Source organism: Erwinia sp. 198 (assembly GCF_003937915.1).
GTDB lineage: Bacteria > Pseudomonadota > Gammaproteobacteria > Enterobacterales > Enterobacteriaceae > Erwinia > Erwinia aeris.
Window position 1 is genome coordinate 156,233 of record NZ_RHUM01000004.1, and the last position, 112,662, is coordinate 268,894.

Annotated in this window: 109 protein-coding genes, 7 tRNA genes and 2 pseudogenes (2 of these 118 only partly in view); 42 read left to right on the forward strand and 76 right to left on the reverse strand. The window is 55.7% G+C overall.

What is annotated here, in order from left to right:
* The 3 genes from EGK14_RS07540 to tesA form a co-directional block, all read right to left on the reverse strand.
* Positions 1-217, reverse strand: the 5' end (the start) of a protein-coding gene (locus EGK14_RS07540) for a co-chaperone YbbN (protein ID WP_125288476.1). The gene continues 641 nt to the left of window position 1, outside the view; 217 of the gene's 858 nt are visible here — the first part of the coding sequence; the start codon lies at positions 215-217; the stop codon falls past the left edge of the window.
* Between the two features lie 72 nt (positions 218-289).
* A complete protein-coding gene (locus EGK14_RS07545; RefSeq protein ID WP_125288477.1) occupies positions 290-1,069 on the reverse strand; it encodes an SDR family oxidoreductase in 780 nt (259 codons plus the stop codon).
* 31 nt (positions 1,070-1,100) lie between these two features.
* Positions 1,101-1,724: a multifunctional acyl-CoA thioesterase I/protease I/lysophospholipase L1 gene (gene tesA, locus EGK14_RS07550; RefSeq protein ID WP_125288478.1), complete on the reverse strand. Its 624-nt coding sequence runs from the start codon at positions 1,722-1,724 to the stop codon at positions 1,101-1,103.
* On the opposite strand from tesA, the gene ybbA reads away from it, so the two are divergent.
* From ybbA to EGK14_RS07565, 3 genes are all read left to right on the forward strand, one after another.
* On the forward strand, positions 1,695-2,381 hold the full coding sequence (gene ybbA, locus EGK14_RS07555) for a putative ABC transporter ATP-binding protein YbbA (RefSeq protein ID WP_125288479.1): 687 nt from the start codon (positions 1,695-1,697) through the stop codon (positions 2,379-2,381). The two genes, tesA and ybbA, sit on opposite strands and share 30 nt — an antisense overlap.
* Entirely contained in the window at positions 2,378-4,795 is a 2,418-nt protein-coding gene (gene ybbP / locus EGK14_RS07560) for a putative ABC transporter permease subunit YbbP (RefSeq protein ID WP_125288480.1), read from the forward strand. The genes ybbA and ybbP overlap by 4 nt, the downstream gene beginning before the upstream one ends.
* A gap of 159 nt (positions 4,796-4,954) precedes the next feature.
* Positions 4,955-5,608 (forward strand): acyl-homoserine-lactone synthase, encoded by a 654-nt coding sequence (locus tag EGK14_RS07565; RefSeq protein ID WP_125288481.1) that lies wholly within the window; start codon positions 4,955-4,957, stop codon positions 5,606-5,608.
* On the opposite strand, the gene EGK14_RS07570 is transcribed toward EGK14_RS07565, so the two are convergent.
* From EGK14_RS07570 to ppiB, 5 genes are all read right to left on the reverse strand, one after another.
* Positions 5,576-6,319, reverse strand: coding sequence for a LuxR family transcriptional regulator (locus EGK14_RS07570; protein WP_125288482.1), 744 nt, complete (start codon positions 6,317-6,319; stop codon positions 5,576-5,578). The two genes, EGK14_RS07565 and EGK14_RS07570, sit on opposite strands and share 33 nt — an antisense overlap.
* Before the next feature lie 435 nt (positions 6,320-6,754).
* The gene (gene purK, locus EGK14_RS07575; protein WP_125288483.1) at positions 6,755-7,834 is read right to left on the reverse strand and encodes a 5-(carboxyamino)imidazole ribonucleotide synthase; all 1,080 of its coding nucleotides are present in this window, start codon (positions 7,832-7,834) and stop codon (positions 6,755-6,757) included.
* Positions 7,831-8,340: a 5-(carboxyamino)imidazole ribonucleotide mutase gene (gene purE / locus EGK14_RS07580; RefSeq protein WP_125288484.1), complete on the reverse strand. Its 510-nt coding sequence runs from the start codon at positions 8,338-8,340 to the stop codon at positions 7,831-7,833. The genes purK and purE overlap by 4 nt, the downstream gene beginning before the upstream one ends.
* 266 nt (positions 8,341-8,606) lie before the next feature.
* Positions 8,607-9,332, reverse strand: a complete 726-nt coding sequence (gene lpxH / locus EGK14_RS07585) for a UDP-2,3-diacylglucosamine diphosphatase (RefSeq protein WP_125288485.1) — start codon at positions 9,330-9,332, stop codon at positions 8,607-8,609.
* Positions 9,332-9,826, reverse strand: a complete 495-nt coding sequence (gene ppiB, locus EGK14_RS07590; RefSeq protein WP_125288486.1) for a peptidylprolyl isomerase B — start codon at positions 9,824-9,826, stop codon at positions 9,332-9,334. The genes lpxH and ppiB overlap by 1 nt, the downstream gene beginning before the upstream one ends.
* Positions 9,827-10,057: 231 nt before the next feature.
* Between ppiB and cysS the strand changes: the two genes are divergently transcribed.
* The gene (gene cysS / locus EGK14_RS07595) at positions 10,058-11,446 is read left to right on the forward strand and encodes a cysteine--tRNA ligase (RefSeq protein WP_125288487.1); all 1,389 of its coding nucleotides are present in this window, start codon (positions 10,058-10,060) and stop codon (positions 11,444-11,446) included.
* Positions 11,447-11,537: 91 nt separating this feature from the next.
* Here cysS and ybcJ read toward each other — a convergent pair whose 3' ends face one another.
* Positions 11,538-11,750 carry a ribosome-associated protein YbcJ gene (gene ybcJ / locus EGK14_RS07600; protein ID WP_125288488.1) on the reverse strand — a complete coding sequence of 71 codons (213 nt, stop codon included), beginning with the start codon at positions 11,748-11,750 and terminating at the stop codon, positions 11,538-11,540.
* Positions 11,750-12,616, reverse strand: a complete 867-nt coding sequence (gene folD, locus EGK14_RS07605; RefSeq protein ID WP_125288489.1) for a bifunctional methylenetetrahydrofolate dehydrogenase/methenyltetrahydrofolate cyclohydrolase FolD — start codon at positions 12,614-12,616, stop codon at positions 11,750-11,752. Before folD ends, ybcJ begins: the two co-directional genes overlap by 1 nt.
* A gap of 183 nt (positions 12,617-12,799) precedes the next feature.
* On the opposite strand from folD, the gene EGK14_RS07610 reads away from it, so the two are divergent.
* Positions 12,800-12,876: transfer RNA gene (locus EGK14_RS07610), tRNA-Arg, on the forward strand.
* 15 nt (positions 12,877-12,891) lie between these two features.
* On the opposite strand, the pseudogene EGK14_RS07615 reads toward EGK14_RS07610, so the two are convergent.
* From EGK14_RS07615 to EGK14_RS07630, 4 genes and pseudogenes are all read right to left on the reverse strand, one after another.
* Positions 12,892-14,055, reverse strand: a pseudogene (locus EGK14_RS07615) (tyrosine-type recombinase/integrase).
* Positions 13,950-14,279, reverse strand: coding sequence for a helix-turn-helix domain-containing protein (locus EGK14_RS21845; protein ID WP_125288490.1), 330 nt, complete (start codon positions 14,277-14,279; stop codon positions 13,950-13,952). The pseudogene EGK14_RS07615 and the gene EGK14_RS21845 overlap by 106 nt, the downstream one beginning before the upstream one ends.
* 30 nt (positions 14,280-14,309) lie before the next feature.
* The gene (locus tag EGK14_RS07625; protein ID WP_125288491.1) at positions 14,310-14,591 is read right to left on the reverse strand and encodes a hypothetical protein; all 282 of its coding nucleotides are present in this window, start codon (positions 14,589-14,591) and stop codon (positions 14,310-14,312) included.
* Between the two features lie 662 nt (positions 14,592-15,253).
* The gene (locus tag EGK14_RS07630) at positions 15,254-15,481 is read right to left on the reverse strand and encodes a hypothetical protein (protein WP_125288492.1); all 228 of its coding nucleotides are present in this window, start codon (positions 15,479-15,481) and stop codon (positions 15,254-15,256) included.
* A gap of 358 nt (positions 15,482-15,839) precedes the next feature.
* On the opposite strand from EGK14_RS07630, the gene EGK14_RS07635 reads away from it, so the two are divergent.
* Entirely contained in the window at positions 15,840-16,001 is a 162-nt protein-coding gene (locus EGK14_RS07635) for a hypothetical protein (protein ID WP_233598458.1), read from the forward strand.
* A 146-nt stretch (positions 16,002-16,147) separates the two neighbouring features.
* Here EGK14_RS07635 and EGK14_RS07640 read toward each other — a convergent pair whose 3' ends face one another.
* Both EGK14_RS07640 and EGK14_RS21740 read right to left on the reverse strand, forming a co-directional pair.
* Positions 16,148-16,594: a DUF943 family protein gene (locus tag EGK14_RS07640; RefSeq protein ID WP_125288494.1), complete on the reverse strand. Its 447-nt coding sequence runs from the start codon at positions 16,592-16,594 to the stop codon at positions 16,148-16,150.
* A pseudogene (locus tag EGK14_RS21740) lies at positions 16,587-16,670 on the reverse strand (hypothetical protein); the annotation flags it as partial. The pseudogene EGK14_RS21740 and the gene EGK14_RS07640, both read right to left, overlap by 8 nt.
* Positions 16,671-17,642: 972 nt before the next feature.
* On the opposite strand from EGK14_RS21740, the gene EGK14_RS07655 reads away from it, so the two are divergent.
* The 10 genes from EGK14_RS07655 to EGK14_RS07700 all read left to right on the forward strand — a co-directional run bounded on the left by EGK14_RS07655 (position 17,643) and on the right by EGK14_RS07700 (position 30,665).
* The gene (locus tag EGK14_RS07655) at positions 17,643-18,602 is read left to right on the forward strand and encodes a chemotaxis protein (RefSeq protein WP_125288496.1); all 960 of its coding nucleotides are present in this window, start codon (positions 17,643-17,645) and stop codon (positions 18,600-18,602) included.
* A 193-nt stretch (positions 18,603-18,795) separates the two neighbouring features.
* Complete coding sequence (locus EGK14_RS07660; protein WP_125288497.1) at positions 18,796-19,062, forward strand: hypothetical protein; 267 nt, start codon at positions 18,796-18,798, stop codon at positions 19,060-19,062.
* Between the two features lie 99 nt (positions 19,063-19,161).
* Entirely contained in the window at positions 19,162-19,656 is a 495-nt protein-coding gene (locus EGK14_RS07665) for a DUF1198 family protein (protein WP_125288498.1), read from the forward strand.
* Positions 19,657-19,960: 304 nt separating this feature from the next.
* Complete coding sequence (locus EGK14_RS07670; protein WP_125288499.1) at positions 19,961-20,686, forward strand: gluconate 2-dehydrogenase subunit 3 family protein; 726 nt, start codon at positions 19,961-19,963, stop codon at positions 20,684-20,686.
* 34 nt (positions 20,687-20,720) lie between these two features.
* Positions 20,721-22,490 carry a GMC family oxidoreductase gene (locus tag EGK14_RS07675; RefSeq protein WP_125288500.1) on the forward strand — a complete coding sequence of 590 codons (1,770 nt, stop codon included), beginning with the start codon at positions 20,721-20,723 and terminating at the stop codon, positions 22,488-22,490.
* Positions 22,491-22,496: 6 nt separating this feature from the next.
* Positions 22,497-23,750, forward strand: coding sequence for a cytochrome c (locus EGK14_RS07680; RefSeq protein ID WP_125288501.1), 1,254 nt, complete (start codon positions 22,497-22,499; stop codon positions 23,748-23,750).
* Between the two features lie 285 nt (positions 23,751-24,035).
* The gene (locus EGK14_RS07685) at positions 24,036-29,132 is read left to right on the forward strand and encodes an AvrE-family type 3 secretion system effector (RefSeq protein WP_125288502.1); all 5,097 of its coding nucleotides are present in this window, start codon (positions 24,036-24,038) and stop codon (positions 29,130-29,132) included.
* Between the two features lie 11 nt (positions 29,133-29,143).
* Entirely contained in the window at positions 29,144-29,548 is a 405-nt protein-coding gene (locus EGK14_RS07690; RefSeq protein WP_125288503.1) for a type III secretion system chaperone, read from the forward strand.
* 188 nt (positions 29,549-29,736) lie between these two features.
* Complete coding sequence (locus EGK14_RS07695) at positions 29,737-30,180, forward strand: RcnB family protein (RefSeq protein ID WP_125288504.1); 444 nt, start codon at positions 29,737-29,739, stop codon at positions 30,178-30,180.
* Positions 30,181-30,467: 287 nt separating this feature from the next.
* On the forward strand, positions 30,468-30,665 hold the full coding sequence (locus EGK14_RS07700; RefSeq protein WP_233598459.1) for a hemolysin XhlA: 198 nt from the start codon (positions 30,468-30,470) through the stop codon (positions 30,663-30,665).
* 185 nt (positions 30,666-30,850) lie between these two features.
* Here the strand turns inward: EGK14_RS07700 and EGK14_RS07705 are convergent, their stop codons facing one another.
* The 3 genes from EGK14_RS07705 to EGK14_RS07715 form a co-directional block, all read right to left on the reverse strand.
* Entirely contained in the window at positions 30,851-31,243 is a 393-nt protein-coding gene (locus EGK14_RS07705; RefSeq protein ID WP_125288506.1) for an RcnB family protein, read from the reverse strand.
* Positions 31,244-31,490: 247 nt separating this feature from the next.
* A complete protein-coding gene (locus EGK14_RS07710) occupies positions 31,491-32,627 on the reverse strand; it encodes an iron-containing alcohol dehydrogenase (RefSeq protein WP_125288507.1) in 1,137 nt (378 codons plus the stop codon).
* A gap of 41 nt (positions 32,628-32,668) precedes the next feature.
* The gene (locus EGK14_RS07715) at positions 32,669-33,049 is read right to left on the reverse strand and encodes a hypothetical protein (RefSeq protein ID WP_125288508.1); all 381 of its coding nucleotides are present in this window, start codon (positions 33,047-33,049) and stop codon (positions 32,669-32,671) included.
* A 400-nt stretch (positions 33,050-33,449) separates the two neighbouring features.
* On the opposite strand from EGK14_RS07715, the gene pqqU reads away from it, so the two are divergent.
* From pqqU to EGK14_RS07730, 3 genes are all read left to right on the forward strand, one after another.
* Complete coding sequence (pqqU, locus tag EGK14_RS07720) at positions 33,450-35,618, forward strand: TonB-dependent receptor PqqU (RefSeq protein WP_370256143.1); 2,169 nt, start codon at positions 33,450-33,452, stop codon at positions 35,616-35,618.
* A gap of 147 nt (positions 35,619-35,765) precedes the next feature.
* On the forward strand, positions 35,766-38,159 hold the full coding sequence (locus EGK14_RS07725) for a glucose/quinate/shikimate family membrane-bound PQQ-dependent dehydrogenase (RefSeq protein WP_125288509.1): 2,394 nt from the start codon (positions 35,766-35,768) through the stop codon (positions 38,157-38,159).
* A gap of 178 nt (positions 38,160-38,337) precedes the next feature.
* Positions 38,338-39,441: an ABC transporter substrate-binding protein gene (locus EGK14_RS07730; RefSeq protein ID WP_125288510.1), complete on the forward strand. Its 1,104-nt coding sequence runs from the start codon at positions 38,338-38,340 to the stop codon at positions 39,439-39,441.
* Between the two features lie 85 nt (positions 39,442-39,526).
* On the opposite strand, the gene EGK14_RS07735 is transcribed toward EGK14_RS07730, so the two are convergent.
* From EGK14_RS07735 to EGK14_RS07755, 5 genes are all read right to left on the reverse strand, one after another.
* Positions 39,527-40,858, reverse strand: a complete 1,332-nt coding sequence (locus EGK14_RS07735) for a carbohydrate porin (RefSeq protein WP_125288511.1) — start codon at positions 40,856-40,858, stop codon at positions 39,527-39,529.
* Between the two features lie 346 nt (positions 40,859-41,204).
* On the reverse strand, positions 41,205-41,459 hold the full coding sequence (locus EGK14_RS07740) for a CsbD family protein (RefSeq protein WP_125288512.1): 255 nt from the start codon (positions 41,457-41,459) through the stop codon (positions 41,205-41,207).
* A 216-nt stretch (positions 41,460-41,675) separates the two neighbouring features.
* Positions 41,676-41,825, reverse strand: coding sequence for a DUF2474 domain-containing protein (locus EGK14_RS07745; protein WP_125288513.1), 150 nt, complete (start codon positions 41,823-41,825; stop codon positions 41,676-41,678).
* A 22-nt stretch (positions 41,826-41,847) separates the two neighbouring features.
* Positions 41,848-42,855, reverse strand: a complete 1,008-nt coding sequence (gene cydB, locus EGK14_RS07750) for a cytochrome d ubiquinol oxidase subunit II (RefSeq protein WP_125288514.1) — start codon at positions 42,853-42,855, stop codon at positions 41,848-41,850.
* A gap of 1 nt (position 42,856) precedes the next feature.
* Positions 42,857-44,281 carry a cytochrome ubiquinol oxidase subunit I gene (locus EGK14_RS07755; RefSeq protein WP_125288515.1) on the reverse strand — a complete coding sequence of 475 codons (1,425 nt, stop codon included), beginning with the start codon at positions 44,279-44,281 and terminating at the stop codon, positions 42,857-42,859.
* Positions 44,282-45,539: 1,258 nt separating this feature from the next.
* On the opposite strand from EGK14_RS07755, the gene gntT reads away from it, so the two are divergent.
* The gene (gene gntT / locus EGK14_RS07760; protein WP_125288516.1) at positions 45,540-46,856 is read left to right on the forward strand and encodes a gluconate transporter; all 1,317 of its coding nucleotides are present in this window, start codon (positions 45,540-45,542) and stop codon (positions 46,854-46,856) included.
* A 291-nt stretch (positions 46,857-47,147) separates the two neighbouring features.
* Here gntT and EGK14_RS07765 read toward each other — a convergent pair whose 3' ends face one another.
* Positions 47,148-47,369, reverse strand: a complete 222-nt coding sequence (locus EGK14_RS07765; RefSeq protein WP_125288517.1) for a hypothetical protein — start codon at positions 47,367-47,369, stop codon at positions 47,148-47,150.
* On the opposite strand from EGK14_RS07765, the gene EGK14_RS07770 reads away from it, so the two are divergent.
* A complete protein-coding gene (locus tag EGK14_RS07770; protein ID WP_125288518.1) occupies positions 47,359-47,607 on the forward strand; it encodes a hypothetical protein in 249 nt (82 codons plus the stop codon). The genes EGK14_RS07765 and EGK14_RS07770 overlap by 11 nt on opposite strands.
* Before the next feature lie 463 nt (positions 47,608-48,070).
* Positions 48,071-49,192 (forward strand): hypothetical protein, encoded by a 1,122-nt coding sequence (locus EGK14_RS07775; protein WP_125288519.1) that lies wholly within the window; start codon positions 48,071-48,073, stop codon positions 49,190-49,192.
* Here EGK14_RS07775 and EGK14_RS07780 read toward each other — a convergent pair.
* From EGK14_RS07780 to EGK14_RS07790, 3 genes are all read right to left on the reverse strand, one after another.
* Positions 49,170-49,811 carry a response regulator transcription factor gene (locus EGK14_RS07780; RefSeq protein ID WP_125288520.1) on the reverse strand — a complete coding sequence of 214 codons (642 nt, stop codon included), beginning with the start codon at positions 49,809-49,811 and terminating at the stop codon, positions 49,170-49,172. The genes EGK14_RS07775 and EGK14_RS07780 overlap by 23 nt on opposite strands.
* Entirely contained in the window at positions 49,808-51,298 is a 1,491-nt protein-coding gene (locus EGK14_RS07785) for a PAS domain S-box protein (RefSeq protein WP_125288521.1), read from the reverse strand. The genes EGK14_RS07780 and EGK14_RS07785 overlap by 4 nt, the downstream gene beginning before the upstream one ends.
* Positions 51,299-51,490: 192 nt before the next feature.
* Positions 51,491-52,033, reverse strand: coding sequence for an RNA polymerase sigma factor (locus EGK14_RS07790; RefSeq protein WP_125288522.1), 543 nt, complete (start codon positions 52,031-52,033; stop codon positions 51,491-51,493).
* Positions 52,034-52,314: 281 nt separating this feature from the next.
* Here EGK14_RS07790 and sctW point away from each other — a divergent pair, with 281 nt between their 5' ends.
* From sctW to sctS, 9 genes are read left to right on the forward strand one after another with little or no spacing between them, the layout of a single operon-like run.
* Positions 52,315-53,478, forward strand: coding sequence for a type III secretion system gatekeeper subunit SctW (gene sctW / locus EGK14_RS07795; protein WP_125288523.1), 1,164 nt, complete (start codon positions 52,315-52,317; stop codon positions 53,476-53,478).
* Positions 53,475-55,583 (forward strand): type III secretion system export apparatus subunit SctV, encoded by a 2,109-nt coding sequence (gene sctV / locus EGK14_RS07800; RefSeq protein WP_125288524.1) that lies wholly within the window; start codon positions 53,475-53,477, stop codon positions 55,581-55,583. Before sctW ends, sctV begins: the two co-directional genes overlap by 4 nt.
* 10 nt (positions 55,584-55,593) lie before the next feature.
* Positions 55,594-56,490 carry an FHA domain-containing protein gene (locus EGK14_RS07805; protein WP_125288525.1) on the forward strand — a complete coding sequence of 299 codons (897 nt, stop codon included), beginning with the start codon at positions 55,594-55,596 and terminating at the stop codon, positions 56,488-56,490.
* Positions 56,487-57,848 (forward strand): type III secretion system ATPase SctN, encoded by a 1,362-nt coding sequence (sctN, locus tag EGK14_RS07810; protein WP_125288526.1) that lies wholly within the window; start codon positions 56,487-56,489, stop codon positions 57,846-57,848. The genes EGK14_RS07805 and sctN overlap by 4 nt, the downstream gene beginning before the upstream one ends.
* On the forward strand, positions 57,832-58,293 hold the full coding sequence (locus EGK14_RS07815; RefSeq protein ID WP_125288527.1) for a type III secretion protein: 462 nt from the start codon (positions 57,832-57,834) through the stop codon (positions 58,291-58,293). Before sctN ends, EGK14_RS07815 begins: the two co-directional genes overlap by 17 nt.
* Positions 58,290-58,892, forward strand: a complete 603-nt coding sequence (locus tag EGK14_RS07820; RefSeq protein WP_125288528.1) for a type III secretion system HrpP C-terminal domain-containing protein — start codon at positions 58,290-58,292, stop codon at positions 58,890-58,892. Before EGK14_RS07815 ends, EGK14_RS07820 begins: the two co-directional genes overlap by 4 nt.
* A complete protein-coding gene (locus EGK14_RS07825; protein WP_125288529.1) occupies positions 58,889-59,908 on the forward strand; it encodes a FliM/FliN family flagellar motor switch protein in 1,020 nt (339 codons plus the stop codon). Before EGK14_RS07820 ends, EGK14_RS07825 begins: the two co-directional genes overlap by 4 nt.
* A gap of 4 nt (positions 59,909-59,912) precedes the next feature.
* Positions 59,913-60,566, forward strand: a complete 654-nt coding sequence (gene sctR, locus EGK14_RS07830; RefSeq protein WP_125288530.1) for a type III secretion system export apparatus subunit SctR — start codon at positions 59,913-59,915, stop codon at positions 60,564-60,566.
* Between the two features lie 7 nt (positions 60,567-60,573).
* On the forward strand, positions 60,574-60,834 hold the full coding sequence (gene sctS / locus EGK14_RS07835; RefSeq protein WP_125288531.1) for a type III secretion system export apparatus subunit SctS: 261 nt from the start codon (positions 60,574-60,576) through the stop codon (positions 60,832-60,834).
* A gap of 280 nt (positions 60,835-61,114) precedes the next feature.
* On the opposite strand, the gene EGK14_RS07840 is transcribed toward sctS, so the two are convergent.
* A complete protein-coding gene (locus tag EGK14_RS07840) occupies positions 61,115-62,884 on the reverse strand; it encodes a hypothetical protein (protein ID WP_125288532.1) in 1,770 nt (589 codons plus the stop codon).
* Between the two features lie 401 nt (positions 62,885-63,285).
* On the opposite strand from EGK14_RS07840, the gene sctT reads away from it, so the two are divergent.
* The gene (gene sctT, locus EGK14_RS07845) at positions 63,286-64,086 is read left to right on the forward strand and encodes a type III secretion system export apparatus subunit SctT (protein ID WP_125288533.1); all 801 of its coding nucleotides are present in this window, start codon (positions 63,286-63,288) and stop codon (positions 64,084-64,086) included.
* The gene (gene sctU, locus EGK14_RS07850; RefSeq protein WP_125288534.1) at positions 64,086-65,171 is read left to right on the forward strand and encodes a type III secretion system export apparatus subunit SctU; all 1,086 of its coding nucleotides are present in this window, start codon (positions 64,086-64,088) and stop codon (positions 65,169-65,171) included. The genes sctT and sctU overlap by 1 nt, the downstream gene beginning before the upstream one ends.
* 279 nt (positions 65,172-65,450) lie before the next feature.
* Here sctU and EGK14_RS07855 read toward each other — a convergent pair whose 3' ends face one another.
* The 12 genes from EGK14_RS07855 to EGK14_RS07905 all read right to left on the reverse strand — a co-directional run bounded on the left by EGK14_RS07855 (position 65,451) and on the right by EGK14_RS07905 (position 72,431).
* A complete protein-coding gene (locus EGK14_RS07855) occupies positions 65,451-65,768 on the reverse strand; it encodes a hypothetical protein (protein WP_125288535.1) in 318 nt (105 codons plus the stop codon).
* On the reverse strand, positions 65,765-65,950 hold the full coding sequence (hrpT, locus tag EGK14_RS07860) for an HrpT family type III secretion system protein (RefSeq protein WP_125288536.1): 186 nt from the start codon (positions 65,948-65,950) through the stop codon (positions 65,765-65,767). Before hrpT ends, EGK14_RS07855 begins: the two co-directional genes overlap by 4 nt.
* Positions 65,951-65,961: 11 nt before the next feature.
* Complete coding sequence (gene sctC, locus EGK14_RS07865) at positions 65,962-68,055, reverse strand: type III secretion system outer membrane ring subunit SctC (RefSeq protein ID WP_199746397.1); 2,094 nt, start codon at positions 68,053-68,055, stop codon at positions 65,962-65,964.
* A 13-nt stretch (positions 68,056-68,068) separates the two neighbouring features.
* On the reverse strand, positions 68,069-68,308 hold the full coding sequence (locus EGK14_RS07870) for a hypothetical protein (RefSeq protein ID WP_125288537.1): 240 nt from the start codon (positions 68,306-68,308) through the stop codon (positions 68,069-68,071).
* On the reverse strand, positions 68,298-68,453 hold the full coding sequence (locus EGK14_RS21270) for a hypothetical protein (RefSeq protein ID WP_158616035.1): 156 nt from the start codon (positions 68,451-68,453) through the stop codon (positions 68,298-68,300). Before EGK14_RS21270 ends, EGK14_RS07870 begins: the two co-directional genes overlap by 11 nt.
* Positions 68,440-68,667, reverse strand: coding sequence for an HrpF protein (locus EGK14_RS07875; RefSeq protein ID WP_125288538.1), 228 nt, complete (start codon positions 68,665-68,667; stop codon positions 68,440-68,442). Before EGK14_RS07875 ends, EGK14_RS21270 begins: the two co-directional genes overlap by 14 nt.
* 96 nt (positions 68,668-68,763) lie before the next feature.
* Positions 68,764-69,354, reverse strand: a complete 591-nt coding sequence (gene sctL, locus EGK14_RS07880) for a type III secretion system stator protein SctL (protein ID WP_125288539.1) — start codon at positions 69,352-69,354, stop codon at positions 68,764-68,766.
* Positions 69,341-69,919: a type III secretion protein HrpD gene (locus EGK14_RS07885; RefSeq protein WP_125288540.1), complete on the reverse strand. Its 579-nt coding sequence runs from the start codon at positions 69,917-69,919 to the stop codon at positions 69,341-69,343. The genes sctL and EGK14_RS07885 overlap by 14 nt, the downstream gene beginning before the upstream one ends.
* Positions 69,920-69,922: 3 nt before the next feature.
* Positions 69,923-70,696, reverse strand: coding sequence for a type III secretion system inner membrane ring lipoprotein SctJ (gene sctJ, locus EGK14_RS07890; RefSeq protein ID WP_125288541.1), 774 nt, complete (start codon positions 70,694-70,696; stop codon positions 69,923-69,925).
* 6 nt (positions 70,697-70,702) lie between these two features.
* Entirely contained in the window at positions 70,703-71,065 is a 363-nt protein-coding gene (locus EGK14_RS07895) for an EscI/YscI/HrpB family type III secretion system inner rod protein (protein ID WP_125288542.1), read from the reverse strand.
* A gap of 68 nt (positions 71,066-71,133) precedes the next feature.
* Positions 71,134-71,364 carry a hypothetical protein gene (locus EGK14_RS07900; RefSeq protein ID WP_125288543.1) on the reverse strand — a complete coding sequence of 77 codons (231 nt, stop codon included), beginning with the start codon at positions 71,362-71,364 and terminating at the stop codon, positions 71,134-71,136.
* 107 nt (positions 71,365-71,471) lie between these two features.
* Positions 71,472-72,431, reverse strand: a complete 960-nt coding sequence (locus tag EGK14_RS07905; protein ID WP_125288544.1) for a sigma 54-interacting transcriptional regulator — start codon at positions 72,429-72,431, stop codon at positions 71,472-71,474.
* Between the two features lie 404 nt (positions 72,432-72,835).
* Between EGK14_RS07905 and EGK14_RS07910 the strand changes: the two genes are divergently transcribed.
* Positions 72,836-73,483 (forward strand): hypothetical protein, encoded by a 648-nt coding sequence (locus EGK14_RS07910; RefSeq protein WP_125288545.1) that lies wholly within the window; start codon positions 72,836-72,838, stop codon positions 73,481-73,483.
* A gap of 47 nt (positions 73,484-73,530) precedes the next feature.
* Here the strand turns inward: EGK14_RS07910 and EGK14_RS07915 are convergent, their stop codons facing one another.
* Positions 73,531-74,472, reverse strand: coding sequence for a transglycosylase SLT domain-containing protein (locus tag EGK14_RS07915; RefSeq protein WP_125288546.1), 942 nt, complete (start codon positions 74,470-74,472; stop codon positions 73,531-73,533).
* Between the two features lie 132 nt (positions 74,473-74,604).
* Between EGK14_RS07915 and EGK14_RS07920 the strand changes: the two genes are divergently transcribed.
* Positions 74,605-74,823: a hypothetical protein gene (locus EGK14_RS07920; protein ID WP_125288547.1), complete on the forward strand. Its 219-nt coding sequence runs from the start codon at positions 74,605-74,607 to the stop codon at positions 74,821-74,823.
* A 31-nt stretch (positions 74,824-74,854) separates the two neighbouring features.
* Here the strand turns inward: EGK14_RS07920 and EGK14_RS07925 are convergent, their stop codons facing one another.
* Positions 74,855-75,100 (reverse strand): hypothetical protein, encoded by a 246-nt coding sequence (locus tag EGK14_RS07925; RefSeq protein ID WP_125288548.1) that lies wholly within the window; start codon positions 75,098-75,100, stop codon positions 74,855-74,857.
* Between the two features lie 1,313 nt (positions 75,101-76,413).
* On the opposite strand from EGK14_RS07925, the gene pagP reads away from it, so the two are divergent.
* The 5 genes from pagP to tatE all read left to right on the forward strand — a co-directional run bounded on the left by pagP (position 76,414) and on the right by tatE (position 79,534).
* Positions 76,414-76,989 carry a lipid IV(A) palmitoyltransferase PagP gene (pagP, locus tag EGK14_RS07930; RefSeq protein ID WP_125288549.1) on the forward strand — a complete coding sequence of 192 codons (576 nt, stop codon included), beginning with the start codon at positions 76,414-76,416 and terminating at the stop codon, positions 76,987-76,989.
* A gap of 150 nt (positions 76,990-77,139) precedes the next feature.
* Positions 77,140-77,349: a transcription antiterminator/RNA stability regulator CspE gene (gene cspE, locus EGK14_RS07935; protein WP_004156612.1), complete on the forward strand. Its 210-nt coding sequence runs from the start codon at positions 77,140-77,142 to the stop codon at positions 77,347-77,349.
* Positions 77,350-77,786: 437 nt separating this feature from the next.
* Positions 77,787-78,242, forward strand: a complete 456-nt coding sequence (locus tag EGK14_RS07940; protein WP_125288550.1) for a GNAT family N-acetyltransferase — start codon at positions 77,787-77,789, stop codon at positions 78,240-78,242.
* The gene (locus tag EGK14_RS07945) at positions 78,242-79,054 is read left to right on the forward strand and encodes a deaminated glutathione amidase (RefSeq protein WP_125288551.1); all 813 of its coding nucleotides are present in this window, start codon (positions 78,242-78,244) and stop codon (positions 79,052-79,054) included. The genes EGK14_RS07940 and EGK14_RS07945 overlap by 1 nt, the downstream gene beginning before the upstream one ends.
* Positions 79,055-79,327: 273 nt before the next feature.
* Entirely contained in the window at positions 79,328-79,534 is a 207-nt protein-coding gene (gene tatE, locus EGK14_RS07950) for a twin-arginine translocase subunit TatE (protein ID WP_125288552.1), read from the forward strand.
* 73 nt (positions 79,535-79,607) lie between these two features.
* Here tatE and lipA read toward each other — a convergent pair whose 3' ends face one another.
* The 14 genes from lipA to leuS all read right to left on the reverse strand — a co-directional run bounded on the left by lipA (position 79,608) and on the right by leuS (position 95,293).
* Positions 79,608-80,573, reverse strand: a complete 966-nt coding sequence (gene lipA, locus EGK14_RS07955; protein WP_125288553.1) for a lipoyl synthase — start codon at positions 80,571-80,573, stop codon at positions 79,608-79,610.
* A 139-nt stretch (positions 80,574-80,712) separates the two neighbouring features.
* On the reverse strand, positions 80,713-81,363 hold the full coding sequence (lipB, locus tag EGK14_RS07960) for a lipoyl(octanoyl) transferase LipB (protein WP_125288554.1): 651 nt from the start codon (positions 81,361-81,363) through the stop codon (positions 80,713-80,715).
* A 76-nt stretch (positions 81,364-81,439) separates the two neighbouring features.
* Entirely contained in the window at positions 81,440-81,703 is a 264-nt protein-coding gene (ybeD, locus tag EGK14_RS07965; RefSeq protein WP_013201269.1) for a DUF493 family protein YbeD, read from the reverse strand.
* Between the two features lie 109 nt (positions 81,704-81,812).
* A complete protein-coding gene (dacA, locus tag EGK14_RS07970; RefSeq protein WP_125288555.1) occupies positions 81,813-83,024 on the reverse strand; it encodes a D-alanyl-D-alanine carboxypeptidase DacA in 1,212 nt (403 codons plus the stop codon).
* A gap of 132 nt (positions 83,025-83,156) precedes the next feature.
* Positions 83,157-84,290: an endolytic peptidoglycan transglycosylase RlpA gene (gene rlpA, locus EGK14_RS07975; protein ID WP_125288556.1), complete on the reverse strand. Its 1,134-nt coding sequence runs from the start codon at positions 84,288-84,290 to the stop codon at positions 83,157-83,159.
* 9 nt (positions 84,291-84,299) lie between these two features.
* Entirely contained in the window at positions 84,300-85,412 is a 1,113-nt protein-coding gene (gene mrdB / locus EGK14_RS07980; protein ID WP_125288557.1) for a peptidoglycan glycosyltransferase MrdB, read from the reverse strand.
* Positions 85,413-85,414: 2 nt separating this feature from the next.
* Positions 85,415-87,319 carry a peptidoglycan DD-transpeptidase MrdA gene (gene mrdA / locus EGK14_RS07985; RefSeq protein WP_125288558.1) on the reverse strand — a complete coding sequence of 635 codons (1,905 nt, stop codon included), beginning with the start codon at positions 87,317-87,319 and terminating at the stop codon, positions 85,415-85,417.
* Between the two features lie 28 nt (positions 87,320-87,347).
* Positions 87,348-87,818, reverse strand: coding sequence for a 23S rRNA (pseudouridine(1915)-N(3))-methyltransferase RlmH (rlmH, locus tag EGK14_RS07990; RefSeq protein WP_125288559.1), 471 nt, complete (start codon positions 87,816-87,818; stop codon positions 87,348-87,350).
* 3 nt (positions 87,819-87,821) lie between these two features.
* The gene (rsfS, locus tag EGK14_RS07995; protein WP_125288560.1) at positions 87,822-88,139 is read right to left on the reverse strand and encodes a ribosome silencing factor; all 318 of its coding nucleotides are present in this window, start codon (positions 88,137-88,139) and stop codon (positions 87,822-87,824) included.
* Between the two features lie 310 nt (positions 88,140-88,449).
* Positions 88,450-90,117 carry a chitinase gene (locus EGK14_RS08000; RefSeq protein WP_125288561.1) on the reverse strand — a complete coding sequence of 556 codons (1,668 nt, stop codon included), beginning with the start codon at positions 90,115-90,117 and terminating at the stop codon, positions 88,450-88,452.
* Positions 90,118-90,422: 305 nt separating this feature from the next.
* Positions 90,423-91,082, reverse strand: coding sequence for a nicotinate-nucleotide adenylyltransferase (gene nadD, locus EGK14_RS08005; protein WP_125288562.1), 660 nt, complete (start codon positions 91,080-91,082; stop codon positions 90,423-90,425).
* Positions 91,075-92,106, reverse strand: coding sequence for a DNA polymerase III subunit delta (gene holA, locus EGK14_RS08010; RefSeq protein ID WP_125288563.1), 1,032 nt, complete (start codon positions 92,104-92,106; stop codon positions 91,075-91,077). The genes nadD and holA overlap by 8 nt, the downstream gene beginning before the upstream one ends.
* Positions 92,103-92,696, reverse strand: a complete 594-nt coding sequence (gene lptE / locus EGK14_RS08015) for an LPS assembly lipoprotein LptE (RefSeq protein ID WP_125288564.1) — start codon at positions 92,694-92,696, stop codon at positions 92,103-92,105. Before lptE ends, holA begins: the two co-directional genes overlap by 4 nt.
* 14 nt (positions 92,697-92,710) lie before the next feature.
* A complete protein-coding gene (gene leuS / locus EGK14_RS08020; RefSeq protein WP_125288565.1) occupies positions 92,711-95,293 on the reverse strand; it encodes a leucine--tRNA ligase in 2,583 nt (860 codons plus the stop codon).
* Positions 95,294-95,534: 241 nt separating this feature from the next.
* Between leuS and EGK14_RS08025 the strand changes: the two genes are divergently transcribed.
* Positions 95,535-96,017 carry a zinc ribbon-containing protein gene (locus tag EGK14_RS08025; protein ID WP_125288566.1) on the forward strand — a complete coding sequence of 161 codons (483 nt, stop codon included), beginning with the start codon at positions 95,535-95,537 and terminating at the stop codon, positions 96,015-96,017.
* Between the two features lie 960 nt (positions 96,018-96,977).
* Here EGK14_RS08025 and EGK14_RS21275 read toward each other — a convergent pair.
* The 10 genes from EGK14_RS21275 to miaB form a co-directional block, all read right to left on the reverse strand.
* Positions 96,978-97,154: a hypothetical protein gene (locus EGK14_RS21275; protein ID WP_158616036.1), complete on the reverse strand. Its 177-nt coding sequence runs from the start codon at positions 97,152-97,154 to the stop codon at positions 96,978-96,980.
* A gap of 238 nt (positions 97,155-97,392) precedes the next feature.
* On the reverse strand, positions 97,393-98,118 hold the full coding sequence (locus EGK14_RS08030; protein WP_125288567.1) for an amino acid ABC transporter ATP-binding protein: 726 nt from the start codon (positions 98,116-98,118) through the stop codon (positions 97,393-97,395).
* The gene (gene gltK / locus EGK14_RS08035) at positions 98,119-98,796 is read right to left on the reverse strand and encodes a glutamate/aspartate ABC transporter permease GltK (RefSeq protein WP_125288568.1); all 678 of its coding nucleotides are present in this window, start codon (positions 98,794-98,796) and stop codon (positions 98,119-98,121) included.
* The gene (locus EGK14_RS08040) at positions 98,796-99,536 is read right to left on the reverse strand and encodes an amino acid ABC transporter permease (RefSeq protein WP_125288569.1); all 741 of its coding nucleotides are present in this window, start codon (positions 99,534-99,536) and stop codon (positions 98,796-98,798) included. Before EGK14_RS08040 ends, gltK begins: the two co-directional genes overlap by 1 nt.
* 190 nt (positions 99,537-99,726) lie before the next feature.
* The gene (locus tag EGK14_RS08045; RefSeq protein ID WP_125288570.1) at positions 99,727-100,629 is read right to left on the reverse strand and encodes a glutamate/aspartate ABC transporter substrate-binding protein; all 903 of its coding nucleotides are present in this window, start codon (positions 100,627-100,629) and stop codon (positions 99,727-99,729) included.
* Between the two features lie 435 nt (positions 100,630-101,064).
* Entirely contained in the window at positions 101,065-102,597 is a 1,533-nt protein-coding gene (gene lnt, locus EGK14_RS08050) for an apolipoprotein N-acyltransferase (RefSeq protein ID WP_125288571.1), read from the reverse strand.
* A gap of 7 nt (positions 102,598-102,604) precedes the next feature.
* Complete coding sequence (corC, locus tag EGK14_RS08055; RefSeq protein ID WP_125288572.1) at positions 102,605-103,483, reverse strand: CNNM family magnesium/cobalt transport protein CorC; 879 nt, start codon at positions 103,481-103,483, stop codon at positions 102,605-102,607.
* A 67-nt stretch (positions 103,484-103,550) separates the two neighbouring features.
* A complete protein-coding gene (gene ybeY, locus EGK14_RS08060) occupies positions 103,551-104,021 on the reverse strand; it encodes an rRNA maturation RNase YbeY (protein ID WP_125288573.1) in 471 nt (156 codons plus the stop codon).
* Positions 104,018-105,079 carry a PhoH family protein gene (locus tag EGK14_RS08065; protein WP_125288574.1) on the reverse strand — a complete coding sequence of 354 codons (1,062 nt, stop codon included), beginning with the start codon at positions 105,077-105,079 and terminating at the stop codon, positions 104,018-104,020. The genes ybeY and EGK14_RS08065 overlap by 4 nt, the downstream gene beginning before the upstream one ends.
* A gap of 212 nt (positions 105,080-105,291) precedes the next feature.
* The gene (miaB, locus tag EGK14_RS08070; RefSeq protein ID WP_125288575.1) at positions 105,292-106,716 is read right to left on the reverse strand and encodes a tRNA (N6-isopentenyl adenosine(37)-C2)-methylthiotransferase MiaB; all 1,425 of its coding nucleotides are present in this window, start codon (positions 106,714-106,716) and stop codon (positions 105,292-105,294) included.
* A gap of 163 nt (positions 106,717-106,879) precedes the next feature.
* Between miaB and ubiF the strand changes: the two genes are divergently transcribed.
* Positions 106,880-108,058 carry a 3-demethoxyubiquinol 3-hydroxylase gene (gene ubiF, locus EGK14_RS08075; protein WP_125288635.1) on the forward strand — a complete coding sequence of 393 codons (1,179 nt, stop codon included), beginning with the start codon at positions 106,880-106,882 and terminating at the stop codon, positions 108,056-108,058.
* Between the two features lie 187 nt (positions 108,059-108,245).
* On the opposite strand, the gene EGK14_RS08080 is transcribed toward ubiF, so the two are convergent.
* From EGK14_RS08080 to EGK14_RS08120, 9 genes are all read right to left on the reverse strand, one after another.
* Positions 108,246-108,320: transfer RNA gene (locus EGK14_RS08080), tRNA-Gln, on the reverse strand.
* A gap of 7 nt (positions 108,321-108,327) precedes the next feature.
* Positions 108,328-108,404: transfer RNA gene (locus tag EGK14_RS08085), tRNA-Met, on the reverse strand.
* 36 nt (positions 108,405-108,440) lie between these two features.
* A tRNA-Gln gene (locus EGK14_RS08090) sits at positions 108,441-108,515 on the reverse strand.
* A 37-nt stretch (positions 108,516-108,552) separates the two neighbouring features.
* Positions 108,553-108,627: transfer RNA gene (locus tag EGK14_RS08095), tRNA-Gln, on the reverse strand.
* Positions 108,628-108,646: 19 nt separating this feature from the next.
* Positions 108,647-108,731, reverse strand: a tRNA-Leu gene (locus tag EGK14_RS08100).
* A gap of 11 nt (positions 108,732-108,742) precedes the next feature.
* Positions 108,743-108,819 (reverse strand) — tRNA-Met (locus tag EGK14_RS08105).
* Between the two features lie 207 nt (positions 108,820-109,026).
* Entirely contained in the window at positions 109,027-110,694 is a 1,668-nt protein-coding gene (asnB, locus tag EGK14_RS08110; RefSeq protein WP_125288576.1) for an asparagine synthase B, read from the reverse strand.
* 284 nt (positions 110,695-110,978) lie between these two features.
* A complete protein-coding gene (locus tag EGK14_RS08115; protein ID WP_125288636.1) occupies positions 110,979-111,731 on the reverse strand; it encodes an HAD-IIA family hydrolase in 753 nt (250 codons plus the stop codon).
* 32 nt (positions 111,732-111,763) lie between these two features.
* On the reverse strand, positions 111,764-112,662 hold the 3' portion of the coding sequence (locus tag EGK14_RS08120; RefSeq protein WP_125288577.1) for an N-acetylglucosamine repressor. The gene runs 322 nt beyond the window's last position; only the last 899 of its 1,221 coding nucleotides appear in the window; its start codon lies off the right edge, out of view; it ends in the stop codon at positions 111,764-111,766.

Consider the following 112,662-nt stretch of genomic DNA (forward strand, 5'->3'; position numbering starts at 1 on the left):
GCTGGGCAACGGCAGGCTCCGCGTCGCAGTCCAGCTCGGCAAGGATAAACTGACCGGCATACTCCTGCGCCAGGCGCTCCAGCAGCGGCGTCAGCTCCTGACAGTGCTGGCTACGCGCAGACCAAAAGTAAAACAGCACGGGGATCTGCATTGACTGCTCAAGCGTCTGATGCAGGTTGCTTTCGTTAATAGTGACAATAGCAGCTTGTGATGACATGAATTCGTCTCTTTATTCCGGGTTTCTTACTTTATTGGGGCGGATGCTTTGGCTTCAAGGTTTTGTTGGCGTCTACGCCGGTTTACCGCGCAAAATGCGATCCAGCATCCGGCCCGGCAAAATACGTCGCAGCAGCGTGATGGCGTGAGCGACCACCGTTACAGGATAGCGTAAACGAGGGCGCGGGCTCTCCAGCGCGTGACGCAGCTTCGGCAGGATCGCCTCCGGCGGCAACGTAAAGCGGGCGGCAATACCGGGATTTTCTACCGGTTTCTCCCGTTCGGCCTGATTCACATTGTCGGTAAAACGGGTTTTGATCGGGCCTGGTTCAATCAGGCTGACCTGAACGCCGCTGCCGTGCAGCTCCATGCGCAGCGTGTCGGACCAGGCTTCCAGCGCATATTTGCTGGCCGCGTAGGCACCGCGCCCCGGCGTGGCGATCAGGCCCATTACCGAGCTGGTGTTGATAATGCGCGCGTCGCCGCTGGCGCGCAAAGCGGGCAGCAGCAGCATCGTCAGCTGATGGGTGCCGAAAAAATTGGTGGCGAACTGCTGTTCCATCTGTTGACGGCTAATTGCGGTAAGCGGGCCGTAAACGCCATAGCCGCCGTTATTAAACAGCGCGAAGATCCGGTTATCGCTTAAAGCAAGGATCTGCTCTGCCGCACGGATAACGCTTTCGCTGCTGTTCAGATCCATTTCGACGCCGGTAAAACCCAGCTCGTCCATGCGCTGTACGTCTTCCGGTTTACGGCAGACGGCCAGAATACGGTAGCCGCGTCGCAGCAGATCGTTGGCGGCGGCCAGGCCGATCCCGCTGGAGCAGCCGGTGATAACAACTGTTTTTTGCATAACTTTACCTGTACGCGATCTGCAATCTCGGTTACTCATGGTTAACTAGCGGGGCCAGTACTTTTGCCATCCGATCGGCAATAAAGGGCTGCGCATCAGGGTTCGGGTGAATGCCGTCCTGCTGCATCCATTCCGGCTTCAGGTAGACCTGCTCCATAAAAAAGGGCAGCAGCGGCAGAGAAAACTCTTTCGCCAGTCTGGGGTAAACGTCGCTGAATGCTTCGGTGTAGCGACGGCCATAGTTAGGCGGCAGGCGAACCTGCATCAGCAGCGGCTGTGCGCCGGCTGTTTTCACCAGGCGAATAATTTGCCGCAGTTCCTGCTCCAGCTGCTGAGGAGGAAAACCGCGTAGCCCGTCGTTGCCGCCCAGCTCTATCAGCACCCAGCGAGGCTGATGCTGTTGCAGCAAAGCGGGCAGGCGGGCCAGACCCTGCGCCGCCGTATCGCCGCTTATGCTACCGTTAATAATGACGGGAGATTTCTGCCATTTATCATTGAGTAACGCAGGCCAGGCGGCGCTGGCGGACATGCGATAGCCTGCGCTCAGGCTGTCGCCGAGCACCAGCAATTTGTCCGCCGCCGCCGCGCGCAGCGTCGTCAGAGCCAAAAACAACAGGATAAGGTAATGCCAGCGGAAAACATTCTTGAAGTTCATCGTCTTAGTAAGTCCGTCGGTCAGGGTGAGCATCAGCTTTCCATCCTTACCGGAGTTGAGCTGGTTGTCAAACCGGCCGAGACCATCGCGCTAATCGGCGAGTCCGGTTCCGGGAAGTCGACGCTGTTAGGGATCCTGGCCGGTCTGGACGACGGCAGCGAAGGCGAAGTTTTTCTGCTGGGGTCGCCTTTGCATCAGATGGATGAGGAACAGCGGGCAGCGCTGCGCGCTAAAAGCGTCGGCTTTGTGTTTCAGTCTTTCATGCTGGTGCCGACGCTGAACGCGCTGGAAAACGTGCAGCTGCCGGCGCTGCTGCGCGGCGAAAGCGACGCGCAAAGCCGCGAACAGGCGAAAAACCTGCTGGGTCAGCTGGGGCTTTCGGCGCGCCTGACCCATCTGCCGTCGCAGCTTTCCGGCGGCGAGCAGCAGCGTGTGGCGTTAGCTCGTGCCTTTAGCGGACGTCCGGCGCTGCTGTTCGCCGATGAGCCGACCGGCAATCTCGATCGTCAGACGGGCGAACGTATTGTTGAACAGCTGTTTTCACTGAACCGCGATTTTGCCACCACGCTGATCCTGGTCACCCATGACGAGCAGCTGGCCGCCCGCTGCGACCGCCGCTTAAGAATGCGCGATGGCAAGCTTCAGGAGGAAGTATGATTTGGCGCTGGTTCTGGCGGGAATTGAAATCGCCTTCGCTGCTGATCGTCTGGCTGGCGCTAACGCTGGCGGCGGCCTGCGTACTGGCGCTGGGCTCGCTCAGCGACAGGATGGAGAAAGGGCTGACCCAGCAAAGCCGGGACTATATGGCGGGAGACCGCACGCTGCAAAGCTCGCGCGAGGTGCCGCAAGCCTGGCTGGATGAGGCCCGCCGCGAAGGGTTGCAGGTGGGCCGTCAGCTGACGTTTATGACCATGACCTTCGCCAGCGACACGCCGCAGCTGGCTGCCGTAAAAGCCGTGGACGACCGCTATCCGATGTTCGGCCAGCTCGCTACCGAACCCGCCGGGCTGCGTCCCGTGGCGGGCACCGTGCTGGCCGCGCCGCGGCTGCTGGCGCTGCTGGACGTGAAGGCAGGCAGCAAGCTGGATGTGGGCGATGCCACGCTGCACGTAGCCGGCGAGGTCATTCAGGAACCCGATGCGGGGTTTAATCCCTTTCAGACCGCGCCGCGTCTGTTAATGAACCTGGCGGATGTGGCAAAAACCGGCGCCATTCAGCCGGGAAGCCGGGTGACGTGGCGCTATAAGTTTGCCGGAACCGCTTCGCAGCTGGCGAACTACGACCGCTTTATTGCGGCACGTATTCAGCCTGAACAGCGCTGGATCAGCGTGGAAAACTCAGAGGACGCTCTCGGCAAATCGATGCGGCGCGCACAGCAATTTTTACTGCTTTCAGCGCTGCTGACGCTGATGCTGGCGATTGCCGCCGTAGTTGTCGCCATGAACCACTACTGCCGCAGCCGTTACGATCTGGTTGCCGTGTTGAAAACGCTGGGCGCTAACAGAGCGGCCCTGCGCAAACTGATTGTCGGTCAGTGGCTGGCTGTGCTGCTGCTGGCGGCCCTTTGCGGCGGCATCATAGGGAAAGGCTTTGAGGCGCTGCTGCTGCAAATGCTGCGGCCGGTATTGCCGGGCGAACTGCCTGCGGCCAGTTTCTGGCCCTGGCTGTGGGCAACGGGATCGCTGTTTGCCATTTCTCTACTGGTTGGCCTGCGGCCCTGGCGGCTGTTGCTGGCTACTCAGCCGCTGCGGGTGCTGCGACGCGATGCCATCGCTTCCGTCTGGCCGCTGAAATTTTATCTTCCAATAATGGCGCTGACGATACTGGTTCTGCTTGCGCTGCTGGTGGGCAGCAGCAGGCTGCTCTGGGCGCTGATCGTCGGTATTCTGCTGCTGACGCTGCTGCTGGGCGGGCTGGGGTGGGGCGCGTTGCTGTTACTGCGGCGGCTGCGCGTGCGTAACCTGGCTTTCCGGCTGGCGGTTAACCGACTGCTGCGTCAGCCCTCGGCGACCTTCAGCCAGCTGGCTGCTTTTTCGCTTTCTTTTATGCTGCTGGCTCTGCTGCTGGTAATGCGCGGCGATCTGCTCGATCGCTGGCAGCAACAGCTGCCGCCCGACAGCCCTAATTATTTTCTGCTTAATTTAACCGGAGAGCAAATCTCGCCGGTGCGGGCTTTCCTGGAGCAGCATCATATCCAGCCGCAGACTTTTTATCCGATTGTCAGAGCGCGGCTAACCTCGATTAATCAGCAGCCTGCCGATCCGTCGCTGGATAACGCCCTGAACCGCGAGCTTAACCTGACCTGGCTTGAAAAGCTGCCCGACCATAATCCGCTGGTTGCCGGCAGCTGGCCGCCCCGCCAGGGCGAAGTCTCGATAGAGGGAGCGCTGGCAGACAGGCTGGGCGTTAAGCCTGGCGATACGCTGACCTTCACCGGCGATACGCAAACCTTCTCCGCAAAAATCACCAGCCTGCGCAAAGTGGACTGGGAAAGCCTTAAGCCCAACTTTTTCTTTATCTTTCCGCCCGGCGCGCTGGATGGACAGCCGCAGACCTGGCTGACCAGCTTTCGTCTCGATGGTGATAATGCACTGCTGGCGCAGCTGAATCGTGCCTTTCCTACGCTCAGCCTGCTGGATATCGGCACTATCCTGCGGCAAATAGGGCAGGTGCTGGCGCAGGTAAGCCAGGCGCTGGAAATTATGGTCGTGCTGGTCACCGCCTGCGGTATTTTACTGCTGCTGGCGCAGATACAGGTCGGGATGCATCAGCGCAGGCAGGAGCTGGTGGTCTGTCGAACGCTGGGCGCCGGTAAAAAACTGTTGAGGCAGACGCTATGGTGCGAGTTTGCGCTGCTGGGCTGCGTCTCCGGCATCGCCGCCACGCTGGGCGCCGAGGCGGCGCTGTGGGGCCTGCAGCGTAAGGTCTTTGATTTCCCGTGGCAGCCCGACTATCTCCTGTGGGTAACGTTGCCTCTGGCCGGCACCTGTTTGCTGTCGCTGTGCGGCGGCTGGTTAGGCATAAGGTTACTTAAAGGAAAGGCATTGTTCAGAGGGTATAACGCAGCGTAGAATAAAGGCCGATATGTATCGGCCTTTATCATTTATTTTCTTTCGTATTCTGAGGCGGCCGGGAACCTCCGAATCGTTTCGCCTGAGCGGTTTTGCTTTCCTGCGGGCTTTGATAAAGGTCATAAATAACGTAGATAGTGGAATAGGGAAATAGCTGAAATGTTGGATCTGCTGGATATAAAATATCGTCATCTCTCTGAAATGAAGTCAACAGAGCTATTTAGTTTAAGAAAAAGAGTGTTTAAAGACAGACTTAACTGGATGGTCAACAGCCAGAATGAGATGGAGTTCGATGAATATGATAATGAACAAACTACCTATGTTTTTGGCGTCCACCAGGATAACTGCGTTTGTAGCCTTCGCTTTATAGAAACCCAACACCCGAATATGATTACCGGCACGTTTCGGTCATGGTTTAAAGATTTTACGCTTCCCGAAGGGAACTACGTAGAGGCCAGCCGTCTGTTTATCGATAAAGAACGGATGACGAAGTTAAAGCTGCGTGAGAAACCCGTCAGCGCGCTGCTGTTTTTATCGATGATCAATTATGCCCGACACTATAAATATGACGGCATATACGCCATCGTCAGCCATCCTATGTATCTCATTTTTAAGCGTTCTGGCTGGAAGGTTTCGGTAGAGGCACAAAGTCTTTCCGAGAAAAAAGAAAAAATATTTCTGATCTTTATGCCCGTAGATGATGATAACCAGCGTATATTGATCGACCTGGTAAAATCTAAGGCACCCGAGTTAACAATGGCCCTGGATGCCTGGCCGCTCTCATTCCCCGTCAGTCAGCACCGGCCTGATTAGCTGTAGCTCAATGCTTAATCTGATGGCGTGTTTCATATTGGTAACGCCGAGCTTTTTCACCGCGTTACCAATATGGTATTTAACCGTGGTGAGCTTGATGCCCAGAATTAACGCGATTTCCTGGTAGGATTTGCCTACGCTGGCCCAGTAAATAATCTCATTCTCTCTCTTAGAGAATATTTCCCGCGTGTTCATTTCATCAAAGTCAGTTTTTCTTGCCTGCTCCTGGTATAGCTCCGTCAGTTTTTCATGGGCGTTAATCAGCAGCATCTGCAATTTGCTTTTATTCGTCTGGATCACTTCTTCAATATTATCGTCACAGTGCTCGTCCAGCATGATTGAGAGCACGACAAGATTGTTATTATGGTCGTGAAGAACAAACGTATAGCCGTTGATGATATTGTGGTTACGCGCCATATCAAAAAGCTTGGGAACCTTGACGCCTTTGTTCAGCATGATGTTTTCGTCCCATGAAAAGGGCGAAACGCGGTAAAGCGCCGTGATCAGAACGGGGTCGATAAACTGAAAGTTGTTTTCGACATAAACCTGAAACCATTCCGGCCTGTTAGAAATTATGGAGAAATCTGCAGGGTTGCGCTTACTCATAATCGCATAGGCATACTTAACGTTACTGAACTGAGTCAGTTTCCTCTCAAGGTAATCTTTTATTGAGGAATTAATAACCTGATTACTAAAATATGATTTAGACATGTAATTATCTCCCTGAGAAAGTGGGGCTTCCATCGTCAATAGCCGACTTTACCATGTTTTTAAAGCCTGACCTAACGATGCACCCTGCTCAGACAGGCTGTCATAGATGAGTGGCATTAAAGTGAATGGCGGAATAATGTTCAGCACGTCCGGCGCAGCCGAAAAATCATAGTAACTTTTTATGGAAGCTGAAGAAACAGGACGTTGACGCAAGGGCACAATTTGATGAGAGAAGGGAGGGGGGAGAACCAAACCAGACCCTGACACGTCAATCATGAAGCAAAATTTACGTGTTTATCCAGAAAATCTGAGAGTGGTTCCCTTGGTGTTGGCAAAAAAAACTTCTAATTACTTAATAGTATTATGTATTTATTGTTTTGTTCGCCAATACAATACGACTTTCACTAACAAATTAATAGCCATACTTAAGTACAGTTAAGCACTGTCTTTTTTCAGATGGGTGTTTGCCCAGACGATGCCTTCAGCATAATCGGCAGGTAAATCCTGAGCCAGCGCGGTCAGTGCCTGCTGAAGCGATTCATGGCTGGTATCGCACAGATTCAGATGCCCTACCTTCCGTCCCGGACGCACTTCTTTTTCATACCAGTGCAGGCGAACCAGCGGTTGCTCCAGCCACGCAAGGTTAACCGCCGTGCCGATCAGGTTAACCATGACCGAAGGTGTGCTGACGACGGGCGCAGGCAAGGGCAGATCCAGAATGGCGCGCAGATGCAGCTCAAACTGGCTGATAGAAGCGCCGTTCTGCGTCCAGTGGCCGCTGTTGTGAACACGAGGCGCCAGCTCGTTAATCAGCAGTCCTTCCGGCACTACAAAGCATTCCATTGCCATAACGCCCACATAGTCCAGCTCGTTCATAATAGCGGCCAGCATACTTTCAGCCTGCTGTTGACGTTCCGCATCCGGCGTCGGTAACGCGACGCTGGCGCGCAGAATACCGTCCTGATGCAGATTATGGGTCAGGGGATAGAAAACCGTGCGGCCATCATGAGCGCGAGCGCCAACCAGAGACACCTCGCCGGAAAAATTAATGCCCTGTTCCACAATACACTCGCCATAGCAATCCGCAGGCAGGGAAGCGACATCGTTCTGGCGTAAACGCCACTGGCCTCGACCATCGTAGCCGCCCGTACGGCGCTTAACGATAGCCAGCTCGCCCAGCCTGGCGAAAACATCGGGCCACTGCGCGGCATCGCTCAGCAGCTGCCAGGGCGCGGTTGCCAGGTTCAGCCGATCCAACAGCTGTTTTTGCGTCAGGCGATCGGCCAGCAGCGGAAAAATATCGCGGTTTACAAAGGCGTTGTGATGCGAGAGTTGGCGCGTCAACGCCGTTTCCGGCCAGCGCTCGATTTCCGCCGTGATCACGCTTTGTTGGATAGGCAGCGCTTCCGGTTCCGCATCCAACCCGACAGGATAAACGGCTATTCCCAGCGGTTCACCCGCCTGGCGTAGCATCCGCCCCAGCTGACCATTTCCTAATACGCAGACTGGCTTCATGCTTCCTCCCGTGGATCCGGATTATTCAGAACTTCGTCAGTCTGGCTCTGACGCCAGATGGACAGACGCTGGTTTAATTGTGCATCGTGCAGCGCCAGGATCTGTGCGGCCAGCAGGGCCGCATTAGCCGCGCCTGCTTTACCGATAGCCAGCGTGCCGACCGGGATGCCGCGCGGCATCTGGACAATGGAATAAAGGCTGTCAACGCCGCTCAGCGCTGCGCTCTGCACCGGTACGCCCAGCACGGGCACCAGCGTTTTCGCCGCCAGCATGCCGGGCAGGTGCGCCGCGCCGCCAGCGCCGGCGATAATAACCTGGATACCGTTCTCTGCGGCCTGTTCGGCAAAGCTGAACAGCTTGTCCGGCGTACGGTGCGCTGAAACCACTTCACAATGAAAAGGAACGGCCAGGCTGGTGAGAATGTCCGCGGCAAATTGCATGGTTGCCCAGTCACTTTTAGAACCCATTACAATGGCGATGCGGGCCGGTGCGGCAGTAGAAGACATGCGGGTGTGACTCCTGTGATTATACAAACAGTGTCTGAAAGCTGGTCGGTCAGCCAGACAGGAAGGGCTGAGAGAATAGCATGACTCATCGGGCAGGAAAACGGTTGCGTCGGTTCAATCGCGTCACGGAACAGGGAACTTCGCGCCTGTCAGCCTACCCGCAGCAGGCTTAAAGCCCCTGCATCAGACGCCGGCGCGTTAAGCCGGGGAGCCTTTGGCGTAGCGCAGGCAGCACGTGTTTTGACAGAGGGCAATACGTAAGGAGTTTACAGGGGAAAAGCGATCGGTTCTGCCCCGGATGAGGTCACGCGGATCATCGATCCTTCGGTGTGCCAGGCGCCCAGCACCACGCGTTCGGCGGGCAGACCGTTAACGGTGAGCCTGTGAACGGCGGGGCGGTGCGTATGGCCATGAATAAGGCACTGCACCTGATAGCGGCTCATCGTATGGGTAACGGCCTCTTCATTGACGTCCATAATCGCCATCGTTTTGCTGCTGTTGGCCTGCTTGCTGCCAGCCCGCATTTTCTGAGCAATACGCTGGCGCAGCGCCAGCGGCAGCGACAGGAAAAGCTTTTGCAGCCAGCGCCGATGCACCTTACGGCGAAAGCGCTGATAGCCTTCGTCATCAGTACACAGCGTGTCGCCATGCATAATCAGCAGCGGCCGGCCATACAGCTCGAGCCGTTGCGCTTCCGGCAGCAGCCGCATACCGCATGATTTTGCAAAGCGCTGACCGAGCAGGAAATCGCGATTGCCGTGAATAAAGTAGCAGGGAACGCCCGCCAGCCTTAACTCATCAAGCGCGGCGGCGACTTTGGCGTGAAGCGGATTGGGATCGTCATCGCCAATCCATGCCTCAAACAGGTCGCCGAGGATGTACAGCGCATCGGCCTGACGCGCGTCACGCCGCAAAAAAGCAAGAAAACCGGCAGTGATTGCCGGTTCTTCTTCACACAGATGCAAATCTGCGATAAACAGCGTATGCGACATTATTCGCTAACGGTGACTTTCTGGATCACGACGTCTTCTTTCGGCACGTCCTGATGCATTCCGCTGCGGCCGGTAGAAACGGCTTTGATTTTCTCAACCACGTCCATGCCTTCCACAACTTCAGCAAAGACGCAGTAGCCCCAGCCCTGCAGACTTTCGTCACGGAAGTTCAGGAAGTCGTTATCCGCCACGTTAATGAAGAACTGCGCGGTTGCGGAGTGTGGCGCCTGGGTACGGGCCATCGCCAGCGTACCTTTGGTGTTTTTCAGGCCGTTATTGGCTTCGTTACGGATTTCCGCTTTGGTGGCTTTCTGCTGCATGCCAGGCTCAAAACCGCCGCCCTGGATCATAAAGCCGTTGATAACACGGTGGAAAATGGTGTTGTCGTAAAAACCTTCACGGCAGTAATCCAGGAAGTTTTTAACAGTTTCAGGCGCTTTATCGTCAAAGGTTTTGATAACGATATCGCCATGGTTAGTCTGGAAAGTGACCATATTCTCATCCTGTAAAGGTTGAAGGGGTGGATTTAGCTGCCGTCAGCGGAATAATCAGGCTGACAGGCGATAAAATAGAGGGCTCTTATATCACAAAATGTGATGACGAGTCAGCCCTGCCGCATAAACGGAAGCGTACCTGACCTTGCTTTGCGTGGCGCTTGCGTTAACAATACGGCAGAATATGCCTGTTACTATCACGATCGCACACGTTAAAAACGGAATGTCTCAATGCTAAAGATTTTCAATACCCTGAGTCGTCAAAAAGAGGAATTTAAGCCTATTCATGCCGGGCAAATCGGCATGTACGTGTGCGGCATCACCGTCTATGACCTCTGTCATATTGGTCACGGGCGCACCTTTATTGCCTTTGACGTCGTCGCCCGCTATCTGCGCTATTCAGGCTACTCGCTGAAGTACGTGCGTAACATCACCGATATTGATGACAAAATCATCAAGCGCGCCAACGAAAACGGCGAAACTATCGACGTGCTGACCGATCGGATGATCGCGGAAATGCACGCTGACTTCGCCGCGCTGAATATTCTGCCGCCGGATCTGGAACCTCGCGCTACGCATCATATCGCCGACATCATTGAACTGGTCTGCAAGCTGATTGAGCGCGACCATGCTTACGTCGCCAGCAACGGCGACGTGATGTTCTCTGTTGCCAGCGATGCCGATTACGGCCTGCTGTCGCGTCAGGATCTGGAACAGCTCCAGGCCGGCGCGCGCGTTGAGGTGGCCGCCGATGTTAAACGTAATCCTATGGACTTTGTGCTGTGGAAAATGTCCAAGGCCAATGAGCCGGGCTGGCCTTCGCCGTGGGGTGAGGGGCGTCCGGGCTGGCATATTGAATGTTCCGCCATGAACTGCAAGCAGCTTGGCGAACACTTCGATATTCACGGCGGCGGTTCCGACCTGATGTTCCCGCACCATGAAAACGAAATTGCCCAGTCTACCTGCGCGCATGACGGCCCCTACGTCAACTACTGGATGCATTCCGGCATGGTGATGGTTGATCGTGAAAAGATGTCCAAGTCGCTGAACAACTTCTTTACCGTGCGCGATGTGCTGAGCTATTTCGATGCCGAGACCGTGCGCTACTTCCTGATGTCGGGCCACTATCGCAGCCAGCTGAACTACGGCGAAGATAACCTGAAGCAGGCGCGCGCGGCGCTGGAAAGGCTTTATACCGCGCTGCGCAACACCGATCCGCAGGCTGAAGCCGTGGGCGGCGAGGCTTTTGAAGCCCGTTTCCGCGAGGCGATGGACGACGATTTCAACACGCCGGAAGCTTATTCCGTGCTCTTTGATATGGCGCGCGACGTTAACCGCCTGAAAACCGAAGACAGGGCGGCCGCAAACGGGCTGGCGGCCAAATTGCGCCAGCTGGCTGGCGTGCTGGGCCTGCTGGAACAGGATCCTGAAGTCTTTTTGCAAAGCGGTGCGCAAAGTAACGATGATGAGGTCGCCGAAATTGAAGCGCTGATCAAAATGCGTCTGGATGCGCGTAAAGAGAAAAACTGGGCTCAGGCTGACCTGGCGCGTGACAAGCTGGTCGGGATGGGGATCGTGCTGGAAGACGGCCCGCAGGGAACCAGCTGGCGTCGTAAATAAGCTAAAAAAGTTCAGGAGCCGACTGGCTCCTGAATGGTTTTGACTTTCTTCAACGACCGCTCGGCTTTTAAAATGCCGACGGTAGCCGACTTTACTCAGCAACGGTGATGCTGTTGCCGTTAAAGCTCACGGTCTGGCCCGCAACGATTTTACAGCGTTTACGGGTTTCTGTTTTACCATCTACCATAACCTGGCCGTCCGCGATGGCGTCTTTTGCCGCACCGCCGCTTTCCACCCAACCTTCCAGCTTCAGCAGATCGCATAAATCGACGTGGGCATGTTTACCCAGAGAAAAAGTTGCCATTATTGTACTGCTCCATCATGAAATTCTTCGCAGGCTTGCAGGGTATTCTGAATCAGCGTGGCCACGGTCATCGGGCCAACACCGCCTGGAACCGGCGTAATATAAGCTGCCCGCTCGGAAGCTGCAGCAAAATCTACGTCACCAACCACTTTGCCGCTTTCCAGACGATTAATGCCCACGTCAATCACGATCGCGCCGGGCTTGATCCAGTCGCCCGGAATAAAGTTTGGTTTACCTACGGCCACCACCAACAGATCGGCATGTTCGATATGGTGACGAAGGTTTTTGGTAAAGCGATGGGTAACGGTAGTCGTGCAGCCTGCCAGCAGCAGCTCCATGCTCATTGGACGACCAACGATATTGGACGCGCCAACCACCACGGCGTTCAGGCCAAAGGTGTCAATGCTGTAACGCTCAAGCAGCGTGACGATGCCGCGCGGCGTACAGGGACGCAGCTTAGGCGCGCGCTGGCACAGGCGACCAACGTTATAAGGATGGAATCCATCGACATCTTTTGACGGCGAGATGCGCTCCAGCACCTTAACGTTATCAATGCCTGCCGGGAGCGGCAGCTGCACCAGAATACCGTCAATTTCGCTGTCGTCGTTCAGCTTATCAATCAGCGCCAGCAGCTCCGCTTCGCTGGTGGAGGCCGGCAAATCGTAAGAGCGGGAGATAAAGCCCACTTCTTCACAGGCGCGACGTTTGCTGCCCACGTAGATTTGCGAAGCCGGGTTCTCGCCTACCAGTACCACCGCCAGGCCAGGCGCGCGTTTACCTGCGGCCAGACGCTGCTGCACTTTTTCTGCAACCTCAAGGCGCACCTGCTGCGCAATCGTTTTACCGTCAATAATCTTTGCTGCCATCAGAGAGAGGATCCATCTGTGTTAAGTTGAAACGGGAGATGGCGCCTATTCTGGCAGAAGCGCGCGCCGCTGTCAGGCACAGATTCGGCGCTGGCTGTTCAATAGTGCAGCAACAGATTGGCCTGGTAAGCAAAATCGTTGACTCGACGGCTTCGCGCCGTATAATCCGACCCTGTTCCCCATGCGCCCTTAGCTCAGTTGGATAGAGCACCGGCCTTCTAAGCCGTAGGTCACAGGTTCGAATCCTGTAGGGCGTACCATTACTTTTCAATAGATTACGCTAGATTTAATCCCACCTGATTTCCGCCTTGTGTTGTACTTGTGTCGTCACTCCCCAAAAGTGAGTCAATTTTACGCGCATGTTCGGTCAGATGGTTCGGTGCCAGATGCGCATACCGGCGCACCATTTTTATCGACTCTCAGCCACCCATTTCCTGTAAAGCAGAAAGCGGAACGCCGGACTGTATCAGCCAGCTTGCCCAGGTATGACGCAGATCGTGAAAACAGAAATGTTCAATCCCGGCCCGCTTGAGTGCCAGGCGCCATGACGTGTTATCATCACGCCGCATCTTCCTGACGGCTGCTGTTTTCGTTCCACCGTGTCTGGTGGCCGCTTTGGTGTGCACAAACACCCATCGGGAATGCTTCCCTGTCTGCTTCTTCAGCACCCTGCACGCCGTAGCATTCAGAGCCACGCCAATAGCCTTGCCCGCTTTGGCGTTCTCTGGGTTTATCCAGGCGACCTTTCTTTGCATATCCACCTGAGTCCATTCCAGATCGATAATGTTTGACCGGCGCAGACCGGTAGAAAGCGCAAACACGATTACCTGCCTGATGCTGTCCGGCGCACAATCAATCAGCCTGTTCGCTTCCTCCCGCATCAGCCAGCGTATCCTTTTGCTGATCGGCTTCTTCGTTTTGATAACCGGTGCCGTTTTTATCCACCCCCACTCATTTGCCGCCGCGCGTAGCAGCGAGCGCATGAATGAAAGGTAATGGCTTCTGGTTCCTGCACTGACCGGCTTGTCCTTGAAATCCGGCACGGGCCTCCCATCCTGTAGTGCCGCGTCATGCTGAACTTCCCATTTTCTACGGTGATTACGGTTCACCATCTTGCTGACGATTTTCTGTATTTCCTCGCTTGTGATGGTGGATATGTCACGGCCCGAGAAATGCCCGACGAAGAACTCCATCTTTACCTTGTCATCGTCAAGGCTGCGCTTATGCTCCTTTTCGTCCAGCCAGCGCAGGCAGGCATCCTCAAACGTCCGTGTCGGTAAATCTCCAATTTCATCGACCCGCCAGGCTTCTGCCTTTAGCTTGTCGTGAAGCTCTAAGGCCTGCTTCTTGTCCGCAGTGCCAGGCGAGCGCCTAACTCTTTTGCCTGCCGGGGTAAAGAAATGACAGTGCCATACTCCGCCTCTGAGGGTGATTGACATAGTGCTACTCCTTTGGCGCTATCACCCATGCTCGCCGGGCGATTCTGAGGTGGATTGGAAAGATAATCAATACAGGCAGAACGGAGTACCAGGTACTTTCCGGACGTTCCGCCAGTCTGCCGGCCGACCAGATCGCCACGCTTTATCATGTTGTTGACCGTGCACGAGGAGACTTTAAGAAATGCGGCGGCTTCCGCCAGGGTGAGCGGTTCATCATTTGCCATCGCGGCCGCGCCGGTACATTGCGATTTTCTTCATACCCACTCCTGCTTTTCAGCACGGCCGGCGCCATGAATACGTATCGTGTAATCGTGGTAAACGGGGGTGTTATTGAATGGCTCAGGCATCAGGATTTGCGGCAGCTGCGGATAATGAGCTGCCTCACTCGCCATGCGGGCCGTCTCGGCACCACCGCGACTTTGCACCAGGCTAAAGTGTCGATGGTGTTGCTCGCCGTCCTTAGCCGCTTGCCATGCCGCCAGACAATCAGCGGCAATAGCTTCCTGCTGGCGCTCGCGCTCAGGTTTAGGGCGCAACGATGCGACCCTCTGGTGAAAATTGTTGTGCGGTATGGGTGTTCCTGTAGGTTATTCGGCGCGGCGCCGGTTCCAGCTCGGATTTGCGAATGTCGTAGACGTCTTTGGCTTTTGCTTGCTGCTCAGTTCCGCGTAGAGTTCGCCACGCTTCTTCAAACGCTGGCTTCAACTCTTCGACTGACTTTACAGAACAGGCGCGGGCGGCAGTGTGAGCTGTACGGCAAGGCGGTTTATCAACTGGTGGCAGAGGGGCGGCAGGTCACGAACGAGAGCCAGGCGGGAGCGATTGAGGAGCTGAGCACTGGCGAACCTGATTTGGCTGCGGATTTTGCGTTGCAGTTGCTGAAGTAGCGAAAGGCCCAGCGAAAGCCGGGCGTAATTACCTTTTTCTCTTAAATAGGCGATCGCAGGCTATAGATGTGATGATTAAGAACGATACTATTTTCAATAGTGCATACTCATACCAGTATGTGACGACAAAAAAAGCAAAAGCGAGCGTTAACATTAAAGGCAATCGCACACAGAATATTTCCCACAGGAAATCTTGCCACCAATATTTAAAGATTTTTTTCATTGTATGAGCCTTATAATATCTACTGCTATTTACTCGTCAGTTAATGAAAATCGTGACTTAACATCTATTCGAGTGGTTATTGGTTCTATTAAAAATAGAGCATTTCTATTTCGGCGTTATAGAGTGCTGTGTAAAAAATCGGGTTGAGGATTTTTAGCCGTTCAGCTGCTTCTGCTGCGGCCTTGGCATAACCATATGCGCCCAAAACGGGTGCGCCGAATGTTGTTATTCTTGTTAATGTTGCATCCAGCGTTATTCTTAACCCTGCACTCATGTATATGGCGGACGCCACTGCATAACCTGGAGAGCGACTCATAAAACCCGCTGAAGAAAATCCCGCGCCGTATTTTATAAGAATACGCTCAATATTTTTTTCTCTCTATAGATAAATCACCAAATATGTTTTCAGTGTAAACTTCAAGCATGTATTTTATGACATCCTCTTTAATGCGGATGTTTGAAATACTATATCTTATAGACTTGTTATTAGGCGGAAAGTTGCGAGACTTCACAGAGCGGGATGGAAGGGTTTTAAATAAAGCCTTAATAAACCTTAGATCTTCTTTTTGTAGTTTTTTACAAACATCCTGATAATTTTCTGTTAAACACGAAAAATACCAGCTTAAACGCTCGACCCCATCGTATATTAACTTTCCCTGTTTGAGGTTGAGGTAATGAACCGGCTGAAAGATGTAAGCCGCCACTTCCTGAACCTATTGGAGACGTCTAAAGAAACTGGCGCAGATCAGCGCTGGATTGCCCAAGCCAAAACAGCAATGCAGCATGCCTGCATGTATGGCTGCCGGGCGGTTGCTCAGCCGGATGATGATTGCTGAGGTCATTACAAGGTGCTTTCTAACCAGAGCACATCGACAATGTTCTGAGGGGCATCGACTTGAGAATTGCTCAATGAATACGATGCCATTAAACTGTAAGACGGATTATTTAAACTCTAATGCGCTTTATGCAAAGCATCATTTTCTCATATTAAGGACACCCTGCCATCTGAGCTCTGAATATACGTTTTATCACCTATATTTATAAATGCTTTTCCATCGATGCTCCCTCTTACAACTAATGCTATGCTGTTATATACACATTTATTATGCTCGCCATTAGTATCATCAAAGCAGGTATAGTCATCAATTGAACCATCTCTGCTTCCTGTTGGTAATTTTTCATAACCGCCGAAATTCATGACGATCACTGTGAAGTTATCTGGGGTGTTGATAATATGATATTTTTTCTGAATTGAATCTTTGTTTTTCAACCACCAATTTAGTTTTCCTTCAGTAGTCATTGGTAAGTGTTCTACAAAAACTGCACCATTATCAACTCTGACTATTTTGGTTGGCCTTATAGCAATCCATACACAGTATGCTGTTATTAAAAAAATTAGAATTGCTCCAATCCTTTTATATTTAAACATTGTTCTCTCCTGTCAATGTTATAGTGGCTTCGAGATTTGTGAAAAATGGCTTTTGAGCAAAATGCTTAGCCCTCTGTAGAACAAACCATGATTATTTTTTTCGATTCCTTTCATTCAAAATCAATCCCTTTCAGGCAAATGATTAAGCATTATACATTTTCTGTTTATTAGGTAGGTTGAGAATTTTCTTAACATTTTCTATGCTAAGAGTCATTCAAGCTCACATAAGCACTCAGTAATGAACCACAGTCATGGAGTGGTCACTTTGTTAATGGGCATTTTTGGGAGCAGGTCACAAATTGAAATGAAAAAATTATATACAGAACAGAAGACTAGTTGGAAGGTTTAAATCCTGTAGGCCCATTATTTATCAAAAATTTACCCTCCTTCTCCTGTCTTCAAATTTTCTGTGCGGGACAGATTTGCGACAGACACCCGGAAAATTGCGTCAATACGGCGTACTTGCCCGGTCAAGTGGTTCGGTGCCAGATGAGCGTCGCTGTACCACCTCAATGCTTTCCAGCCACCCATTTCCCGCAGCGCAGATACCGGTACTCCGGCCTGAGCTAACCAGCTCGCCCAGATATGCTGCAGATTGCGTAAGCGGAAATTGTCAATGCCAGCCGTGGCCAGCGCTATCCGGCGGATCGTGTTGGAGCTTACCCGCATTTTTGCTAAAAAATACCATAAGCCGCCAGCCGCCTTCAGAAAATACAATGCGCTAAAAAACGGCGCGGACTGCTGTCGAACCAATCGTTAGCTAACGGCGCTATCAACCCGTACCCTATACGTCATCGTCACAACATAAAATGACTCGGTCAGCCAGCCGTGATTCATTTATTATCAGTTAATTAGCAGCCAGGCCCGACATTGATGCCCTGCGCTGCGGCTGCCTGACTTTTACGCCTGGTAATTAATTCGACTCACCCTTTTGCTGTTGCCCTGTACTTTTCTTCACCGGTGCCGATAACACTCACAGAGTGATAAGCCGCGTGCCGTTGTGCGCCGCTTACCAGCGTACAAACAGTCAGGCAACCCAGAGGTAGTAATGGATAATTTCCAGAAAGAGATTGATGAGAGAGCGAATCTCGCCTTATCCAACAAGTTTGAGCTTCTGTTATTCCGTTTAGGCTCAGATCAGAACGATGCGAAATCAGAACTTTTCGGTATTAACGTGTTTAAGCTGCGCGAAATCGTCCCAATGCCGATTATCACCAAAGCCGCAGGCATGAAATCACCTCTGCTGGGCATGGCAAATATTCGCGGCCAGTTTATTCCGGTTATCGATCTGCCCGCCGTTGCGGGCTGCACGCCGGAAACAGGCTTAAACCTGCTGCTGGTTACCGAATATGCCCGCAGCACGCAGGCTTTCGCCGTGGAATCCGTGGACGATATTGTGCGCCTGAACTGGAGCCAGATCCATACGGCGGAATCCGGTATCAGCAGCCGCAATATCACCAGCATTGCCTGCCTGGACGATAAAACCAACAGCATGGCGATGGTATTGGACGTAGAGCAGATCCTGCATGACGTTATTCCTTCCGTACGCGACGTTAAAGCCGAAGACGTTAAGGTGAAAGAGTTTAATATCAGGCCCGGATCGGTTGCTATCGTAGCGGAAGACTCTAAGGTCGCGCGCCAGATGCTGGAGCAGGGGCTAAAAGTGATGGGCATCCCTGCCGTTATGCACACCACTGGCCGTGAAGCCTGGGAAAAAATCAAGCTGATGGCGCAACAGGCGATGACGGAAGGCGTTTCCATTCACGATAAAATCGCGATGGTATTAACCGATCTTGAAATGCCGGAAATGGATGGTTTTACCTTAACGCGCAATATTAAAAGCGATCTGGGTCTGAAAAATATCCCGGTAGTAATCCACTCTTCGCTTTCGGGCAGCGCTAACGAAGACCACGTGCGTAAAGTCGGCGCCAATGGCTACGTAGCTAAATTTGAGATCAACGAACTTTCCGCCGTGATCCACAAAGTACTGGAAGAAGCCGGTAACTGATTTTTTATCCTCGGCGGTTAACAGGCCGCCTGATAACAATGACGTGCTGATAAAGCTAAATGAAAAAATGTTACTTCTTTAAATTTCATATTAACGTCAGTAAATGCCGAAAGACGCGCCGGAACGTTATTTATAGGTAAAGCAGGAGGAATAATTTATTATTCAGCCACTGTCAGACCATAAGGAGATCAGGATGACAATGCTGGAACAAATAAAAGTTCTTTATCTTAATGATGAGCAGGGTGAATTTCTCAAATACGATATTCTGGCCGATCAAACCGGACGCGCCGCGCTGGTTCTGGTGCATATCTCATTGCAGCACCAAATCGGGCAGCTGTCCTGGGCCGTCTGGACGAAAGTAGACGAGCTGAGCGTGCCGCTGGCGGAGGAAACGCCCGAAGCGGCGTTAAGGCTGGCGGTCGCGGCCTGCGTCGACCATCGCGCCAGCTGGCAAAAGTAGCGCTTAAGCTGCCTGCGGGCAGCTTTTCTACGCGGTTGCCTCGCCACAATGCTGCTGTTACTCTGACGCCCCCTGTGCCCGCAATTCCCGGTAAATAAAATGATCTGGCTGATGCTTGTGACTTTGGTGGTGGTTTTTATTATTGGCTTTCGCGTGCTGAATTCACAATCCCGCCGCGCGACCAGCGCGCTGACGAAGCGGCTGAATATCGATCCGGTCTACGTTGAATCGCTGCTCAGCCTGATGGGGTCAACGGCCGGAGAAGAGTTTGTCGCCTACCTTTCTCGCGATAACGAGGCGCATTTAAGCAATGCGGCAAGCGTGCTGCTAATCTGGCAGCTGTGTCTGGTGGATGAATCCGAGGAAAATATTGCCTTCTGGCGTGGCGTACTGCGCGAAGCCTGGCTGCCGACCGGGCTCTCCAGCGAACATGTTCGGCTGGCGCTGAAGTTTTTGCGCGAGCTGGAGCCGGACGTGCAGGAAATGCACGCATTTCGCCTGCGCTATAACGCCCGGTTCGCTCCCGATAGCACAGAGGTAGAGAACGGAAGCAATAATGTGGTATCGATTCATTCTCATTCTCATCACCACTGAATAATTTTTTCCGTCTGTTCAGCGCGGGCATTATCACTTATCTGAATTATTTTTAAGCGGTTATAAGGAAATAGTGCCTTAATCGGGCAGGAAAGTAATGGCGAAGTGCCTTTTTTGTACACAACACTCGGGTATCAATTCTATTGCAGTTTTATAACAAAGTTATAAAGCTTAACTAAAAATAATTAGAGTTTAATTTTTACATTCAGAAATACTTTTATCCATAACATTACTTTTTTTCTGGTCGATAACAAAATCTATTAACTCAAATTACATTTTATTATCATGTGAGAGTCGTAATGTTATGTTGCTACAAAAAGAAACTACCCGGCGCAAGTTTTTACTGGGGTCGCTGTTAGCATTACCGCTCGGCGAGCTGGTCTTTAAAGGATTAACGGCGGCGCAGGCTGCTGAAATGGCCGCACCCGATCTGCTCGATTATAAACCCATCTTTTTTTCTGCCGACGAATGGCAATTCGTGATGGCCGCCTGCGATCGCCTGATCCCGGCCGGTGGCAAAGGCAAGGCGCCTGGCGCGCTGGAAACCAACGTGCCGATTTTTATCGATCAGCAAATGCATGGCGATATGGGCAGCGAAATCTATATGCAGGGGCCGTTCAACCCTCATGCGCCGGCCACCATGGGTTATCAAATTCCGTTCCGTCCGCAGCAAATCCTGCAAACCGGTATTCGGCTGGTCAACAGCTGGTGCCAGCAGCAGCATCAGAAAGCGTTTCACGAGCTGGAAGTAGCCGATCGTGAAGCCGTACTGACTCAGGTGCAGAAAAACCAGATCGTCTTTGCCGACCTGGGCGAAAGCGCCCTGCAGGGATCGCAATTCTTCAGTGAATTACTCTCCAATACCAAGCATGGCTACCTCTCCGATCCGATGTATGGCGGCAATAAGGGGATGAAAGCCTGGATTGCCATTGGCTTCCCCGGCGCGCGCGCCAGCTATTTGGAATGGGTGAAGCAGCACAACGTGCCGTATCCGCTGGGCCCGATAAGCATTAAAGGCGAGCGAGCCTGAGTTTTTCTCTGATTACAGACTGGCAGGATTAAAAATGGCAACAATCAATAAAGAAGAAGTCGACGTTGTAGTCGTCGGCCTGGGCTGGGCTGGCTCGCTGATGAGCATCGAGCTGGCGATGGCCGGATTAAAAGTGCGCGCGCTGGAACGCGGCGGCGATCGGGGATATGAAGAGTTCGCCTATCCTAAGCCGGCCGATGAATACGCCTACGCCGTGCGTAATAAAGTGATGGCGACCCCGGCGGAAGCAGCGGTGACCGTGCGTTACAACATGAGCCAGACGGCGCTGCCGACGCGTAAATGGGGCGCATTTGCGCCAGGTACCGGCGTGGGCGGTTCCGGCCTGCACTGGACGGCGGTACTGATCCGTCCAACGCCAACCGATCTGAAGCTGAAAACCTATGCGGATCAGGCCTACAAACCAGGCATCCTGCAGGAAGATATGCGCATCATGGACTTCCCGTTCACCTGGGATGAAATCGAGCCGTATTACACCAAATTTGAAAATATCTGCGGCCAGTCCGGCAATACCGGCAACCTGCGCGGGCAGATCCTGGAAGGCGGCGACCCGTTTGAAGGGCCGCGCTCAGAGCCTTACCCGCTGCCGCCTCTGGAAGATACGCTTAATACCAGCATGTTTGCGAAAGCGGCGAAAAAGCTCGGCTATCATCCGTTCCCGAACCCGTCCGCCTGCGTTTCCCGTGCCTGGACCAACCCTTACGGCAACCAGATCGCGCCCTGTAACTACTGCGGCTACTGCAGTAAATACCCGTGCCTGAACTATTCCAAAGCCTCGCCGCAGACCGCCGTTATGGATGCGCTTAAGCGTATGGATAACTTCTCTTATGAAGTGCACGCCAACGTGATGAAAGTGGTGCTGCATGACGATAAGAAAACGGCTAAGGGCGTGATTTATATCGATGCGCAGGGCAACGAGTGCTTCCAGCCCGCGAAAATCGTGGTGTTGAGCAGCTTCCAGTTCTGTAACGTTCGCCTGATGCTGCTGTCCGGCATCGGTCAACCTTACAATCCTATCACCGAAGAGGGCGTGATTGGTCGTAACTACGCTTTCCTGAGCAACGGCGGCGCCACGCTGTTCTTCAAAGACAAAAACTTTAATCCGTTCGCTACGGCTGGCGCTACCGGCCAGATGATTAACGATATTTCGCCAGGCAACTTTGACGGCCCGTCGCTGGGCTTTATCGGCGGCGCGAAAATTCACAGTTCGCAGGCTACCGGCACGCCAATCAGCACCGCGCTGCCGAAAGGCACGCCGTCGTGGGGAACCGGCTGGAAAGAGGGGCTGGAAGAGTGGTACGGCCATTCGATGAAAATCAGCATTACCACCACCTGCCAGTCCTATCGCGATATCTATCTCGATCTGGATCCGAACTACAAGGATGAATACGGCTATCCGCTGCTGCGGATGACCTTCGACTGGAAACAGAACGAGCTGAAGCTGCAGCAGTATCTGAAAGGCGTGGTCAGTAACATCACCAAAGAGCTGAACCCGGACAGCTACAGCGAAAGCTTCCTGCCGATGGACGCGCATTTTGACCTGACCAAATACGTCTCGACCCATAACGTGGGCGGTGCGGTAATGGGCGATAACCCTAAAACCTCGGCGCTGAACAAGTATCTGCAAAGCTGGGATGTGCATAACGTCTTTGTGCCGGGCGGCAACGCTTTCCCGCAAAACTTCCAGGCGAACCCGACCGATACCATTGGCGCGCTAACGCTGATGGCGGCGCAGGCAATCAAAGATATCTATCTGAAAAATCCCGGTCCAATGGTACAGGCGTAAGCGACGATGAAGATTAAACATTTTTTACTCGCCAATGCCGTGCTGCTCAGTGCCGGTTCGGCGCTGGCGGCTCCGGCAGACAACGGCGAGCTGATTAAACAGGGCGAGTACCTTTCACGCCTGGGCGACTGTAGCGCCTGCCACTCGCTGCCCGGAAAACCGGCTTTTTCCGGCGGCCTGGCGATCGAGTCAAATCTGGGCACCATTTATTCGACCAATATCACGCCGGATAAAGAGCATGGGATCGGTAATTACAGCGAACAGCAGTTTTCCGACGCGGTACGTAAAGGCGTGCTGCCTGACGGCAAGCGGCTGTATCCGGCTATGCCTTATCCTGATTACGCTAAAATCAGCGACCAGGATATGCACGCGCTTTACGTCTATTTTATGCAGGGCGTGAAGCCGAGCGCGGAACAGCCGCCGGAAACCGATCTCAGCTTTCCGTTCAGCCAGCGTTGGGGCATGCGCTTCTGGAACTGGGCCTTTGCTTCCGATAAGCCTTTCCGGCCGATCGGCGGCGCCTCAGCCGAGGTTAATCGCGGTGCCTATATCGTCGAAAGCCTGGGCCACTGCGGCAGCTGCCACACGCCTCGCGGACTGGGTATGAACGAAAAGGCGCTCGACAGCGGCGACAAAGATTTCCTTGCCGGCGGCAGCCTGAACGACTGGGAAGTGCCTTCGCTGCGCGGCTTACCGCGCTGGACGGAGCAGGAAACCATCGATTACCTGGCGACGGGCCGCAACGATAAGGCAGCGGTAGGCGGCGAGATGACCTCGGTGGTGGAGCACAGCACCTCTTATATGAGCGAGGCAGATCTGAAAGCGATCGCGGCCTATCTGAAGTTCCTGGGCGGCAATCCTTCACTGCCTGCCGGTGACGATAAAGCGGCAGGCGCGACGGAGGCTAAGCTGACGGCGGCCAAAAACCTGACCACCGGCGAGCGCCTCTATCTGGATAACTGCGGCGCCTGCCATTTTGTGACGGGCAAGGGCGCGCCTGGCGTCTTCCCGCAGCTGGATCAGGCCACTATCGTTAACGCAGGCGATCCGACGGGGCTTATCCATACCATTCTGGCCGGCGCACAGCAGCCTTCAACGGCGAAAGCGCCTTCCACGCTGGCGATGCCGGGCTTTGCTGCCCGTCTGAACGACGAGGAGGTCGCGCAGCTGGCTACCTTTATCCGTCAGGGCTGGAGCAATAAAGCCGCTGCGGTGAAAGCCGACGAGGTGAAAAAAGTGCGCGAAACGCTGAAGCACTAGCGGTAACAGGAGAGGCGCAACGCCTCTCCTTTTTTATGCCTGAACCGCCTTTCCCGTTATATCAGAAAAAAATCTAACGTTATGCAGACCACTTCTCCGTACTTAGCCAACTGACGTCTTTAATTTATATATCAATTAGTTAATAACGAGCGCCAGGCTGCATTGTTTGCGTCAATCATCAATATGAATAATCCATGACATCGGGAACTCCACTGTATTTTCCGCCACTTAGCTCGGGTATCAGACGTTCCGGCTAATCAGACGTACCGGCTAAGGAGATATAGCGTGCTATCGGGGATTAGAACAGCTTTCGCATCAGCATCAAGCAGCGCACAGCGCACCACTTCATCGCAAACCCGTCATGACATGCTGCGGCAGCAGGATGCTTCGCCCAGCCAGCGCGGCGGTGGCACGCTACAAAGCAGCGTGCCACCGGACTCCGCGGGTTTGCAGCAGGGCAGCGCGGCGCGTGCGCCCGGCCAGGGACGTTTTCGCGCCTTTAGCCATCTTCCGCTGTTTAAGAAAAACCACGCCCGCGCGACGATAGCCAACCCGGAAAGCCATCCGCTGCGTCCGCTAAACCCGCTGGACGTTGCCATTCCCTCTATAGCCGAAGGCGCGCTGGAGCAGGAGATTATGACAACGCTGGCCGACCGGCTGGCGCATCAGCCGGAGGAGAAAGGCTCGCTGGGCGTGCAGCTGACCGCAAAGCGCAATGCCGCTATCGCCGCGCCGGCGGGCCGTGACGCTCAGCGCGCGCTGCTTAAGCAGACCGTCGGCCATCCCAAAATGCACTATCAAAGCGTGGCGGCCAATAAAAACGACCAGCAGCACGCGTTGCTGAGCGACGAAGGTAAGCTGTTATCGCTGCACTCATCGCGGGATACGCTGGTCGGCGTGGCCCACAGTAAACCGGCCTGGGCAAGAGAAGAGACGCCGGGCAGCGCGTTTCCCCGGCGTAAAGCGGCAGAGGTCGTTGACCACCAGCTGACGTTCAGCGAGGACGGCAACAGCGTGCAAATTCGGCGTAGCGATGCGCCCGGCGGACAAGCAGCCGAGGTAAAGCTGCCGGATGCCGCCGTGCTCAGCCAGCTTACCGGCGTGCATCATCAGGCGACGCCGGACGGCAGCCGCGCATTTCGCCTCAGCGACAACAAACTTTATCAGCTGGCTTCGCATGAAGAAGGCTGGCAGAAGATCGACCTTTTCGACGACGGTAAAGACCAGTCGAAGCTGTCACGTCAGGGCGATAACTCGCTTTATCTGATCCATGATGATTATCACCTGCATCATTTATCGACACAAACGCAGAGCGTGCGCTTTGCCGATAAGATTGGTGGCGCTTCCGTGGCGGCGGATGGTCAGGCAATCGTGCTGCTTGCCAGCGAAGAGAGCAAACAGCAAAGCATCAAGCTGCTGCCGCGCATCGACAGCCCGCAAACGCAGCACCGTACGCTACAGCCGATACCGGCTAAAACCTCGCTGGCCGCGGTGGCGCAGACCGACAGCCTGGTTATCGCCGCCGATCATCAGGGCCGGCTGCTGGTGGCAAACCGCCCCGGCGAGGCGAACGAGCTTAATTTTGGCGACGCGCAAAGCCTGAGCCTGCGCGACGCGCTGCATCAGCAAATCGCCGACGCTATCGGCGACCGCTTTCACGTACAGAGCCTGCTGTGCGGCGAAGACGGCCAGCTGCATGCGGTGGTAAAAGACGGCATGGACAGGCAGCATGCTATCGCGCTAAATCCTGATGCGGACAGGCCGCAGATGGCCTCCGGCTGGAACCTGAGCGACAGCCTGGTGGTGGATTACCAGAAAGGCCTGCCAAAACCCACGCCGGCCCGTACCGACATTGTTTCCATCGGTGCCAACGGCAAGCTGGCGCTGCACGACGGCAAGGTACAGTTTTTTAACGAACTAACCAGCAGCTGGGAAGCGACGGAGGTCAAAGCCGACCAGCTGCGTGCCGGGCAGGACGGCCAGGCCTGGGCGCTGAAAGATAACCAGCTGAAAAGGCTGAAGGTCAACGTAGCCAGCAACAAAATCAATTTTCAGCAGAATACCTTCGCACTGCACCAGGTGAAAAAAAGCGTCAGTGAGGAGCTGGCAATGCCCGGCCTGGATAAAAAACAGAAAACCGTCGCGGCCAGCGCGCTGGACGACGGGCGTTTTGTCACGCTGGAAGAGCAGGGCGATATCCATTTTCATCACGTTGATACGGAAAGCCGCCGTAACAAGCGGCTGCCGCAGACGCTTTCGCGTCAGGCGCTGAGCCAGGCGATGAATCAGGCCGGTGCGGTGCTGAGCCGTCTTCCTGAGGTTCAGCTTGAGCATAAAGCCAAAGATATGGTGCTCGGCCCGGAAAATCGCCTGTTTATATTGAGCGATAAAGGCAAAGTTTTCAGTCTGCCTGCCGAGAGCTGGCAGCAAGGAAAAGTTACCGATATGCAGGCGGAGCGGCTGCCTGCGCCGCTGAAAGATGAACCTGGCGAAGCCGCCGAGGCGCTGCCGGTTAAATTTTTTGGCAACCAGAAAGGCACGCTGCTGCTGGAGAGGGATAATAAACAGGTACTGACGCGAGACGAGCACGACTGGCATCCGGTTTCCGCCGATATTTCTGCAGGCGTGCACGATACGGACAATCAGGCCGATCGGCATTTTGAACGACTGAGCGCCGCCACGCGCGATGCCAAATTGGGTAAAACCGGTCTTACCTACAAGCGCGAGGTCAACACCTTCGGGCAATCCGGTCACGACGGGCACAAAGTTCATACGCCTTTTCGCACGCGTCTCAGCACTTTTGTGTTCCGTCCCACGCTGGAGACGCCGCGCCCGCTAAAAAACCTGGGCAATCTTGTGCAGCATGCACATGGCGGTCGTCAGGGCCTGACGGCGATCTATCAGCAGCAGTCGCAGCAGCTGGCGGCGCTGACGCAGCATCTTAAACGTCAGCCGAAGGGCAGGGCGGAAGAGCCGCTCAGCCTGAAGCTGAAAACGCTGGCCGCGCGGGAAGATCTGCCCGGCTGGTTCGGCGAAATGCAAAAATTCAATACGGTACTGGCAGACAGCGCCGCGCATCAGGCCGGCCTGCTGCGGCAACACTATGGCGGGCAGAGCAGCGCGGGCAGGCGGCTTGATAAGCTGACCGGCAGCCTGAATCCGGCCAGCAGTCAGGGCGGCGATCTGCTGAACAAACTGCAACAGCTCTTCGCTTTACATCCCAGCGGCAAAGGCAATCACGCGCAGCTTGCCCTGGCGGCGATGCGCGACAGCAGCGTCACGCTTTCCTGGCAAAAGCCGACGGAGGCGATCCCGGCAGGGATAAACCGCGACAAGCACGATCCGATGGGGCTGACGAAATCCCGCCTGATCCTCGACGGCCTGACCAACGTCAAAATGCATGATTTAACAACGCGCCTGACGCACGCGCTGGATTTACAGGGAGAACCCCGTGAAAAAGCGTTGCAGGCGCTGGGGAGAGAGTTCCGCGAGCTGCGGGATGATGAGTGGGAAAGCAATCCCCTTAAACAACTCACCGGGCAGGGATTTACCGGGAACGACAGGCTGGAGGCCAACTATGACGCCATCAAATCCATGACCAAAGCGTTCAGCAAAGCGAACCACGCGATGAACGTCACTACCCGCACCGTGATGCAGGCCGAGGATCAGCAGCTGCTTGCCCGCAGGCTGGAAACCACGGTGCTGGACATGGATAAGGGCGAAAGCCTCTCTTTCAGCCGGGCTTACGGCGCGGCAACCACCATCAGCGCGCTGCCGGGTTCACAGGTCATTGCGGGCGTAGGCGGCAGAGGCAGTCTGGATCGTGGCTACAGCATGAGCCTGACGCGCGGCGAAGGCGGCGTGACCGTCAGCTTCGGGCGCGACGGCGGCGGCGCGTTAACAGCCTTTACCGGCCTGGGCTACAACCTGCTGACCGGCTATATGAAAGATCCGGCGCACGATGTCGCCGTCGATCAGCAGCGCAATCTGGCGCCTGCCGTTCGGCTGGGCGGGGTTTTCTCCGTCACGCCGCTGGATCTAAAAAAGCAAAACAGCGTCAGCTTCGATATTACCGAAGCGGAACTGCCCGCTTTTATCAAAGGGCTGACGGAGGGCACGCTCGATCCGCTGGCGCTGCTCAACCGCGGAATAAATCACAGCGTGAAGCATGGCGAAGTGCTGAACGTCAGCCTGGACGCGAATGCCGCGGCGCTGGCTTCGGCGGGTGTGCCGTTGACCAGCAAAGATGAAAAGGATACGCCTGCCAGCTTCCGCGTGGGCGGCGGCGCTTATGCAGGTGTTAACGTGCTTTCCGGCACGCGGGAAAGAGGCGGAACCACTAAAGAAAGCAGCAGCGCCATTAGCCGCAGTAACAACCGCCCGCGCGGCCTGAACAAAGCCAGCGTGGGCGTAAACTTTGCGTTGCCGACCGGCGTACTGATTAAGGGCGAAACGGGCCGGACGCCGATGTTCGCCGGGCCGGCCGCCAGCGTGCAGCTTTCGATAGATAACAGGACAAAGCAGAGCCTGGCAATAGAAACCAAAACGGCCCGACCGCTGGCGGAAGTGCATATCGACAAACTAACCGAAACGCTGGGAAAAAAATTCAGCGATCCGGCTACGGCGGCGCTTATCGCGTCGCTGAAAGATAAAGATGATGAAATACCGCTGACGCCCCGGCAGAAGCTGGACAAGCTGGACGCGCATTTTTCGCCGCGCGAACTCCGCGAGAAAAGCAACGAACAGCAGGCCGCGCTGCGCGATCTTGATAAGCATCTGCGGCAGCAAAGCGCGGCGGAGCGGGGGCAAAAACTGCTGCAGGGCGGCGAATACCAGACAACCTATGCCAACCTGAGCAAGGTTGACAGCAACGGGCTGTGGCATCAGCTTTCGCATCTGCTCGACGGCAGCCTTAATGCCAGCAACGCCAATAAAATGCGCGAGCTGATGAAGGACGATCGTCAGCTGCAAAGCCTGATCGCAGCGCTACAGGACAACGTCAGCACCGAGGCCACCGTTACGCTGGAGCTGAAGGATGAGGTACGGGAAAGACTGGAGCAGCGCTGGCTGGAGCAGGGTAACAGCCCGGAAGAGATGCGGGCCGAGCTGACCAACCGCGATAACCTGCGGCTTAAATCCATCGCTTTCACCAAGTCGCAGGTAAAAACGGACGGCTTCGCCACGCCCGCTTTTCTGCTTGGCGGTGCCAACAGCGCTTCGGTTTCCATGAAGCGTAACCTCGGGAAAATCAACTTCAGCTACGGCGAAAATCAGGATAAGCCGGTCAATTATGCGCTGGAAGGGCGTATCGCCAAAGCCACGACGGAACTTGCCGGCGCGCTGCGTCGGGGGCAGGAACAACACTTTGTGCTTAAAAGCTAACGGAGACAGGCATGAACGCAACAGAGCAGCTTAATCACTTTTTGGCCGGGTATGGCCGTCGCCTCAATCTTAGCCTGGGCCTGAAAAACGGCGTGTGCGCGCTGATGCGCAACCGGCAGGAGGTGGCCATTATCGAGCTGCCGCCGGACAGCGACTGCGTGATTTTCCACCGCAGGCTGGAGGATCTGCAAAGCACTTCGGAAAGTCACTTGCGCACGCTACTGGCGCTAAACTTTGAGATGAATGCGATGCGCGGCTGCTGGCTGGCGATGGATGGCGACGACGTTCTGCGGCTTTGCAGCCAGCTGCCACTGGCCGCTCTGAACGTCACAGGCTTTAGCGCAGCGCTGGATGCGTTTATTGTGCAGGCGGACGAGGTCGGCGAATTTTTGGCCGAAAGTCATCACGCCGCCTGACTTAACGCAAATTATTGCGGGTCGGCGGATCCACAATTCATTCACAGTGTTAAGAAAGGGTCAGGACGAGGTAAAGTACCGTAATCAAAGATTTTTTAAGACAGTTAGCGATATTTTTAAGGCCAGGGTTAGACGATAGTGTCGTTTAACGGTGCGACAAAAGCCGTGAGCAAATCGAGGATATAACCATGAAAAAAACGACCCTGGCGCTGTTGATTGCCGTATTTTCAGCAAGCTCGCTCTTCTCAACCGTTACTCAGGCCGATGGCCCTCCGGGACAGGCGTGGCACCATCAGGGCGGACATGAAGGACACGGCGGCCCGGGCGATCGTGACAGGCCTGGGCGTGGCCCGGATCGCGGCCCCGATTTCGAAGGTCACAGAGGTCATGGCCCCGATCGCCATTTTGAAGAGCGCGATCGTTTTGCCTGGCAGGGGCATGAATTCCATCGCGGCCAGCCGCTGCCGCCTCGCTTCCGCGGTGACGATTACCGGGTAAACGACTGGCATGCTCGCGGTCTGCATGAGCCGCCGCGCGGCGAGCGCTGGGCCTATATCGACGGTAACTATGTGCTGATCGCCGCTGCGACAGGCGTCATCACCTCTATTCTGCTGAACAGCGCTTTCCACTAAAGTCACTTGCCGACATCGCAGGGTGTCGGCATAGTTTCGCGCACTTCACGCACTTCACGCACTTCACCCGTTTGCTTTTGTGCCTTTCACCAAAGCAGACCGCTGCCTGAATCCTGCTATCCGCTGTCCAACTGATGCAATCCCTTCTCTTTGTTGCAGGAATTTTCATGAATATTTCAGAGCATTGCCGCATTTTCCTCGCAAAAAATAGCCGGTGTTTTTTGTTCACGCTCTACGATCGCATCAAGGCTGGCTTAGGCTGAAGGGATAAAAAAGTGGAGCAAAAGATGAAGCTACTGGAAGGGAAGGTCGAGACGCGGCTGATTGACGTTGCCGTTATCAAAGCGAACCGGGCCACGAAAGTCGATATAGAAAGCGTCAGAAAAGAGCTACATTCCTCGCTCAACATGCAAACCATCTGGCTAATCGCCGCGCTGTTTATCATGCCGGGCGTGGGGTTGGGCGTGGCTGTGCTGATTTTTTAGCAGGCAGCAGGGCGGACATGGGCAGGCTGCTTTTAAACGGGCATCGAACCTACGTGGCAAGGCTATGCTTACTCTTGTTGGTCGGTTAATGCTGATGCGCTTATCCTGACCATCTCAACAGGGATAAAAAAGGGCTGCCCAAAAAAGACAGCCCCGATCGGTCTGGCAAGGCAGAGTAACTGCCGTTAGTGATGCGCGATCACCGAGACGATTGCGCCAGTCGCGATGGCAATCAGCACATAGTTACCGTCAATGTTTTGCCAGCGATGGCCCGCCGGTGGCGCTTTCAGTCCGCGTTTGTGCCAGTCGTTTACCTGATAGCCTTCGCCGCGATATTTTTCCGGCAGCGGGCGGCCCTTGCGGAATTCCGGATGCGCTGCCTGATGGCGCTCTGCCGGATGCGCATTGTGCTGGGGATCGCGATGCTGTTCTGGTTGTGCATTGCCGTGCGACGGATTGCCGTGCTGCTGCTCATGCTTAACCGGCGGCTGGCCGTCCTGTCGTGGCCCTTCGGCAAACGCGCTCAGGCTGGTGGCTAACAAAAGCGTGGAGAGGGCAATAGCGCCTGACTTTTTCATTTTCATTTCCTTGCGGGTCTGATTTTTTCTGGTCGATGGCGTTAATCTGGAGGGCTGGCGGGCGCTTAACAATATCATTATTCTTAAGAAGCAGGGGCTTAACACTTAATTTACGCTTTGCAGGCAGAAAGCTGACAGGCTTTGCCGCTTGCGTCGGGCACGAGCGGCAAAGCTCGTTCTTGCAAAGGGCCGTATCGGGCCCGCCGCGCTTCCCGTGCGCGGCGGTAAAGCGGGATCCTGGCAAATATCAGGCGATATGGAACGCCTGCTCCAGCATAAAGCGCTGCTGCGCCTCGCTGTACTCGATCAACGCGTTTTTGCTGTTGGCGCGTGCCAGGATCCACTCGGCCTCGGCCTGCGTGAGCGGCGGCGGATCCTGCCAGAAAGGCGTGATGGCTTTATCCTGTAGCCATGAGGCCAGCATACGCGCGGGCGGCAGCGTAAAACCGGGAAAAAGCGCGACGGCCAGCTCGTCCATCAGCTTTTGCTGTTGCGCATTGTCGCTGTCGTTCAGCAGCTGTAAGAACGGCAGCAGCAGACGCCCGCACACTTCGCCGTGGTGATAGTCTTTGATCGCGCCCAGCTCGCCTGCAATACCGTGGATTACGCCCAGCCCGGCCATGCTCAGGCTCAGCCCGCCCTGCCACGAAGCAATCATCATCTGTTCGCGCGCCAAATCGCCCTGTTCGCCAGGGTCGTTCAGATAAGGCCATGCGCTGAGAAAAGCGCGCAGGCCGCTAAGGGCAGCGTGACGGCTGAACAGATTGCCTTTGGCAGACAGATAAGCTTCAAAAAGATGGGTGAAAGCGTCGATAGCGCAGCAGGCCAGCACGCGGTCCGGCGCGCCGCGCAGCAGATCGGGGTCGAGGATCGCAACGTGCGGCACAAAATTGGCGTGACGCAGCGAAGCCTTCACTTTGATATCGGCTTTATCCGTCACCACCGCGTTTTGCGTCGCCTCGCTGCCGGTTCCGGCCGTGGTCGGTACCGCAATCACCGGCAGCGTGTTGCCGCTTATCGGCGTATCGCCCACCTTTTCCAGATAGCGCAGGGTATTTAGCGGATGCTGGCTCACGGCGGCAAAGGCTTTAGCGGCGTCCAGCACGCTGCCGCCGCCAATTGCCACCACGCGCGCGGCCCGATCGCGCCAGCGCGCCACCCAGCCATCGATTTCTTCAGGCGATGCCTCGTGGCGCACCACTTCAATCCCGATCGACAGCGGCTCCAGCTCGGCTTTTAGTTTTTGCCAGGCTTCGCCCTGTAAAAACGAATTGGCGCAAAACAGCAGCGTCGGCTGCGGATCTTCGCTTAGCAGCGGCACCAGCTTGTTCAGGCTGCCACGGCCGAAAAAGGTTTGTCGGTTTGCTATCTGACTGACCATCATTTCTGTCCCTCGGCACTTAAAATAAAAACAGCTTTGCGCATTCAGATGGCGCGCGCAGGGCAGCTGAAGGTGATCATCCTGTCCTGCTGCTCGTTGATCACGCTAAAGCGGGTATCGGAAAGCCGCTGCGCCAGCCAGCCCTCTCTGGTCACGGCAGAAGGAATATATTGCTGTGGGTTGCTGGAGTAAAGCTCGCCGCTTTCCAGCTTCAGCTTGTCCATAGTGACGTGAAAAGAGGTAAAGCGGTCGATAATTTTACCTTCGGTATTACCCAGAACCTGGCCGCTCAGCGTTTCGACTTTACCTTCGCAAACCATGCCATTATTGTCGGATGAACAGGCAGACAGCAGCAGCGGAGCCGCAATCAGTAAAGCCGTCGCGGGGAAAAGGTCGGAGAGTTTTAGTGGATCCAGCCAGCGCATGATATTCCCTTAACAACGGATAATGGCCTAAGTATAGCCTTCGCTCTGGATCCGCTTTGTAAAAGCGCAAAACCGCACAAAAAGCGTGGTCAAGCCGCGTCGCGCGGGGATGTAACAAACCTATTATCATTTTGTGGCTTATTGCTGAATCAGTTCAGCCAAATCTTTAACAACGGTTGCAAACAGGTTATTGAGTGCTACAATCCGGACGTTTTTGATACTTTCATCTTATTCTCAGCCTGCGCACGGGCACGGGCGGAAGGCGCAATTACCCTTATTTTGCAGGGGATTAGCAGGCAAGTTTCAAAACAGCTTGTATACTTTTTCTGCGCTGGCGTTTTTATCGACAGCAGAGAAGTTTTATCGGGCGTCAGGCTGCACGCATTCTGACAACGAATTGATCAACCGAACCAATCCTGTGAATAGAAAATCTGCTCTTTTATTGACGCCGCTGCTCCTGCTTCAGCCTGTGACCAGCCATGCACAGCCTGCCGCCGCGCAGAAGGATGCCGCCTCCTCGCCGGAGAACTCGCTGATGGTCATCAAACAGCGCAGCGGGCTTTCTGAACTGGATACGCCAGCCGCCGTCAGCGTGGTCAGCGGTCAGCAGCTGCGCAGCAGCGTGCCGCAGGTAAATCTGTCAGAAACGCTGGGCAGCGTGCCCGGCCTGCAAATTCAGAACCGACAGAACTACGCACAGGATCTCCAGCTCTCCGTTCGCGGCTTTGGCAGTCGTGCCATGTATGGCGTGCGCGGCGTGCGCGTTTACGTTGACGGCATCCCCTCTACGATGCCGGACGGGCAGGGCCAGACCTCTAATATAGATATCAATTCGGTTGATAAGGTTGAAGTGCTGCGCGGCCCTTACTCCGCCCTTTATGGCAACGCTTCCGGCGGCGTGGTCAACATCGACAGCGAAACCGGCAGCCAGCCGACCACCTTAACCGCAGGCACTTATTACGGCAGCTACGGTAGCTGGCGCAACAGCGTTAAAGCGAGCGGTGCAACCGGCGACGGCACGCATGCGGGCGACGTGAACTATATGATTTCCGGGGCGCGTTTCACCACGCATGGTTTCCGCGACCAGAGCGGCACGCAAAAAAACCTGGGCAACGGCAAATTCGGCGTGCGCATCGACGATGTCAGCACGCTAACGCTGATGTTTAACAGCGTGTCGGTGGATGCCAACGATCCCGGCGGCCTGACCCGCGACGAGTGGAAAGCGAACCCTCGCCAGTCGCCGCGTGGGGAGGCCTACAATACTCGTAAGAGTCTTGACCAGACCCAGCTGGGCCTGCGCTATCAGCGCGAAATGAGCGATAGCGATCGGCTTACGCTTACGGCCTGGCACGGCGAGCGTCACACCACGCAGTATCAGTCGATCCCCGTTGCCGTACAGAAAAACCCGGCTTACCCAGGCGGCGTGATCGTGCTGGAACGTAAATATTCCGGCGTGGATACGCGCTGGCAGCACGACGATCGGCTCGGTTCCGTGCCGTTCAGCCTGATCGGCGGCCTGGATTATGAAACCCTGACCGAACGTCGTCAGGGGTTTGAAAATTATCGTATCGATAACGGCAGCACGCTGTTGGGCGAGAAGGGCAGTCTGCGCCGCAACGAAAAGAACGTGATGTGGAATCTCGATCCCTATCTGCAAACCAGCTGGGATCTGACCTCAAAATGGACGCTGGATGCCGGACTGCGCTACAGCACCGTCAGCTTTGACTCCACCGACTATTATATGACCACCGGCAACGGGGACGACAGCGGCAGCAAGCGCTATCACAAGCTGTTGCCGATGGGCTCGCTGAACTATGCGCTGACCGATGCCTCCAATCTTTACTTCTCTGCCGGTCGCGGTTTTGAAACGCCGACGATTAACGAGCTTTCCTACCGCTCCATCAGCGGCAGCCAGACCGGGCTGAACCTGGGCCTGAAGCCGTCAACCAGCGACACCTTCGAGCTGGGCAGCAAAACCCGCATCGGCTACGGTTTATTTACCGCCGCGCTGTTCCAGACCAACACCGATAACGAGCTGGTGGTGGCGCAAAGCAGCAACGGTCGCGCCGTGTATAAAAACGCGGGTAAAACCCGTCGTCGCGGCCTGGAGCTGGCGCTCGATCAACAGTTCGCCGAAAACTGGCAGCTGAAAATGGCCTGGACGCTGCTGGATGCTACCTACCGCAACGAAACCTGCGATAGCGGCGGCAGCTGCACGCCTTCCGGCAATCGCCTGCCGGGTGTGGCGAAGAATATGGGCTACGCTTCTTTAGGCTGGCTGCCGGAACAGGGCTGGCACGCGGGCGCGGAAGTCCGCTATATGGGCAGCGTTCAGGCCGACGATGAAAATGACGCTAAGGCGCCATCCTATACCGTCGCCAGCCTGAATAGCGGCTATCGTTTTAACTGGGATAAGTGGTCGCTTGATACCTTTGCCCGCGTCGATAACCTGTTTGACAAAGAGTACGTCGGCTCGGTCATCGTTAACGAAGGCAACGGACGTTACTACGAACCGGCGCCGGGACGGAATTACGGCGTCGGCGCGACGCTCACTTATACCTTTATGTAAACTCTAATCCAGAACAGCCAGCCGTCGGGCGTAAGCCTGGCGGCAGGTTCAAAGCACCGGGATGGATAAGCTGTATGTAACCGGGTGTTTTTTTACGATTGGGCTGCTGCCTAATCGAAGACGTTAAATTTTGGTAAGGTCCATACTATGCAAAGTAAAGCACCGTTATCACGAACTCTCGTGATCCTTACGGCTGTATTTGCCGCACTCAGCGGGTTATACCTGCTGATTGGCGGTATCTGGCTGGCCAAACTCGGCGGCTCGTTCTACTACATCATCGCCGGTGTGGTTGAACTGGTTGTCGCCTGGCTGCTGTTCCGTCGCCGTTCTTCAGCGCTGATGCTGTATGCGGTATTCCTTCTGGCAACGCTTATCTGGTCGTTGTGGGAAGTCGGCTCAGACTTCTGGGCACTGACGCCGCGTCTGGACGTGACCTTCTTCCTCGGCCTGTGGCTGGTGCTGCCTTTCGTTTACCGTGGATTGTCTCAGGGCAAAGCGGCACGCGGCGCACTGAGCGCGGTGCTGGTGGTTACGGTTATCGCCCTGGCTTACGCCGTGCTCAACGATCCGCAGGAAATCAACGGCTCGCTCAGTACGGAACAGGCCGCGAACGCGGAAAAATCGGCTGACGGCATCGCTGCCGGCGACTGGCCTGCTTACGGTCGTACCCAGGCCGGCACTCGCTATTCGCCGCTGACGCAGATCAACGATAAAAACGTTGGCCAGCTGAAAGAAGCGTGGACCTTCCGTACCGGCGATATGAAGCGCCCAACCGATCCGGGCGAAATGACTGACGAAGTCACCCCGATCAAAATCGGCAATTCCCTCTATCTGTGTACGCCTCACCAAATCCTGTTTGCGCTGGATGCGGCTACCGGTAAAGAGAAGTGGAAATTCGATCCGCAGCTGAAAACCGATCCTTCCTTCCAGCACGTAACCTGCCGTGGCGTTTCCTATCATGAAACCCCAGCGGCGGCCGATGTGCCGGCTGGCGGCAAGCCTGCGCTGTGCGCACGTCGCGTTATCCTGCCGGTGAACGATGGTCACCTGTACGCGCTGGATGCGGAAACCGGCGCGCTGTGCCCGGAATTCGGCGAAAACGGCAAGCTGAACCTGCAGCAGAATATGCCTAACGCACGTGCTGGTGCTTACGAACCCACTTCTCCGCCAATCGTTACCGATACCACTATCGTTGTGGCCGGTGCGGTAACCGATAACTACTCCACCAAAGAGCCTTCTGGCGTGGTGCGTGGTTTTGATGTCAACACGGGTAAACTGCTGTGGGCATTCGATCCGGGCGCGAAAGATCCGAACGTGGTGCCGGAAGGCGAGCAGCACTATGTGGCTAACTCACCTAACTCGTGGGCGCCTGCTGCTTACGATGCCAAACTGGATCTGGTTTACCTGCCAATTGGCGTAGCTACGCCGGATATCTGGGGCGGTCACCGCACGCCGGAAATGGAGCGCTACGCGACAGGTATGCTGGCGCTGAACGCGACTACCGGTAAAGTGGCCTGGTTCTACCAGACCGTTCACCACGATCTGTGGGATATGGACGTGCCGGCCCAGCCGACGCTGGCGGACATTACCGTTAAAGACGGCAGCACCGTTCCGGTTATCTATGTACCAACCAAAACCGGCGACATCTTCGTTCTGGATCGTCGTAGCGGTAAAGAAGTCGTTCCTGCGCCAGAAACGCCAGTGCCTCAGGGCCCGGCAAAAGGCGACCGTCTGTCTCCTACTCAGCACTTCTCTGAGCTGACCTATCGTCCAAAAGACAAGCTGTCTGGCGCGGACATGTGGGGCGCGACGATTTACGATCAGCTGATCTGCCGCGTGATGTTCCACAGCCTGCGTTATGAAGGCCCGTTCACGCCGCCGTCAGAGCAGGGCACCCTGGTATTCCCGGGTAACCTGGGCATGTTCGAGTGGGGCGGTATCTCAGTGAACACCGACCGTCAGATTGCCATTACCAACCCAATGGCGCTGCCGTTCGTTTCCCGTCTGATCCCACGTGGTCCAAACAACCCAATGTGGCCGGATGAGAACGACAAAGGCGGCAGCGGCAGCGAGACTGGCGTTCAGCCGCAGTACGGCGTGCCGTACGGCGTGACCCTGAACCCGTTCCTGTCTCCGCTGGGCTTCCCTTGTAAGCAGCCAGCATGGGGCTACATCTCTGCGGTTGACCTGAAAACCAACGATATCGTGTGGAAAAAACGCATCGGTACCGTTCGTGACAGCTCGCCGGTGCCGCTGCCGTTCAAAATGGGTATGCCTATGCTGGGTGGCCCAATCTCTACGGCAGGTAACGTGATGTTTATCGGCGCAACGGCAGATAACTATCTGCGTGCGTTCAACGTCACCAACGGCGAAAAACTGTGGGAAGCGCGTCTGCCAGCTGGCGGCCAGGCAACCCCAATGACCTATGAAGTGAACGGCAAGCAGTACGTGCTGATCGCGGCAGGTGGTCACGGCTCTTTCGGCACCAAGCTGGGCGACTATATCGTTGCTTATGCGTTGCCGGACGATGCGAAGAAATAAGTTTGAAGCCGCTGGCTTCTGACGAATAACAAGGGCAGCCTTCGGGCTGCCCTTTTTTTATGGGCCGGCGACAGAGCGCAAAGCCTGTCCCTGCGCAACAGGAACGCCGCCGAAAGAGAAGCAATGCGCAATGATTATCGGTATAGTCAGCCTCGCTTATTTTTAAAGGAGAGATGCAATGATCCGCCGCTGGCTGTTACTGGCTTCCCTGGCTGTGTCTGCGGGTGCCGCCGCGACTACCTATCCGCTACAGATTACCGATATGGATAATCAAAAAATCACCCTGGCCAAAGAGCCGCAGCATGTCATCCTGCAGGACGGTCGTGACATCATGGCGCTGGCCTTGCTCGATCGGGAGAACCCTTTTCATCGCGTCGTAGCCTGGAATAATTTGCCGAAAAAGCAGGATCCGCAGACCTGGGCGCTGCTCAGTAAAACCTGGCCGCAGGCAGCTAAGATCATTGATATGGGCTTTAATGACCAGGGACAGGTGAACCTGGAAAGCGTGGTGGCACAGCAGCCGGATCTGATGATCGCTCAGCTGCGCGCCAAAGCGGCACTGAAGCAAACCGGCGTGCTGGATACGCTGCAGCGCCTGCATATCCCGGTCATGTTTATCGATTATGAACTGCATCCGGCCCAGAACACCGCCAACAGCATTACCCTGTTGGGCAAGGTGCTGAACCAGGAGCCGCGCGCGAAGGCTTATACGGATTTTTATCACCAGCGTTTTGATGCCATGCAGCAAACCATCAGCCAGCTGGCTAAAAAGCCCAGGGTCTTTATCGAACCGATAGCGGGCAACTCGGACAGCTGCTGCTTTACGCACGGCCATAACGGCTGGGGTGGCCTGGTAGAAGCCGTCGGCGGTAAAAACATCGGCTCGGCGCTGCTGCCCGGGGCTTCAGGCTTTGTCGCGCTGGAGAAAGTTATCGCCATGAAACCGGACGTTTATATTATGACAGGCTCGAAACGGCCGAATAAAAATGTGCTGCCGTTTGGCTATAATGTTTCGCCGCAGGAAGTGAAAGCGACTTTTACCACGCTGGTCAACCGCAGTGGCCTTCAGCAAATTGCGCCAGTGCAGCAGGGCAGGGTGTACGGGATTTACCATCATTTCTACAATCACCCGTATAATATTATCGGGATGGAAATGCTGGCGCGCGATCTTTATCCACAGGCGTTCAGCAAGCTGGAGCCCACCGCCGATTTCCACCAGATTATTACCCGCTTTACTAAATTGCCTGATGCGCCCGTCACGCTCAGCTATGCGCAGCAGTAAACGACGGCGTTTGTGTGGATTGATAACGTAAGGGAAGAGGCATTGCGGGGGAAAAAAGCGGGCCGTAAAGCCCGCCTGAACAACATCAGAAGTTGATGGTTGCGGTAATGCCGCCAACAAAGGCATCTTTCACTTCGCTGACTGCACCTGGCGAAGCAACGTATTGCAGGTTAGGACGCAGGTTCATCCAGTTAGTGACGTGAGCGTTGTAATAAATCTCGTAGTTATATTCCGAGCCGCTCTGGATAGGCAGGTAAGTTGGATTATCATAATCGTTTACGCCGTTTTCCCGGTTGGTCTGGCGCAGCATTTTGCTGTAGTCGTCATTAACGTGAATACGCGCCGCGCCGATACCGATTTCATCTTCCGTACGGGAGTCAAACGGCCCGGTCCAGACCAGCGCCAGCGACTGATAATTGTCGGTTTTTGAGGTCTTGTGATCGTTCATTACGCCCTGGGCTACAATGCTCAGGCCGCGCTTATTATCGCCGCCCATCGCTAACAGCTGCTGTTGTAACAGCAGATAGCCGCCGTAAGAGTGGTTGTCCTCGCCGTATTGACCGTTGCGGTAAGAGCTGTAGTTATCACCTTTTACCGAAGAGTAGTAGAAGCCCGCGCGGTAGTTGCCCTGTAGCTTATCCGCGCCCAGCGTCGGCTGCCAGCCCAGCTCGACCGGCACCAGATTGCCTTCGGTAGGGCTGCCGTCAAGGCGGAAGCCGTTGCCGGTATCGTAGTTGGAAGGCGTCTGGTTATAGAAGCCGACCTGCAGAAAGACTTCCGGCGTAAAGTTAAATTTCACGCGGCCGCCCCACTGGGAAACCGGCCAGTTGTACCAGCGATCGCCACGCCAGTTGCCCGCCTGACCGCCGCCGAACGCCAGGTTCTGGAACTTGCTTGGCCAGCTGTCGAAGTCTTCACCTACGGTTACGCGACCCGCTTTCACTTCCACCGCGTGGTCAAAGAAACCTTTGTTGATCCAGAACTGCGTCAGACGCCAGGTTTGTCCACGTCCCCAGACTTCCTGCACCGATGACAGGCCGCCGGAGCGCGGATCGTTGATATAGTCCGTCAGGTTCTGGCCGTTACGGCTGGTGACGGTTGCCTGAAATTGGGTATCGGTCCAGTTCAGCAGCTTTTCCAGATCCAGCGTGGTGCCAAAGCCCCACTGATCGGTATAGCGTGCCGACGTGGATTGGTTATAGCCACCGGAGAAATTGCTGGCGGATTCCATGGTGTAGTTCACCTGAAACTGCACGCCGTCCTGCTCAAGCTGGCTACGGTTGCCGCCCCAGTCGCCAAAGGCGTAAGGCGAGTCGATGCTGAGCGGTGCGTAGTCCGCCAGCGCCTGGCCGGAGGCCAGCAGTAATCCAACACCACAGAACGCCACTGTTCTTTTCAAGGTGGATTCGCTTTTCATATTGGGAAACCCTGTTTTAGTGATAGCGCTGCGCTTCCACGGGCGGAAACGCGGTCGCGGCCATCATGCTTTTATCAGCATTATCTCCGGCACAATGCGTACAGTAAGGAGGAAATGGCTGGCTAAAGGCGGGAGCGATGGCCTGTGCGGCAGAATGAAAGCACTAATTCGGAATTATATTGTTATAAATAGTGCTGAATAAGTTCGGGTTTTGCGAAAAAAGCGGCATGGATCACGCTTTACAGGGTATCTGCAGGCGAGGGCGGAACGAAAAACGGAGAGGATGACGAAGTGAGGACAAAAAAAAGGGCCGGATAACCGGCCCTGATGCAGCAACGTTGCGCGACTAGCGGCGACCGAAAATCTTCGCGGCGAGGAAGCCCACGCCCGCGGCAATCGCCAGCGAAACGAAAGGGGAATCCTGCGTTTTGGTCTTCACGCAGTCCAGCGCATCGTCAACGGCATAAGAAGCTTTGGCAGCGCCCTGACGAACCTTGCCTTTGAACTCATGCTCCGGAGACTCGGCGGCCTTACCAAACTGCTCCTGGCCTTTGCCCAGCGCTTCTTCGGCTTTATCGTTAGCTTTATCTAGTAGACTCATAGTGCCTCCTTCTTGATGACATGATTTCCTCATGAGAAATTAAAGCATAGACCATCAGTGAAGGCTTGCCGCTGCGGTTGTGTGTAAATTTATGAATGATGTAAAGAAAAAACGGTAAATGGCTCAGATAGTTCCTGGCCTCACGCGCTTTAGGCACGCCAGGCATAAAAAAAGCCCACGCGGGCGTGGGCTTTCAAACAACCGGCAATCAGAGTATCAGTGTGACTTCATGCCAGCTGCGGTCATCATAAAGCGAAACAGCGTCGCGACAACGCCAAGCGCCAGCACGCTGCCTGCATAAATGACGGCCAGCCACAGGATGCGTTTCCACACCGGGAGCTTAGGCGCCTGCTGAGTTTCAACCATACTATCCTCCGATAAGCCGTTATTAATGGTAATGCTCGTCCGGTTTGATCTTCCCGCGGAACACGTAGTAGCTCCAGAAGGTGTAGAACAGAATAACCGGGATAATCAGCAGCCCGCCAACCAGCATAAAGCCCTGGCTCTGCGGTGGCGATGCCGCCATCCAGATGGTGATGTGTGGCGGAATAATGTTTGGCCACACGCTGATGCCCAGACCGGTAAAGCCCAGGAAAACCAGCGCCAGCGTCAGCAGGAACGGGGAATAGTGCGCATGACGCTTCAGCGCGCGCAACAGCGCGATGGAAGCCAGCAGCACCAGTACCGGTACCGGCAGGAACCAGAACAGGTTAGGCAGCGTAAACCAGCGATGCATAATGTCGGCGTGCTCCAGCGGCGTCCAGACGCTGACAATAGCGATAATCGCCAGCAGCACCAGCAGCAGGGGCTTAGTGATCGCGGTCATTTTGCGATGCAGCTCGTTCTCGGTTTTCATAATCAGCCAGGTGCTGCCCAGCAGCGCGTACGCCACGACCAGACCCAGGCCACAGAACAGCGAGAACGGCGTCAGCCACAGCAGCTCAGGGCCGCTGTAGGCACGGTTAGTCACTTCAAAACCGTTGATAAAGGTGCCCAGCACCACACCCTGGCTGAAGGTCGCCAGAAACGAGCCCACGATAAAGGACTTGTCCCAGAACGGACGGTGCACTTCGGTCGCCTTAAAGCGGAACTCAAACGCCACGCCGCGGAAGATCAGACCAATCAGCATCAGGGTCAGCGGCACGGAAAGCGCATCCAGGATCACCGCATAGGCCAGCGGGAAGGCGCCATACAACGCCGCGCCGCCCAGTACCAGCCAGGTTTCGTTGCCGTCCCACACTGGCGCGACGGTATTGACCATCATGTCGCGCTCGGCGGCGTCTTTATTGAACGGAAACAGAATACCGATACCCAGATCGAATCCGTCCATCACGATGTACATCAGCGTCGAGAAGACGATGATGGTGAACCAGATAATAGAAGTATCAATGCCCACGTTATTTATCCTTTTCCGGCGCGTTTAACTTTTCTTTCACGGCAGACAGAGGACGCGCCTGAGTATGACGTGTGCCAGGGCCGCCTTCAGGTTCATCGTGGCCTTCGCCCTGTTTCGGTCCTTTCTTGATCAGGTTAAACAGGTAGATATAGCCCACGCCGAACACCGACATATAGACCAGGATAAAGGCGAGCAGGCTGATGCTCATATGCATCTCGCCGTGCGCCGATACCGCGTCTTTGGTACGCAGCAGGCCATAAACCACCCACGGCTGACGACCAATCTCGGTGGTGAACCAGCCTGCCAGCAGCGCGATCAGACCGGAAGGGCCCATCAGCAGCGCGAACCACAGGAAAGGACGCGAGGTGTACAGGCGTTTGCGATAACGCAGCCACAGGCTGACCACGCCCAGCGTAATCATCAGCATTCCCAGGCCGGCCATCACGCGGAATGACCAGAACACGATCAGCGAGTCAGGACGATCCTCTTTCGGGAAGGTCTTCAGCGCCGGTACCTGCTTGTCCAGGCTGTGCGTCAGGATCAGGCTGCCCAGATAAGGAATTTCCAGCGCGTATTTGGTTTTTTCCTGCTCCATATCCGGGATACCGAACAGGATCAGCGGGGTAGGTTCACCCGGCGGGTTTTCCCAGTGGCCTTCGATCGCCGCGATTTTCGCCGGTTGATGCTCAAGCGTATTCAAACCGTGGGCATCGCCCAGCACCGCCTGAATTGGCGATACGATCAGCGCCATCCACAATGCCATAGAGAGCATTTTGCGAATTGCTGGCGTGTCGTTTTTGCGCAGCAGGTGCCAGGCAGCGGAAGAGCCAACAAAGAAGGCGCTCGCCAGGAAAGCCGCGGTGGACATATGCAGCAGGCGGAACGGGAAGGACGGGTTAAAGACAATCTTAAACCAGTCTACCGGCACGACCAGCCCATCCTGAATGGCATAGCCCTGCGGCGTCTGCATCCAGCTGTTAGAGGCGAGGATCCAGAAAGTAGAGATGATGGTGCCCAGCGCGACCATGCAGGTCGCGAAGAAGTGCAGGCCCGGCCCCACGCGGTTCCAGCCAAACAGCATCACGCCCAGAAAGCCAGCTTCAAGGAAGAACGCGGTAAGCACTTCATAGGTCAGCAGCGGACCGGTGATGCTGCCCGCAAACTGCGAGAAGCCGCTCCAGTTGGTGCCGAACTGATACGCCATCACCAGGCCGGACACCACGCCCATACCAAAGTTGACGGCGAAGATTTTCGACCAGAAGTGGTACAGGTCGCGATAATCTTCGTTTTTCGTTTTCAGCCACAGACCTTCCAGCACCGCCAGGAAGCTGGCGAGCCCGATGGTGATAGCCGGGAAGATAATATGGAAGGAAACGGTAAACGCGAACTGTATCCTCGCCAGGTGGAACGCATCTAATCCAAACATTGCTGACCTCGATCTAACATAAACTGCCTTTCTTTTTTATTTACCGCACGTTAACAATAGAGCTGCAGTGCAGGCCCTGTTTATGCGGTTATTTCAACGAAGTTTGATCCTGAGACCAAATCGGGAGAAGGAGTAGCAACAGTAATAGGAATCTCAGATATAACAGCATGGATCTTTGCGATGAATTGTTTCACCGCTGCGTTAAATTGTTGACTCCTATTGTTAAACTATAATTACCTCTTGCTACATTTGTGTAAAAATAATGTACTTTTCAGCGTGTGAAAACGTTTTCATTACGTTTTCACGCCTGTGAACGGATGAGTCAATAAAAAAGGAAACTTATCTTTTTTTTATAATAGCGCGTAGCACAGAAACTTAACAGAATATCAATCCCGCGAATAAGCGCACAAATTGGAAATTAAACTGCCGATTAACGCCCCTACAGAAGCTAATGTTATCTTTATGTTGCCATTAGGATTTCTGAGGTTTAAAAATTGCGTGAATGATTGTTATCGCCGGGCTGATAGTTACCGGGAGCAATCATCTCTACGCAAAGCAATGTAAATGTTAAACCAGAAAAACGCATTTTGATGCATACAGAATTATTTTGTTACATTATCTTTGACTTTAAGTCAAATTTGCTTGTTGCAGGTCAAGTAAGCGGGCTGAAAAGTATGTGTGTGGATGTGCCACAGAAAAAGGGAGATGAGGGCCATATTGTTAACATTATTACTGATGTATCTGACTTCCACGGCGCTGGCGCAGGCAATTTAGCCATAATGAGCGTGGGGATGCGGCAGGGCAGTTGGCCCACGCTGGCATCGACTGCTGGCATTATGAGTGGCTCTCTGCGTCGGGCGTGCTGATATTCGGCAGCCGCACGCTTTTTTTCTCAACGGTTATGGCCGCCCGGATCTATCTGGACGCTCTGTCTGACTGAGGCAGCTTTTGCGCTCTTTTGCGACGCTGCCGATATCGGTATGTTGATCAAAAGCCAGACCGCTGTTTAAAGCTGGAGCGGCCTTGCGGTCAGGCCGGTTTCTTCTCAATGTTGTTATCTTCACGTAAAAAAACGGTAGTAACAAAAGTTTGATCTTCATCTCAAATTGTAAATTCCACTGCGGCAGACCATTTTAGTTGCGCCATGTTACCGTTAACATGCCAGCAGCAGGTCAGTACCTGTTTGTTGTTCCCCTACTTACGCCTGCCGCATCCGGCAGAAAAACAGAAGCGGCCCACAGGCTGCCGGAGAAACATCATGCCAATACTCTTTGTCGTCATCGGCGTAGCGCTGCTGCTGTTGCTGATGGTTCGTTTCAAGCTAAACGGTTTTATCGCGCTGATCCTCGTGGCGCTGGCGGTGGGCGTTATGCAGGGAATGCCCGTTAATAAAGTTATTACCTCAATAAAAGCTGGCGTTGGCGGTACGCTGGGCAGCCTGGCGCTGATTATGGGATTTGGCGCAATGCTGGGGAAGCTGCTGGCGGACTGCGGAGGCGCGCAGCGCATCGCCACTACGCTTATCAATAAGTTTGGCAAGGATCACATTCAGTGGGCGGTGGTGCTGACTGGCTTTACCGTCGGCTTCGCACTGTTTTATGAGGTTGGCTTTGTGCTGCTGCTGCCGCTGGTATTGTCCATCGCGGCGGCTGCCCGCGTGCCGTTGCTGTTTGTTGGCGTGCCGATGGCGGCCTCGCTTTCGGTGACGCACGGGTTTCTGCCGCCGCACCCAGGCCCTACGGCTATAGCAACGCTGTTTCATGCCGATATGGGCAAAACGCTGCTGTACGGCACGCTGCTGGGGATCCCGACGGTGATCCTTGCCGGGCCGGTGTTTGCACGCTTTTTAAAAGGCATTGATAAGCCGGTGCCGCAGGGGTTGTATAACCCGAAGAGCTTTAGCGAAGCGGAGATGCCGACGTTTGCGGTCAGCGTCTGGACGGCGCTGGTGCCGGTAGTGCTGATGGCGGTGCGCGCGGTGGCGGAGATGGTGCTGCCAAAAGGGCATGTGTTGCTACCGTACGCGGAATTTTTCGGCGACCCCATTATGGCCACCCTGATTGCGGTACTGATTGCCATCTTTACGTTTGGGCTGAATCGTGGCCGCACCATGGAGCAAATTACGGACACGCTGGGCGATTCCATCAAAATTATTGCCATGATGCTACTGATTATCGGCGGCGGCGGTGCCTTTAAACAGGTTTTGGTCGACAGCGGCGTGGACAAATATATCGCCAGCCTGATGGAGGGCAGTTCGGTATCGCCTATTTTGATGGCCTGGTCTATTGCCGCCGCGCTGCGTCTGGCGCTGGGGTCGGCTACGGTTGCGGCGATCACCGCAGGCGGGATTGTAGCACCAATCATTGTCACCACGGGCGTCAGCCCGGAGCTGATGGTGATTGCGGTGGGTTCCGGCAGCGTGATTTTCTCGCACGTTAACGATCCGGGTTTCTGGTTGTTTAAAGAGTACTTTAACCTGAGCATCGGAGAGACGCTGCGTTCCTGGTCAGTGCTGGAAACGATTATTGCGGTATGTGGACTGGCAGGCTGCCTGCTGTTACAGATGGCGCTTTAAGCATTTTTAATTTAGCTGTGGAGTTGAAGTCGCGGCAAGCCTGATGTAAGGCGGAAAGGGCAGATCGGAACACGGACAAGCCGTGCATCCTTCCCTGGAGGCTCGGTTGGCGCGTCCATGCGCCAAACGGTCCGCTTATCCGGTCAGCCCTTTCTGTCCTCTGACTGTGGCATTGCGGTAAGAGAGTGGCGGCCAGCCCGAAGCAGAGCGATAAAGGTTGTGATGCTGTGCGTAGGGTTGCGGTAGGCCTGGCGTAAGCGCAACGGCTGCGCCGGTTTGCCCTGTGCCGGTTCAAAACCAGTAAAACCCTTTCGCCATCAGCGCCGCCAGCCCCAACACCGAGGCAATAAGCACAGCAAATATCAGCCGAAAGTCGGATTTCATTTCCAGACGCAGATTGATGTTTAATTTGTCGATATCGTAACGCATCTCCCGCATATCCGTTCTGATATCGCTGATATAGTTTTTGATGTTATCCACGTCAGATTCAGGTTTTGCGATTTTGACCTTCATGCCTTCTCTTTTTGCGTTGCTTCCTGCTGAAATGACCGGCCCGCAAGCCGGGATGATCCGCGTTTACCATGCTGTCTCACCTTGTCGTTTTGCCTCTCCTGAGTGCTGCCGCGCTGGTGTTTCAGGCCAGTGCCGCTTTGTTGCGGTGCGGATCAACTTTATGCCTCTCATTTTTTCCGGCAATAACGAACAGGCGCTTTTTGGCCGCAGAAGGGTATCGCTTTTTAGCTTTGGATAACGGCGAATAAAATAATGAAAATGCATGAAACAAGGCTGGCGTGATTTGCGAGCCGCATCAGCTCGTCTGGCTATCAGAAAGCATCGGTCGACGTGGAAAAAAACAAAAGTTATTGTTACCGCCAATTTAACTTAAGCAGAGTTATTCTGCCGAATCGATCTCTGTCATTATTCTGCTACTTTAATTGTGGATTAACAGTCTACGCTTACCTTTTCTTTTTTAACGACTATTTTCCTGGCGCGGTAAGCTTCATTCTTTTTCTTGTCGCAGATTATTTCATGGGTTGCCAGATAACAAGGCTGGTACGTATAATCTTTTGAATTATCGCGAATTTTTAACTTAAGCCAAATTTTTTGGCGGGGCTGCCGTCGGCCGCTGACGCAGCTTTTCATATTTAGCCTTGTGGCTGCTTTTTATTATCTGACCGAATGGGCCGGCGCTCGCCTTTGGGGATTATTGCAGTATGGAAGAACAAACAGACATCGCTTTCCAGGTGCCCGATCTGCCGCTGGACGGCATTCCGTCGTCGATTCTGCGGCTGGGTAAAAGGCTGGCGGATACCAAATATCAGGTCGATTTGCTGGGTAAAAACGGCTGGGCGGAGCTGACCTCAAATCTGCATGGCCTGGAAGCAGGCGGTGAATGGGATGGGGCGGATGACGCGCTGACCTTTTTCAGCAAGATTTTTCCTTTCGCCATTCTGCCTGCGGAAACCGAGCCGATGGGCGTATTTAACGTGCCGACCGAACGCGTGATTGGGCGCAGCTGGCGCTGGTGGCCTGAACACCTGAACGGCAGCAGCGAAGCAAGGTTTCTTGAGCATCTTAATGGCCCGTTCGCGGCGGATGGTACCTCCTGGTATTTTTTACCTGCGTTGGGCGTGCTGCTGGCCGCCCAGGGACAGGGTCGGGTCAACTACTGTCGCTACCATCATATTCCCACGATACGCGCGCGCGTCAGTCATCTGCATTACCCGCCGGCGGATCGCTTTCGGCTTTATCACGTCATGCGGGGTGAAACGCGCCAGAGCTGGGTGGTTTACAACAACCGCTATCTGCAACCCGTGCAGCTGCCGCGCATTACCCTGCCCGCGCTGACCGCCTACGGCGTGCATAGCGCCAGCTGGCCGCTGACTTTCCCGCCCGTCGCGCGCGTCTTTGACGAGCTGTACCATCCGCAGCAGCTGGGCGACTTTATTGCGCCGGGCATCGATCTGGAAGCGGTAAAAGGCAGGATCCGGGCAGAGAAAGAGGCCGAGAAGCGCGCGGTGAAACCGGTGAAAATGGCGCTCAGCGATATGGATATCACTAATATCTGGCCGGTCAGCCTGACGCTTTCCTTCTTTTTTATCCTGGCGCTGGTCGTGGCCGGATTAACCTCCGGCGCGGGCTGGCCGGGCGGCATCAGCCTGCTGGTTTGCGGCATGGCGGGCAGTCTGCTGCTGTTTATCGCCACGCCGATTTTCCTGGTCAGCAAGCGCCATCACCGCGCCTGGCAGCCAGAGAAACCACAGGCGGCAGAGACGCCGCCTGTGGAAGAAACGGAAGTCAAAACGCCCGAAGCTACTGCACCAGGCGGTGGCTGATCGCGTATCTGACGATATCGGCGTTGCTGCTGAACTGCATTTTCTCCATCATGCGCGACTTATAGGTGCTGACGGTTTTATTACTGATTGCCAGGGCCTCGGCAATGGCGTTGATGGTTTCGCCGTGCGCCAGCATCAGCAGGATCTGGCGTTCGCGGGTCGTCAGCGTCTCGTGCAGCGCGCGGTTGCCGTTCTGGTACTCGGCAAAAACAATTTCCTGCGCCAGATCATGGTCGATATAGCGCGATCCGCGCGCCACGCTGCGGATCGCCGCCAGCAGCGCGTCCGGATCCTTATCCTTGGTGATGTAGCCGCCCGCGCCGCAGTTCAGCACGCGACGGGCAATCTGCGGTTCGTTAAACATGCTCAGCACAAGAATGGGCAGATCTTCATACTGCGAGCGGATACGGTTAATTAAATCTTCGCCGCTGATGCCGGGCATCGAGATATCCAGCAGCAGCAGATCGAGGCCGCCAAGACGCAGCCTTTCCAGTACCTGACCGCCGTCACCAGCCTCGCCCACGACGGTGATATGGTCGTCGAGCGCAAATATCTGTTTCAGCCCTTCACGCATCAGAGCGTGATCGTCGGCGATCACTAATCTTATGACATCATTCATCCTGCATCCCTGGTTGCTGACGGAAAATAAGGCTGGTTTTTCAGTGGAAGAGTCAGTTCCAGCTGCGTACCTTCGCCGGGACGGCTGGTGATGGTCACCTGACCATTCAGCATATCCACACGCTCTTTGATCCCTAAAAGCCCGAAAGCGTCGTGACGCACGGAGTGCATCTGGAAACCGCGGCCGTTATCGCGTACCTGGATCACCAGCGCATCGCGGGTGGTCTGGACGATAATAGAGACCTTACTGGCACGGGCGTGACGGGAAATATTGGTAAGCGACTCCTGCACGATGCGGAACACCGTGGTCACCACCTGATCGGAGAGCGCTATCGGTTTGCCTTCCGGAACAATCAGCATACAGCTACAGCCGCCGTTTTTGACAAACTCGTCGCGCAGCCATTCCAGCGCGGGCATCAGCCCCATATTCAGCATATTGGGGCGCAGCCGCGTGGAGACGTCGCGCACCACCTGGATAGTGCTGTCGATCAGCGTCATCAGGTAATTCACCTGGCTGGAAACGCGAGCAGGATTTTTGCTTTGCATGCTGATAACCGACAGCCCGGCGCGCAGGCTGGTTAAATGCTGGCCCAGTTCATCATGGATTTCCCGCGCGATATGCTTGCGCTCCTGCTCGGTGCGCTCCTGCTGATTGCTGGCGAGCAGGCGCAGCTGATGATGCGCGGCGCGCACTTCGTTTTCCACTTCCCGCAGCCGCGTTATATCGCGGCCCACGGCCAGGATTGTTACCACTTCGCCTTTCAAATCGTATTCCGGTACGCAGCGCACGTGCAGCACCATCGCGCGCTCGCCAAAGCGCGCCTCCAGTTCCGATTCGCTCTTTTCGCCGCTTGCCAGCGTATTGGAAACCAGGCGAAACAGCTGCATACCGGGCTCATCAAACGGAATGCTGTCGGTAAGCCGCCAGCCGCGCGCCTTCTCTTCGCTACAGCCGATTAAATCAAGCACGCGCGGATTAGCATAAAGACAGCGCAGATCGGTATCGAAGCGGGCGATCAGATCCGGCGAGTTTTCCACCAGCGAGCGAAACTGCTGCTCCTGCTGCAAATAGCGCTCCGTGCGCTGCTTCAGCTCGCGCACGTCGCGCACCACGCACAGCACCAGCATCTCGCCCTCGTGCTCCCAGGCGCTGGAGTTAACCTCGACCGGGATAATTTCGCCGTTATGCATACGGTGCTGCGAGGTGAAGCGGATCCCTTCCGGCCGCAGGCTCAGTTTCCACCACAGCGCGGCGACGTCGGGATCCTGCAACTCGCCTTCAATATCGGAATAGCTTAATCGAATAAGCGCCTGGTAATTATAACCGAGCATTTCGCAGGCTTTATTATTGATATAAGCCAGTTGGGCATTCTGACGCACCAAATAGATGGCGTCGTTAACGCGGTCAAGCGCGAAGTCGGGCAGAATGGCGCGGCCATTATAAGGCTCTTTACTGACGTTAAGGCTAAATATCTCAGACGAAAGCATTTCTCTCTCTGTTTAATGAAAAAGGGATAATAAGCATAAATTATTACAGCTTATCGTGCAGCTCAGAAAAATTTCCTAACCGACTCAGTACAGCAAATATTTTGTCAGGTGACCATTAACCTGACTCTGAAAATGGTGACGGATCGCAAATAATTAATTATTATGCGCATCAGCCTGCAAAAATCCTGCTCCTCAGCCTATCGTGCTTTTCAGCGATTCACGAACGCGCGACAGGCGCGATTTTACCGTGCCTAATGGTATATTCAGCGAGGTGGCCACGTCCTGGTAGCTACCGTTGCGCTCCACCAGGATCGTCAGCATCCGCTGCGTCTCTTCCGGCAGGCGATCGATCGACGCGGCCATCACGCTGAGTAACTGATCGTTAGCGATAATATCGCTGGGATCGCATTCCTGAATCAGCTCCAGCACGTTGTCTTCATTGATGCTGTCAAAGAGGAAACGGTTCTGATGCGTTTTGTAGTAGTTGCGGATCAGATTGGCAGCGATGCCAAAAAGCCAGGTTTCCGGCCGCGATGCGCCTAAAAATTTATGGCTGTTGCGCAGCACTTCCACACAGGTCATTTGCGCAATGTCCTCCACGTCCTCCCGATTTGAAACACGCTTGCGAATAAAATTATGCAGCTTGCGATTTTGCTGGCAAAGAATTTCCTGCCATAAAACGGTGACCGGGGCTTCAGGGGTAAATGACATTTCAATTGGCGTGGCGGTTAACATTTTTTTGCTCCAGGCATTATTCAGATACGTTGTTATTGCAAAGGGTGTGCCAGGCCAAAAAAAAGATGAAATAGCAGTCATAGCGCGGTTGTTCTGAATTAACTAAGAATCATCTGAGACAAATGTCGACAAAAAAGCAAAAAGAGTTGTGCAAGTTTTTACACTAATAACGGAGGTTGAAAGTTTCAGCAGGTCGTCTTTTTTTTACTTTTATTTATTGGGGAACCGGCTTGGTTTTTTTACCACTTAATCCCATCGCGAAATCAACCTTTGGGGCCGGGATGATAAAAGTCCAATCTTCTCTTCAGTATCAACAGGCGCTGGCCAAAACGGTGTTAAAGCAGGATATATCGCGTCCGGCAGCAACGGGTACCGGCACGGGCGCGGAGGTTCGGGCAAGACCGGTAAACACCCCGCTGGCGGCAGCATCGCTAACCGATTCGCTGGAAGAGATCGGCATGATGTTCAGCGAAAAAGTAGAGAAAAAAACCAAGGGCCTGAACCGTCGGCAGATTAATACCCAGCATCTGCGCAGCAATCGCGGCGCGGTAGAGCGCATCGAGCGGCTTGGCGAACTCTACCAGATGTTGGACGACGAACAGCAGGAGAAGCTGGAGGCACGGCTTGGTGCACTGAAAGGGGTGCTGGAGCGGGAGCCGGATGCGGAGCAGCTGGTGGCCTCTGTGGACAACGATCCGGCGCGCTGCGATCTGCTGCTGCGGATGACGCTGCGCGAAGCCGATCGCAGCGGCGATATCGCCACCGCCAACGCCGCTGGCGAGGCGCTGAACAAACTCGACGAGCAGTACGGCGAAAGCGTAAGGGCCGGGCTGAATACGGCTCCGGCCATTGCCAGCTTTACCACCGATCCCACGGAAAAGCAGGCGATACGTAATCTCTACTATCACGGCATCGTTAAGCATCAGTCGGCGGCGGTCATGCTGGACAGCCTGCTGGAGCGTTTTGGCCGTGAACAGTTTGTACCGGGGCTGCGTACTCTACAGCGCGCGCTCGCGGAGGATATTGCCTCGCTGACGCCTTCACTCTCTTCGCGCTCGCTGCACAAAATCCATGTTGCCCTGAGCGAGGCGGGGCAGCTGACGCAGATGATCGCTCGCAGCGACAAGATGCTTAACCGGTTACGCAGCGGCGGGAAAATTCCGCTCTCTGCGCTTGACGGCCTGGCGATGACCCGACGTCTGCTGGGCATCGCGGAAATGGGGCTACAGCCGCGCGATATCACCGCCATCCTGAAAGAGTTCGCGGTCGAACTGCCGCAGGCGCGGATGCGCTTTCTGAACGGGCTGCTGCCGCTGGTCAACGATATGCTGCCAAAGCTGTGGCGGGATCAGAAAAATCAGCCGGAAGCAGCGACGCTGCTGCGCGCTACCATCACCAAACTTGTTAATGAGCAGAACCGCGCGGGAAGTCAGGGAGCGGTATGAACAACCTGTTTTTGATCCTCAACCGCATCGCGCTGGCGGCCATGCAGCGCTCCGAGATCATCGGCGCGATGTTTGCGCTGGCGATCGTGTTTATGCTGATTATTCCGCTGCCGCTGGGGCTGATCGACGCACTGATTGCCGTCAATATCTGTCTCTCTTCGCTGCTGGTGGTGCTGGCGATGTATCTGCCCAAGCCGCTGGCGTTTTCCAGCTTTCCGGCAGTGCTGCTGCTAACCACCATGTTCCGGCTGGCACTATCGATTTCCACCACGCGACAGATCCTGGTGCAGCAGGACGCAGGCCATATCGTGGCCGCTTTTGGCACCTTTGTGGTCGGCGGCAACCTTGCGGTGGGGATGGTGATGTTCCTGATCCTGACCGTGGTGAACTTCCTGGTAATCACCAAAGGATCGGAAAGGGTAGCGGAAGTGGCCGCGCGCTTTACGCTGGACGCGATGCCGGGCAAGCAGATGTCGATCGACAGCGATTTGCGCGCGGGCATCATCGATGTGAATACCGCCAAACGCAAACGTGTCGATCTGGCGAAAGAGAGCCAGCTGTTCGGCGCAATGGATGGCGCAATGAAGTTTGTAAAAGGCGATGCGATCGCCGGGTTAGTTATCCTCTTTATTAACCTGATCGGCGGTTTCAGCATTGGCGTCATGCAGCTGGGAATGCCGGCAGGCGATGCGATGCACACCTATTCGGTGCTGACTATCGGCGACGGCCTTATTGCGCAAATCCCGGCGCTGCTGATCTCGCTGACGGCCGGGATGATTATCACCCGCGTTTCGTCCGACGGCGACAGCAGCATGGATAACAATATCGGCCGGGAAATTGCGGAGCAGCTCACCAGCCAGCCCAAAGCCTGGATTTTTTCCTCCCTCGGCATGTTCGGTTTTGCGCTGCTGCCGGGGATGCCGACCGGCGTCTTTATCGTGCTGGCGCTGCTGACGCTGGCCTCGGGCAGTTTTCAGGTCTGGCGCACAAAAAGAGAGCTGGTAGCCAGCCAGCCGCAGATGGAAAACGAAGTGATCCCGCCCGAGCTCAACGGCACGGAAGATTTACGCCAGTTCAACCCCACGCGGCCCTACCTGCTGCAATTTCCGGCCAACGCGCGCGGCACGGCGGAAACGCTGGAGCTGGTACAGGCGATCCGTCGCCTGCGCAACAGCATCGTTTATAACTACGGCTTTACGCTGCCCGCTTTTGATATCGAGTTTCAGGAGCAGCAGCCCGCCGATGAGTTTCGCTATTCGGTCTACGAGATCCCGCGCGTTATCGGCACCTTTGGCGTAACGACGCCTGCCGTCAGCCGCAGCGAGCATGAAGCGCTGGCAGGGCAGGAGGGCGTGCAGCCCGGCACGGAGGCCAGAAAAGAAACGACGCTGCTGTGGCTGCCTGCCGATCACGCGGTGCTTCAGGACGAAAACGTGCCGCGCTGGGGTTTTCACGAGCTGCTGATGAAAAGAATGGAAAATGCCATCCATGCCAGCGCGCCCAACTTTATCGGTCTGCAGGAGACGCGCGCGCTGATGGGCTGGCTGGAGAGCGAACAGCCCGAGCTGGCGCAGGAGCTCCAGCGGGTGATGCCGATTGCGCGTTTCTCTAACGTGCTGCAAAACCTGGTGGCGGAACGCATCCCGCTGCGCTCGGTGCGCGCCATTGCTGAAGCGCTGATCGAACACGGTCAGCACGAGCGGGATATCAGCCTGCTGACCGATCTGGTGCGTATCTCGCTGAAAGAACACATCTGTTATCAGTACGCGCAGGATGATGGCCTGCACGTCTGGCTGCTGACGCCGGAAATGGAAGAGCAGCTGCGCGACGCGCTGCGCCAGACGCAGAACGAGGTCTTTTTCGCGCTGCCGCAGGAACAAACGATGGCCATCCTGACCCAGTTGCGCAGCGCCTTTATGCCGGAACAGCGGGCGTTGGCGGTGCTGCTGGTGGCGCAGGATCTGCGCAGTCCGCTGCGCGGTTTGATTCAGGATGAGTTCCATCAGGTGCCGGTGCTGTCGTTTGCCGAGCTGCAAACCAACCTGGCGATTAACGTTGTCGGTCGTCTTGAACTGGAGGAGGGCATCGACGCTTTCGATGCCTGAGGAGCGGATTATGTTTGAGCTACGCGTACTCACGGGCCGCCATCAGGGAGCGGCATTGCCGGTCAGCGGCGGGCGCTGGACGCTGGGCCAGAGCGAAGAGGCCGATCTGCAATTAACTGACGACGGCGTGGCTTCTCAGCACGCCGCGCTGTGTTTTGAAGACGAGCGCTGGCAGCTGCACGGCATTGAAGGCCAGTTGCGCCAGGCGGAGGGTGAGCCGCTGACGTTGCTGGATCCGCTGTCGCCCGATACGCCTTTTGCGCTGGGCGAGGTCTGGCTCTGTCTGGCGCCGGCGGAGCAGCCCTGGGAAGCGATGCGCGCGCCGCCGCTGCCCGTCGCGCCTGCGGCCGTCGCCGCACCGGTTGCCGCATCCGCGCCCGCGCCTTCGCGCCTTTTTTCTCGCGGTATCCAGGTGCTGTCGGTCAGCCTGATCCTGCTGCTGAGCTTCACGATTATCAGCTGGATCCTTCAGCCCACCGTGGCGCAGACCTCCACCACGCCTTCCAGCCGCAAAATGCTGGAAACCTTACAGGAGGTACGGCCGCCGCTGCTGGCGATGCTGCGCGACCGGGGCCTGACGCCGGGAGTGAAAATCGATATGGATAAAGGACGACTAATCCTCAACGGCGAGCTGAGCAAAGAGCGGTTACAGATCCTCGACAGGATGCTGACGCGCTTTCAGGCGCAGTATAACGTGCTGCCGCAGCTGGTTAACCATACGCGACTGCGCAGCGCGAAGCTGCCTTTCCGCATCGTGCAGATCACCACCGGCAAGCGGGCTAACGTAGTGACGGACGGCGGCGAGCGGCTGTTTGTCGGCGATCAGGTTGGCGATTTGCGGCTGGTGGCGATCACCTCCAGCGAAGTTGAATTCGCCGGTCGGGAAAAGATAAAGGTGAACTGGTGAAGTCTGATTTTCCTCTGCTTGACGACTGGTTTGCCGCCCATCAGCAGCGGCTGGCGCGCTTCTCGCCGGTGGCTATTTACGGGCGCATCACCGGCATCAGCGGCATTCTGCTGGAGAGCAGCCTGCCGGGCGCCCGCATTGGCGATCTCTGCCAGATTGAGGGCAAAAACAATACGCGGGTGCTGGCGGAAGTGGTGGGATTTAACCCTCAGCACACGCTGCTTTCCGCCTTAGGCCAGCTGGACGGCATCGCCCAGGGCGCCCGCGTGACGCCGCTGTTTCTGCCGCACAGCATCCGCGTGTCGCAGCAGTTGCTGGGCAGCGTGCTGGACGGCTTTGGTCGCCCGATTGAAGCGGGCAGCGTCAGCGCGTTTGCGTTGCCGGGCGAAGCGGACGATGTCAAACCGGTGCTGGGCGATGCGCCGCCGCCGACGGCCCGTCCCAGGATCGACACGCCGTTGCCGACCGGGATGCGCGCCATCGACGGGCTGCTGACGCTGGGCGTCGGCCAGCGCGTGGGTATTTTCGCGGGCGCAGGCTGCGGCAAAACCACGCTGCTGGCCGAACTGGCGCGCAATACGCCGTGCGACGTGATTGTGTTTGGTCTGATAGGCGAGCGCGGCCGCGAACTGCGTGAGTTTCTTGACCATGAGCTGGATAGCGAGCTGCGCAGCCGCACGGTGCTGCTGTGCGCCACCTCCGATCGCAGCAGCATGGAGCGCGCCCGCGCGGCTTTTACCGCTACCGCCATCGCCGAAGCCTTTCGCGACCAGGGCAAAAGCGTGCTGCTAATCCTGGACTCCCTGACCCGTTTCGCCCGTGCGCAGCGTGAAATCGGCCTGGCGCTGGGCGAACCGCCGGGACGCGGCGGCCTGCCGCCCTCGGTCTATACGCTGCTGCCAACCCTGCTTGAACGCGCCGGACAAACCACTACCGGCGCGATCACCGCGCTCTATTCGGTGCTGATTGAGCAGGATTCGATGAACGATCCGGTCGCGGACGAGGTGCGCTCGCTGATTGACGGCCATATCGTGCTGACGCGCAAGCTGGCGGAGCGCGGTCATTATCCGGCTATCGACATTCTTGCCAGCCTCAGCCGCACCATGAGCAACGTGGTGGCGCGCCAGCAGATTAAAGAGGCAACTTCCGTGCGCCAGCTGATGGCGGCCTGGCAGCAGGTGGAAATGCTGATCCGGCTGGGCGAATACCAGCCGGGCAACGACAGCCTGACGGATGCGGCGGTAGAGGCGCAGGCGGCCATCAACGGCTATCTGCAGCAGGCGATGCGCGCGCCGTCCGGTTTCGAGCAGACCTGTTTTCAGCTGTCAGAGGTGAGCCGCTATGCGCCGTCACGTTAATCCGGAACCGGAGCCGGTTGCCGACGTCGCCGCCGTTGAGCTGCGGCGCACGCTGGATCTGCTGCTGCCGATCCGCCGTCAGCGGCTGAACCGCAGCGAAAGACAGCAGCGCGAGCAGGAGCAGACGCTGCGCCAGCTGGAGACGCAAACGGATCGGGCCGGCGAACAGCTGAACGAGCGGCGGCAGGGCTATCAGCAGCTGAGAGCGGGTTTCGCGGCGCAAAACTGCGGCGTCCGTCAGGCCTGCTATCTGCTGGAACGCGCCCTCGAACAGGAGCAGCAGGCGCTGAAAAAGGTGCACAGCGGACAGCTGAAGCTGCACGAGCTGACCCAGGCTCAGCATGACCAGCAGCAGCGCGTCGAGGCGGCGCGTCAGGAGACGCGGCAGCGACAGCGCGACGTGGAGAAACTGGAATTTTTACTACAGCAGGAGGTAAGCGAATGATTACCCTTTCCGCACAGAGACAGGCGGCGCGGCTGCAACAGCAGCACGATCTCCAGCGCCAGACAACGGAACGTCACAGGGAGCAGCGCGGCGAAGCGCGCATCGCGCAGCGTAAAGAGAAGCCTGCCGACGACGGTGAAAAGGTTGCGCTACGCCGCGAGCCGCGCAGGCCCTCGCGTGAAGAAGATGCCTTGTTCAGCGAACTGCTGGAAGAGGGCGAGAGGCCGTTTACGCCGCCGCCTTTCAGCCAGTCTGATTCTCAGCAGCAGGGCTTTGCGCAGCTGGATGAAAGCAGCGCTTACGGCGCACCGCCCGCAATGGCGATGTGGCAGGAAATCGAGACGGATCTGCTCGCCGCCACGGAGCAGCGCCCGCCCGCTGAGATGACGCTGACGCTGCTATTGCCGAAGCTGGGCCACGTCGACGCCCGCTTTTCCGCGCTGGCCGCAGGCGGTTGGGATATCGCCCTGCAGCTGCAGCCCGCCGCCTGGCGCGTCCTGCTGCCGCATCAGGAGCGCTGCCGTCTGTCGCTGCGTCAGCGCATGGCCTGTCAGGTACGGCTGCGTTTTGAACGACGCTCGTCGGAGCCGGAAGCATGAACAGGCTGTCGCTAAAAAAACTCAGTAAACAGGCCACGCGGCTGCGCGGGCAAATTGGCGCGGGCTGTTTTTATCCCTGGCAGCTGGCCGGTGAACCCGGCGTGCTGCGTCTGGCGCTGGCTGACGACTATCAGCCCGGCGAAATGAGCGTCTGGCAGTGCGAAGCTGGCACGTTGGCGTTGACCGACGCGCAGGCGGTGCTGTCGCTGATGGCCGCCACGCCTACTTTTGCCCTGCCTGCATCCGCGCCGGAACAAAGCTGGTACTGGCCGTGGTGGCAAAGTCAACTTTCTGGCGAACTTCTGGCGCTGTTCGGCCACATAGCTGTAACGGAAGAAAAAGCAGCGGGCGAATTTCTGCTGGTGATGACGCTGACATGGGGAGACAGAGAGGCGCGCAGCCTGCTGGCGCTCTCTGCCGACACCCTGTCGCGTCTTCTGAGCAAACCCGGCTGGCAGCGAGAGGCCATGCCGCTGCCGTCCGATTTACCACTGGCTTTGCCGCTGATTATCGGCGAAGTCGAGCTGTCGCCAGGCGCGCTGAAGCGCGGTGATGTGGTGCTGCCGCCGCAGCCTTTTTTTGCCCCGGACGGGCGTGGAACGATCCGCTGCGCCGGGCGTTTGCTGCACGGAGAGTTGCGGATAACGCCCGGTACGACGGCTCATTTTTATCTTAGCGAGATGGAGAACGATGACGTGACTTTGCCCCCTGACGAGTTTGAGCAGCCGATCACCCCCGATCCCCAGTGGGACGAGGGATCGACGACGGAAGCCACGGATTTCTCCGTACTGCCGCTGGCGCTGTCGGTACGCTGCGGCCAGCTGCAGCTGACGCTGGGAGAACTCTCTGCCCTCGCTCCGGGCGCGACGGTGATGATCGATAACGTGACGCCCGGCGAAGCGCTGCTCTGCCACGGCGACTATGCGATAGCGAAAGGCGAGCTGGTCGACGTGGAGGGCCGCCTTGGCCTGCAAATCACCCGGATGCTGCCGGGCCACAACCCGCTGGCGCGGTAAACGCATGGATGCTTTATCGCTGAACCCGATGACGCTGGCGCTGTTTCTTGGCGCGCTGTCGCTGGTGCCGATTTTAATGATTGTCTGCACCTGCTTTTTAAAAATCTCTATGGTGCTGATGCTGACCCGCAACGCGATGGGCGTGCAGCAGGTGCCACCCAATATGGCGATTTACGGTATCGCGCTGGCCGCCTCGCTGTTTGTAATGGCGCCGGTTTTCAATGAAATCAGCCAGCGGGTAAAAACGGTGCCGATTGACACTCAGTCCGCGGAGCGGCTCGACTATACGGTCAGCAACGGCGCGGAGCCGCTGAAGCGCTTTATGGTGAAGAATACTGACCCGGATATTTTGATCCACCTACAGGAAAACGCGCAGCGCATGTGGCCAAAAGAGATGTCGGCCACGGTATCTCACGACAGCCCGCTGCTGCTAATCCCCTCGTTTGTTTTGTCGGAGCTGCAAAACGGCTTCAAAATCGGCTTTCTGATTTTTATCCCCTTTATCGTGGTAGATCTGATCGTCTCCAACGTGCTGCTGGCGCTGGGGATGCAGATGGTGTCACCCATGACCATTTCGCTGCCGCTGAAAATTCTGCTGTTTGTGCTGGTCAGCGGCTGGACGCGGCTGCTCGACGGCCTGTTTTACAGCTATCTGTGAGGGAAAAATGGATATCCTGACCCTTTTCCGCCAGGCGATGCTGCTGGTGGTGATCCTTTCCGCGCCGCCGCTGATCGTGGCGGTGATCGTCGGCGTCATCGTCTCGCTGCTGCAGGCGGTGATGCAGCTTCAGGATCAGACGCTGCCTTTCGCCATTAAGCTGGTGGCGGTGGGCGTCGCGCTGGCGCTGACCGGCCGCTGGATCGGCGTGGAGCTGACCGAACTCACGCAAAGCGCCTTTGCCATGATGCCTAACGTAAGGTACTAAGAAGCTAACGTTAAAAAAAATAAACCCGCCGGATTGGCGGGTTGTTGTTACAGGGTAAAAGCCAGGTTTATTCACGCGACTGCTCTGGTCATCAGACGCTGTGAACGCCTCTGTCAGCAGCTTCATTGCCGTTATTTGGCGCGCCGCGACAGCTTCGCCGTCAGGGAACGAAGTGTGCGTAAGTAGCTGTTGCAGCTCGTCCTCAACATGAACTTTACTGCCGCTGCCTTTTACCGTAGCGCCATTGATGTTGGCCCGGTCATAAAAACCGGGCTGACAGTCAGGAATCGATTTCCAACGGAATACGATAGTTAATACCGTTGATGCGCACGCGCAGCTTGTTGTCTTTCGGCAGTGCTTTCGTGGTCAGCACCAGGGTGCCGTCGGTATCAAAAGCGATGCCGTGCCCGCTTAGCGTACCAAAAGCAGCGGCATCAACCGGGGTCCACGGAGAGCTCAGCTTGCCGACCACCGTCTCTGCCACGACCTCGCCACGCGGTGTCCACAGGAAGCACTTGCCGCCGTGAAAACGACTGTCGGTAGTGCTTTCAACCTGTACGTGAACGTAGCCGCTGTTGGCGGGCAGCTTCACATAAATGCTCACATTATTAGCGTAGGGCCGGTTTAGCCGGATATCGGTTACCGGGCTCGATCCCCTGACTTCCACCGCGCCCACTGCTTTAACCGTATCGTCACCTTTCGCGCGGCGCATACGCAGGATAGCTTCCCCGCCGCCAAAGTTATTGGTCAGATTATTAATGGCGCCGCTTGCTGCCGGGCTCTCAGAACGGGCGCCTAAAAAGCGCACGGTAACCTGATCGCTTTCGGCCGTGGTGACATAGTCGCCAACGTAAACCCATACCGGCGCTTCGGTGGCGTTGTTAAAGCGCAGATTCGAGCTGTACCAGTTAGCCGCCATGGATCCGGCCAGCGTGGTGCCAAAAGATTCTTCACGGCGGTAGCCCATATCGTAACCGCCGAGGTAGCGCACTACCGTGGCGTTGTTACGGTTAAACGTGGCGTTTTGCAAATTGATATGGCGCAAAATAGCTTTTGTAAAGGTGATATCGGCAGGCACCGTTGCGCCTTCCATACTGAACACGTCAATGGTCCACTCGCCGTTACTGATATCCATCGGATAGTTACATTTCTCCATCCAGCCGTTGTAGATACAGCACTGGGTGGCGCGCGGTAAATCAAAGGCCGGCGTGGTAGAGTGGCTTTCCTGCACGTTAAAGTTACTGAGTTCGATAGCGGTAAGATGATTCCATGAATTTTGATAAGACGGACGGCCTTTTAAAATAGAATCGTAAGTATGGCTGGTGTAAAAGCTGTTGAACTTCGTATCCAGCGTATCGATCATATTAAATACGATACCGCCCGTTTGGCTAATATTAAGCCTGTCGCACTGATAGTACTGTCCTTCGGCGCATTTATTCGTCATAAAGCCGCGCGTATTTTTTGCTAAATCATACTGACCATAAATTTCCAGGCAGGAAACTTCAGTGCGGCGAGCATTCGTGTTAAAAACAAAACTGCCTTCATCTCCTATAAGCGTGAGTTTTGCCACAGGCGAGTAGCCATAAGCGACGGTAGGACCATTAATTCTCAGCATTCGCAGATAAACAGAAGAAATATTCAGGCTCGATACGGCATAATTACCTTCAGGGAAAGTAATCCAGGCTTTATATGCCTCGCCTGAATGCTTAAACGTGAAGTTATACATGGCTGTAACCGCGGCGATAGCGTCCGTTTTACCATCCGGTACGGCGCCAAAGTCGCCGATGTTTAAATCTGCCAGGTTATTGATTTGTCGACGCCAGTGGTAAGCGTTGCCGGTGGTATTGGCAATGGTACCGCCATCGTCCGTCGCTGCCGTCAGCGAGCCGACAAACCAGCCGCCGCCGATGCCTTTATAAATGGCCTCACCAGGGGCGGTGTGACAGCGAAGCAGCACGCTTTCGCCTTCATAAGCAGGGGCAAGCTTGCGCAGATCGTTAAAAGTGGCAACGCTTTTTGTATGTACGTCATTAACAGTAGTAGTAGGCATTTTCTTCTCCAGTGGAAAAAGTTTTTTAATTAATCAGGCGGATCAATCCATTGGCTATTTAATCTTAAATATCCGGTTTCATTTAATATTATGCTGCCTTGTAAAGGTCTTAATCGCGCCTGTTTTCTTTTTTAACATGGGGAATTCGTTACGAATATCATTTTTTACGATAATCGCTAATATTCTCTTTCAGAGCATTGGTTGCTTTTTTTTATTTTTTGCAAGGGGCTGCTGGCGATAGTTTTTTTCGGGATAAGTTGCAGGAATAATCTTATCTATAATGAAGATAAGCAGGCGCTTACCACCTTTAAGTAACCCCTGTATCCGTATAGCTTTTTTAGTGAACTTTCCGCTGTTTTCTGCCACTCAGCTATAAACGACAACCCAAAAGATTTAACAATATGTGGAACAACGTCCTTTTTGATGGCTACCACTTTATCCTTGCGCTGACGCTGGCGATGGCGCGCATTTTTCCCTGCCTGCTGCTGTCGCCGGTGTTCTCGTTCAACGCCATTAAAGGCGGCCTGCGTTCCGGTATCGTGCTGGCGCTGGCGCTGTTCCCGGCGCCAATGATCCAGCAGCAGCTGGCGGCGGACGATCCCTCGTTGTTTCTGCTGGCGGCGCTGGCGCTGAAAGAGGTGATTATCGGCGTGGCGATCGGCCTGCTGATGGCGATGCCGTTCTGGCTGTTCGAGTCGGTGGGCGCGCTGTTTGATAACCAGCGCGGCGCGCTGACGGGCGGCCAGCTCAACCCGCAGCTCGGGCCGGACGCCACGCCGCTTGGCTTTTTGATGCAGCAGTCGATTATCCTGCTGCTGGTAGTCGGGCTGGGCCTGTCGACCATTACGCAGATTATCTGGGACAGCTATAGCCTCTGGCCGCCGATGCAGTGGCTGCCGCTGCCGGGCGAAGCGGGGCTGAAGGTCTATCTGGATCTGTTAAGCGGGATATTTACGCATATGGTGCTTTACGCCGGGCCGCTGGTAGCGCTGCTGCTGCTGGTGGATTTTAGCGTCGGCATCCTCAGCATCTACAGCCCCCAGCTCCAGGCCACCGTGCTGGCGATGCCCGCCAAATGCCTGTTGGGCATGCTGTTTTTTGTGCTCTATTTGCCGATCCTGAATTACGTTGCGGGCGAACGGCTGTTTGATTTAAAAGATCTGGTGCCGCAGCTGGCGGACATGTTTAAAGGGGCACGCTGATGGCGGAAAAAACCGAAGACGCCACGCCCCAAAAGCTCAAGGAGTCGCGCAAAAAGGGTCAGATCGCCCAGACGCCGGATATTCCCAAGCTGCTGATTTGCGTGGGCGTGATGGAGACGATTTTCGCGCTGGTCGGCGGCGGCATGCAGCGGCTGGAGGCGATGATTATGCTGCCGCTTGCCCGCCTGAACGATCCTTTCGGCCATGCCATGCAGGAAGTGATGCTGGACGGGGTGATGGTGCTTTGCTATTTCTGCGGCATCGTCTGCGCGCTAATATTTCTGCTGCGCATTATCGGCGGCTGGCTACAGTTCGGCCCGCTGTTCGCTACCGAGGCGCTGGCGCCAAAGTTCGACGCCATCAATCCGGTCGGCCACCTGAAGAATATGTTTTCCGGCAAACAGCTGAGCACGCTGCTGACCAGCGTGCTGAAGGCGGTCGCCATCGGTGTTATTTTTTACCTGGCGATCGAACCCGACCTGGGGCCGCTGGCGCAGCTGGCCTACGGAGAGGATCTCAATGGCTTCTGGCAGGCGGTGCTGTCGCTGTTTATAAAAATCGTGCGGGAAACGCTGGCGCTGCTGCTGGTGCTGAGCGCGTTCGATTTCGGCCTGCAAAAATATTTTTTCCTCAAGCAGCAGCGCATGAGCCATGACGATATCCGCAACGAGTTTAAGCAGAGCGAAGGCGATCCGCATATGAAAGGGCATCGCAAATCGCTGTCGCATCAGATCCTGAACGAAGAGCCTAAGCCCAGAAGAAAAGTGGCGGTGCAAGAGGCGGATATGGTGCTGGTCAACCCTACGCACTTTGCCGTCGGGCTTTACTACCGCGCCGGAGAAACGCCGCTGCCGCGCCTGCTGTTTAAGGCGGAAGGCCTGGATGCCCGGGATATTATTGAGGAAGCCAAAAACCGGCAGATGCCGGTGATCCGTTTCGTCTGGCTGACCCGCACGCTGTTCAGAACGGTCAATGAAGGCGACTATATCCCGCGAGAAACGCTGAAGGCCGTCGCCCAGGTCTATCGGCTGCTGAAAGAGCTGGAGGATCAGCAGCTGGATGAGGTGCTGGAAATCGAAGAGTAACAGAGCCTGCGATGCCTGGGCCGCTTTACTGAGCACGCTTGTGATGTCATTTTTAGTCAGTTCATAAAGTTGAGTAAATGAATTTATATCACTTAAATCAATACATTAACTGTGGGTTGCCGTTTGAAGATGGCCATTCACGGTTTATTTCCCGGAGTACGGAAACCTTTCCGCTACGGAAACTGCTCAAAGAAATGTAGTGCCAGATAATCTGTAGCCTTAACGGGGGTACGCTTTTGTATATTATACGTTTCCCCGTTTTATGTCGGGGCCTGCTGGCTACGCCATATCCGCCAGCGAATACAGCGTGCCGATCGCATCCTGCGGCACTTCGCTGCCCGTGAGCTGGAGCATCAGCAGCGGCGCGCCTTCGGGCGTAGCGGAAAGATAACAGCCTTCGTAACGGCCGGGCGCGAGAAAGCGGCGCATCAGCGCCTCACGCAGCCGGAAAGAGGAAAAAGGGGCGGGCAGCAGCTGGAGCGTCGGCCCGGATTGCGTATAAAAACGCAGCTCGTGTCCGACGGGATCGCACCAGCTGCACGCCTCGCCACGCAGCCATGCGGCCAGAAAGGCGCGCTGGGAATCGACGCGGATCACTGATTAACCGAAGCCTGTGAATAGTCAAAAGGCCCGTTGCGCATATCCGGCTGCCACCAGATGGTGACCGCCCGGTCGTCCGACACCGGGCGGCACGACATCTCGCTACAGCCCGCGAACTTAGGCTTTGCACAGGCGGTAAGCAGCATCGCCATCAGCAGGATCAGAACAGGTTTTTTCATTATCAGCCTCATTAGCGCGACAGCAGGCGCGTCGTTTTTACGCCGCTGGTGGACAGCGACACCGGCGCCGATTGCAGCAGCGATACACGGCCAGGTCTGGCCGGCGCCTGCGTATCGTAAGCCACGTACACCTCGGTAGATTCGCCCGGTTGCAGGCGGGTATGCGGCCAGGCGGCCACGGCCAGCGTGCGATCGCCCCGGCAGGATGCCTCGTCAAAGCGCGCCTCTTTTCCGCTGGTGTTGGTGATCACGCCTACCGAAATCTGCATCGCGTCGTTGCCGTACCACTGCTGGCGAGCGCTGGCGCGGAAGGTCAGCGGCACCGAACAGAGCGAGCCGAGCGGCAGCCCCGTCTGGCTGGGCTGTAAACCGCCCGGCTGACGGCTTTCGGCCAGATCCTGCATGGCGTTTTCGATGGTGCGCTTCATGTCGCCAGACTGATGGCGTCGGTTGATATCCCGCAGCGTATCGTTGACCTGCGCGCTGTTTTCCGCATCCACATAGCGGGAAGGATCGACCTGGTCACCGATCAGGTGCGGCGTAATAATAAACAACCGCTCGCGCTGAGAAGTGGTGCGGTTGTTGGAGGTAAACAGCTTGCCCAGCAGCGGAATTTTGCCGAGGATCGGCACGCGCTCTTCGTCATCGCCGCTCTGCTTGGTATGAAAACCGCCCATTACCAGCGACCGTTTTTCCTGTACCAGCGCCTGCGTACTGATCACACCGTTTTCGGTGCCCTGTGCGCTGCCGTCTTCGCTTTTATTTAGCTTGCCGTCTTCCACATCCACCACCAGCTGCACGGCGGCTTTTTCCGGATTGTCACCGATTGAACGCGGCGTGACGCGCAGGCTGGTGCCCGCCGTCACTTCCCGAATATCCGCAACCCGCTCGCCGATGGCGGTGATAAAGGCGGTATTGCTGAAGTCTATCACCGCAGGCTGATTTTCCAGCGTCAGCACCGACGGATTGGCGATAATCGACGCGGTGCCTTCACCTTCCAGCGCCTGAATATCGGCGAAGAAGCGGTTAAAATCGGTAACGAACAGGGTACTGGCCCCGTTCAGCATCGACGCGCCGGCGGTTACGTTGCCGAACTGCCCGGACCAGTTGGTGGAAAGACGCGCCAGCTCGTTGCGGTCGATATCCACGATGACCGCATCGATTTCAATCAGCTTCTGCGGCACGTCGATCATCCTGACCAGCTCCTGATACTCCGAGCGCAGCTTTTTGTTGTCGCGCACCAGCAGCGTGTTGTTACGTACGTCGGCGGAGACTTTCCCCTGCAGCGTTTTGCCCGGCTGCGGGTCGTTGCTGCGGCCCAGCCGGGTGTTGCGGCTAATCATCTGTTCCATGATGCTGCGGTTTTCATTCTGCATCGCCTGATAGGGGCTGTCGCTGCCGCCGCGACCGTTCTGCGTAGTGGTTGCGCCGTTTGCCGAACCGTTGCTGTTTTGCCCCAGCAGTTCGTTAAGCATGGTCGCCACGCCGGGCACCACCAGCGTCTGGTTACGATATTTGATAGTGCGATCCGCCACGTCGGCATATTTCAGGGGAAACGCCATCATTTGCTTGTCTTCGCTGGTTTCCGGCTCGGATTTTTTGCTGAAATCTGCAATCAGATCGACATATTTCGGCGGCCCGGTGACCAGCACCACGCCGTCGTCGGGCAGCTCGCCCCAGCCGAATCGCGGCTCCAGCAGGCCGACGCCCTGTAGCGCCTGTTTGATATCGGGCGCGGCATCCGGGCTGATCTTCAGACGGCGCGAGGTCTGCTGCGACTGCGGGCTGACATAAAGCGTATTGTTATAGACGAACCACTGAAAGCGATATTCCAGCGCCAGCCGGTTCAGAAAAGCCTCAGCATTGTCGGATCGCAGCCGGGCAGTCACAAAGGTATCGGGCAGGCCGGTGACGTTGGCATCCACGCCGTGGCTGCCGGCAAAGTCCTGCAGGATCACGCTGAGCGGGGTATTATCGGCAGAATAGGCGTAGGCACCGTCGCGCCATTCTTCCGGTGTAGTGGCGTAGCTGTGTGAGACAGAAAGCCCGATCGCCAAAGCCAGCAGCAAAGGGCGAAAGGGTAAAAAAGCAGACGGCGTAGGCACGCTTCTCTCCTTGTTACAGGCTCGTTGGCCGCATTAGCATCAGCAGGGTGTCCTGCCAGATTTCACATTGATTACAAAGACTTTCTAACAGCGCGACGGCGGCCTCTTGTCCGTCGTTTTTTAACCGCGCCAGCAGACAAAGCGTTTCGCGCTGCGGATGCAGGCAAAGCGCAGCGGTAAGATCGCCGAAATGATGCAGTGCCGGGTCGGTCAGCCGCAGCGCCCGCTGCATCAGCGCATCGCTAACAGGCACAGGCAGCTGTAGCTCGGCAAAAAAAAAACCAGCCGCCGGGCAGGCGCTGTAGCACGATCGGCATCTCGTCAATCCACAGCGCCAGCTCGCCGTTGGATTTATCCAGACAGGCTTCAATCAGATCGGCGACATCAGTTGATGGCATCAATGATGGCCTTGCGGATACCATGCTTGTACTGGGTGTACTGCGAGCTGGCCCAGTTAGCGTTAGAGACATCGAGCAATTCGGCCTGGAAAGCGTACATATCGCCAGCGTTAAACGGCTTGTCCAGACTTTCCTGCAAGAACTGGGTCATATCTTTCTGTGCGTGCGCCACCTGGTTGGACAGGCGGCGCTGGATTGCATCGTCGTTGCTCATGGCTTTACTCTCCGGTTGGGGGTTGCCATTAAGTGGCTAAGAAAAAGGGCAGGTTCCGGCGCGGCGAAAAAATTGTTGCGGCCGTAGAAAAGGCGGTCAGGCGGGGATCAGCGCTGCGCAAACCTGAGTCCAGCTCAGGCTCAGCTCGCCGTTATCGGTGGTTAACCGTAGCGTATCGGCGTCCAGCGAACTGTCGCTGACCAGCTGCCAGTCGAGCGGATGTTGCATCAGCCAGGCGGCAACATCATCCTGGCGAACGGGCGCGCAGCTTAGCGTAGCGGCAGCCTGACGGCCCTGCGCCTGTTGCAGCTGCCGCAGCATGGCGGTCAGACGCACTTCGGCGGGCAGCTCGGCCAGCAGCTGGTTCATTGCCTGTTTCAGTAGCGCCTCGGCATGGGGTATCAGCGCCTCCTGCCACTGCTGCTGCTGCTGCTGCCAGTCGGCGAAAAACTGTTCCGCCTGCGCGACAAAAGCCTGCTGACGATCGGCAACGGCCGCGTCCGCGCGCGTTCTGGCTTCTTCCAGCAGCCGATCGGCTTCTTCTGCGGCACGGGCCAGCCGCTGCTGTGCCTGTTGTTCCGCCGTTTGCAGCAGGCTCAGCGCCTGCTGATGGTCAACCAGCGCTTCGCGGCTCAGCAGCGGCCCGGCGGGCATCGCCAGCACAGCGAGTTTTTTAGTGATCCACATGCGGCTCGGCTCCTGATTGCTGACACTGCCAGATGGCCGCGTCGTAAAGCGCCGCCAGCCTGGCGTGCGGCAGCGTTAACGTGGGGTATTCTTCCAGCTGAGCGGCCCATTCAGGGGGAAAACGTAGCCGTAAACGAGGCCAGCTTTCCGGATGTAGCGCGCGCAACAGCAGCAGGCCGCCGATGGGCCAGGGATGGAAGCAGGCGGCATCCAGCCAGCTGCCGCAGCGCAGGCCTTTGCTCAGGCGCCGACACCAGATCAAATCGCTGCCCGCCATCCCGGACGGCGCGGCCTGCGGGGCGCAGGTGGCGGCCAGCAGCGCCAGCAGACGCTGCCAGCGCTCGTCGTCGAACGCGATCAGCGCCAGCATCCGCGCTGGCGGTTCCGGCGGCAAAGCGGGGGCGATGCCGAAGCTGGCCGCGACGGCCTGCGGCTGCTGCCAGCTCAATGCCTGCTGCTGCGCCAGCGGCAGGGCGAAAAAGTCGGATGTCCAGCCCGCCTCGGCCTGTTGCCACCAGCCCTGCTGCCACCAGTGCAGCCAGTCCGCAATGGAAGCCTGCTCCACGGCTTATTTTCCTGTCGCCGCAGCGGCGCTGGCCGGTTTTTCTTTTTTCCGGCCGGGCTTGAACAGCAGCAAAGCGAAGGCGATCAGCAGCACGATGGCGAACATCGCGAATACCCATTTCACCGTGCCGTACTCATCCGGCGAAAGCTGAAATGGCCCCATTTGTACCACTTCGATTTTGTCTTCATAGGTCTGCGCCGGCACAAAAACGATCGCTAAATCCTTATCGCTTTTGCCCGCCAGGCCCGGAATGCTGGTGGACACCATCTGGCGGATGCGCGGCTCAATGCTGTCCGGATCCAGGGTGTTATGGTATTTGATAAACACCGAGGCGGAAGCAGGCTGTACCGGCTCGCCGGGCGCCAGCCTTTCCGGCAGCACTACGTGCACGCGCGCCACCACCACGCCGTCGATCTGCGCCAGCGTCGATTCCACCTCCTGCGAAAGCGCATAGATATAGCGGGCGCGCTCCTCCATCGGGCTGGAAATCACGCCGCTTTTCTGGAACACCTCGCCAAGATTGGTGCGCGCCTTGTGCGGCAGCCCGGCGGAGTCGAGGATTTTTACGCTGCGCTCGATATTTTCCGCATCGACCGACACGGAAATGCCCGTTTTTTCAATCAGCTTTTGCGCGGCAATTTGATGCTGATTCAGTTCGGCGATGATATCGTTGGCGTCGCTTTCCGCCAGCCCGCTGTACAGCACGGTTTTATCACCGCAGCCGACCAAAAAAAGCGCCAGCGAGCTTATCATTAGCCATTTCAGCAAAAGTTTCATAGAGGCTTACTGTAGGTTGGTCAGTTTATCAATGCTCTGAACGCCTTTGGCGACGATTTTCGCATTCATCAAACTTTCAATATAGTAATTCGATAAGGCGGCATTGGCCTGGCTAAATTCTAATAAATTAGAGGAGCGTGAAGCTGTTTGTAAATCCTGATAGGTTTCTTTTCGCTGGCGTTCATTATTATTTAACGAGCTGGCGATACCGGAAAGAAAATGGGTTACTTCGGCGGGTGCCGAAACTTTCTCAACCTGGGGTTCTTTTAGCTGGGCGGAAAAAAAATCGATGTCGCTTTGCTGCGGCTCTGCCGTATTATTTATTGGCGGAAGCTGGGTTAAATCTGCCGGTGAGGAATTTATTTTCATAACGATCTCGCACGGAATAGCAGGACGGAAAGCGACGCGGGCCGTCGAAACAGGCCCGCATCATCAGGCTAGTACTGGATTTTTACCTGAGCGGCGGCGGAAGCAGCTTTGCTGGAGCTGTCAGCGTAGTTGTTCATTTCAGCATTATTTGCGTCGAGCTCGGCTTTATCGACCATATTCTGCTGCATCTTACTCTGAACATCCTGCATCTGCGACATAAAGCTTGCGCCGTCAGTTGCGCTTTCAATTTTCGTTGCAGTTGTAGCTGCGCTTGTAATACCGTTAGATATTGAAGACATAGTGTGACTCCTGATTAAAAGAAAGTTTGATTGTCAGCGTAATCGTTTATTAAGTGGGTGCGGCGCAAAAAGGGTTCCAAAGAAAATAAATTATTTTTATAAAGGTATCAGGCAACAATATTCAGCAATTTGATACGGTGATAAAGGGTGCGGCGCGGAATACCTAATTCATGCACCACCTCATCAATCTTATGGCCGTGACGATGCAGACACTCTTTAATCAGGCTGCGCTCAATGCGACGCAGGCGATCTTTTAATAGTGTCGCTTCGCCTTCGCCCGGCGTGATATTACACAGCGGCGGCAGATGCAGCACGTGGCGTTCCGCCGCGGCTTTCAGCTCGCGAATATTGCCGGGCCAGCTGTGCAGCAGCAGGGCTTCGTCCAGCGCCAGCGAACGCGGCGGAATAGGCTGCTGTAGCCGCATGGCCGCTTCCTGGGTAAAGCGGCGAAACAGCGGGATAATCAGTTCGGCATGGGAACGCACCGTCGGCGTCTCCAGCTTGATGGTGGAAAGCCGAAAATAGAGGTCGCGGCGAAAACGTCCTGCGTCCACCAGCTCAATCAGCGGCGTCTGGGAAGCGGCGATCACGCGTAGATCCAGCGGCACGGGCTGCGTGGAACCCAGCCGGTGAATGGCGCGGGTCTCCAGCACGCGCAACAGCTTCGCCTGTAATATCAGCGGCATGCTGTCTATTTCATCCAGAAACAGAATGCCTTTGTCGGCGGCTTCAATGTAGCCCGGCCGGGAATGCGTGGCGCCGGTATAGGCGCCGGCGATCACGCCGAACAGTTCGCTTTCCGCCAGGTTTTCCGGAATGGCCGCGCAGTTCACTGAAATCAGCGGCCCTTTCGCGCCTGAAAGCTGATAGATGCGGCGGGTCAGCGTATCTTTACCCGTGCCGGTTTCACCTTCCAGCAGCAGATCGACTTTCAGCGGCGCAAGGTTGTCGATCAGCGGATGCAGGCTGGCGTGGATATCCGTTCTGGCTGCGCCAGGCTCGGTAAGGAAAGCCGTGACTTTATCGTGACGGATACTGCCTGACTCTTTCTCACTACCCGTTACCATATTTTCTCCTGTCTACCCTCGGACTATGCAGTTAGCAATCTGCTGCAACTTAAGCGAAAACAACATGGGATCAGCGGCGGGCTGCTCGGGGTAACACTCAATATTCGCTTACTATTTACTAGCGCGGCCTTGAGAGGCTATCAGTTTCCTCTGAAGTTGTTGTGGGGATCTCCGTGGGGCAAAGTAGGGAAATCCCTACATAAATTTCGCAGCGCAGCGGTAAGCTGATGTAAATAAGCACATTATTTAGATTACAAAACGTTAAGAATGTGTAATTTAATTTACCGTAATTAAGACTTTACCAGCGCCAATGGAACATGCCCGACCCGATCGCCACCCAACACGGAGACGAAGCCTTGACGGGTGGACTCGTGACGATCATTTCACTGAACAGAGGAAGCGGCATGAAAATAGGCGGTGGTGTAAACGGCGCGATTGGCGGCGGCAAAACGGGGGGCGATGCGGGTCTGCAGCTACCACTCAGCAACAAGCAAAATAACGGTCAGGGCAGTCCGGGACTGGGTAATATCCTGAATTTTGCTACTTCGGCCTTAAACAGCGGTGGCGGCCAGGGCGTACAGTTTGGCAGCAAAGAGGCGCTTGCCCGGAACGGCAGTAACGGCAGCAGCCAGTCGACAGGCAACGAAAGCAGTATTACGCAATTGCTGAACGCCATTCTGGAGCTGTTGAAAGGCGGCGAGGCGAACAGCGATAAAACCGGCTCTGGCTCTTCGGGCGCTGGCTCTTCGGGCGCTGGCAACGGAACGTCCGGCGCTCAGGAAACAGCCGGCAGCGGTGATATCATGACTCAGCTGATGGAGATGATTAAAAAGATGCTGGGGCAGCCTTCTGAAGGCGCCAACGCATCCGGCCAGGGTGGCTCAGGCGGCTCGGGCGGCGCAACGCAGGGTGGTAAGGGAGCCGAAGACGAGCAGGGCAGCAGCGGACTGGCCGCTAAGCTGGGCGGTGCCCTGCAGATGCTGGGCCTGGGCGCCATTCTTTCGGCCCTTTCCGGCGGCACCGGTGCGCAGGGCGGCGGCGAAAGCAAATAGGTTATCCGGCATACCTTTCCAGGGCGATCGTCGATCGCCCTTTTTTATCAGGCTGGCAGCGTGCCTTTGCCGGTAGCAATGGTATTGGCAAAATCCATTACCTTATCGACATAGGTCGCATCCCCCGTGCCCGTTTTGGAAATATCGCTTAAATCAGCGATGTTGACGTTGTTCGGCCCGGAATTATAGGCGCGCAGAGCGGCACCCATACTGCCGTCGAACGCGCCGAGCTGCTCTTTCATGTAGAGCGCGCCCGCCATGATATTGTCATGCGCGTTATCAGGGCTGGCGTTGGCGCCCAGCAAATCCGGATTTTTACTTTTCAGATCGGCAAAGGTATTGCTGTTGACCTGCATCAAACCGGCATCCCGGAGCCCGTTGCCGCCGTTAACCGTTGCCGCGCCCAGGCTGCCGCGGGACTCCTGCCAGATTTGCGCGGCAAGCACGTTAGCAGGCACGCCGGTAGCCTGCGCCGCACCCTGAATATCGGCCTCAAAAGGCTTGAGCGAGTCGGGCAGATGAAGATCGCTGCCGCCGATGGAGAGGGCCGGAGAGCTGCCTGACGCCGCGCTCGCCTGGGCTGCGGACAGCGCTGGGGCAGCGGTTTGCGCTCCACCGTTTTCCGCTGAATTACCGCTGTTTTCGAACGTTATTGGCGCGGTGGTGCTGCCTGAGACGGTAGCGCCGTTTTCGCCGCCGCTGGCCTGCTGGCCCTGAAGCAGCTGCTGGATCAACGGCAGCACGGCCTTGATGATTTCCGATATCAGCTGCGATACCTGCTGTGACAGGTCGCTGTTTTGCTGCGTGTCGTTGCCGTTATTATCAAGCAGGCTTTCCAGCGAGGTGCCCTGGCTGCCTGACTGCGCGAAATTAATCGAGGCCTGGTGTTTTTCATTAAGCGGACCAGGTAAATCTTCGCCAGGCGGCAACAAACTATCCAGGCCGGGGATCGTCGGCGGCAAAGCATTAGCGGAAGAAATGGGGGTCATGATGAATTTCCTTAAGCGTAGACCAGGGAATAGTGATGATTAGTGGTCAGCCGACGGGATGGGTTCCGCCTGAGGGAACTTCCGGTGTTGTTACGCCATTTACTGCTAAAGATTTTTACCAGATGGAAAATTATGCCCTTTAATCTTTTTGGTACCTCTTCTGGCGCCAGCCACCGCACCCGCCATGACGCGAAAGTGATGCTGCCGGAGCAACAAAGCGTGCTGCAGTGGACTCGCAAGCCTTTTATTTTACTGGAGCCGCACCAGCTGCTGGTGCTGTTTGAACGCTTTATCGCACAGGCTGAAAGCATGCAGCGCTTTTTGACCCTGCCAGCTAAAAGCACGTCATAAAAAAGGGCCATGGAAGCTGGCCCTTACGCTGTCAGTGCGGCTGTTTAAACCCGGCCTTCATCAGCTCTTCTTTGAAGGCGTTGGTAATGGCACGATTGCCGCCAGTGACAGGATAGATAACGTTATTGATTACATCATCCAGATAATGCTCATCGAACTCCTGCAGCGTCAGCGGCGAGCCGCCTTCGTCATTAATGGCAATTGAACCGTGGATATGATCGCCCTCGTTTTTTGCCTTCAGGCTGTATCGACCCAGGCTGCTGTCCAGAGTGCTCATAAGATCTCCTTATTACCGTCAGGGATTGGTATCGCAAGCCCTGTTAAGTCTAGCCAGCACCTGCCTGCGCGCTAAGATTCCTCTGTAAAGAAAGCGCAGAGTGCGATCGCTGTCGCTTAAAAAATACATTACCGGATATTTAATTAACCGTCTGATTTTTATGCTCTTTTATTTAAGCGCTGTAAAGATGCCTGAAATCACAATGAGTTAAGAGCAAAAAGTAAAAAATGGCTCTAAATTGCCGGCAGAGGTCAGGAACGTCTGCGAACGAAGCGGTAAAAGGCCATTATGAAAAGCGACGGAAGCGGTTTTGTAACGGCAGGTGGGCAGAAAAAACGGACGGCGAAAACGGCAGAACAAAAATCTTCTTCTATAATCAAGTGGCTACACAGTAGTAATTTTTTTATCTGGCTGAGGAAAATGGAATGAAGATTATTCTCTGGATTATTGCGATTATTTTTATTGTCGGCCTGCTGACGTTAACCGGCGTCTTTAAAGTACTTTTCTGATTAGTCATCAGGTGACAATACGCGCGTATTGTCACCTCTTGCCCGCCGGTTTCGCCAAGGCGGACGCCGCGAGCGTTTTTTCCTTTTTATCCGGCAACTGATGGAATACGTCGGCCTCGTCCTGCTCTGTTACCGCTATAGCCTGACGAAACAGGCAATCTTTTAAGGTGATGGGTTTCCAACAATACGCGCATATCGCCCCGTGATGATCGCCAAAGCGGTCGCCGCGAGTCGTGAAAATGAGTTCCGCGTGCCCACATCTCCCGCATCGTATTCTCACATCGGCTCCTTAAATTTCTGTGTTAACCAAAATTAATTTTACCAAAAAATGTGCATGGATCGATAAATAATATTTATCAGTTTCGTGAATTGATATTAACTCATAACAACATGATTCAAAAGAGATAACCCAGTTCTTTCCTTTTATTTACAATAGCGAGACGATGAATATTGTTACTTTGGGCAACTTTATTTCTTTTTTTGGTTAAATAAGCATTAATTGCGCTAAATAAATGATCCAGATCAAACTCTATTAAAACAATTCATGATTGCAACTGACACCATCAGCGCATTATTTCGCCCCGTTTCTAATCAAAAAAAAGAGAGCTTTGCATAACTGCCATGCCACCCGGTTTAACTTTAAAAAAATTTTCATAGTTGAAAATTTGTTCGCTATGCATTCATGAACCGTTTAACGGCGGTAATTACAATAGTGGCCGGATTAACAATATGACCAGGCCTGCCGTTTTTAAACAGCAACGGCAGAGATTTTTTAACAGCACCACCGGTGAGCGGTAGATTAAAATGACATTTTTTCGCTTTTTTCTTCTTTTCCTGAGCCTGGCAGGCGCAGGAAGCCTGTCCGTTGCTGCCCAGGCAAAAACACTGGGCGCCGCGCTCTCCGGCGCCTGGCAAAATTTCAGCGACGGCGTCAGCACGACCTGGAACGAGCCGCAGCATTACGACCTTTATGTGCCGGCTATCACCTGGCACAACCGTTGGACTTATGACCAGGCTCATATTGATAAATACAACGAGCGTCCGTGGGGCGCAGGCGGCGGCATGTCGCGCTATGACGAAAAAGGCAACTGGAACGGCCTCTATGTGATGGCCTTCAAGGACTCGTTTAACAAATGGGAACCCTTCGGTGGCTACGGCTGGGAAAAAATCTGGCAGCCGCTGCGCAATAAAGATTTTCGGCTGGGGTTGGGCTACACCGCCGGGGTAACGGCAAGAGACAACTGGAAATATATTCCGGTTCCGGCGGTTTTGCCGCTTGCGTCAATAGGTTTTCGTGATGCCACCTTCCAGATGACTTATATTCCGGGGACTTACAACAACGGCAACGTCTATTTTGCCTGGCTGCGCTGGCAGTTTTAACAACGGGCGCGCCTTAAAATTAAAATTGATGGGTAAAAAAAGCGATATTTATCACTTTTTCGTGAAAGGCTACTGGACAAAAGGCTCAGCAATTGCTGTACTAACCCTCGACACAGTTTAGTGTCCATTTTTCATGTAAAGGTAATATAGATGTCTAAGATCAAAGGTAGCGTTAAGTGGTTTAATGAGTCCAAAGGATTCGGTTTCATTACTCCTGAAGATGGCAGCAAAGACGTGTTCGTTCACTTCTCTGCCATCCAGAGCAACGGTTTCAAAACTCTGGCTGAAGGTCAGCGCGTAGAGTTCGAAATCACCAACGGTGCCAAAGGCCCATCTGCTGCTAACGTTGCCGCTATTTAAGTTATCAGACAGAATTCTAAAAACCCGCCTTATGGCGGGTTTTTTTTCGCCTGAGGGATGCCTCGTCCCGATGGAATACCCGGTCAGCTGAGCCTGTAAGCCAGGCGGCCGTTGCGAAGTTTCCCGTGCTGCCGTGTGCGATATCGCGCAGGTTTCCGTCCGGGAGTACCCCTCCGGGCTTAGATGCGCAAAGATTCTATTCTGTCAGCGCTTCTTCCTGCTGGCGTAAAGAGTGTGCCAAAACATAACAACCGAAACGGTCAGCGTTAACCGTGCCGGGGGCGGATGTCTGTTTTGCGGGCTGTGAAGCCCAAACACGGCTTATTCTGTAACAGGCGTCGGCGTCGGTCGGGTTGCTTATCGTGTCAGGCAGGCTATATAACCTGTAGAAGAAAAGCGCTGACGCCCTGAGCGGGCCGCAATTAACAGGAGAGAGAATGAGGATCCGACTGGCGAATATGCACGACGGTTTTGCCCTGAGCGCCCTGCTAACCGAACTGGGCTATGCCAATACCGAAACTTTTATTGAGCGTCGTCTGGCGCAGCTGATCGACGACAGGGCAGAACAGCTGCTGATTGCCGAGCAGGGCAGCACCGTATTAGGCTTTCTCTCGCTACATTTTATTCCGCAGCTGGCGCTGGCGGGGGATTTCGCGCGCATCAGCTATTTTTGTATTGCGGACGGCAAGCGTAGCGAAGGCGTAGGGCATCGGCTGTTAAGCCACGCCGAGAAGCTGGCGAAAGCGCACGGCTGCGATCGGATGGAAGTCCACTGCCATGAGCAGCGCATCAAGGCTAATGCCTTTTATAAGCGGGAAGGCTATAGCGAGGCTCCCCGCTACCTGATTAAAGATCTCGATGCGCACGCCTTTTATCCTCACGGAGAGACATAATGAAAGTGGCTTCAGGACAGTTTGCGGTCAGCCGCTGCTGGCAGGAGAACGCGGCAACCTGTACGGACTTAATGGCCAGAGCGCTGGCTGGCGGTGCCGATCTGCTCGTTTTACCGGAAGCCGTGCTGGCTCGTGATATCACCGATCCGGATCTGGTGCTGAAAGCCGCTCAGCCGCTGGACGGGCCGTTTTTAAGCGAGATCCATGCAGCCAGTCGCGGCAACGGGTTAACCACCATAATGACCGTACACGTGCCGACCGATAACGGCAAAGCGCTGAATGCGCTTATCGCCATTCGCAACGGTGAACTCATTGCCCGCTACGACAAGCTGCATCTTTACGACGCTTTTACCATGCAGGAATCCCGCAGCGTCACCGCCGGTAACGAGGTGCCGCCGCTGGTGGACGTTGCCGGTATGAAAGTGGGCCTGATGACCTGCTACGACGTGCGTTTTCCTGAACTGGCTCGCCGTCTGGCGCTGGACGGCGCGGAAGTGCTGGTGCTGCCGGCCGCCTGGGTAAGAGGGCCACTGAAGGAGATGCACTGGGAGGTGCTGGTGACGGCGCGCGCGCTGGAAAACACCTGTTATATGGTAGCCGTCGGCGACTGCGGCCCGCGTAGTATTGGTTGCAGCCTGACGGTGGATCCGCTGGGTGTGGCGATAGCCAGGGCGGCTGAAGCACCGATATTGCTTTTCGCCGATTTGGATCCAGCCCGTGTCGCTCATGCGCGTAGCGTGCTGCCGGTCCTTGAGAATCGCCGTTTCGCTTATCCTGAACTTATCAGCTCGCAAAAGCTTCCGCTGGCATAGTGGACGAGGAACGGCCGGGAGAGCGGGCACTGCGCGATATCACCATACCGCTATGAAGCAATCGTGTGGCGTTAATAACACATTGCGGTACGCCAGACCCTGACATCCATGATTTCGGGCTTTCCTGAGCCGCTTTATCTGATATCATTTCGCAGGCCGCTGTGCAGATATTACTCTGTTACAGATGGCAGTTTGTATTGACCGACAATCTGCGCGTTAATACACTTTATGCTTATTGACCTTTACCGGTCCGGTTAAATAAAGAAGGTGTGTATGGAAGGTATCAGTATTGCCAAACTGCTGATTATTGGCGCTCTGATTGTATTGCTTTTTGGAACCAACAAGTTACGCTCGCTGGGCGGCGATCTGGGTTCGGCGATCAAAGGCTTTAAAAAGGCGATGAGCGACGATGACACCTCCGCGAAGAAAGCGCCTGTCGCTGAAGAAAAAGCGGCTGAACAGGTTGCTCATAAAGAGTAACGCCCGCGTTAAGCGATAAAAAAACGGATGACGCGGTCATCCGTTTTTGTTTTTGTTGCAAATATGTAAAGAGTTATTTCACTTCCAGGCCTTTCGCCTGCATATCCGCATGGTAGGAAGAGCGCACAAACGGGCCGCAGGCCGCGTGGGTAAAGCCCATTTCCATTGCCGCCTCTTTCATTTCGTCAAATTCTGCCGGGCTGACGTAGCGCTGCACCGGTAAATGGTGGCGGCTTGGCTGGAGATACTGCCCCAGCGTCAGCATGGTCACGCCGTGACGGCGTAAATCGCGCATCACTTCCACGATCTCCGCGTTGGTTTCGCCCAGACCTACCATCAGGCCCGATTTAGTCGGGATCTCAGGATGCGCTTGTTTAAAACGCTCCAGCAGCTTCAGCGACCACTCATAGTTGGCGCCGGGACGAACCTGGCGGTATACGCGCGGCACGTTCTCAAGGTTGTGGTTAAACACGTCTGGCGGCGTGGCGTTCAGAATATCCAGCGCGCGATCCATACGGCCACGGAAGTCCGGCACCAGCGTTTCGATTTTAATGGTCGGGTTTTTGGCGCGAATAGCGCTGATGCAGTCGGCAAAGTGCTGCGCGCCGCCGTCGCGCAGGTCATCGCGGTCAACGGAGGTGATGACCACGTAGCGCAGGCCCATATCGGCGATGGTCTGCGCCAGCTTTTCCGGCTCGTTGGCGTCAGGCTGCACGGGACGCCCATGCGCAACGTCGCAGAAAGGGCAGCGGCGGGTACAAATCGCGCCCAGGATCATAAAGGTGGCGGTGCCGTGGTTAAAACATTCTGCAAGGTTAGGGCAGGAAGCCTCTTCACAGACGGAGTGCAGACCGTTTTTACGCATGGCGGCTTTAATGCCCTGAATGCGGCTGGAGTCGGCAGGGAGTTTGATTTTCATCCACTCCGGCTTACGTAAAATCTCTGTGCGTTCGGTGACCACGGTTTTGACCGGGATCAGCGCCATTTTATCTGCGTCGCGGTACTTAACGCCGCGTTCCATCTGAATAGGTTTACTCATAATCTTGCTGTTTCCAGGTTGGCATGCGCTAATCAGCCGCGTGACGTTCAAATTTTTTTGAGAAAAGCGCAAAAATTATATCACCTCGCGGCGCGGGTTTCAGCCAGGGCAGAGGAGAAAATGTGACGGAATTGTAAATTTATGGCGTCCGCTCGTCCAGCCACTTTACGTCGGCTATCGCCAGCTCGCGGGCAAAGTGCGTGATCAACAAAGGCTGCACGTCGGCCAGCGTCACGCCCTGTTGATAAGCGCTGATTTGCGTCATTTCCAGCCCGGCGTAGCCGCAGGGATTGATGCGCAGAAAAGGCGCAAGATCCATATCCACGTTCAAAGCCAACCCGTGAAAAGAGCTGCCGTTGCGGATGCGCAGGCCCAGCGAGCAGATTTTTTTGCCCTCGACGTAAACGCCGGGCGCATCCGGCCGGGCGGCGGCTTCGATATCGTAGTGCGCCAGCGTGGCAATCACCGTTTGCTCAATGGCGGTAACCAGCTCCCGCACGCCGGTTTTGCGACGTTTCAGGTTTATCAGCACGTACATGACCTGCTGGCCTGGCCCGTGATAGGTGACCTGTCCGCCGCGATCGCTCTGCATAACCGGTATATCGCCCGGCATCAGCAGATGCTCCGCTTTACCGGCCTGGCCTTGAGTAAATACCGGAGGGTGTTCCACCAGCCAGATCTCGTCAGGCGTTTCCGCGCTGCGCTGATTGGTAAAATCGTGCATGGCCTGAGAGACGGGCGCCCAGGGCTGCAAACCGAGCTGACGAACGAGTAGGGTATCCTGATGCATGGAGAGTCCGGTCAGGGAGTAAAGAAGGGAGTATAACGCCGAACGAGGGCCGTGGTCAGCCCCCGATCGGTGATGGCTACAGCACCATCCGCACGATTTCTATTTTGCCCAGCTCGTCATACAGCGTTTCCACCTGTTCGATATGGGTCGCCGTAATGGTAATAGAAACAGAGTGATAGTTGCCTTTGCTGCTGGGTTTTACATCCGGAGAGTAATCGCCAGGCGCATGGCGCTGTACGACTTCAACTACTTGATCAACCAGCTCCGGCTGCGCCAGACCCATCACTTTATAGGTGAACGGGGTAGGAAATTCGAGCAGTTCTTTAAGATTGGTTTTCATAGGGGCTCCGGTAACGCTAAAACAAAGACTCCCGCCAACAGCGGGAGCCTACAGATAATATCAATATGCGGGCCAATCAGGCCGAAATCAAGCGCGGAACGCGACAGATTTAGCCGAACCAGTGATGGAACATCAGCTTGATGTAGTCAACGATACGGCCGAAGAATCCGCCTTCCGGCATATCGTTCAGCACCACCAGCGGATGCTGCTCGATGGTTTTGCCGTCCAGCTGGAAGTTGATGGTGCCTACCACCTGGTTTTTCGCCAGCGGCGCATGCAGTTCGGTGTTGCTCAGCGTGTAGCTGGCTTTCAGATCCTTCATGCGGCCGCGAGGGATAGTCAGGTAAACGTCTTTCTGCACGCCCAGCTGCACGCGGTCACTGTTGCCGAACCACACCGGCTCAGAGGCGAACTCTTTACCGGCTTTCAGCGGCGCCACGGTTTCAAAGAAGCGGAAGCCCCAGGTCAGCAGCTTTTTGCTCTCGACTTCGCGGCCTTTAAAAGTACGTCCGCCCAGCACGGCTGAAATCAGACGCATCTGGCCTTCGGTCGCGGAAGCGACAATATTGTAGCCTGCCGCGCTGGTGTGGCCGGTTTTAATGCCGTCAACGTTCAGGCTGGTATCCCACAGCAGGCCGTTGCGGTTGGTCTGACGGATATTGTTAAAGGTGAAATCTTTTTCTTTATAGACCGAGTACTCATCCGGCACGTCGCGGATCAGCGCCTGGCCGATCAGCGCCATATCGCGTGCCGAGCTGTACTGACCTTCGGCGTCCAGGCCGTGTACGGTCTGGAAATGGGTATTTTGCAGGCCCAGCGCCTTAACGTAGTTATTCATCAGGCCGACAAAGGTGTCCTGACTGCCTGCCACATAGTCGGCCATCGCCACACAGGCGTCGTTGCCGGACTGGAGCACGATACCGCGAGTCAGCTGCGAAACCGGCACGCGATCGCCCGGCTTCAGGAACATCAGCGAAGAGCCTTTAAACACCGGATTGCCGGTCGCCCAGGCATCTTTACCCACGGTGACCATATCGTCCTGATGAATTTTGCCCGCTTTGACCGCCTGGCCAATCACGTAGCTGGTCATCATTTTCGTCAGGCTGGCCGGATCGCGGCGCGCGTCGGCGTTTTTCTCCGCCAGCACTTTGCCAGAGTTGTAATCGATCAGCACATAGGCTTCGGCATCAATATCCGGCACGCCCGGGATCATGGTTTTGATGTTCACGTCTTCAGCGTGGGCGAAGGCGGTAAGGCTGAGGGCGATCAGCGAACCTGCCGTCAGGCGTTTGAACAGTTGGGAAGAGGTCAGAGTATTCATGTCGGGGACAACAACATCCATGGCTAAGTTAAAAAAAGTGACTCACTATAGCAAATGCATTTCGGAGCGGCATCCGTCTTTACCTGGCTCATACAGCGTAACGCCAGGTAAAGACGGAATGCCGGATCGTTATCACATTTTGCCAGCTGCCGTGGTCACGAAAGAGGTGAGGTTGGCTTCGCTGGCAAGCCGTTGCTGCAGCGCTGCCGCCTGCTGACGCGAGGCAAAATGCCCCAGCTGCACGCGATAAACGCCGCCGCGCGCGTCAACGCTGCCCGGCACGCCAAATTGTTTGCTCAGCGAGGCCGCCAGCTGCTGCGCGCGTGCGCCATCTTTCAGCGCGCCCGCCTGTACCGTAAAAGCCGTTCCGGCTGCGGCCGGTGCCGAAGTCGCTGCGGCCGGCGCTGGCACCGGGGCTGGCTGAGTCGGTGCCGGTTCCGCTGGCGCAGGCTCGCTGCCTTCGAGCACGCCATTGGCCAACGGCTGCGGCGCGCCTAAAAAGCCGCTGCTGCGTACCGGCGCGCCCAGGTTGTCATCGCTGCTGAGCGTGCTGTTATCCACGGGCCGGACGTCAGGCGGGGTTTGTGCAGAAGACGGGGCGCCGGTGTTCTCCTGAGCGCCTGTCAGGCCCTGCGCCGCCGCTGCGCCGCCCATCACCACCATGCCGCCGCTGAGATCCGGGCGAGGCGGCAGCGCGTAGCTTTGTTTCGCAACCGTGGTGCCGATGGTGCCGGGGCCAGAAAGCGAGCCGTCCGGTGCGACCTTGATAAAGTCCACCTTCACGCGGGAGTTATTGGAAATATTCAGGCGATCGCCCGCCGCTTTAGACAGATCGATAATGCGGCCCGGCTTGTAAGGCCCGCGATCGTTGACCCGCACCACGATTTGTCGTCCGTTAGCGAGGTTGGTGACGCGCACATAGGACGGCAGCGGCAGAGTAGGGTGCGCCGCCGTCAGCGCCTGCGGATCGTACCGCTCGCCGATCGCCGTGCGGCTGCCGTCGGCCGACTCGCTATACCAGCTTGCCAGCCCCGTTTCGCTGAAGTTTGACGGGTCGGTGACGATGCGGTAGTTCTGGCCGTTGACCCGATAATCCTGGTTGGCTTCAGGGCTTAGCGGCTCGTAGCGCGGCTCGACGCCGCCGATTTCAACTACCGGGCCGTTATAGGTTTGCTGTTGCTGTGTAACCGGTGCCTGCTGTTGTTCAGTAACACAGCCTGCCAGCAGCGCCGCTGCCAGACTAATCCAGAGCCAATCCTTACGCATATAAGCCTCTTAAACGCTTTTCGACAACAGTTTACGGTGGGTATGGATCGACATAATGATGCCAAACCCGGCCATCAGAACAATCAGGGCGGAGCCGCCGTAGCTTACCAGCGGTAGCGGGACGCCAACCACGGGTAATATACCGCTGACCATGCCAATATTCACAAAGACATAAACAAAGAAGATCAGCATCAGGCCACCTGCCATCACGCGGCCAAAGGTGGTTTGCGCTCTGGCCGCCATCAGCAGGCCGCGCATGATCACCAGAATATAGAGCACCAGCAGCACCAGCACGCCGACCAGGCCCAGCTCTTCGGCCAGCACGGCAAAGATAAAGTCGGTGTGGCGCTCGGGTAAAAACTCCAGCTGCGACTGTGTACCGTGCAGCCAGCCTTTGCCGCGCAGGCCGCCGGAGCCGATAGCGATTTTGGACTGAATAATATGGTAGCCCGCGCCCAGCGGATCGCTTTCCGGATCCAGCAGCATCATGACGCGATCGCGCTGGTAGTCATGCATCAGGAAGAACCAGAGCACCGGGATAAAGGCGGCGACCAGCATCACGGCCACGAGGATCAGTTTCCAGCTCATGCCTGATAAAAACAGCACGAACAGGCCGGAGGAGGCGATCAGGATAGCCGTTCCCAGATCGGGCTGCGCCGCCACCAGCAGCGTGGGCATAAAGATTAGCACCAGCGCAATCGCGGTGTTTTTAAGCGTGGGCGGACAAACGTCGCGGTTGATAAAACGCGCCACCATCAGCGGCACGGCTATTTTGGCTATTTCCGAGGGCTGAAAACGCACCACGCCCAGATCCAGCCAGCGCTGCGCGCCTTTACTGATATGGCCGAAAGCGTCCACGGCTACCAGCAGGATCACGCAAAGAATATAAAGATAGGGCGCCCAGCCTTCGTAAACGCGCGGCGGGATCTGCGCCATGACCAGCATAATCACCACGCCCATCGCAATCTGGCCCAGCTTGCGTTCCATCATGCCCGGATCCTGGCCGCTGGCGCTCCAGATAACCAGCGCGCTGTAAACCAGCAGGGCGGAAATCAAAATAAAAAAGGTCGGGTCGACGTGGATCCTCGTCCAGATGGTGCTTTTCTGGTGCCGATCGTTCATGGTTATTCGCCTTCATAGCCAGACGGCACCGGAGCGGCGTCTGGCAGGTTGGTATTGTTGTCCCCGAGCATAATATGGTCGAGAATTTGCCGCATAATGGTGCCAACCGCTGGTCCCGCGCCGCCGTTTTCCAGGATCATCGCCACCGCTACCCGAGGATGATCGTAAGGCGCAAAAGCGGTCATCAGCTTGTGGTCGCGCAGCAGTTCGGAAATTTTATGGGCGTTATAGGTTTCGTTCTCTTTCAGGCCGAATACCTGCGCCGTTCCTGACTTGGCGGCGATTTTATAAGGCGCGTCGGAAAAACTTTTGCGCGCCGTGCCGTTAGGACGGTTGGCCACGCCATACATGCCATCCTTAGCGATTTCCCAGTAGCCGGAATGAATATCGGCGACCGGCGGGATCGCCGGCTGCTTCCACGGCACGGTGACGTTATTCACCTTGTTGGCCATCATCAGATGCGGCGTACGCACGATGCCGTCGTTAATCAGGATCATCATCGCTTTGTTCATCTGCACCGGCGTGGCCGTCCAGTAGCCCTGGCCGATGCCTACCGGAATGGTGTCGCCCTGATACCAGGGTTTTTTAAAGCGCTTCATTTTCCATTCGCGGGTCGGCATGTTGCCGGCGGTTTCTTCCACCAGATCGATACCGGAAAGATGGCCGTAGCCAAATTTACCCATCCATTCGGAAAGCCGGTCGATGCCCATATCGTAGGCGACCTGATAGAAGAAGGTATCGGCGGATTCTTCCAGCGATTTGGTGACGTTAAGGTGACCGTGGCCCCAGTGCTTCCAGTCGCGGAAGCGCTTTTCAGAGCCGGGTAGCTGCCACCAGCCTGGATCGAACAGGCTGGTGTTTTTATTGATCACGCCGGCGGAAAGCGCCGAAACGGCAATATAGGGTTTTACCGTGGAGGCTGGCGGATAGGCGCCCTGAGTCGTGCGGTTAATCAACGGGCGGTTCGGATCCTTCAGCAGCTTGTTGTAATCTTTGCTGCTGATGCCGTCGACGAACAGGTTCGGATCGTAGCTGGGCATGGAGACCATTGCCAGGATTTCGCCGCTGCGCGGATCGGTGACCACCACGGCGGCGCGGCTGCCCGCCAGCAGCGTTTCGATATACTGTTGCAGCTTGAGGTCGATAGTCAGCCAGATATCCTGACCCGCCTGCGGCGACTGTTCGTGTAGCTGGCGGATCACGCGGCCGCGGTTATTGACCTCGACCTCTTCATAGCCGGTTTTGCCGTGCAGGATATCCTCGTAGTAGCGCTCTATGCCCAGCTTGCCAATATCGTGCGTGGCCGCGTAGTTAGGCCATTTGCCTTCTTTATCCAGTCGGTCAACGTCACGATCGTTGATCTTGGAGACGTAGCCCAGCACGTGGGTCAGCGCGGAGCCGTAAGGATAGTAGCGGCGCTGATAGCCTTTGACTTCCACGCCGGGAAAAGCGTATTGATTCACCGCGAACCGTGCGACCTGTACCTCATTCAGCCCGGTTTTGACCGGGATAGAGGTAAAGCGGCGCGAACGCTTGCGCTCTTTTTCAAAGGCGACGATATCTTCATCGGTCAGGTCGACCACCGGGCGCAGCGCCAGCAGCGTTTTTTCGAGGTTTTCGACCTTCTCGGGTACCAGCTCAATCTGATAGATAGTGCGGTTCAGCGCCAGCGGCGTACCGTTACGATCGTAAATAATGCCGCGACTCGGCGCGACGGGCACCAGCTTGATACGGTTTTCGTTGGAGCGGGTACTGTAATCGGTGTAGCGGATAATTTGCAGATGATAGAGATTAGCTACCAGGATGCCGGAAAGCAGTAAGATGCCGAAAAAAGCGATCATTGCCCGCCGAACAAACAGCGTCTGCTCGGCGGTATAGTCACGAAAGGCGTTACGTTGTAATTTCATCCGCTGCGTTAATCTGTCCAGTTAAGGGCTATTCGCGATGGTAAGGGTGATTAGTGGTAATACTCCATGCCCGATAAAGGCTTTCCGCCACCAGCACGCGCACCAAAGGGTGAGGCAGCGTCAGCGTGGAGAGCGACCAGCTCTGCTCGGCGGCGGCCTTGCAGGCGGGCGCCAGGCCTTCCGGGCCGCCGATCAGCAGGCTGACGTCGCGGCCGTCCTGCTTCCAGCGCTCCAGCTGCGTCGCCAGCTGCGGCGTTTCCCACGGCTGCCCCGGAATATCCAGCGTCACGATGCGGTTGCCTTTACCCACCGCCGCCAGCATCATTTCGCCTTCCTTTTCCAGAATGCGTTTGATGTCGGCGTTCTTCCCGCGTTTGCCGGCCGCCACTTCAGTCAGCTCAAACGGCATATCCTTGGGAAAACGGCGCAGGTATTCCATAAATCCGGTTTGCACCCAGTCAGGCATTTTCGTGCCGACGGCAACCAGCTGCAGCTTCACGGATTAGCTCCAGAGCTTTTCGAGTTCGTAGAGACGACGGCTCTCTTCCTGCATCACGTGAACGATCACATCGCCCAGATCGACTACCACCCACTCGGCGGCGGCTTTGCCGTCAACGCCCAGCGGCTTCAGACCCGCCGCACGCGATTCCTGCACCACATGGTCGGCGATAGAGGCGACATGGCGCGTTGAGGTACCGGTACAGATAATCATGCAGTCGGTGATACTGGATTTGCCCTGTACGTCAACAGTGACAATATCCTGGCCTTTCAAATCGTCAATTTTATCGATGACGAATTCCTGGAGTGCTTGACCTTGCAAAAGGTTCCCCTCTGAATAAGGTTGAATGAGATGTAAATCCGCCAGGCGGAAGCGCTATTATCCCACGTCGGCGCGGAAGATCCACGTTCCTGAGTCGAATAATTGTGAGCTTATGTAGCCGCCGGGTAAAAAACATGGCAGCGGAGAATAACAGCCCCCGGCTGAGAGTCAATGGCTGCCGGGCCGATAGTTGCCGCGTGGACGAGATGCCGACCGTGCGGGTACGGTCGTCGGCAGAAAGAAAAAAGCGGAAGCGCGCAACGGCTCTTCCGCCTGAGTTAACGAAGTTTTAGCTTTATGCTGTTAACGGTTATTTATCGGTTATTACCAGATCGGGGAAATGCTTTTTAACGCATTCGGCATAGTCGCCTTTTTTGAAGGCGCTATAAGGCGTTTGATAACCTACCAGCTTGCAGGCGTAGCTTTTGCCGCCCGGATTTTTTTCGTTGTAATCCCAGTTCATTTCCCAGTAGATGGGCAGGGCGCCGGCGCCGCCTTCGGCGAACTGCTTCATATTTTTACAGCCCAGCACTTCGCCAGAGGCAATCGGCACATGCAGCTCTTTCGCAAAGGCCTCATAATATTTGATGCGGTTCAGCGACTGCGCGACCTCAACGCTGCCGCCGCACTCGACGCCGCCGTTGATAATCTGCGTCGTGACGCCGAAACCAGGCACCAGGCCAGCCGCTTTATCCTGCGCGTTAGGCTGCCATGTGCCGTCAATAACAAACTGCATGCTGGGCTTAGGCGGCTGCGGATAGATATAGAAGAAGATAGCGCTGGCAAGGTTAAGCCAGGTGTCCGCGACCAGTTCAGGTTTATCCAGCAGCACGCGGACATCGCCGAACATCGCTTCTGAAAAGGGCCCGTAGTTATAGTTGTAGCTCAGCTGTTTGGCGCCACGGCCAAAGTAGCTCAGATAGCGGCCTTCTTTATCTTTGCCGCACGGCCAGGCTTTGCCCTGCCAGGTATCCGGGTTACATTCGCCGTTATAGCCGTCAGGTTGACCTTCTGCCCACCCCATTTCACGTACCCAGTGCAGGCCCTGACGCCATTCCGCTACGTCGCCATGCACATTGTGTTCGCCGGTTTCCTGTGCAAAATGTGCGAACATGGTCGCCAGCGTTTTGCGGCAGATGCCTTCGGCGTCGCGGCCATCATTAAAATCGCCGCAGAGGCGCGGGAATTTACCAACGGCCTTCAGGAAGTTGTCGTAGGTATAGGCAGCGTCGCGGCGGGGGAAAAGGTAATCCCAGCGTTTCGCATCAATAATTTTTTCTACGCGCTTTACGTTAGCGGGATTGCTGACGGCACCAGCGGTGATTTTTTCAACCGCTGCGTTATCCAGCGTGGTAATAGAAGCCATGACGTCGCTCATCAGGCCGCCGCTGGTCAGCTGCGCTTCGGTTTTTTCCAGCCCGGCGCGGGAAATCTTCATCACGGCTTCCGGCTGCGTGTCGCTGGCATCATCATTGCCTGTGCCGCTGCCCGTATGGATCGCCCATGCGGATCCCCAGCCGTAGCCCACGCCAGGCTCATAGGCCAGCGCGCTGCCGCTACACCAGGCGGCTACGCCTTCACGACAGATATAATTTTTACCGGCGTTGCTGACAATATCACCCGATTTGTACGCGGTGCCGGCAACGTACGGTGGATAGTCAGAGGGCGTAACTTCCGGGTCAGGCGTAGGCTCCGTTTTAATTTCCGGTGCCGGGGACGGATCGGGCTTTACGTCCGGCGAGCCGCTGTCGGCCACCGGCTCCCACGGCGTATCCCACGGATTTTCTACTACAGCATCGGGACGCTGACCCGCGCCGACCCACCATTTGGCGCGATAGGTTTTACCGTCCAGCGTGACGTACGAGCCGGCAGCATAGCTGTGTTGCGGATTATATAAGTCATAAGCGAAAGCATTGAAAGAGAGAACGATACAGCTTGCCAGCAGCAGCTTTTTAACCAGCTTCTTTTGTTTTTTCATTTTGATTTCCCGGATATCCAGTTTTTATTCCCCCCTCAGCAGCATGAAAGATATGGCTGCTATCCGTGGGGTCCCGGGAAATAGTTAAATTGTCGCTCTGGATTAGCAAATCAATAATAATTAATTACGGGCAGGGTTTATTGTGCGGGCATTATTTGTCGCGCTTATAATGAAATTCACTTTCGCCAGAAAAGCTGTTGAAAAAACGCTTTGTAGAAAGGTAAAATTTATTAAAAAATCACCCTTCTTACCAGAAACGGCTGCTTTACTTAAGGACTATAAAGCAGCGTAACGAGCAAAAATAATTATTTTTGTGGCGGATAAAGATTTTGCCGGTTTATCCAGTTAATCACTTCTTCTGGCAGCATCCCGTCGCAGGAAAGGCCGGCGTGGCGGCGTTGGCGGATCTCAGTAGCGGAAATCGGCAGCAGCAAAGTATCGGCAAGAAAAACCGATCCGGCGGGAAAATGATGCAGCCGCGAAATATCTTCTGTGCGGTGCGTGTCAAGCCAGTGCTGCTGTTCTGGCGTGGCCATGTTTTCTGCATAGCCGGGACGTTTACAAACCAGCAGATGGCAATAATCCAGCAGCTCCTGCCAGCGATGCCATTTATGCAGCGTCAGCAGGGAATCCTGACCGATAATAAATCCCAACGGCTGCTGTTCTCCGCGCTCCTGGCGCAGCTCAATTAATGTATCAATCGTCCACGAGGGCGTCTGACGCTGTAATTCGCGCTGGTCGATATCAAAAAGTGAATTATTAGCGATGGCCAGAGAAAGCATTTTTACGCGCTGGGTCGGAGAGGCTTCAGGCTGAGGGCGATGCGGCGGCACGTTGTTGGGCAACAGCGTGATCTTTTGCAGGCCAAGCCGGGCGGCCAGCGTTTCCACCGGGCGAAGATGGCCGTAGTGGACAGGATCGAAGGTGCCGCCAAACAGCGCCTGGAGCGTGGTCGGCTCAGTCATCGCAGAAGGTCTCAGGAAAAGCAGTGGTGCAGAGCAGCAGAGACAATGTTTCCAGCTCGCGCCAGACAGCCTGACCATAATCCTGCTTAAGCGTCAGTTCAATACGCGTCAGCAGCCTTATTGCCTGCGTCAGCTGTTTCGCCGTCAGCCGCTGCAGGGCCTCGGTAAACAGCGGGCGACGGTTCTGCCAGACGCGATGCTGGTCAAACAGCGTGCGCAGCGGTACCTGCTTCATTTGCCGCTGCAGCGTTAGCAGCGTCAGTAGCTCTCTTTGCAGCGTACGCAGTAGGATCACCGGCTCGCTCTCTTCCGCTTTCAGCTGGCGCAAAACATGCTGCGCCCGCTTGCTTTTGCCTGCCAGCAGCGCATCCACCCAGTGAAAGGGCGTAAAATGGGCGGCGTCATTAACCGCCTGTTCCACTCTGGGCAGCGTTAATTTGCCGTCCGGCCAGAGCAGCGAAAGGCGTTCCAGCGCCTGCGACAGCGCCAGCAGATTGCCTTCGTAGCAGTAACAGAGCAGCTGCACGGCCGCGTCGTCTACCGTCAGCTGCATGCTTTTCGCGCGCGCGTTTACCCAGCGAGGAAGCTGAGCCTGCTCGGGCGTCTGACAGGGCACGACAACCGCGTTAACGCTGAGCGCTTTAAACCACGCGCTGTTTTCCTGGGCTTTGGTCAGTTTCGGCGCGCGCAGCAGCAGCAGTATATCCTCGTGCAGCAGCGTGGAGAGCGTCAGCAGCTTTTCCGCTATCGCGGCGTTCGGGCCGTTTTCCGGCAGCGATAATAACAGCGTCTGGCGGCTGGCAAACAGGCTGAGCGCCTGACAGGTTGCATAGATGGCGTCCCAGTCGGTCTGTTGATCGACCGCGACGCTGAAATGTTCGGTGAAGCCCTGCTGCTGGGCGCCGGCTCGTACGGCATCCTGCGCCTCCTGCAGCAGCAGCGGTTCATTACCGCTCAGAATATAGCAGGCGCGCAGCCCCTCACGGAGCTGCGCGACAAGCTGTTCAGGATAGATCCTGATCATCTGGCGTAAGAGCTATCGGGTAAAACAGCGCGCGATGAAGTCTGGTCAATCGCGGGCGGTGAATTCCCCAGCGTATTGACGGAGCTGTCGTTTTCCGCGGCGTGGACGGTCAGCAGCTTACGCACCAGCTGCTGGGCAGCCTGCACGCGCATTTCACTGATGATAATGTCCTGCTCGGAATCTTTCGCCAGCGCCGCCAGCGGGTTATCAAAGAAGGAGCGGTAAACCGTTGCGCTCAGCGGATAGATGCCTTTATTCGGGATCAATACCTGCGCGTTAACGGTCATCACCAGCGAGTACTCGGCGGTTTTACCATCCTGGAAAATAGACGCGGTGTCGCGCCCCTGACTCTCCGTACCCAGACGCAGCGACGGCACGTCTTTGCGCAGGCCTGGTTTTTCCAGCACGGTCACGTTGTTAAGACGCAGCTGCTCACGAACGGCACGCGCCAGCGGCCCGTATGGATCGCCCGTATCCACGATCATGGTTTTCATTTCGTGCGGAACCGACGTGGTTCCGCGCAGGTGATAGCCACAGCCGGCGGTAAGCAACACCAGCCCGGCGATAAGCAAAGAGATAATCTGTCGCACGCTTCCTCCTGACATTAACCCACGACCAGGTTAAGCAGCTTGCCCTGAACGTAAATCACCTTACGAATAGTTACGCCATCAAGATATTTTGCGACCAGATGTTCCTGTGCGGCACGCGCCTGCACCTGCTCCTGGGTCGCATCCGCCGGAACGGTGATCTTGCCGCGAACCTTGCCATTTACCTGCACTACCACCAGCAGAGAATCCTCTACCATTGCGGCGTCGTCAGCCTGCGGCCACGGCGCGTTGTCCACTTCGCCTTCACCGCCCAGCGCTTCCCACAGGGTGAAGCAGGCGTGCGGAGTGAAAGGATAGAGCATACGCACAACGGCCAGCAGCGCTTCGTGCATCAGCGCCCGATCCTGCGGCTCTTCCTGCGGCGCGCGCGCCAGTTTGTTCATCAGCTCCATAATGGCGGCGATGGCGGTGTTAAAGGTCTGGCGACGGCCAATATCGTCCGAGACTTTAGCAATCGTTTTGTGCAGATCGCGACGCAGCGACTTCTGATCTTCATTAAGGCTGTTCAGGTCGAGCGCGCCAGCCGGGCCTTTCGCCGTGTGTTCAAAGACCAGCTTCCACACGCGCTTCAGGAAGCGGTTAGCGCCTTCCACGCCGGACTCCTGCCATTCCAGCGTCATTTCGGCCGGAGAAGCGAACATCATAAACAGACGCACGGTATCCGCGCCGTAACGTTCGACCATAACCTGTGGATCGATACCGTTGTTTTTCGACTTGGACATTTTGCTCATGCCCGCGTACACCAGCTCGTGACCCGCTTCGTCGGTGGCCTTCACGATGCGGCCTTTTTCGTCGCGCTCGACGGTTACGTCAACCGGCGACACCCAGTTGCGCTCGCCGTTGGCACCCAGCCAGTAGAAAGCGTCAGCCAGCACCATGCCCTGGCAGAGCAGGCGTTTGGCTGGCTCATTGGAGCTGACCAGACCGGCGTCGCGCAGCAGCTTGTGGAAGAAGCGGAAGTAAAGCAGGTGCATGATCGCGTGCTCGATGCCCCCTACATACTGATCGACCGGCAGCCAGTAGTTGGCCGCAGCTGGATCCAGCATCCCCTTGTCGAAATCCGGGCAGGTATAGCGCGCGTAGTACCAGGATGACTCCATAAAGGTGTCGAAGGTATCGGTTTCACGCAGCGCCGGCTGGCCGTTGACGGTGGTTTTCGCCCATTCGGGATCGGCTTTAATCGGGCTGGTAATGCCATCCATGATGACATCTTCCGGCAGGATCACCGGCAGCTGATCTTCCGGCGTCGGCATAACCGTGCCGTCCTCCAGCGTCACCATAGGGATTGGTGCGCCCCAGTAGCGCTGACGGGAAACGCCCCAGTCGCGCAGGCGGTAATTGACCTTGCGCTCGCCCACGCCTTTCTCTGCCAGGCGGGTGGCGATGGCGTTAAAGCCTTCTTCATAGGAGAGGCCGTTGAATTCGCCGGAGTTGAACAGCGTGCCTTTTTCCGTCATCGCTGCCGCGCTCAGATCCGGCTCGCTGCCGTCCGCATTGAGGATAACCGGCTTCACCGGCAAATCGTATTTGGTGGCGAACTCCCAGTCACGCTGATCGTGACCCGGCACGGCCATCACCGCGCCGGTGCCGTACTCCATCAGCACGAAGTTAGCGACCCACACCGGCAGCTGTTCGCCGGTCAGCGGATGCGTGGCGAACAGACCGGTCGCCATGCCTTTTTTCTCCATCGTCGCCATTTCAGCTTCAGCGACTTTGGTGTTACGGCATTCAGCGATGAAATCCGCCAGTACCGGATTGTTCATCGAGGCCTGGATGGCCAGCGGGTGACCGGCGGCAACGCCCAGGTAGGTCACGCCCATAAAGGTGTCGGGACGCGTGGTATAGACGGTCAGCTTTTCTTCGCTGTCCTTGACGTCAAAGGTGATTTCCACGCCTTCGGAGCGGCCAATCCAGTTGCGCTGCATGGTTTTGACCTGCTCAGGCCAGCTTTCCAGCGTATCCAGATCGTTTAACAGCTCGTCGGCATAGGCGGTGATTTTGATAAACCACTGCGGGATCTCTTTACGCTCGACCTTGCTGTCGCAGCGCCAGCAGCAGCCGTCGATAACCTGTTCGTTGGCCAGCACAGTCTGGTCGTTCGGGCACCAGTTAACGGCGGAGGTCTTCTTGTAGACCAGGCCTTTTTCATACAGTTTGGTGAAGAACCACTGCTCCCAACGGTAGTATTCCGGCTGGCAGGTCGCCAGTTCGCGGCTCCAGTCATAGCCAAAGCCCAGCAGCTTAAGCTGGTTCTTCATATAGGCGATGTTGTCGTAGGTCCACGGCGCCGGCGCGGTGTTGTTTTTGACCGCGGCGCCTTCGGCAGGCAGACCAAACGCATCCCAGCCGATAGGCTGCAGCACGTTTTTGCCTAGCATGCGCTGATAGCGGGAGATCACGTCGCCGATGGTGTAGTTACGCACGTGGCCCATATGTAAGCGGCCAGAAGGATAGGGCAGCATGGAGAGGCAGTAGTACTTCTCTTTGCCTTCCTCTTCGGTGACTTTAAAGGTTTGCTTCTCGTCCCAGTGCTGTTGAACACGGGATTCTATCTCTTCCGGGCGATATTGCTCTTGCATGGCGGCCAGTGGTCCTTTGTAAATAGCGCCGGGCACCTGGTGAGTCGCGCCGGGCTTAATGTTCGTTCAGATCCGCATAGCATAGCTGATCCGCCCCCGGCGCAACAACAGTAACCGCCCTGACAACGGGCATTTCTCTGCAAGCTGGAAGATGGCAGGCAAATTTCACCGCCGTCCCGCTGCAATAATCCGTTTAGCGCTAAACTGAATAAAGCATATACAGGCATGCTCAGGAGATAAAATGAACAAGGTCGCTCAGTATTATCGTGAACTGGTTTCCTCTCTGACCGAGAGAATTAATAAAGGCGAGCATGATATTGATGCTTTGGTGGAGGCCGCCCGGCAGCGCATGAATAATCGCGGCGAACTGACTCGCGGTCAGATTGACGACGTTACCCGCGCCGTGCGCCGCGATCTGGAAGAGTTCGCCCGCAGCTATACCGAAAATCAGGCGGACAGCGGCGACAGCGTTTTTATGCGGGTTATTCGGGAAAGCGTCTGGAAAGAGCTGGCGGATATTACCGACAAGAGTCAGCTGGAGTGGCGCGAGGTTTTCCAGGATTTAAACCATCACGGCGTTTATCAGAGCGGCGAGGTGGTCGGGTTGGGCAATCTGGTCTGCGAAAAATGCCAGTTTACCCGAGCTATCTATACGCCGGAAACGCTGACGCGCTGCCCGGAATGCGGTAACGATCAGTTTCAGCGTCAGGCTTTTGAACCTTAGCCAGGCCCGGCGTGACGCTGCGTCTTTCCTTAAACAAGCAAAAAAGAGGGGCAAAGGCTAAGCGGGTCAAGAAAGTACGCGAGCGGTGCTTTACCAGGCCAGAAGGGGAATTCAGACAGCCATAATATTTTGCGCCAGCTGAAACTGACCCTGTAATTTCTTACCTGCGGCACCGCTCTCCCGTCGCCCTTTACTATAAGTGTTCCCAAAAGCGACCCCGTCGCTTTTTCCATTATAAGATGGTTAAGGTTTTTTATTTTCCACTAAAAAATTTTGGAATATATAAGATGCGCTCGTATACGGAGTAGAATTAAAACGCATTCGCTTTCTGAATAAATCCCGGATCCTTGTCAGCTTTTATAAAAATCACGGTTAATCTGTCACAACAGTTTTTCTAACCTTTTCTGAACCTGCAGGTGCAGCCAGCATGGCATAGCCAAATCTGCCCTCAAAAAGGCTTCCGTTTATTTCTTTTTACCTGCGGCCGCCGATTAAGCGTCAGAAAGCGGTCTGTATTTCAACAAACCGTGTTTTTGTTTTAAGCGCAATATCATGTTCAATCAACCTCAAGTTTTTCCGTGGCTGTCAATTTTACCTCGGCATCGAAATAATCCTCTCCCCTAACATAAAAATCGCCAGTCTGGCTATATCGCTGGCGCGGAAAAAATTGGCGTAATGCCCGTTTGTTCGCCGCACACAGAGCGGCTGCAAATGAGTTACGCTTTTTCTGAAAGGATCGCTTCGGCCGCATGTGTCGTTCAGCGGCGTGAAAATGCTGTCAATGAGCCTTATCGGGATACGATTATAAGGTAAAGCGCATCAACGCGCCGTGGCCTGAATCGTTGAGTATTCATCAGTCCAGATGATAAAAGGACATTTTATTAAAAAGGGCAACAACATAAACGTGAAGTTGCCCTTTAGCCCATAAAAGCAAAAGATTTTTAAGTAAGATGACGAAAATTATTTCCGCCAGGCGTAGTCGCGGCCAGCGCTTCTGTTGTTATAGGCGCTTCTGCCCGCATTGTACCAGCTGTTTGAAAATGCGCTGTGATTTGAAGTGCTCCACTTAGCGCTGGAGTAGTAACCACCAGCCCCGCCAGAGATTTGCTGTGTTTCTTCTTTACTTAAAATACGCATAATTTATCTCCTTGATTAAATAATTGCGAACGGGCTTTTATACTCCGTGAACCCGTCGCAAAACATAAATTATTTTTACATTAATTACGATTGATTTATTAAATTCTTTGATTGTTTTTTGATTTTGATCGGTATAAGGCGAGGCCGGCCTGTCATTACGTTACCTGGCCAGGTATATCTATCGGAGAATATATTGTCAGACAGCGTTTACCAGGGCGAGGGGATCGCCCTGTCAGCGTTAGTGCAGAATTTTCGCCAGGAAATCCTTAGCGCGATCGGATTTGGGATTATTAAAGAAATCGTCTTTCGGCGAATCCTCAATAATCTTGCCCTCATCCATAAAGATCACCCGGTTCGCCACTTTGCGGGCAAAGCCCATCTCGTGCGTCACCACCATCATGGTCATGCCTTCGTTCGCCAGCTCCACCATTACATCCAGCACTTCGTTGATCATTTCTGGATCCAGCGCGGAAGTGGGTTCATCAAACAGCATAGCGACGGGATCCATACAGAGCGCCCGGGCGATAGCCACGCGCTGCTGCTGACCGCCGGAAAGCTGACCGGGATGTTTGTTAGCGTGTGCGGACAGCCCTACGCGCTCCAGCAGCTTCAGGCCTTTCTGACGAGCCTCTTCTTTATTACGCTTGAGCACCTTAACCTGTGCCAGCGTCAGGTTTTCTACAATCGTCAGATGCGGGAAAAGCTCAAAGTGCTGGAAAACCATGCCGACCTTGGCGCGCAGCTGCGCCAGATTGGTTTTCTTCTCCGTTACCGCCGTGCCGTTGACGGCGATACTGCCTTGCTGAACGGGTTCAAGGCCGTTGACCGTTTTGATCAGCGTCGATTTGCCGGAGCCGGAAGGGCCGCAGACCACGACCACCTCGCCTTTTTTCACTTCGGTAGAGCAGTCGGTCAGCACCTGAAAGTGACCATACCACTTAGAAACGTTTTTCAGGGTAATCATTTAAACCGTCCTTTTTTTCTTCAGATAGCTCACCAAAAGCGAAGCGCTAAGGCTGATAACAAAGTAAACCGCGCCGGCAAACAGCACCATTTCGATCTCGGTGCCGTTATTGATGCCGATAGTGTCGGCGGTGCGGAAGAAGTCGGCAAGGCTGAGAACGTACACCAGCGAGGTATCCTGAAACAGCACGATGCCCTGAGTCAGCAGCAGCGGCACCATGGCGCGAAACGCCTGCGGCAGGATAATCAGCTGCATCGCCTGCCACTGCGTCATGCCCAGCGCCAGTGCGGCCTTGCCCTGACCGCCCGCAATACTCAAAATGCCCGCGCGGATAATTTCCGAATAGTAGGCGGCTTCGAACAGGGCGAAGGCGACCATTGCGGAGATCAGCCGGATATCGGTTTTAGGGGAAACCCCCAGCACCTGCTGTAAAAAGCTGGGCACCACCAGATAAAACCAGAGCAGCACCATCACCAGCGGGACGGAGCGGAACAGGTTAACGTACAGTTTGGCGAACCAGCTGACGAGCTTAAACCTCGACAGCCGCATCACGGCCAGCAGCGTGCCCCAGATAATGCCGAACACCACGGCGATAGCGGTGATTTTCAGCGTGATAATCATGCCGTTAATCAGGTAGGGCAGATTGGGAACAATGGTGCTCCAGTCAAACTCGTACATTATTTGCCTCCCGTGCCGCCGGGCAGGCGCACTTTGCGTTCGACCAGACTCATCAGCAGCATGATTACGACGTTAATGGCGATGTAGGCCAGGGTAATGGCGGTAAAGGATTCGTAAGCGTGCGCGGAATAATCCAGCAGTTTACCCGCCTGCGCCGCCATATCGACCAGCCCGATGGTCGAGGCTATAGCGGAGTTTTTCACCAGGTTAAGCATTTCCGAAGTCATCGGCGGCACAATTACCCTGTAGGCGTTGGGCAGCAGCACGTAGCGGTAGGTTTGCGGCAGCGTCAATCCCATCGCCAGGCCGGCGTTCTTCTGACCGCGCGGCAGCGACTGAATAGCGGCACGCACCTGTTCGCAGACGCGAGCGGCGGTGAACAGGCCCAGGCAGAGTACGGAACAGGTGAAAAACTGGATATTGGGATCCAGCTCTGACTTAAACCACATGCCGACGCTTTCCGGCAGCAGCTCCGGCACCACCAGATACCAGATAAAAAACTGCACGATCAGCGGCACGTTGCGGAACAGCTCCACGTAGCAGGTGCCAAGAGCAGAAAGCCAGCGGTTGGGCACGGTACGCAAAATACCGAACAGCGATCCAACACAGAGGGCGATGATCCAGGCGCAGACGGAGACGGCGAGGGTGACCTGAAAGCCGGACCACAGCCATCCCAGATAGGTGGTATTACCGAACGGGGCCTGCTGCAGGAAAATGCCCCAGTTCCAATCAATAGACATAAGTCACTCCGGTAGAAAAAAGGGTAGCAGCGCTACCCTGAAGATTGATGAGAGGCGTGTTTACCGTGGGGAACAACCGCGGCAAACGTCAGCCTGACCGTCGGCTTGTGGGTGCCGAACTTTTCAGGCTGCTGTCTGTCCTTGCCCGTTTTCAACAATCAAAGGCGGCACGCCGCCCTTATTTTTGTTATTAATTCAGTGCCTTATCGTTCGGTGTTTTGAACGTGGCTTTCATATCGTCAGAGAGCGCGAAGTTCATATTCAGGTTTTTAGGCGGAATAGGCTGGGTAAACCATTTGTCGAACCATTTGGTCGCCTCGCCTGACGTCTGTGCTTTGGCGATGGTTTCATCCATCAGCTGTTTAAAGGCGGTATCGCCTTTGCGCAACATGCAGCCGTAAGCTTCTTTCGACTGTGGCGTGCCTACAATTTCCCAGTTATCCGGTTTTTTGGCCTTGGCGCGTTCGCCCGCCAGCAGCGCATCGTCCATCATAAAGGCGACGGCGCGACCGCTTTCCAGCGTACGGAACGAGTCGCCGTGGTCTTTAGCGCTGATGATACGCATCTCCAGCTTCTTCTCGTCATTCAGCTTGTGCAGCAGGATCTCAGAGGTAGTGCCGGAAGTGACCACTACGGTTTTGCCTTTTAAATCCGGGAAATCCTTAATCGGACTGCCTTTCTTCACCAGCAGACGGGTACCGATAACAAAGACGGTATTGGAGAAGGCCGCCTGCTGCTGACGCTCCGCATTATTGGTGGTAGAGCCGCACTCAAAATCATAGGTGCCGTTTTGCAGCAGCGGAATACGGTTTTGCGAGGTGATCGGCAGCATTTTCACCTGCAGATCGGGCTTGTTCAGTTTGGCTTTGATCGCCGCCACGATGGCATTGGAATAGTCCTGCGAATAGCCGACGACTTTTTGCTGGTTGTCATAGTAAGAAAAAGGAACGGAAGACTCACGATGGCCGACAACGATAACGCCGTTTTTGGCAATTTTGTCCAGCGTGCTTTGCGGGGCATCGGCTGCGTGAGCCACGGCGGAGGACAGGCCAGCCAGTGCCAGCAGACACAGTCCAGTTTTCCGAAATTTCATCTCCAACTCCTTCGTTGTAAAGCGCCATAACGGTGCGCCGATTGTGATGTTGTGTTTGTAGCCGCTTATTGTTGTATTTTCAGCGCCAGGGCCGCGCCGGATAGCCTTAACATAGCTGAATGTTAACGGTAAGAAACAATAAAGTTTCGGTTTTGCGAAGCGTGCCGCACCAAAATAATGCATTGCATGAGGGGCTGCCCGCTGGTGGCGCAGAGGACGAGCCGTCATGGTGCATTTACGGCCTGCGGGTCGCTGTTGTCGACGTTTCAGCGTAGCCAGGAAATAAACTGCAATCGCCATGCCATATTTTTCGTATGGCGTTGTTGTGAGTGGTTTTTACGCGGGAAAGGTTCGGAAGAAAGCAGAAAACGGGATGTGAAGGGCAAGGAGGAGATAAAGCGCAGGGGGTCGGCAAAAATCCCTGCGCTTTGACTATCAGCGTCTGTTCCGCCAGCCGGTAAACAGGGCGGCCGCAGCGAACAGCGCTGTCACCATCCATACCGTCCAGTTGCCGAAACGCGCGTACGGCGTAAGCCCACGGGTTGGCGTAACGCTGGTTGCCAGCACAGCCGGAACAAATTGCGGGATCATCTCTTCCGCGCTGCCGTCCGCATCAATTACTGCCGTCACGCCGTTGTTGGTATCGCGCAGCAGCGGTCGGCCCAGCTCCAGCGCGCGCATCCGCGCCATCTGGAAATGCTGCCACGGCCCAATGGAATGACCGAACCAGGCATCGTTAGAGACAGTCAGCAGAAAATCGGTATCGGCACGGAAATTATCCCGCAGCTGCTGGCCCAGCACGATTTCATAGCAGATTGCCGCCGTCAGCTTATAGCCGCCCGCCTGGAGCTGCGGCTGGCGATAGGCGCCACGGCTAAACGAAGACATTGGCAGATCGAAAAAGGGCGCCAGCGGACGCAATAACGCTTCCAGCGGCACGAATTCGCCAAACGGCACCAGATGGTTTTTCTGGTAGCGGCTGCCGCTTTCGTAGCTGTAAGGTTGCTTATCACCCAGCACAATGATCGAGTTGTAATCGTGATAGCGATTATTTTCCAGTCGCGAATCGACAATACCGGTGATCAGGCTGCTGCCCTGGGAACGCAGCTCGCGGTCTATGGTTTGCAGGAAAGGCTGCTGATTGGTTTCCAGATCGGGAATAGCCGACTCCGGCCAGATAATCAGCGGCGTCTTATTAACGTAAGGCCGCGTCAGCGCTGTATAGGTTTTCAGCGTGTTGATAAGCTGGTTGGGATCCCATTTCAGCGACTGAGGAATGTTGCCCTGCACCAGCGCGACATTTACCGTGCGTCCGGGCTGCGGCTGATACCAGCTAATCATGCGCAGTGGCCAGGGCAGCAGCAGCAGCGCCAGCGCGCCGACGGCCGCTATCCAGCTGCGTTTTGCCGCGGCAAAGACCACCAGCCCGGCAACGATGGTCAGGACAAAGGTAATGCCCTCCACGCCCGTCAGCGGCCCCAGCCCCTTTAACGGCCCGTCAATCTGGCTGTAGCCAAATTGCAGCCACGGGAAGCCAGTTAGCACCCAGCCGCGCAGAAATTCAGTGATTTGCCACAGCACGGGCGCGGCCAGCGCCAGCCGCGTTAGCGAGGTTTTGGGGAACAGCCGGTTCAGCAGCGCGGCAAACAGCATGGTGTAGAGCGCAAGGTAAGCCGCCAGCAGGATCACCAGAAAAACGTTGACCGGGCCAGGCATACCGCCAAACGTGGCGATACTGACGTAGACCCAGTTAACGCCGCTGCCGAACAGGCCGAAGCCCCAGACGAAACCGATGGCGGTTGCCTGGCGCGTCGTGCGGTTAAGGGTCAGCGCCAGCAGGCCGCAAAGCGAAACCAGCGCGGCAGGCCAGAAATCATAGGGCGAAAACGCCAGGGTGCCAGCGGCACCCGTCAGCAGCGCTAAAAGCAGGCGAACCCGCTGGCGCTGGTATAAGGAGGCAATAGCCATAGGGAAATTATTCTTCCAGTATCGGTTGCGTCGCGTTTTCCGGAATTTTGACGTGCACCTGAATGATACGGCGGCTGTCGGCCATGGCGACCTTGAACTGATAGCCTTCAATCTCGATGCTTTCGCCGCGCGCGGGCAGATGTCCGAACGCCTGCATCACCAGCCCGCCGATAGTATCCACTTCCTCGTCGCTGAAGTGCGTTTCAAAGACCTCGTTGAAATCTTCAATCGGCGTCAGGGCGCGGATAGTATAGGTATGGCGGCTCAGCTGGCGAATATCGCGATCTTCCTCGTCGTCATATTCGTCTTCGATTTCGCCGACGATCAGCTCCAGGATATCTTCAATGGTGACCAGGCCGGATACGCCGCCGAACTCATCAATCACAATCGCCATATGGTAGCGCTGCGAGCGAAACTCTTTCAGCATCCGGTCGACGCGCTTGCTCTCCGGCACCACTACGGCCGGACGCAGCACTTTTTCGATGCTGAACGGGGCGGATTCGCTGCTCATAAAAGGCAGCAAATCTTTCGCCATCAGAATGCCTTCGACATGATCCTTATCTTCACTGATAACCGGAAAGCGGGAGTGGGCGGATTCGATAATCGTATCCAGGCACTCGTCGAGCGACTGGTTACGCTTCAGCGTCACCATCTGCGAGCGCGGGATCATGATGTCACGCACGCGCTGTTCAGCGATATCCATGACCCCTTCGAGCATGTCGCGGGTATCCTGGTCTATCAGCTCGTTCTGCTCGGAATCGCGGATTAGCTCCAGCAGATCGTCGCGGTTTTTAGGCTCACCGTGAAACAGCTGGTTGAGGATAAGGGTGAAAAATCCCTTTTTACTACTGGGACTGTCATTGTTCTGTGAATGGTCATCGCTCATGGCGTTTTTGTTTCTGTCACTCTTGCTGAGATTAGGGGTGTCCCTTCCGATGGGGAAGGGACGCGGGTTAGAACTCTTTCTCCGAAATGTACGGGTCGGCATAACCAAGAGCAAGCATTATCTCGGTCTCGATCGCCTCCATCTCTTCGGCTTCATCATCTTCGATATGATCATAGCCCAGCAGATGCAGGCTGCCGTGAATGACCATATGCGCCCAGTGCGCCAGCAGCGGCTTTTCCTGCTCTGCCGCTTCCTGCTCGACCACCTGGCGACAGATGATCAGGTCGCCCAGCAGCGGCAGCTCAATGCCCGGCGGCGCTTCAAAAGGAAACGACAGCACGTTAGTGGGTTTGTCTTTGCTGCGATAGGTGTGGTTCAGCTCACGGCTTTCCGCCTCGTCCACCATGCGGATCGTCACTTCGCTTTCTTCCTGAAACTGCGGCAGCACCGCTTCCAGCCAGCGCTGAAAATCCGCTTCGGCCGGTAAACCTTCCGGCTGCGCGCACGCCAGCTGTAAATCCAGTATTACGGTACTCATTTCTGCTCCTGCGCGGCCTGCTGTAGCGCCAGCGCCTCGCGTTTACGTTCTTCGGCCAGCGCGTCGCGGCGCTTCTGGTCGGCGGCTTCCCAGGCTTCATAGGCGATCACCACGCGGGCGACCACCGGATGACGCACAACGTCCTCACTGTGGAAGAAGTTAAAGCTGATCTCCTCCACGTCGGCCAGCACTTCAATCGCGTGGCGCAGACCCGATTTCAGGTTGCGCGGCAGGTCAATCTGCGTGACGTCACCGGTGATGACCGCTTTGGAGTTGAAGCCGATGCGGGTCAAAAACATCTTCATCTGTTCGATGGTGGTGTTCTGACTTTCATCCAGAATGATAAAGGCATCGTTCAGCGTGCGGCCGCGCATATAGGCCAGCGGCGCGACCTCAATCACGTTGCGCTCAATCAGCTTTTCCACGCGCTCAAAGCCCAGCATTTCAAACAGGGCGTCATACAGCGGACGCAGGTAAGGATCGACCTTCTGGCTCAGATCGCCGGGCAGAAAGCCCAGCTTTTCGCCGGCTTCCACCGCCGGACGCGTCAGCAGGATACGGCGCACTTCCTGACGTTCCAGCGCATCTACCGCCGCTGCTACCGCCAGGTAAGTTTTCCCCGTACCGGCCGGGCCGACACCAAAGGTAATATCGTGATCGAGCATATTTGCCACGTACTGCGCCTGGTTAGGCGTACGCGGTTTGATGACGCCGCGTTTGGTCTTGATGGTAACCGCTTTGCCATATTCCGGCACGCTCTCCGCCGACTGTTCCAGCACCCGGCTCTCTTTGATCGCCAGATGGATCTGTTCGGGATCGATATCCGGGATATGGCCACGTACGGGAGCCGTATCGACATAAAGGTCGCGCAGAATACGAACGGCAGCGTCGACAATCAGGGGCTTGCCCGTCAGCTTAAAGGCGTTATCGCGACGATTAATCTCAATGCCTAACCGACGTTCCAGCTGCTTGATATTGTCATCGAACGGGCCGCACAGGCTCAGCAGACGATGATTATCAGCAGGATCTAAGGTGATTTCGCGTGTTTCAATATTCAAACTAATCCTTTGGGTCGCTCAGGGCCAGGTTGAGGATGGCTTTTTACAGGCTGGTCACGCCGGTAACGCCGTGACCATAAGGGAATTATTTATGGCTGCGCCCTAATGCGCAAGCGCAGGTGAAGATATTTGGGCACAGTGCGCAGAAAGCAAGCCGCGTACGCGTTTTCAGGCGGCGAAGCTGTGAAATTCGCCGCAAAAATTCGGTGGGATCAGGGCTGGAACAGGCCAACGCCCAGCTCGTTTTCCTTGCGCGTGCGCGCAATTACGGAAGCCGGGGACTCGATAGTGCGCAGGCCCATTTCCTCTTCGGTGCGCACGACTTTGCCGCGCAGCGAGTTGGTATAGACATCGACGATCTCAACATCCACAAACTTGCCGATCATCTCTGGCGTGCCTTCAAAGTTCACCACGCGGTTGTTTTCCGTACGGCCGGACAGCTCCATCACGTTCTTACGCGAGGTGCCTTCCACCAGGATACGCTGAACGGTGCCCAGCATCCGACGACTCCATGCCATGGCCTGCTGGTTGATGCGATCCTGGAGGATCCACAGACGCTGCTTTTTCTCTTCTTCCGGCACGTCGTCCGGCAGATCGGCGGCAGGCGTACCCGGACGGGCAGAATAGATAAAGCTGTAGCTGGTGTCGAAATTAACCTCGCCGATCAGCTTCATGGTCTGCTCGAAATCCTGCTGGGTTTCGCCAGGGAAGCCGATAATGAAATCCGAGCTGATCTGAATGTCCGGTCGCGCCGCACGCAGCTTGCGAATAATCGCTTTATATTCCAGCGCGGTATGGGCGCGCTTCATCAGCGTCAGAATACGGTCTGCGCCGCTCTGGACGGGCAGATGCAGGAAGCTGACCAGCTCCGGCGTGTCGCGGTAAACTTCAATGATATCGTCCGTGAACTCAATCGGATGGCTGGTGGTGAAGCGAATGCGGTCGATGCCGTCAATTGCCGCCACCAGACGCAGCAGGTCGGCAAAGGTGCAGACTTCGCCGTCAAAGGTTTCGCCACGATAGGCATTGACGTTCTGACCCAGCAGGTTGACTTCACGCACGCCCTGCGCCGCCAGCTGGGCGATTTCAAACAGAATATCGTCGCATGGACGGCTGACTTCCTCGCCGCGGGTATAAGGCACCACGCAGAAAGTACAATATTTATTGCAGCCTTCCATAATAGAAACAAAGGCCGTCGGGCCATCTGCTTTGGGTTCCGGCAGACGGTCGAATTTTTCAATCTCCGGGAAGCTGATATCAACAATCGGGCTTTTGGAGCCGCGCACGGTATTAATCATCTCCGGCAGGCGATGCAGCGTCTGCGGGCCGAAAACGATATCAACGAAATGCGCGCGCTGGCGAATATGGTCGCCTTCCTGCGACGCCACGCAGCCGCCCACGCCAATGACCACATCGGGATTGCGATCCTTCAGCGTTTTCCAACGCCCAAGCTGATGGAAAACTTTTTCCTGGGCCTTTTCACGTATGGAACAGGTGTTGAGCAGCAGCACATCCGCCTCTTCCGCCACTTCCGTCAGGGAATAGCCGTGGGTGCTGTTTAACAGGTCAGCCATTTTGGATGAGTCATACTCATTCATCTGACAGCCCCAGGTTTTGATATAAAGTTTTTTCGTCATCTGGTTGCCATTTATCATGCAGGAGAGAATGCAGGGCGCGTATTGTAAAGCTTTGCTGCTGTGGTGACCAGCACCGCGCCGTTTTCTCAACGGCCGCTAAAAATCCGGTACACTTAGGGTAACAGAATTAGCCCGTCGGACGTCCACTGGACAGGAAAATATGATGACAGAAATAACGCAAAAATGGGATGTCGCTATCGTGGGCGGCGGGATGGTAGGCGCGGCACTGGCCAGCGGACTGGCGGCTCAGGGCTTTCAGGTGACGGTATTGGAAAAGCAGGAGCCAGCTGAATTCGCGGCCGGGAGCGATCCGGATATCCGCATTTCCGCGCTGGGCGCCTCATCGGTCGACCTGTTGAAGCAGCTGAACGTCTGGCCTCGCGTTCAGGCAATGCGCAGTGCGCCTTACCGCAAGCTGGAGACGTGGGAGTGGCAAACGGCGCAGGTTGGTTTTGACGCTGCTTCGCTTGGCCTGCCGGAGCTGGGTTTTATGGTGGAGAACAGCGTACTGCAGCGTGCACTCTGGCAACGGCTCCAGCAGCAGGAAGTGGCGTTGAAAACGCCTGCGCGGCTGCAAACGCTGCAGGCCTGTAACGGCGGTTGGGCATTGACGCTGGCGGACGGCGAAAAGCTGCACGCCAGGCTGGTAGTAGGCGCCGACGGCGCCAGTTCACAGGTACGCCAGCTGGCAGGCATTGGCATTCGCGGCTGGAACTATGCGCAGTCCTGTATGCTGATTAGCGTGCGCTGCGAGCACGACGCCGGCGACTGCACCTGGCAACACTTTACGCCAACGGGGCCGAAAGCTTTCTTGCCGCTGTTTAACGGCTGGGCGTCGCTGGTGTGGTACGACAGCCCGGCAAGGATCCGTCAGCTACAGGCTATGAGCATGGCGCAGCTGGCGGAGGAGATCAAAACACATTTCCCGGCGCGGTTGGGCAAAGTGACGCCGGTAGCGGCAGGATCGTTTCCGCTGGTGCGCCGGCATGCTACCCGCTACGTGCTGCCAGGGCTGGCGCTGGTTGGCGATGCCGCACACACCATTAATCCGCTGGCGGGGCAGGGCGTGAATTTAGGCTATCGCGACGTGGACGCGCTGATTGATACGCTGACCGCCTCGCGCGAGCGTGCGGAAGACTGGGCGTCGGAAAGAGTACTGCTGCGCTACCAGCGCTCACGCCATACGGATAATCTGCTGATGCAGAGCGGCATGGATCTCTTCTATTTCGCGTTCAGTACGCAGGCGGCGCCTCTGCGTATTTTGCGTAATCTGGGCCTGATGGCGGCGGAGAGGTCGGGCGTGCTGAAGCGGCAGGCGTTGCGCTACGCGTTGGGCTTATAGGTTTCTTCATCTGGATCGGCACGGCGATGTCACAGGTTACGGGCATCGCTTCTCAATGTGCTCTGACCAGGCAAACATCTGTCTGAGCTGGTTAAAACGATAGCCGAAAAAGTAGCAAAAGTTTTAGATAAACGTCAGGCAGATCGCAGACGTAAAAAAGCCCGCTTGCGCGGGCTTCTTTACTTATTGGCTGGGGTGCAGGGATTCGAACCCCGGAATGCTGGTATCAGAAACCAGTGCCTTACCGCTTGGCGACACCCCAATAAAATTGGTGGCTACTACGGGAATCGAACCTGTGACCCCAGCATTATGAGTGCTGTGCTCTAACCAGCTGAGCTAAGTAGCCTAATTTTACTGCGTTACAACTATACTACATTCTGACTGGCTGGGATACCTGGATTCGAACCAGGGAATGCCGGTATCAAAAACCGGTGCCTTACCGCTTGGCGATATCCCAATGTCCGTACACAAGTCACAAAACCATCAGAACAAACTGGCTGGGGTACCTGGATTCGAACCAGGGAATGCCGGTATCAAAAACCGGTGCCTTACCGCTTGGCGATACCCCATCCGTGCAATGCTTCGAAATGGTGCGGGAGGCGAGACTTGAACTCGCACACCTTGCGGCGCCAGAACCTAAATCTGGTGCGTCTACCAATTTCGCCACTCCCGCTAAAAAAAAGATGGTGGCTACTACGGGAATCGAACCTGTGACCCCAGCATTATGAGTGCTGTGCTCTAACCAGCTGAGCTAAGTAGCCATCTTTTTTCGCGTTACCTTCATCGGCGTTGCGGGGCGCATTATGCTAAGTTGCCCTGAAAGCGTCAACAAGTTTTTTCCCGTTTTTTCGCTGAAATGATTCGTTTGTCTGGCTTATAACCAGTATGGCGACTAATTCAGCAAAGTCAGCGTTTTTTTAAACAGTTGTGGGCCGCTGGCGGCCCGTTTTGTGAATAAAAGCCGTAAGTTATTTATAGGCGGACTGATGGACGCCTACCGCACGACCGGAAGGATCGTCCATTGTTTTGAACGCTTCGTCCCATTCAATCGCTTTTGCCGAAGAACAGGCGACGGATGGACCGCCCGGCACGCATTCGGCTGCGCTAGGCACTGGAAACAGCTCTTCGAAAATTTCCCGATACAGATAGCCTTCTTTCGACGTCGGCGTGTTGTACGGGAAGCGGAAGTGCGCCGTTTGCAGCTGCTGGTCGCTGACCTGTTTTGCCGCGACTTCTTTCAGCGTATCGATCCAGCTGTAGCCTACGCCGTCGGAGAACTGCTCTTTTTGGCGCCAGGCAACGCTTTCCGGTAGATAAGATGAGAAGCATTCACGCAGGATATGCTTTTCCATTTTGCCGTTAGGGCCGCACATTTTGTCCGCCGGGTTGATGCGCATCGCCACGTCGAGGAATTTTTTATCCAGGAAAGGCACGCGCGCCTCCACGCCCCAGGCCGACATCGCCTTGTTGGCGCGAGCACAGTCGAACATATGCAGCGCCAGCAGTTTACGTACGTTCTCTTCGTGAAACTCTTTAGCGTTGGGCGCCTTATGAAAATAAAGGTAGCCGCCAAAGACCTCATCGGCGCCTTCGCCGGACAGCACCATCTTGATGCCCATCGCTTTGATTTTACGCGACATCAGATACATCGGCGTGGAGGCGCGGATAGTAGTCACATCGTAGGTTTCGATGTGGTAGATAACGTCGCGGATCGCATCCAGGCCTTCCTGCACGGTAAAGTGGATCTCGTGGTGCACCGTACCCAGATGTTCAGCGACGGATTTCGCCGCTTTCAGATCCGGCGATCCTTCCAGACCTACCGCGAAAGAGTGCAGCTGTGGCCACCAGGCCTCGCTCTTGTCCTGATCTTCAATACGCTTGGCCGCAAATTTTTTGGTCACGGCGGAAATAATAGAGGAGTCCAGGCCGCCGGAAAGCAGTACGCCATAAGGCACATCGGACATCAGATGGCTTTTCACGGCCTCTTCCAGCGCCTCTTTCAGCGTCGTCGCGTCAGTTTTGTTGTGCTCTACCGCCTCGTAGCTGAACCAGTCGCGCTGCCAGTAGCGGCGGATCTCGCCATCGGTGCTGGAAAGATAGCTGCCCGGCGGGAATTCTTTGATCGATTTACATACCGGCACCAGCGCCTTCATTTCTGAAGCGACAAACAGGTTGCCGTGTTCGTCGTTACCCATATAAAGCGGAATGATGCCGATATGATCGCGGCCAATCAGGTAAGTGTTTTTTACGCTGTCATAGAGGATAAAGGCGAACATGCCCTGCAGGTCGTCCAGAAAATCGACGCCTTTTTCCTGATAAAGCGCAAGAATAACTTCACAATCCGATTCGGTCTGAAAGGCATAGCGGTCGCTCAGCTCTGCACGCAGCGCCTGATGGTTATAGATTTCACCGTTTACCGCCAGCACGTGGGTGTGGGCTGCGTTGTAGAGAGGTTGCGCGCCGTTGTTGACGTCCACAATAGAAAGACGTTCATGGGCAAGGATCGCGTTGTCGCCTGCATATACGCCTGACCAGTCCGGGCCGCGATGACGCATAAGACGGGAAAGCTCCAGCGCTTTCTTACGCAGTTCAACCGGATCGCTTTTGAGATCCAACACGCCAAAAATAGAACACATAGCTAACTCCCTAACGACAAACCGCAACGGTGATATTAATGGAAAATTGCATAATTAACGGCGACTTCTTCGCCCGATAGATAAGAAAATGCGCCAGATTGAGAGAGTGTGCAAGCGTTTTAGCTGTTTGCTGATAAATAGCCTGTTGCATCACGCTTAAGTTTGAGGATTATGCAATATATGACGCTATTTATTGTGGGATCGATAATAAATATTAAAAATCGGTCAAAAAACAGACAGGCAAGGCGGATAAAAAAGCCCGGCGTGTTTGCCGGGCTGGCGATTCAGATAATGTCGATGTCCGCGACCGACGGGAAGACCCAGCTGGGCCGGAAAGGCATGGCATCAATATCGCTCAGGGTGGATACGCCGGACAGCACCAGAATAGTTTCAAGGCCGGCCTGAAAACCAGCCAGAATGTCGGTACGCAGATTATCGCCGACGATCACCGTCTCTTCGGAGTGGGCCTGCATCTTGTTCAGCGCCGCGCGCATAATCCACGGGCTGGGTTTACCCACGTAAAAAGGCGTCCGGCCGGATATTTTCTCAATACCCGCGCACAGCGCGCCGCAGGCCGGCACAAAGCCTCGGGCGTGAGTATCGGGGTTGGTTGCGATAAAACGCGCGCCGTTCGCCACGAAATAGGCGGCCTTATGCATCATATCCCAGTTAAACGAGCGCGTTTCGCCCACGATGACAAAATCGGGATTAATGTCGGTAATGGTAAAACCGGCTTTATAAAGCTCATGCACCAGCGCCCCTTCGCCCACCACATAGGCTTTCTTACCTTCCTGACGACGTAAAAAATCGGCGGTAGCCATCGCTGAGGTATAAAACACGCTTTCCGGCAGATCGATGCCCGCCGAAGAGAAGCGGTTAGCCAAATCCAGCGCGGTTTGCGAAGGGTAGTTGGTCAGCACCACCAGCGGCATCCCTTTAGCCAGGATGCGCTGCAGGAAATCGTTAGCGCCGGGTACGGCGGTATTGTCGTGCATCAAAACGCCGTCGATATCGCAGATGACGTTTTTGATAGCCATTTTTTCGCTGTCGTTCAGGGTTAGAGCGCTCATCAACTTTCCATTAAATGTTGTAACAGGATGCCGTTAAGCATGGCACGCTTTGCCAGTGCGAAAGCGCCTATGGCAGAGCGATGATCGAGCTCAGAACGCACCACCGGTAAATTCTGGCGGAAAGCTTTCAGCGCCTGAGTGTTGATACAGCCTTCAATAGCGGGCAGCAAAATTTTGTCTGCTTCAGTGATCTCACCCGCAATCACTACCTTTTGCGGGTTGAACAGATTAATGGCGATAGCGATCGCCTTGCCTAAGTGGCGCCCGACGGATTCTATCACTTCCGCCGCCAGCGCGTCGCCACGGTTAGCGGCCTTACAAATTTTCGGCATCAGGCAGTCATCCAGCGTCAGCGTGCTTGGATAACCCTGGGTAAGCAGATGACGAACGCGATTTTCTATCGCGCTGTTAGCCGCCAGGGTTTCCAGACAACCAAAATTGCCGCAGTGGCAGCGTTCGCCCAAAGGATCAACCTGGATATGGCCCAGCTCGCCCACGTTGCCGTTACTGCCTAAAAAGATATGACCATTGGTGATGATGCCTGCACCCGTACCACGGTGCACTCGCACCAGAATCGAGTCAGCACAGTCGCGGGACGCACCAAAATAGTGCTCGGCAAGCGCCAGGCTACGGATATCGTGCCCTACAAAGCTGGTGACGTTGAAACGTTTTTGCAGATTGGCGACCAGCGGCCAGTGATGAACCGCGATATGCGGCATATAGCGGATAACGCCGTTATTAGGATCGACCAGGCCGGGGAGGATAACGGCGATGGCGATCAGCTCGCGCAGCTTGCGCTGATGCTGCTCGCAGAAGCTGGCGATAGCGTTGAACAGCGCATGCTCCAGGGTTTCCTGAGTGCGTTCCGGCAGCGCGTAGTCCTCTTGCGCCAGCGCTT

What these genes read in the sequence shown, in the direction of transcription:
- EGK14_RS07545 (WP_125288477.1), bottom strand. Translation starts at nt 1,069, where the DNA reads ATGCAAAAAACAGTTGTTATCACCGGCTGCTCCAGCGGGATCGGCCTG.
- ybbA (WP_125288479.1), top strand. Translation starts at nt 1,695, where the DNA reads ATGCCAGCGGAAAACATTCTTGAAGTTCATCGTCTTAGTAAGTCCGTC.
- tesA (WP_125288478.1), bottom strand. Translation starts at nt 1,724, where the DNA reads ATGAACTTCAAGAATGTTTTCCGCTGGCATTACCTTATCCTGTTGTTT.
- ybbP (WP_125288480.1), top strand. Translation starts at nt 2,378, where the DNA reads ATGATTTGGCGCTGGTTCTGGCGGGAATTGAAATCGCCTTCGCTGCTG.
- EGK14_RS07565 (WP_125288481.1), top strand. Translation starts at nt 4,955, where the DNA reads ATGTTGGATCTGCTGGATATAAAATATCGTCATCTCTCTGAAATGAAG.
- EGK14_RS07570 (WP_125288482.1), bottom strand. Translation starts at nt 6,319, where the DNA reads ATGTCTAAATCATATTTTAGTAATCAGGTTATTAATTCCTCAATAAAA.
- purK (WP_125288483.1), bottom strand. Translation starts at nt 7,834, where the DNA reads ATGAAGCCAGTCTGCGTATTAGGAAATGGTCAGCTGGGGCGGATGCTA.
- purE (WP_125288484.1), bottom strand. Translation starts at nt 8,340, where the DNA reads ATGTCTTCTACTGCCGCACCGGCCCGCATCGCCATTGTAATGGGTTCT.
- lpxH (WP_125288485.1), bottom strand. Translation starts at nt 9,332, where the DNA reads ATGTCGCATACGCTGTTTATCGCAGATTTGCATCTGTGTGAAGAAGAA.
- ppiB (WP_125288486.1), bottom strand. Translation starts at nt 9,826, where the DNA reads ATGGTCACTTTCCAGACTAACCATGGCGATATCGTTATCAAAACCTTT.
- cysS (WP_125288487.1), top strand. Translation starts at nt 10,058, where the DNA reads ATGCTAAAGATTTTCAATACCCTGAGTCGTCAAAAAGAGGAATTTAAG.
- ybcJ (WP_125288488.1), bottom strand. Translation starts at nt 11,750, where the DNA reads ATGGCAACTTTTTCTCTGGGTAAACATGCCCACGTCGATTTATGCGAT.
- folD (WP_125288489.1), bottom strand. Translation starts at nt 12,616, where the DNA reads ATGGCAGCAAAGATTATTGACGGTAAAACGATTGCGCAGCAGGTGCGC.
- EGK14_RS21845 (WP_125288490.1), bottom strand. Translation starts at nt 14,279, where the DNA reads ATGGCAAATGATGAACCGCTCACCCTGGCGGAAGCCGCCGCATTTCTT.
- EGK14_RS07630 (WP_125288492.1), bottom strand. Translation starts at nt 15,481, where the DNA reads ATGAGTCGCTCTCCAGGTTATGCAGTGGCGTCCGCCATATACATGAGT.
- EGK14_RS07635 (WP_233598458.1), top strand. Translation starts at nt 15,840, where the DNA reads ATGAACCGGCTGAAAGATGTAAGCCGCCACTTCCTGAACCTATTGGAG.
- EGK14_RS07640 (WP_125288494.1), bottom strand. Translation starts at nt 16,594, where the DNA reads ATGTTTAAATATAAAAGGATTGGAGCAATTCTAATTTTTTTAATAACA.
- EGK14_RS07655 (WP_125288496.1), top strand. Translation starts at nt 17,643, where the DNA reads ATGGATAATTTCCAGAAAGAGATTGATGAGAGAGCGAATCTCGCCTTA.
- EGK14_RS07660 (WP_125288497.1), top strand. Translation starts at nt 18,796, where the DNA reads ATGACAATGCTGGAACAAATAAAAGTTCTTTATCTTAATGATGAGCAG.
- EGK14_RS07665 (WP_125288498.1), top strand. Translation starts at nt 19,162, where the DNA reads ATGATCTGGCTGATGCTTGTGACTTTGGTGGTGGTTTTTATTATTGGC.
- EGK14_RS07670 (WP_125288499.1), top strand. Translation starts at nt 19,961, where the DNA reads ATGTTGCTACAAAAAGAAACTACCCGGCGCAAGTTTTTACTGGGGTCG.
- EGK14_RS07675 (WP_125288500.1), top strand. Translation starts at nt 20,721, where the DNA reads ATGGCAACAATCAATAAAGAAGAAGTCGACGTTGTAGTCGTCGGCCTG.
- EGK14_RS07680 (WP_125288501.1), top strand. Translation starts at nt 22,497, where the DNA reads ATGAAGATTAAACATTTTTTACTCGCCAATGCCGTGCTGCTCAGTGCC.
- EGK14_RS07690 (WP_125288503.1), top strand. Translation starts at nt 29,144, where the DNA reads ATGAACGCAACAGAGCAGCTTAATCACTTTTTGGCCGGGTATGGCCGT.
- EGK14_RS07695 (WP_125288504.1), top strand. Translation starts at nt 29,737, where the DNA reads ATGAAAAAAACGACCCTGGCGCTGTTGATTGCCGTATTTTCAGCAAGC.
- EGK14_RS07700 (WP_233598459.1), top strand. Translation starts at nt 30,468, where the DNA reads ATGAAGCTACTGGAAGGGAAGGTCGAGACGCGGCTGATTGACGTTGCC.
- EGK14_RS07705 (WP_125288506.1), bottom strand. Translation starts at nt 31,243, where the DNA reads ATGAAAAAGTCAGGCGCTATTGCCCTCTCCACGCTTTTGTTAGCCACC.
- EGK14_RS07710 (WP_125288507.1), bottom strand. Translation starts at nt 32,627, where the DNA reads ATGATGGTCAGTCAGATAGCAAACCGACAAACCTTTTTCGGCCGTGGC.
- EGK14_RS07715 (WP_125288508.1), bottom strand. Translation starts at nt 33,049, where the DNA reads ATGCGCTGGCTGGATCCACTAAAACTCTCCGACCTTTTCCCCGCGACG.
- EGK14_RS07725 (WP_125288509.1), top strand. Translation starts at nt 35,766, where the DNA reads ATGCAAAGTAAAGCACCGTTATCACGAACTCTCGTGATCCTTACGGCT.
- EGK14_RS07730 (WP_125288510.1), top strand. Translation starts at nt 38,338, where the DNA reads ATGATCCGCCGCTGGCTGTTACTGGCTTCCCTGGCTGTGTCTGCGGGT.
- EGK14_RS07735 (WP_125288511.1), bottom strand. Translation starts at nt 40,858, where the DNA reads ATGAAAAGCGAATCCACCTTGAAAAGAACAGTGGCGTTCTGTGGTGTT.
- EGK14_RS07740 (WP_125288512.1), bottom strand. Translation starts at nt 41,459, where the DNA reads ATGAGTCTACTAGATAAAGCTAACGATAAAGCCGAAGAAGCGCTGGGC.
- EGK14_RS07745 (WP_125288513.1), bottom strand. Translation starts at nt 41,825, where the DNA reads ATGGTTGAAACTCAGCAGGCGCCTAAGCTCCCGGTGTGGAAACGCATC.
- EGK14_RS07755 (WP_125288515.1), bottom strand. Translation starts at nt 44,281, where the DNA reads ATGTTTGGATTAGATGCGTTCCACCTGGCGAGGATACAGTTCGCGTTT.
- gntT (WP_125288516.1), top strand. Translation starts at nt 45,540, where the DNA reads ATGCCAATACTCTTTGTCGTCATCGGCGTAGCGCTGCTGCTGTTGCTG.
- EGK14_RS07765 (WP_125288517.1), bottom strand. Translation starts at nt 47,369, where the DNA reads ATGAAGGTCAAAATCGCAAAACCTGAATCTGACGTGGATAACATCAAA.
- EGK14_RS07775 (WP_125288519.1), top strand. Translation starts at nt 48,071, where the DNA reads ATGGAAGAACAAACAGACATCGCTTTCCAGGTGCCCGATCTGCCGCTG.
- EGK14_RS07780 (WP_125288520.1), bottom strand. Translation starts at nt 49,811, where the DNA reads ATGAATGATGTCATAAGATTAGTGATCGCCGACGATCACGCTCTGATG.
- EGK14_RS07785 (WP_125288521.1), bottom strand. Translation starts at nt 51,298, where the DNA reads ATGCTTTCGTCTGAGATATTTAGCCTTAACGTCAGTAAAGAGCCTTAT.
- EGK14_RS07790 (WP_125288522.1), bottom strand. Translation starts at nt 52,033, where the DNA reads ATGTTAACCGCCACGCCAATTGAAATGTCATTTACCCCTGAAGCCCCG.
- sctW (WP_125288523.1), top strand. Translation starts at nt 52,315, where the DNA reads ATGATAAAAGTCCAATCTTCTCTTCAGTATCAACAGGCGCTGGCCAAA.
- sctV (WP_125288524.1), top strand. Translation starts at nt 53,475, where the DNA reads ATGAACAACCTGTTTTTGATCCTCAACCGCATCGCGCTGGCGGCCATG.
- EGK14_RS07805 (WP_125288525.1), top strand. Translation starts at nt 55,594, where the DNA reads ATGTTTGAGCTACGCGTACTCACGGGCCGCCATCAGGGAGCGGCATTG.
- EGK14_RS07815 (WP_125288527.1), top strand. Translation starts at nt 57,832, where the DNA reads ATGCGCCGTCACGTTAATCCGGAACCGGAGCCGGTTGCCGACGTCGCC.
- EGK14_RS07820 (WP_125288528.1), top strand. Translation starts at nt 58,290, where the DNA reads ATGATTACCCTTTCCGCACAGAGACAGGCGGCGCGGCTGCAACAGCAG.
- EGK14_RS07825 (WP_125288529.1), top strand. Translation starts at nt 58,889, where the DNA reads ATGAACAGGCTGTCGCTAAAAAAACTCAGTAAACAGGCCACGCGGCTG.
- sctR (WP_125288530.1), top strand. Translation starts at nt 59,913, where the DNA reads ATGGATGCTTTATCGCTGAACCCGATGACGCTGGCGCTGTTTCTTGGC.
- sctS (WP_125288531.1), top strand. Translation starts at nt 60,574, where the DNA reads ATGGATATCCTGACCCTTTTCCGCCAGGCGATGCTGCTGGTGGTGATC.
- EGK14_RS07840 (WP_125288532.1), bottom strand. Translation starts at nt 62,884, where the DNA reads ATGCCTACTACTACTGTTAATGACGTACATACAAAAAGCGTTGCCACT.
- sctT (WP_125288533.1), top strand. Translation starts at nt 63,286, where the DNA reads ATGTGGAACAACGTCCTTTTTGATGGCTACCACTTTATCCTTGCGCTG.
- sctU (WP_125288534.1), top strand. Translation starts at nt 64,086, where the DNA reads ATGGCGGAAAAAACCGAAGACGCCACGCCCCAAAAGCTCAAGGAGTCG.
- hrpT (WP_125288536.1), bottom strand. Translation starts at nt 65,950, where the DNA reads ATGAAAAAACCTGTTCTGATCCTGCTGATGGCGATGCTGCTTACCGCC.
- EGK14_RS21270 (WP_158616035.1), bottom strand. Translation starts at nt 68,453, where the DNA reads ATGCCATCAACTGATGTCGCCGATCTGATTGAAGCCTGTCTGGATAAA.
- EGK14_RS07875 (WP_125288538.1), bottom strand. Translation starts at nt 68,667, where the DNA reads ATGAGCAACGACGATGCAATCCAGCGCCGCCTGTCCAACCAGGTGGCG.
- sctL (WP_125288539.1), bottom strand. Translation starts at nt 69,354, where the DNA reads ATGTGGATCACTAAAAAACTCGCTGTGCTGGCGATGCCCGCCGGGCCG.
- sctJ (WP_125288541.1), bottom strand. Translation starts at nt 70,696, where the DNA reads ATGAAACTTTTGCTGAAATGGCTAATGATAAGCTCGCTGGCGCTTTTT.
- EGK14_RS07895 (WP_125288542.1), bottom strand. Translation starts at nt 71,065, where the DNA reads ATGAAAATAAATTCCTCACCGGCAGATTTAACCCAGCTTCCGCCAATA.
- EGK14_RS07900 (WP_125288543.1), bottom strand. Translation starts at nt 71,364, where the DNA reads ATGTCTTCAATATCTAACGGTATTACAAGCGCAGCTACAACTGCAACG.
- EGK14_RS07905 (WP_125288544.1), bottom strand. Translation starts at nt 72,431, where the DNA reads ATGGTAACGGGTAGTGAGAAAGAGTCAGGCAGTATCCGTCACGATAAA.
- EGK14_RS07910 (WP_125288545.1), top strand. Translation starts at nt 72,836, where the DNA reads ATGAAAATAGGCGGTGGTGTAAACGGCGCGATTGGCGGCGGCAAAACG.
- EGK14_RS07915 (WP_125288546.1), bottom strand. Translation starts at nt 74,472, where the DNA reads ATGACCCCCATTTCTTCCGCTAATGCTTTGCCGCCGACGATCCCCGGC.
- EGK14_RS07920 (WP_125288547.1), top strand. Translation starts at nt 74,605, where the DNA reads ATGCCCTTTAATCTTTTTGGTACCTCTTCTGGCGCCAGCCACCGCACC.
- EGK14_RS07925 (WP_125288548.1), bottom strand. Translation starts at nt 75,100, where the DNA reads ATGAGCACTCTGGACAGCAGCCTGGGTCGATACAGCCTGAAGGCAAAA.
- pagP (WP_125288549.1), top strand. Translation starts at nt 76,414, where the DNA reads ATGACATTTTTTCGCTTTTTTCTTCTTTTCCTGAGCCTGGCAGGCGCA.
- cspE (WP_004156612.1), top strand. Translation starts at nt 77,140, where the DNA reads ATGTCTAAGATCAAAGGTAGCGTTAAGTGGTTTAATGAGTCCAAAGGA.
- EGK14_RS07940 (WP_125288550.1), top strand. Translation starts at nt 77,787, where the DNA reads ATGAGGATCCGACTGGCGAATATGCACGACGGTTTTGCCCTGAGCGCC.
- EGK14_RS07945 (WP_125288551.1), top strand. Translation starts at nt 78,242, where the DNA reads ATGAAAGTGGCTTCAGGACAGTTTGCGGTCAGCCGCTGCTGGCAGGAG.
- tatE (WP_125288552.1), top strand. Translation starts at nt 79,328, where the DNA reads ATGGAAGGTATCAGTATTGCCAAACTGCTGATTATTGGCGCTCTGATT.
- lipA (WP_125288553.1), bottom strand. Translation starts at nt 80,573, where the DNA reads ATGAGTAAACCTATTCAGATGGAACGCGGCGTTAAGTACCGCGACGCA.
- lipB (WP_125288554.1), bottom strand. Translation starts at nt 81,363, where the DNA reads ATGCATCAGGATACCCTACTCGTTCGTCAGCTCGGTTTGCAGCCCTGG.
- ybeD (WP_013201269.1), bottom strand. Translation starts at nt 81,703, where the DNA reads ATGAAAACCAATCTTAAAGAACTGCTCGAATTTCCTACCCCGTTCACC.
- dacA (WP_125288555.1), bottom strand. Translation starts at nt 83,024, where the DNA reads ATGAATACTCTGACCTCTTCCCAACTGTTCAAACGCCTGACGGCAGGT.
- rlpA (WP_125288556.1), bottom strand. Translation starts at nt 84,290, where the DNA reads ATGCGTAAGGATTGGCTCTGGATTAGTCTGGCAGCGGCGCTGCTGGCA.
- mrdB (WP_125288557.1), bottom strand. Translation starts at nt 85,412, where the DNA reads ATGAACGATCGGCACCAGAAAAGCACCATCTGGACGAGGATCCACGTC.
- mrdA (WP_125288558.1), bottom strand. Translation starts at nt 87,319, where the DNA reads ATGAAATTACAACGTAACGCCTTTCGTGACTATACCGCCGAGCAGACG.
- EGK14_RS08000 (WP_125288561.1), bottom strand. Translation starts at nt 90,117, where the DNA reads ATGAAAAAACAAAAGAAGCTGGTTAAAAAGCTGCTGCTGGCAAGCTGT.
- nadD (WP_125288562.1), bottom strand. Translation starts at nt 91,082, where the DNA reads ATGACTGAGCCGACCACGCTCCAGGCGCTGTTTGGCGGCACCTTCGAT.
- holA (WP_125288563.1), bottom strand. Translation starts at nt 92,106, where the DNA reads ATGATCAGGATCTATCCTGAACAGCTTGTCGCGCAGCTCCGTGAGGGG.
- leuS (WP_125288565.1), bottom strand. Translation starts at nt 95,293, where the DNA reads ATGCAAGAGCAATATCGCCCGGAAGAGATAGAATCCCGTGTTCAACAG.
- EGK14_RS08025 (WP_125288566.1), top strand. Translation starts at nt 95,535, where the DNA reads ATGAACAAGGTCGCTCAGTATTATCGTGAACTGGTTTCCTCTCTGACC.
- EGK14_RS21275 (WP_158616036.1), bottom strand. Translation starts at nt 97,154, where the DNA reads ATGCGTATTTTAAGTAAAGAAGAAACACAGCAAATCTCTGGCGGGGCT.
- EGK14_RS08030 (WP_125288567.1), bottom strand. Translation starts at nt 98,118, where the DNA reads ATGATTACCCTGAAAAACGTTTCTAAGTGGTATGGTCACTTTCAGGTG.
- gltK (WP_125288568.1), bottom strand. Translation starts at nt 98,796, where the DNA reads ATGTACGAGTTTGACTGGAGCACCATTGTTCCCAATCTGCCCTACCTG.
- EGK14_RS08040 (WP_125288569.1), bottom strand. Translation starts at nt 99,536, where the DNA reads ATGTCTATTGATTGGAACTGGGGCATTTTCCTGCAGCAGGCCCCGTTC.
- EGK14_RS08045 (WP_125288570.1), bottom strand. Translation starts at nt 100,629, where the DNA reads ATGAAATTTCGGAAAACTGGACTGTGTCTGCTGGCACTGGCTGGCCTG.
- lnt (WP_125288571.1), bottom strand. Translation starts at nt 102,597, where the DNA reads ATGGCTATTGCCTCCTTATACCAGCGCCAGCGGGTTCGCCTGCTTTTA.
- corC (WP_125288572.1), bottom strand. Translation starts at nt 103,483, where the DNA reads ATGAGCGATGACCATTCACAGAACAATGACAGTCCCAGTAGTAAAAAG.
- ybeY (WP_125288573.1), bottom strand. Translation starts at nt 104,021, where the DNA reads ATGAGTACCGTAATACTGGATTTACAGCTGGCGTGCGCGCAGCCGGAA.
- miaB (WP_125288575.1), bottom strand. Translation starts at nt 106,716, where the DNA reads ATGACGAAAAAACTTTATATCAAAACCTGGGGCTGTCAGATGAATGAG.
- ubiF (WP_125288635.1), top strand. Translation starts at nt 106,880, where the DNA reads ATGACAGAAATAACGCAAAAATGGGATGTCGCTATCGTGGGCGGCGGG.
- asnB (WP_125288576.1), bottom strand. Translation starts at nt 110,694, where the DNA reads ATGTGTTCTATTTTTGGCGTGTTGGATCTCAAAAGCGATCCGGTTGAA.
- EGK14_RS08115 (WP_125288636.1), bottom strand. Translation starts at nt 111,731, where the DNA reads ATGGCTATCAAAAACGTCATCTGCGATATCGACGGCGTTTTGATGCAC.